General features: G+C 43.5%; 111 protein-coding genes and 8 pseudogenes (1 of these 119 running past the window's edge). 107 read left to right on the forward strand and 12 right to left on the reverse strand.

Annotation, left to right across the window (positions count from 1 at the left end; translation table 11 throughout):
• The 3 genes from ACZ42W_RS06375 to ACZ42W_RS06385 form a co-directional block, all read left to right on the forward strand.
• Positions 1 to 201 carry the end of a dimethyl sulfoxide reductase anchor subunit family protein gene (locus ACZ42W_RS06375; protein WP_464169287.1) on the forward strand. Its footprint begins 684 nt before the window's first position, so the window shows 201 of its 885 coding nt (coding positions 685-885); its start codon lies beyond the left edge, outside the window; its stop codon occupies positions 199 to 201.
• A gap of 101 nt (positions 202 to 302) precedes the next feature.
• Complete coding sequence (locus ACZ42W_RS06380) at positions 303 to 995, forward strand: TorD/DmsD family molecular chaperone (RefSeq protein WP_464169289.1); 693 nt, start codon at positions 303 to 305, stop codon at positions 993 to 995.
• Between the two features lie 161 nt (positions 996 to 1,156).
• The gene (locus ACZ42W_RS06385; RefSeq protein ID WP_464169291.1) at positions 1,157 to 1,594 is read left to right on the forward strand and encodes a MarR family winged helix-turn-helix transcriptional regulator; all 438 of its coding nucleotides are present in this window, start codon (positions 1,157 to 1,159) and stop codon (positions 1,592 to 1,594) included.
• A 253-nt stretch (positions 1,595 to 1,847) separates the two neighbouring features.
• Here the strand turns inward: ACZ42W_RS06385 and ACZ42W_RS06390 are convergent, their stop codons facing one another.
• A complete protein-coding gene (locus ACZ42W_RS06390; protein ID WP_464171157.1) occupies positions 1,848 to 2,102 on the reverse strand; it encodes a hypothetical protein in 255 nt (84 codons plus the stop codon).
• On the opposite strand from ACZ42W_RS06390, the gene tatC reads away from it, so the two are divergent.
• From tatC to ACZ42W_RS06430, 8 genes and pseudogenes are all read left to right on the forward strand, one after another.
• Positions 2,048 to 2,671 carry a twin-arginine translocase subunit TatC gene (gene tatC, locus ACZ42W_RS06395; protein WP_464169293.1) on the forward strand — a complete coding sequence of 208 codons (624 nt, stop codon included), beginning with the start codon at positions 2,048 to 2,050 and terminating at the stop codon, positions 2,669 to 2,671. The two genes, ACZ42W_RS06390 and tatC, sit on opposite strands and share 55 nt — an antisense overlap.
• Before the next feature lie 169 nt (positions 2,672 to 2,840).
• Positions 2,841 to 3,032 carry a twin-arginine translocase TatA/TatE family subunit gene (gene tatA / locus ACZ42W_RS06400; RefSeq protein ID WP_464169295.1) on the forward strand — a complete coding sequence of 64 codons (192 nt, stop codon included), beginning with the start codon at positions 2,841 to 2,843 and terminating at the stop codon, positions 3,030 to 3,032.
• 846 nt (positions 3,033 to 3,878) lie between these two features.
• Positions 3,879 to 3,962, forward strand: a pseudogene (locus ACZ42W_RS06405) (hypothetical protein); the annotation flags it as partial.
• A gap of 39 nt (positions 3,963 to 4,001) precedes the next feature.
• A complete protein-coding gene (locus ACZ42W_RS06410; protein ID WP_464171159.1) occupies positions 4,002 to 4,244 on the forward strand; it encodes a hypothetical protein in 243 nt (80 codons plus the stop codon).
• Between the two features lie 18 nt (positions 4,245 to 4,262).
• Entirely contained in the window at positions 4,263 to 4,547 is a 285-nt protein-coding gene (locus tag ACZ42W_RS06415; protein ID WP_464169297.1) for a hypothetical protein, read from the forward strand.
• A 168-nt stretch (positions 4,548 to 4,715) separates the two neighbouring features.
• Complete coding sequence (locus ACZ42W_RS06420; RefSeq protein ID WP_464169299.1) at positions 4,716 to 4,910, forward strand: hypothetical protein; 195 nt, start codon at positions 4,716 to 4,718, stop codon at positions 4,908 to 4,910.
• 28 nt (positions 4,911 to 4,938) lie between these two features.
• Entirely contained in the window at positions 4,939 to 5,091 is a 153-nt protein-coding gene (locus ACZ42W_RS06425) for an FAD-binding protein (protein ID WP_464170888.1), read from the forward strand.
• Between the two features lie 26 nt (positions 5,092 to 5,117).
• Positions 5,118 to 5,360: a hypothetical protein gene (locus ACZ42W_RS06430; protein WP_464169300.1), complete on the forward strand. Its 243-nt coding sequence runs from the start codon at positions 5,118 to 5,120 to the stop codon at positions 5,358 to 5,360.
• A gap of 483 nt (positions 5,361 to 5,843) precedes the next feature.
• On the opposite strand, the gene ACZ42W_RS06435 is transcribed toward ACZ42W_RS06430, so the two are convergent.
• Positions 5,844 to 6,701 carry a LysR family transcriptional regulator gene (locus tag ACZ42W_RS06435; protein WP_464169302.1) on the reverse strand — a complete coding sequence of 286 codons (858 nt, stop codon included), beginning with the start codon at positions 6,699 to 6,701 and terminating at the stop codon, positions 5,844 to 5,846.
• A gap of 151 nt (positions 6,702 to 6,852) precedes the next feature.
• Here ACZ42W_RS06435 and ACZ42W_RS06440 point away from each other — a divergent pair, with 151 nt between their 5' ends.
• The 3 genes and pseudogenes from ACZ42W_RS06440 to nrfD (ACZ42W_RS06450) form a co-directional block, all read left to right on the forward strand.
• Positions 6,853 to 8,439: an FAD-dependent oxidoreductase gene (locus ACZ42W_RS06440; RefSeq protein WP_464169304.1), complete on the forward strand. Its 1,587-nt coding sequence runs from the start codon at positions 6,853 to 6,855 to the stop codon at positions 8,437 to 8,439.
• Positions 8,440 to 8,610: 171 nt separating this feature from the next.
• On the forward strand, positions 8,611 to 9,012 hold the full coding sequence (locus ACZ42W_RS06445) for an FMN-binding protein (protein ID WP_464169306.1): 402 nt from the start codon (positions 8,611 to 8,613) through the stop codon (positions 9,010 to 9,012).
• 511 nt (positions 9,013 to 9,523) lie between these two features.
• Positions 9,524 to 9,752, forward strand: a pseudogene (gene nrfD, locus ACZ42W_RS06450) (NrfD/PsrC family molybdoenzyme membrane anchor subunit); the annotation flags it as partial.
• Between the two features lie 146 nt (positions 9,753 to 9,898).
• Here the strand turns inward: nrfD (ACZ42W_RS06450) and ACZ42W_RS06455 are convergent.
• Positions 9,899 to 11,425 carry an IS5 family transposase gene (locus ACZ42W_RS06455; RefSeq protein ID WP_464169308.1) on the reverse strand — a complete coding sequence of 509 codons (1,527 nt, stop codon included), beginning with the start codon at positions 11,423 to 11,425 and terminating at the stop codon, positions 9,899 to 9,901.
• Positions 11,426 to 11,685: 260 nt separating this feature from the next.
• Complete coding sequence (locus ACZ42W_RS06460; RefSeq protein WP_464169310.1) at positions 11,686 to 12,060, reverse strand: hypothetical protein; 375 nt, start codon at positions 12,058 to 12,060, stop codon at positions 11,686 to 11,688.
• A gap of 275 nt (positions 12,061 to 12,335) precedes the next feature.
• Here ACZ42W_RS06460 and ACZ42W_RS06465 point away from each other — a divergent pair.
• The 7 genes and pseudogenes from ACZ42W_RS06465 to ACZ42W_RS06495 all read left to right on the forward strand — a co-directional run bounded on the left by ACZ42W_RS06465 (position 12,336) and on the right by ACZ42W_RS06495 (position 18,422).
• Positions 12,336 to 12,970 (forward strand): annotated as a pseudogene (locus ACZ42W_RS06465) (cobalamin-dependent protein).
• 239 nt (positions 12,971 to 13,209) lie between these two features.
• Positions 13,210 to 14,967 carry an FAD-dependent oxidoreductase gene (locus ACZ42W_RS06470; RefSeq protein ID WP_464169312.1) on the forward strand — a complete coding sequence of 586 codons (1,758 nt, stop codon included), beginning with the start codon at positions 13,210 to 13,212 and terminating at the stop codon, positions 14,965 to 14,967.
• A 125-nt stretch (positions 14,968 to 15,092) separates the two neighbouring features.
• Positions 15,093 to 15,413, forward strand: a complete 321-nt coding sequence (locus ACZ42W_RS06475) for a cytochrome c3 family protein (protein WP_464169313.1) — start codon at positions 15,093 to 15,095, stop codon at positions 15,411 to 15,413.
• Positions 15,414 to 15,457: 44 nt separating this feature from the next.
• Positions 15,458 to 16,135 carry a 4Fe-4S dicluster domain-containing protein gene (locus ACZ42W_RS06480; protein WP_464169315.1) on the forward strand — a complete coding sequence of 226 codons (678 nt, stop codon included), beginning with the start codon at positions 15,458 to 15,460 and terminating at the stop codon, positions 16,133 to 16,135.
• A 2-nt stretch (positions 16,136 to 16,137) separates the two neighbouring features.
• A complete protein-coding gene (nrfD, locus tag ACZ42W_RS06485) occupies positions 16,138 to 17,127 on the forward strand; it encodes an NrfD/PsrC family molybdoenzyme membrane anchor subunit (RefSeq protein ID WP_464169316.1) in 990 nt (329 codons plus the stop codon).
• 294 nt (positions 17,128 to 17,421) lie between these two features.
• Positions 17,422 to 17,943 carry a hypothetical protein gene (locus ACZ42W_RS06490; RefSeq protein ID WP_464169318.1) on the forward strand — a complete coding sequence of 174 codons (522 nt, stop codon included), beginning with the start codon at positions 17,422 to 17,424 and terminating at the stop codon, positions 17,941 to 17,943.
• A 38-nt stretch (positions 17,944 to 17,981) separates the two neighbouring features.
• Positions 17,982 to 18,422, forward strand: a complete 441-nt coding sequence (locus tag ACZ42W_RS06495) for a MarR family winged helix-turn-helix transcriptional regulator (protein ID WP_464169320.1) — start codon at positions 17,982 to 17,984, stop codon at positions 18,420 to 18,422.
• 76 nt (positions 18,423 to 18,498) lie between these two features.
• On the opposite strand, the gene ACZ42W_RS06500 is transcribed toward ACZ42W_RS06495, so the two are convergent.
• Positions 18,499 to 20,106, reverse strand: a complete 1,608-nt coding sequence (locus ACZ42W_RS06500; protein WP_464169321.1) for a PucR family transcriptional regulator — start codon at positions 20,104 to 20,106, stop codon at positions 18,499 to 18,501.
• Between the two features lie 70 nt (positions 20,107 to 20,176).
• Positions 20,177 to 20,320 (reverse strand): hypothetical protein, encoded by a 144-nt coding sequence (locus ACZ42W_RS06505; protein ID WP_464169322.1) that lies wholly within the window; start codon positions 20,318 to 20,320, stop codon positions 20,177 to 20,179.
• 235 nt (positions 20,321 to 20,555) lie between these two features.
• On the opposite strand from ACZ42W_RS06505, the pseudogene ACZ42W_RS06510 reads away from it, so the two are divergent.
• From ACZ42W_RS06510 to ACZ42W_RS06540, 7 genes and pseudogenes are all read left to right on the forward strand, one after another.
• Positions 20,556 to 21,156, forward strand: a pseudogene (locus ACZ42W_RS06510) (transposase); the annotation flags it as partial.
• A gap of 267 nt (positions 21,157 to 21,423) precedes the next feature.
• Complete coding sequence (locus ACZ42W_RS06515) at positions 21,424 to 22,290, forward strand: LysR family transcriptional regulator (RefSeq protein ID WP_464169323.1); 867 nt, start codon at positions 21,424 to 21,426, stop codon at positions 22,288 to 22,290.
• Positions 22,291 to 22,469: 179 nt separating this feature from the next.
• Positions 22,470 to 22,582: pseudogene (locus ACZ42W_RS06520) on the forward strand (IS200/IS605 family transposase); the annotation flags it as partial.
• A gap of 307 nt (positions 22,583 to 22,889) precedes the next feature.
• Positions 22,890 to 23,033, forward strand: coding sequence for an IS66 family insertion sequence element accessory protein TnpA (tnpA, locus tag ACZ42W_RS06525; RefSeq protein ID WP_464169324.1), 144 nt, complete (start codon positions 22,890 to 22,892; stop codon positions 23,031 to 23,033).
• 331 nt (positions 23,034 to 23,364) lie between these two features.
• On the forward strand, positions 23,365 to 24,933 hold the full coding sequence (locus ACZ42W_RS06530) for an FAD-dependent oxidoreductase (RefSeq protein ID WP_464169325.1): 1,569 nt from the start codon (positions 23,365 to 23,367) through the stop codon (positions 24,931 to 24,933).
• A 561-nt stretch (positions 24,934 to 25,494) separates the two neighbouring features.
• Entirely contained in the window at positions 25,495 to 25,890 is a 396-nt protein-coding gene (locus ACZ42W_RS06535; protein WP_464169326.1) for an FMN-binding protein, read from the forward strand.
• 102 nt (positions 25,891 to 25,992) lie between these two features.
• A pseudogene (locus tag ACZ42W_RS06540) lies at positions 25,993 to 26,286 on the forward strand (MarR family winged helix-turn-helix transcriptional regulator); the annotation flags it as partial.
• Between the two features lie 103 nt (positions 26,287 to 26,389).
• On the opposite strand, the gene ACZ42W_RS06545 reads toward ACZ42W_RS06540, so the two are convergent.
• Positions 26,390 to 28,072, reverse strand: coding sequence for a sigma 54-interacting transcriptional regulator (locus ACZ42W_RS06545; protein WP_464169327.1), 1,683 nt, complete (start codon positions 28,070 to 28,072; stop codon positions 26,390 to 26,392).
• Between the two features lie 764 nt (positions 28,073 to 28,836).
• On the opposite strand from ACZ42W_RS06545, the gene ACZ42W_RS06550 reads away from it, so the two are divergent.
• The 42 genes and pseudogenes from ACZ42W_RS06550 to ACZ42W_RS06755 all read left to right on the forward strand — a co-directional run.
• Complete coding sequence (locus tag ACZ42W_RS06550) at positions 28,837 to 30,057, forward strand: hydantoinase/carbamoylase family amidase (RefSeq protein ID WP_464169328.1); 1,221 nt, start codon at positions 28,837 to 28,839, stop codon at positions 30,055 to 30,057.
• Between the two features lie 868 nt (positions 30,058 to 30,925).
• Positions 30,926 to 32,191 carry a dicarboxylate/amino acid:cation symporter gene (locus ACZ42W_RS06555; protein WP_464169329.1) on the forward strand — a complete coding sequence of 422 codons (1,266 nt, stop codon included), beginning with the start codon at positions 30,926 to 30,928 and terminating at the stop codon, positions 32,189 to 32,191.
• 161 nt (positions 32,192 to 32,352) lie between these two features.
• On the forward strand, positions 32,353 to 32,997 hold the full coding sequence (locus tag ACZ42W_RS06560) for a hydantoinase/carbamoylase family amidase (RefSeq protein ID WP_464169331.1): 645 nt from the start codon (positions 32,353 to 32,355) through the stop codon (positions 32,995 to 32,997).
• 42 nt (positions 32,998 to 33,039) lie between these two features.
• Complete coding sequence (locus ACZ42W_RS06565; RefSeq protein WP_464169333.1) at positions 33,040 to 33,576, forward strand: M20/M25/M40 family metallo-hydrolase; 537 nt, start codon at positions 33,040 to 33,042, stop codon at positions 33,574 to 33,576.
• A gap of 413 nt (positions 33,577 to 33,989) precedes the next feature.
• The gene (locus ACZ42W_RS06570; protein ID WP_464169335.1) at positions 33,990 to 35,291 is read left to right on the forward strand and encodes an MFS transporter; all 1,302 of its coding nucleotides are present in this window, start codon (positions 33,990 to 33,992) and stop codon (positions 35,289 to 35,291) included.
• Positions 35,292 to 35,423: 132 nt separating this feature from the next.
• Positions 35,424 to 37,013 carry an N-acyl-D-amino-acid deacylase family protein gene (locus ACZ42W_RS06575; RefSeq protein WP_464169337.1) on the forward strand — a complete coding sequence of 530 codons (1,590 nt, stop codon included), beginning with the start codon at positions 35,424 to 35,426 and terminating at the stop codon, positions 37,011 to 37,013.
• Positions 37,014 to 37,056: 43 nt separating this feature from the next.
• Positions 37,057 to 38,445: a dihydroorotase gene (locus ACZ42W_RS06580; RefSeq protein ID WP_464169339.1), complete on the forward strand. Its 1,389-nt coding sequence runs from the start codon at positions 37,057 to 37,059 to the stop codon at positions 38,443 to 38,445.
• A 221-nt stretch (positions 38,446 to 38,666) separates the two neighbouring features.
• The gene (locus ACZ42W_RS06585; RefSeq protein WP_464169340.1) at positions 38,667 to 39,041 is read left to right on the forward strand and encodes a RidA family protein; all 375 of its coding nucleotides are present in this window, start codon (positions 38,667 to 38,669) and stop codon (positions 39,039 to 39,041) included.
• 91 nt (positions 39,042 to 39,132) lie between these two features.
• Positions 39,133 to 40,656: a glutamate synthase-related protein gene (locus ACZ42W_RS06590; protein WP_464169342.1), complete on the forward strand. Its 1,524-nt coding sequence runs from the start codon at positions 39,133 to 39,135 to the stop codon at positions 40,654 to 40,656.
• Positions 40,657 to 41,092: 436 nt separating this feature from the next.
• Positions 41,093 to 42,724 (forward strand): methyl-accepting chemotaxis protein, encoded by a 1,632-nt coding sequence (locus tag ACZ42W_RS06595; RefSeq protein ID WP_464169344.1) that lies wholly within the window; start codon positions 41,093 to 41,095, stop codon positions 42,722 to 42,724.
• Positions 42,725 to 43,193: 469 nt separating this feature from the next.
• Complete coding sequence (gene ftsY, locus ACZ42W_RS06600; RefSeq protein ID WP_464169345.1) at positions 43,194 to 44,141, forward strand: signal recognition particle-docking protein FtsY; 948 nt, start codon at positions 43,194 to 43,196, stop codon at positions 44,139 to 44,141.
• The gene (gene mtnP, locus ACZ42W_RS06605) at positions 44,138 to 44,929 is read left to right on the forward strand and encodes an S-methyl-5'-thioadenosine phosphorylase (protein ID WP_464170890.1); all 792 of its coding nucleotides are present in this window, start codon (positions 44,138 to 44,140) and stop codon (positions 44,927 to 44,929) included. The genes ftsY and mtnP overlap by 4 nt, the downstream gene beginning before the upstream one ends.
• Before the next feature lie 15 nt (positions 44,930 to 44,944).
• Entirely contained in the window at positions 44,945 to 45,982 is a 1,038-nt protein-coding gene (gene mtnA, locus ACZ42W_RS06610) for an S-methyl-5-thioribose-1-phosphate isomerase (protein ID WP_464169347.1), read from the forward strand.
• The gene (locus ACZ42W_RS06615) at positions 45,983 to 46,621 is read left to right on the forward strand and encodes a class II aldolase/adducin family protein (RefSeq protein ID WP_464169349.1); all 639 of its coding nucleotides are present in this window, start codon (positions 45,983 to 45,985) and stop codon (positions 46,619 to 46,621) included.
• 46 nt (positions 46,622 to 46,667) lie between these two features.
• Complete coding sequence (locus ACZ42W_RS06620) at positions 46,668 to 47,966, forward strand: amidohydrolase (protein ID WP_464169351.1); 1,299 nt, start codon at positions 46,668 to 46,670, stop codon at positions 47,964 to 47,966.
• Between the two features lie 120 nt (positions 47,967 to 48,086).
• On the forward strand, positions 48,087 to 48,455 hold the full coding sequence (locus ACZ42W_RS06625; RefSeq protein ID WP_464169353.1) for a putative DNA-binding protein: 369 nt from the start codon (positions 48,087 to 48,089) through the stop codon (positions 48,453 to 48,455).
• A gap of 33 nt (positions 48,456 to 48,488) precedes the next feature.
• Entirely contained in the window at positions 48,489 to 49,850 is a 1,362-nt protein-coding gene (gene ffh / locus ACZ42W_RS06630) for a signal recognition particle protein (RefSeq protein ID WP_464169355.1), read from the forward strand.
• 104 nt (positions 49,851 to 49,954) lie between these two features.
• A complete protein-coding gene (gene rpsP, locus ACZ42W_RS06635; RefSeq protein ID WP_464169356.1) occupies positions 49,955 to 50,221 on the forward strand; it encodes a 30S ribosomal protein S16 in 267 nt (88 codons plus the stop codon).
• 23 nt (positions 50,222 to 50,244) lie between these two features.
• Positions 50,245 to 50,475: a KH domain-containing protein gene (locus tag ACZ42W_RS06640; protein WP_464169358.1), complete on the forward strand. Its 231-nt coding sequence runs from the start codon at positions 50,245 to 50,247 to the stop codon at positions 50,473 to 50,475.
• A gap of 85 nt (positions 50,476 to 50,560) precedes the next feature.
• Positions 50,561 to 51,067: a ribosome maturation factor RimM gene (rimM, locus tag ACZ42W_RS06645; RefSeq protein ID WP_464169360.1), complete on the forward strand. Its 507-nt coding sequence runs from the start codon at positions 50,561 to 50,563 to the stop codon at positions 51,065 to 51,067.
• Positions 51,068 to 51,910 carry a tRNA (guanosine(37)-N1)-methyltransferase TrmD gene (gene trmD, locus ACZ42W_RS06650; protein ID WP_464169362.1) on the forward strand — a complete coding sequence of 281 codons (843 nt, stop codon included), beginning with the start codon at positions 51,068 to 51,070 and terminating at the stop codon, positions 51,908 to 51,910. It abuts the gene before it with no gap.
• Between the two features lie 36 nt (positions 51,911 to 51,946).
• On the forward strand, positions 51,947 to 52,504 hold the full coding sequence (locus tag ACZ42W_RS06655) for an RNA methyltransferase (RefSeq protein ID WP_464169364.1): 558 nt from the start codon (positions 51,947 to 51,949) through the stop codon (positions 52,502 to 52,504).
• Positions 52,505 to 52,646: 142 nt separating this feature from the next.
• Positions 52,647 to 52,988, forward strand: a complete 342-nt coding sequence (rplS, locus tag ACZ42W_RS06660; RefSeq protein ID WP_464169366.1) for a 50S ribosomal protein L19 — start codon at positions 52,647 to 52,649, stop codon at positions 52,986 to 52,988.
• Positions 52,989 to 53,102: 114 nt separating this feature from the next.
• Positions 53,103 to 53,615 (forward strand): signal peptidase I, encoded by a 513-nt coding sequence (gene lepB, locus ACZ42W_RS06665; RefSeq protein ID WP_464169368.1) that lies wholly within the window; start codon positions 53,103 to 53,105, stop codon positions 53,613 to 53,615.
• A 23-nt stretch (positions 53,616 to 53,638) separates the two neighbouring features.
• Complete coding sequence (gene ylqF / locus ACZ42W_RS06670) at positions 53,639 to 54,484, forward strand: ribosome biogenesis GTPase YlqF (RefSeq protein WP_464169369.1); 846 nt, start codon at positions 53,639 to 53,641, stop codon at positions 54,482 to 54,484.
• Between the two features lie 116 nt (positions 54,485 to 54,600).
• Positions 54,601 to 55,383, forward strand: a complete 783-nt coding sequence (locus ACZ42W_RS06675) for a ribonuclease HII (protein WP_464169370.1) — start codon at positions 54,601 to 54,603, stop codon at positions 55,381 to 55,383.
• Positions 55,384 to 55,509: 126 nt separating this feature from the next.
• Positions 55,510 to 55,866, forward strand: coding sequence for an NADH-quinone oxidoreductase subunit A (locus ACZ42W_RS06680; protein WP_464169372.1), 357 nt, complete (start codon positions 55,510 to 55,512; stop codon positions 55,864 to 55,866).
• Positions 55,857 to 56,378, forward strand: a complete 522-nt coding sequence (locus tag ACZ42W_RS06685) for an NADH-quinone oxidoreductase subunit B (RefSeq protein WP_464169374.1) — start codon at positions 55,857 to 55,859, stop codon at positions 56,376 to 56,378. Before ACZ42W_RS06680 ends, ACZ42W_RS06685 begins: the two co-directional genes overlap by 10 nt.
• Positions 56,368 to 56,859: an NADH-quinone oxidoreductase subunit C gene (locus ACZ42W_RS06690; protein ID WP_464169376.1), complete on the forward strand. Its 492-nt coding sequence runs from the start codon at positions 56,368 to 56,370 to the stop codon at positions 56,857 to 56,859. The genes ACZ42W_RS06685 and ACZ42W_RS06690 overlap by 11 nt, the downstream gene beginning before the upstream one ends.
• 14 nt (positions 56,860 to 56,873) lie before the next feature.
• Complete coding sequence (locus ACZ42W_RS06695; RefSeq protein WP_464169378.1) at positions 56,874 to 57,974, forward strand: NADH-quinone oxidoreductase subunit D; 1,101 nt, start codon at positions 56,874 to 56,876, stop codon at positions 57,972 to 57,974.
• A 24-nt stretch (positions 57,975 to 57,998) separates the two neighbouring features.
• Positions 57,999 to 59,045 carry an NADH-quinone oxidoreductase subunit NuoH gene (nuoH, locus tag ACZ42W_RS06700; protein WP_464169380.1) on the forward strand — a complete coding sequence of 349 codons (1,047 nt, stop codon included), beginning with the start codon at positions 57,999 to 58,001 and terminating at the stop codon, positions 59,043 to 59,045.
• A 4-nt stretch (positions 59,046 to 59,049) separates the two neighbouring features.
• Entirely contained in the window at positions 59,050 to 59,457 is a 408-nt protein-coding gene (locus ACZ42W_RS06705; RefSeq protein WP_464169382.1) for a NuoI/complex I 23 kDa subunit family protein, read from the forward strand.
• Positions 59,454 to 59,966, forward strand: coding sequence for an NADH-quinone oxidoreductase subunit J family protein (locus ACZ42W_RS06710; protein WP_464169384.1), 513 nt, complete (start codon positions 59,454 to 59,456; stop codon positions 59,964 to 59,966). The genes ACZ42W_RS06705 and ACZ42W_RS06710 overlap by 4 nt, the downstream gene beginning before the upstream one ends.
• A complete protein-coding gene (gene nuoK, locus ACZ42W_RS06715) occupies positions 59,963 to 60,295 on the forward strand; it encodes an NADH-quinone oxidoreductase subunit NuoK (RefSeq protein ID WP_464169386.1) in 333 nt (110 codons plus the stop codon). Before ACZ42W_RS06710 ends, nuoK begins: the two co-directional genes overlap by 4 nt.
• A gap of 20 nt (positions 60,296 to 60,315) precedes the next feature.
• Positions 60,316 to 62,274 (forward strand): NADH-quinone oxidoreductase subunit L, encoded by a 1,959-nt coding sequence (nuoL, locus tag ACZ42W_RS06720; RefSeq protein WP_464169388.1) that lies wholly within the window; start codon positions 60,316 to 60,318, stop codon positions 62,272 to 62,274.
• On the forward strand, positions 62,274 to 63,833 hold the full coding sequence (locus tag ACZ42W_RS06725; protein ID WP_464169390.1) for a complex I subunit 4 family protein: 1,560 nt from the start codon (positions 62,274 to 62,276) through the stop codon (positions 63,831 to 63,833). Before nuoL ends, ACZ42W_RS06725 begins: the two co-directional genes overlap by 1 nt.
• Positions 63,833 to 65,296 carry an NADH-quinone oxidoreductase subunit N gene (locus tag ACZ42W_RS06730; protein WP_464169392.1) on the forward strand — a complete coding sequence of 488 codons (1,464 nt, stop codon included), beginning with the start codon at positions 63,833 to 63,835 and terminating at the stop codon, positions 65,294 to 65,296. The genes ACZ42W_RS06725 and ACZ42W_RS06730 overlap by 1 nt, the downstream gene beginning before the upstream one ends.
• A gap of 153 nt (positions 65,297 to 65,449) precedes the next feature.
• Positions 65,450 to 65,815, forward strand: coding sequence for a YraN family protein (locus ACZ42W_RS06735; protein WP_464169394.1), 366 nt, complete (start codon positions 65,450 to 65,452; stop codon positions 65,813 to 65,815).
• A 92-nt stretch (positions 65,816 to 65,907) separates the two neighbouring features.
• Positions 65,908 to 66,600, forward strand: a complete 693-nt coding sequence (locus tag ACZ42W_RS06740) for a response regulator transcription factor (protein ID WP_464169396.1) — start codon at positions 65,908 to 65,910, stop codon at positions 66,598 to 66,600.
• 30 nt (positions 66,601 to 66,630) lie between these two features.
• On the forward strand, positions 66,631 to 68,448 hold the full coding sequence (locus tag ACZ42W_RS06745; protein WP_464169398.1) for a HAMP domain-containing sensor histidine kinase: 1,818 nt from the start codon (positions 66,631 to 66,633) through the stop codon (positions 68,446 to 68,448).
• 82 nt (positions 68,449 to 68,530) lie between these two features.
• A complete protein-coding gene (locus tag ACZ42W_RS06750; protein WP_464169400.1) occupies positions 68,531 to 68,752 on the forward strand; it encodes a hypothetical protein in 222 nt (73 codons plus the stop codon).
• Between the two features lie 179 nt (positions 68,753 to 68,931).
• Positions 68,932 to 69,399, forward strand: a pseudogene (locus ACZ42W_RS06755) (Csac_0668 family 2Fe-2S cluster-binding (seleno)protein); the annotation flags it as partial.
• Positions 69,400 to 69,698: 299 nt separating this feature from the next.
• Here the strand turns inward: ACZ42W_RS06755 and ACZ42W_RS06760 are convergent.
• Entirely contained in the window at positions 69,699 to 71,222 is a 1,524-nt protein-coding gene (locus tag ACZ42W_RS06760) for a YifB family Mg chelatase-like AAA ATPase (protein WP_464169402.1), read from the reverse strand.
• A 187-nt stretch (positions 71,223 to 71,409) separates the two neighbouring features.
• On the opposite strand from ACZ42W_RS06760, the gene ACZ42W_RS06765 reads away from it, so the two are divergent.
• The 5 genes from ACZ42W_RS06765 to ACZ42W_RS06785 all read left to right on the forward strand — a co-directional run bounded on the left by ACZ42W_RS06765 (position 71,410) and on the right by ACZ42W_RS06785 (position 76,377).
• Positions 71,410 to 71,745 carry a metal-sensitive transcriptional regulator gene (locus ACZ42W_RS06765; RefSeq protein ID WP_464169404.1) on the forward strand — a complete coding sequence of 112 codons (336 nt, stop codon included), beginning with the start codon at positions 71,410 to 71,412 and terminating at the stop codon, positions 71,743 to 71,745.
• Between the two features lie 35 nt (positions 71,746 to 71,780).
• A complete protein-coding gene (locus ACZ42W_RS06770) occupies positions 71,781 to 74,714 on the forward strand; it encodes a heavy metal translocating P-type ATPase (RefSeq protein ID WP_464169405.1) in 2,934 nt (977 codons plus the stop codon).
• Positions 74,715 to 74,805: 91 nt separating this feature from the next.
• The gene (locus ACZ42W_RS06775; RefSeq protein WP_464169407.1) at positions 74,806 to 75,000 is read left to right on the forward strand and encodes a CopZ family metallochaperone; all 195 of its coding nucleotides are present in this window, start codon (positions 74,806 to 74,808) and stop codon (positions 74,998 to 75,000) included.
• Positions 75,001 to 75,072: 72 nt separating this feature from the next.
• Positions 75,073 to 75,504: an Hsp20/alpha crystallin family protein gene (locus ACZ42W_RS06780; protein ID WP_464169409.1), complete on the forward strand. Its 432-nt coding sequence runs from the start codon at positions 75,073 to 75,075 to the stop codon at positions 75,502 to 75,504.
• Between the two features lie 132 nt (positions 75,505 to 75,636).
• Entirely contained in the window at positions 75,637 to 76,377 is a 741-nt protein-coding gene (locus tag ACZ42W_RS06785) for a C40 family peptidase (RefSeq protein WP_464169411.1), read from the forward strand.
• Between the two features lie 10 nt (positions 76,378 to 76,387).
• On the opposite strand, the gene ACZ42W_RS06790 is transcribed toward ACZ42W_RS06785, so the two are convergent.
• Positions 76,388 to 76,570 carry a small, acid-soluble spore protein, alpha/beta type gene (locus tag ACZ42W_RS06790; RefSeq protein WP_464169413.1) on the reverse strand — a complete coding sequence of 61 codons (183 nt, stop codon included), beginning with the start codon at positions 76,568 to 76,570 and terminating at the stop codon, positions 76,388 to 76,390.
• 243 nt (positions 76,571 to 76,813) lie between these two features.
• Between ACZ42W_RS06790 and ACZ42W_RS06795 the strand changes: the two genes are divergently transcribed.
• The 8 genes from ACZ42W_RS06795 to ACZ42W_RS06830 all read left to right on the forward strand — a co-directional run bounded on the left by ACZ42W_RS06795 (position 76,814) and on the right by ACZ42W_RS06830 (position 85,813).
• Entirely contained in the window at positions 76,814 to 77,887 is a 1,074-nt protein-coding gene (locus ACZ42W_RS06795; protein WP_464169415.1) for a BMP family lipoprotein, read from the forward strand.
• Between the two features lie 70 nt (positions 77,888 to 77,957).
• Entirely contained in the window at positions 77,958 to 79,481 is a 1,524-nt protein-coding gene (locus ACZ42W_RS06800) for an ABC transporter ATP-binding protein (RefSeq protein WP_464169418.1), read from the forward strand.
• Positions 79,474 to 80,544 carry an ABC transporter permease gene (locus ACZ42W_RS06805; RefSeq protein ID WP_464169420.1) on the forward strand — a complete coding sequence of 357 codons (1,071 nt, stop codon included), beginning with the start codon at positions 79,474 to 79,476 and terminating at the stop codon, positions 80,542 to 80,544. The genes ACZ42W_RS06800 and ACZ42W_RS06805 overlap by 8 nt, the downstream gene beginning before the upstream one ends.
• Complete coding sequence (locus ACZ42W_RS06810) at positions 80,541 to 81,470, forward strand: ABC transporter permease (protein WP_464169422.1); 930 nt, start codon at positions 80,541 to 80,543, stop codon at positions 81,468 to 81,470. Before ACZ42W_RS06805 ends, ACZ42W_RS06810 begins: the two co-directional genes overlap by 4 nt.
• Before the next feature lie 353 nt (positions 81,471 to 81,823).
• Entirely contained in the window at positions 81,824 to 83,410 is a 1,587-nt protein-coding gene (gene serA / locus ACZ42W_RS06815) for a phosphoglycerate dehydrogenase (RefSeq protein ID WP_464169424.1), read from the forward strand.
• A 76-nt stretch (positions 83,411 to 83,486) separates the two neighbouring features.
• Positions 83,487 to 84,317 (forward strand): TIM barrel protein, encoded by an 831-nt coding sequence (locus tag ACZ42W_RS06820; RefSeq protein ID WP_464169426.1) that lies wholly within the window; start codon positions 83,487 to 83,489, stop codon positions 84,315 to 84,317.
• A 302-nt stretch (positions 84,318 to 84,619) separates the two neighbouring features.
• Entirely contained in the window at positions 84,620 to 85,222 is a 603-nt protein-coding gene (locus tag ACZ42W_RS06825) for a DUF3786 domain-containing protein (RefSeq protein ID WP_464169428.1), read from the forward strand.
• A gap of 261 nt (positions 85,223 to 85,483) precedes the next feature.
• Complete coding sequence (locus tag ACZ42W_RS06830; RefSeq protein ID WP_464169429.1) at positions 85,484 to 85,813, forward strand: DUF6054 family protein; 330 nt, start codon at positions 85,484 to 85,486, stop codon at positions 85,811 to 85,813.
• Between the two features lie 107 nt (positions 85,814 to 85,920).
• Here ACZ42W_RS06830 and ilvD read toward each other — a convergent pair whose 3' ends face one another.
• The 3 genes from ilvD to ACZ42W_RS06845 form a co-directional block, all read right to left on the reverse strand.
• Positions 85,921 to 87,582 carry a dihydroxy-acid dehydratase gene (gene ilvD / locus ACZ42W_RS06835; protein ID WP_464169431.1) on the reverse strand — a complete coding sequence of 554 codons (1,662 nt, stop codon included), beginning with the start codon at positions 87,580 to 87,582 and terminating at the stop codon, positions 85,921 to 85,923.
• 146 nt (positions 87,583 to 87,728) lie between these two features.
• Entirely contained in the window at positions 87,729 to 88,415 is a 687-nt protein-coding gene (locus tag ACZ42W_RS06840) for a FadR/GntR family transcriptional regulator (protein ID WP_464169432.1), read from the reverse strand.
• A gap of 203 nt (positions 88,416 to 88,618) precedes the next feature.
• Positions 88,619 to 89,176: a hypothetical protein gene (locus tag ACZ42W_RS06845; RefSeq protein WP_464169434.1), complete on the reverse strand. Its 558-nt coding sequence runs from the start codon at positions 89,174 to 89,176 to the stop codon at positions 88,619 to 88,621.
• Between the two features lie 519 nt (positions 89,177 to 89,695).
• Between ACZ42W_RS06845 and ACZ42W_RS06850 the strand changes: the two genes are divergently transcribed.
• The 24 genes and pseudogenes from ACZ42W_RS06850 (at position 89,696) to ACZ42W_RS06965 (ending at position 115,213) form a co-directional block, all read left to right on the forward strand.
• Positions 89,696 to 90,265 (forward strand): GNAT family N-acetyltransferase, encoded by a 570-nt coding sequence (locus ACZ42W_RS06850; RefSeq protein WP_464169435.1) that lies wholly within the window; start codon positions 89,696 to 89,698, stop codon positions 90,263 to 90,265.
• 177 nt (positions 90,266 to 90,442) lie between these two features.
• A pseudogene (ku, locus tag ACZ42W_RS06855) lies at positions 90,443 to 91,255 on the forward strand (non-homologous end joining protein Ku); the annotation flags it as partial.
• Positions 91,256 to 91,605: 350 nt separating this feature from the next.
• Positions 91,606 to 92,544 (forward strand): ATP-dependent DNA ligase, encoded by a 939-nt coding sequence (locus tag ACZ42W_RS06860; RefSeq protein ID WP_464169436.1) that lies wholly within the window; start codon positions 91,606 to 91,608, stop codon positions 92,542 to 92,544.
• Positions 92,545 to 92,560: 16 nt separating this feature from the next.
• A complete protein-coding gene (gene ligD / locus ACZ42W_RS06865; RefSeq protein ID WP_464169438.1) occupies positions 92,561 to 93,568 on the forward strand; it encodes a non-homologous end-joining DNA ligase in 1,008 nt (335 codons plus the stop codon).
• A 75-nt stretch (positions 93,569 to 93,643) separates the two neighbouring features.
• A complete protein-coding gene (gene dprA, locus ACZ42W_RS06870) occupies positions 93,644 to 94,777 on the forward strand; it encodes a DNA-processing protein DprA (RefSeq protein WP_464169440.1) in 1,134 nt (377 codons plus the stop codon).
• 125 nt (positions 94,778 to 94,902) lie between these two features.
• Entirely contained in the window at positions 94,903 to 96,990 is a 2,088-nt protein-coding gene (gene topA / locus ACZ42W_RS06875) for a type I DNA topoisomerase (protein ID WP_464169442.1), read from the forward strand.
• Between the two features lie 6 nt (positions 96,991 to 96,996).
• A complete protein-coding gene (gene trmFO / locus ACZ42W_RS06880) occupies positions 96,997 to 98,310 on the forward strand; it encodes a methylenetetrahydrofolate--tRNA-(uracil(54)-C(5))-methyltransferase (FADH(2)-oxidizing) TrmFO (RefSeq protein ID WP_464169444.1) in 1,314 nt (437 codons plus the stop codon).
• A 776-nt stretch (positions 98,311 to 99,086) separates the two neighbouring features.
• Complete coding sequence (gene xerC / locus ACZ42W_RS06885; RefSeq protein ID WP_464169446.1) at positions 99,087 to 99,983, forward strand: tyrosine recombinase XerC; 897 nt, start codon at positions 99,087 to 99,089, stop codon at positions 99,981 to 99,983.
• A gap of 99 nt (positions 99,984 to 100,082) precedes the next feature.
• The gene (gene hslV / locus ACZ42W_RS06890) at positions 100,083 to 100,613 is read left to right on the forward strand and encodes an ATP-dependent protease subunit HslV (protein WP_464169448.1); all 531 of its coding nucleotides are present in this window, start codon (positions 100,083 to 100,085) and stop codon (positions 100,611 to 100,613) included.
• A gap of 12 nt (positions 100,614 to 100,625) precedes the next feature.
• Positions 100,626 to 102,005, forward strand: coding sequence for an ATP-dependent protease ATPase subunit HslU (gene hslU, locus ACZ42W_RS06895; RefSeq protein ID WP_464169450.1), 1,380 nt, complete (start codon positions 100,626 to 100,628; stop codon positions 102,003 to 102,005).
• Positions 102,006 to 102,055: 50 nt separating this feature from the next.
• Entirely contained in the window at positions 102,056 to 102,844 is a 789-nt protein-coding gene (gene codY / locus ACZ42W_RS06900; protein WP_464169452.1) for a GTP-sensing pleiotropic transcriptional regulator CodY, read from the forward strand.
• 204 nt (positions 102,845 to 103,048) lie between these two features.
• On the forward strand, positions 103,049 to 103,492 hold the full coding sequence (locus ACZ42W_RS06905) for a hypothetical protein (RefSeq protein WP_464169454.1): 444 nt from the start codon (positions 103,049 to 103,051) through the stop codon (positions 103,490 to 103,492).
• A gap of 196 nt (positions 103,493 to 103,688) precedes the next feature.
• Entirely contained in the window at positions 103,689 to 104,417 is a 729-nt protein-coding gene (gene rpsB, locus ACZ42W_RS06910; protein ID WP_464169455.1) for a 30S ribosomal protein S2, read from the forward strand.
• 195 nt (positions 104,418 to 104,612) lie between these two features.
• A complete protein-coding gene (gene tsf / locus ACZ42W_RS06915) occupies positions 104,613 to 105,266 on the forward strand; it encodes a translation elongation factor Ts (RefSeq protein ID WP_464169457.1) in 654 nt (217 codons plus the stop codon).
• Positions 105,267 to 105,360: 94 nt separating this feature from the next.
• Positions 105,361 to 106,083, forward strand: coding sequence for a UMP kinase (pyrH, locus tag ACZ42W_RS06920; protein ID WP_464169459.1), 723 nt, complete (start codon positions 105,361 to 105,363; stop codon positions 106,081 to 106,083).
• Positions 106,083 to 106,640 carry a ribosome recycling factor gene (gene frr, locus ACZ42W_RS06925; RefSeq protein WP_464169461.1) on the forward strand — a complete coding sequence of 186 codons (558 nt, stop codon included), beginning with the start codon at positions 106,083 to 106,085 and terminating at the stop codon, positions 106,638 to 106,640. The genes pyrH and frr overlap by 1 nt, the downstream gene beginning before the upstream one ends.
• A gap of 82 nt (positions 106,641 to 106,722) precedes the next feature.
• Positions 106,723 to 107,487, forward strand: coding sequence for an isoprenyl transferase (locus tag ACZ42W_RS06930; protein ID WP_464169463.1), 765 nt, complete (start codon positions 106,723 to 106,725; stop codon positions 107,485 to 107,487).
• A gap of 13 nt (positions 107,488 to 107,500) precedes the next feature.
• Positions 107,501 to 108,292 (forward strand): phosphatidate cytidylyltransferase, encoded by a 792-nt coding sequence (locus tag ACZ42W_RS06935; protein WP_464169465.1) that lies wholly within the window; start codon positions 107,501 to 107,503, stop codon positions 108,290 to 108,292.
• 5 nt (positions 108,293 to 108,297) lie between these two features.
• Positions 108,298 to 109,404: a sporulation integral membrane protein YtvI gene (gene ytvI / locus ACZ42W_RS06940; protein ID WP_464169467.1), complete on the forward strand. Its 1,107-nt coding sequence runs from the start codon at positions 108,298 to 108,300 to the stop codon at positions 109,402 to 109,404.
• 4 nt (positions 109,405 to 109,408) lie between these two features.
• Positions 109,409 to 110,551 (forward strand): 1-deoxy-D-xylulose-5-phosphate reductoisomerase, encoded by a 1,143-nt coding sequence (locus ACZ42W_RS06945; protein WP_464169468.1) that lies wholly within the window; start codon positions 109,409 to 109,411, stop codon positions 110,549 to 110,551.
• An 81-nt stretch (positions 110,552 to 110,632) separates the two neighbouring features.
• Complete coding sequence (rseP, locus tag ACZ42W_RS06950) at positions 110,633 to 111,697, forward strand: RIP metalloprotease RseP (protein WP_464169470.1); 1,065 nt, start codon at positions 110,633 to 110,635, stop codon at positions 111,695 to 111,697.
• Between the two features lie 12 nt (positions 111,698 to 111,709).
• Positions 111,710 to 112,795 (forward strand): flavodoxin-dependent (E)-4-hydroxy-3-methylbut-2-enyl-diphosphate synthase, encoded by a 1,086-nt coding sequence (gene ispG / locus ACZ42W_RS06955; RefSeq protein ID WP_464169472.1) that lies wholly within the window; start codon positions 111,710 to 111,712, stop codon positions 112,793 to 112,795.
• A 1-nt stretch (position 112,796) separates the two neighbouring features.
• Positions 112,797 to 114,521, forward strand: coding sequence for a proline--tRNA ligase (locus tag ACZ42W_RS06960; protein WP_464169474.1), 1,725 nt, complete (start codon positions 112,797 to 112,799; stop codon positions 114,519 to 114,521).
• A gap of 536 nt (positions 114,522 to 115,057) precedes the next feature.
• Positions 115,058 to 115,213, forward strand: coding sequence for a hypothetical protein (locus ACZ42W_RS06965; protein ID WP_464169476.1), 156 nt, complete (start codon positions 115,058 to 115,060; stop codon positions 115,211 to 115,213).
• The last annotated feature ends 130 nt before the right edge of the window (positions 115,214 to 115,343 follow it).

Consider the following 115,343-nt stretch of genomic DNA (forward strand, 5'->3'; position numbering starts at 1 on the left):
TTGTTATTCTATTCGGTAATGAATCGGCTGAGTGTCCCTAGATTCAGTCCAGCCGGAATAGAAATTGCCGCTTCAGCAACTGGTCCGGGAACATTGAACAGCGGATTATATTCGGCGGCAGCTTTAATCACGATCGGTCAAATTGCCGGACGATTAATCTTTTACGGAGCCATGGTGGTCACTACTGTTGGTTTAAGCTAGCTTATTTCTTTTCGACTCACTCCCCGCGTGCATTGCAGTGTGGGGAGTGAGCCAAAATAGAATGAGTAACGTATTACGATAGATAAAGGCGGTATACACCTATGACGGATCAGAATGACAGTATCGCAATCATTCTTGCTAATCGGCTTTACATCTATTCATTGCTGCAGCATGTTTTTGGTCATGAGCCCAGCGCTGAGTTAGTGGAGGCGCTGGCTGGCGGGCATACGAAAGATGCTTTAGAGTTATTGTGGGATGAAGATGAACAGCAATATGAGGCTTATTTAAATTTATTTAAGAATTTGCACCGGGCAATGCTGGCTGACCCTGCTGGCACGCTGGAACAGCTGAAAGATGAATATACCTATTTAATGATTGGTCCCGGGAAGCTGCCTGCTCCGCCTTGGGAATCGGTTTATCTCAGCAAAGAGAGAGTTGTTTTTCAGGAATCCACGTTGAAGGTCCGGAACGCTTATCGGGAATACCATTTTTTGCCGCAGAATTATCCCCACGAAGCGGATGATCATCTTGCTTATGAATTGGATTTTATGAGGCTATTGGCGAAATTTTCGCTGGAACGCTTTGAAATAGAAGAAATTGCGGATGTAGTGAAACTCTTAAACGACCAGAAACGGTTCCTAAAGGAGCATTTATTGGTTTGGAGCGGCAAGTTTTCCGAGCAAATGCAACATTCGAAATCACAACATCTATATCCTCAAATGGCTGCACTGGCGGATAAATTCTTGAACACAGACGCCGCAGTTATCGCTGAAATATTGTTGTTGATCCAGTAGACAATTGTAGTTATTTACGAAAATGTATAGTCAATATGTAATAATGTTACGATGACAATTTAAAATACTAAGGTTATTCTTGATTTAAAGAGGACTCTCTTCCTTTTGCCGGTGGAAAGGTGGGAGTCCGGGATTAGAATGAGGTGAGGTTGAAAGATGCTATGTCTTTTGATAAATATACCAGCAGTTCCATTGGCCATAAAGTCAATAAGACTGCCCGCCTGATCACGCAAAAGCTGGCCAGGAATTTCCGGGAGAGTGGAATTGAGGTCACCACGGAACAGTGGAGAATTCTCCTTTATCTGTACAGGGAGGATGGGCAGTCCCAGAACAGCCTAGCCGAATCCACCGGCAAAGATCAACCCACTATTTCCCGAATCATCAATACCATGGAAAAACACAGTCTAGTATTCCGAACTCGTGATCCCTACGATCATCGGACCAATTTGATTTATCTGACGGAAAACGGCAGAAATATAAAGGAAGCACTTATGTATATGGGACAAAAAACAAACAGTGAAGTTACACAGGGCATGGAACCGGAAGAAGTTGAGACTTGTATCCGCATTTTAGATAAAGTCATCGAAAATCTTTCCTAAGCAAACATCTTGTTCGGAACGATTGATAACAAGGTTAAAACATAAAACTCTTAATTTTTCATCATTTTAGACCAATATGTATTTCTTCTTCCTTATCGAAATCCTGGTGTCCCAGCACAGCGTTACGATCGTACGCCTTGACTCGAATGGTCATTGGATAAAGCAATCAACTTCAATCAACTTCATGTTGACTTGTAATACTAAGATCCTTTCTATTTCTTAAGTGAAAGTTATTCATAGAACGGCGTGAAGTTTACCGGCAAGGTTGACGACTACGCTCCTCTTGGCAAAGTGCCCGTGCCAGATGCAGCTCCTCTGGGTGAATGAGAACGGCGAGCGCTTCGCGGATGAAAACTGTGTTAGTATTCAACCCGGATGTGCCACCAACGCCATGGAAAACCAAAAAGAAGTTTTCAGTATCCTGGATCAGGAGAGCTTTATGCCGGCTTTCTTTTGCATATTGTTCCGTTTTCAGTATTACTCTTTCTTGGAGGGGCTGCCTTTTCATTCTATATTGTGATACCCCCAGCCCTCAAGTACCTTTTGCTAACCGGGGGAGGGGCAGTGACAGCCATACCGTTTGTGACAAAATCATCTTACCTGAGTTTTATCTTAACTATCATTTTGTCCTTTGGACTGGTTTTCGAACTGCCGATAGTGTTATTACTCTTAATCGGGTTAGGAATACTATCCCCTAAAACACTAGCCAAGCAGCGGAAATGGGCTTTTTTTATAATTCTGGTTTTGGCCTTTGTCGTGTGTCCTTCACCTGATCTGATGACTCAGTTTCTTATGGCCGCGCCAATGTATATGCTTTATGAATGGAGTATCTGGTTAGGTTATCTGGTGGTCAGAAGGAGAGAAAAGAAGCAATGCCGGATACCTGTAAAAGGAGAGGGGCAGTGGGATGAATCTATCGGGGATTGTCATTATAGCTTTTGTAGCCCTCTTGTTGTTTGGACCAGAGGATTTTATCGTAATCGCCAGAGCTTTGGGGAAAATTGTTGGGCAAGTATACGAAAATATACCAGTGAGCTGAGCAAGGAATTTCAAGACGCCTGGGAAAAAACTGGGTAATGTCATTAATCAGGCGCTAAAGGAGACTCCGGTTGATAAAGATAAAAGCCTTCCCGAGGAAAAGACCGAGAATTCAGAAGAATTATTACAGTATGAGGAAAAAACCACTGAGATTAGTGATGTGAAAACGGAATGTCCTAAATTATAAAATTGAACGGAGGAATTTGTTATGCAACCAATGTTTGGATTTGTCACCCCTACTGTAGCGGTGATTTTGCTGGTTATGGCATTAATTATTTTTGGCCCGGGTAAACTGCCTATGCTGGGGAAATCCTTGGGACAAGGAATAAAAGAATTCAAAACAGCGACCAGCGAAGAAGAAGTTAGTTCTAAAAAGGAAATCAAAGAAGAAAAAGAGTAACCGCCTGAATAAAAATAGACTTGAATAACGGAGAAGTGACAAGGTAGCAATTGGAACGGTTGGCGGCACTGATGATAAAAGCCGTCTCCTATCCGTTTGGACATTATAAAAAGCTCCTGAGATTGGTAATCTGAAGATAATAAGGAGCGTCGTTATGGAATATGGCATAAATCAATATGTGGATGTGCAAATCCTAAAAGTTAAACACTATCCCTTATCTTACCATCAGGACTCTGTCAAAATTGTTTTTGTGTTGTAAGGAGAATTGATGGTCAAGTGTTCATCTCAGATCCATACGGTGCACGCTGGAAAATTTGTGTTTATCAATCAGAATCAAGTGTATTCTATGTGGACCCAATAACAATGACTATTCCATCATTGAAATTCTTTCGTTGAATATCAATAAGCTAAAAGAGATTTTTGAAGAATTGGAATACATCAGGATGAGCAACACGCCGTATTCAGAACAGGAATATGTCTATACAAAAAAGTTCAGCAGAACCGGGCGGAAACGTTAAAACGATATATGTTGGAATGCTTTGACGAATTGCATGCCGCGCCTTTTTCTGTCAATAATTCTCTGGGGGAATTTGCTTATCGATTAATCACCTTATGCCTAGCGGAATATAATTTTTTATATTATCTTAAGCCGGATGTGGAATATATCAGCAAAGACAGCATTGAGCGCTTCCACAGGGCAGCCGGTTATGTGCAAAGTCATTTGGGCGAAAAAATAAGGCTGGACGAAATAGCAGTTTCCGAACAGTTGGGTAATACATATTTTACGCAAATGTGGAAAGATCTGATCGGCCTTTCTTTTGGAGAATATGTCAATTTTGAGCGGTCATGCACTCTGAAATTCTGCTCTTATTCACTGATAAGAAGTTATTTGAGATTTCAGCCGAATGTGGTTTCTCAGATTTAAAATACTATTACAAGAAATTTAAACATTGGTTTAAGAAAAGCCCGATGCAGTGGAAAGAACAGTGGCAGTGGCGGACTCAATGTAATCCGGATATTGAGCTATTAGATGCAGATACGTCACGGCTGTATATTGATCGATATTTCAGGAAGTATCCGGACGATACCCAATTAAAAACCCGGATCTATGAACAATACCGAATCCTTAAAGAAATGGCTTTATGTAATAAACATTCTGATAATATGACGGTGGTCTTTGATTTGTTTGCTCCTGAAAATCTCCCTAAATAGTTGAAAGAAAAACTAGAAGTGCCGGAATGGAGAGATACTGATCTTTTTGTTGGCCTGACACAGCAGCTGGGATTACAGCAGCAGATCCAAATCCGGATGGAAGAGTTGCGGCAGCAGCACTGCCGGGATGGAATGGAGTGCTTTCTTAATGAAACGATTAAGTATTATGGCCTTAAGCGTGTCCGAACCTGGGAATTTCAATTAATTTGCCGGGACCTTGTTGAACTGACGGAAGCCAAAGCCTATTCTGTATTTTTGGAAAATAAATTGAATGGAGGGAAAATCAGATATGTCCTGGTTTAAATACCGGGCATTATGAGGGCTTAATATCATACTTGCCATGAATGAATTGACGATTTTACAGAAAAACTTGTGAGAAAATCTGTAAGATCGTCAATTGTTTATTTTTTTTGGGACAGTATATAACAAAAGATAAATCGATTATCAGATTTTTATTAAAAGGGGGGAGAAATGGTGGCTGAAAAGGGAATGAATCGGAGAACATTTATAAAAGGAGCGGTACTAAGTTCTGGCGCAGTGCTTGGAGGATCGTTATTAACAGGGTTGAGTGGCTGCTCAGATCAAACAACAAAACAAGTCACAAATCCTGGTGGTACCGCAGTAAAGTATAGTTGGGAAACACCCCCCGGCAGCTATCCCGGATAATCAAATAAAAGAAACTGTTGATACGGAGATCGTCGTATGCGGCGGAGGAACAGCCGGATTCGTTGCCGCTCTGTCAGCTGCTGAAGCGGGCGCCAAGGTGGTTGTGCTTGAGAAAATACCGCCTCCCGGTACGGAGGAGGAGATAACGGTGCTATCGGTTCAAAATTCCGAAAAAAGCTAGGCATTGAGTTTGATAAAGAGGAGATTGTGGAAGCGCTTATAAAAACACAGGCATTTCTTCCGAATGAAGGACTACTTAGACTATGGGTTGATCATAGCGGCCCAATCATGGACTGGATTTTGGAAATGACGAACGCTGCGGGAATAAAAACGGTACTTATTCTTGGCCTACTCCAAAAGAGTGGGACAGGGCTAAGGAACGCAATGGATTTTATCCTACCAATCACATCATTGGCATCGACAAAGGTGATACCCAGGAGCCGCTTTTGAATTGTTTGAAAGAACACCTGCTTAAAAATGGAGTGCAAATATTATCGGGCAACAAGCCCGAAGATATACCAATGAACTGAGCAAGGAATTTCAAGACGCCTGGGAAACACCAAGCAATGTTATTAATCAGGCGATTAAGGAGACTCCGATTCACAAAGATAAAAGCCATCCCGATGAGAAGTCCGGCGATTTTATAGAGTATGTTTAGTGTTTTTTATGTTTTCCTGCGGACGAGTTGTTAGTGGGAATTTTTGTTTGGGGGGCTAATTTCTTTTCATGTTAGGGCCTTGCAAGTTTGGATGAACAAAAGGCTAAAATTCCTTTGATAATTGGTCAGTAATTTACATATGTTTAAATGAAGATTGGAACAAGCCTATTTCGGAGGGGTATCAAATAGAATCAGTGTATGCGTTTGCGGCATTGAAAAATTTGCTTTAGTACCAAATGATAGGCAGCTTTCTGCGCATGGCAGCAACAATTCACTCAAACCATAGTAAATCTTTTAATTGTTTCATCAATAAACAGCTTTTCATTAGGAGACAATTCCTTCCTACTATAGATGCCAATCTCCAGCTTGTTAAAATGAAAAGGTACGGAAACCAGCGGCCGCAGGGCCAGCGCTCCCGGTTCCGGCATAATATAGATTCCTCCGTCCAGGCAAATTCTGAGCATTCTTTCCCGGCCGAATACCTTGTCAACCAAATTGGTTTTCTTCATTGCTTCACGTGTCTTTTTCTTCTTTAGGAACCTGTCTGCATCCGCAGCAGCGACCGTTTGTCCAGCCAAATCCCCCGGTTCAATTCTCTCTTTCGTTGCGAGAGGATGGTCCTTAAAAAAAACGCAGACTGGTTGAATATCGGCCACCTTCGTAAACAGAAGACCTTTTCCCTCAAAAGTGGAAAAGCGTGCGGACTCCATAATGTCCACCTCACCGTTCAACAGCAAATCATAATCATGATCCGTATTCAGCTCCACTTGTTGAATCTCGATCAGGGGATACTTCTGGGAAAACAAAAAGCACATGGACGGCATAAATAACGGTGTTGAAAACACACCGATTTTAAGGATATTTGGTTGTTTTCGCCCCAAATGCCGGCATTCTTCTTTCACTTGCGCTATGTAGCTGTCCAGGTGACACATATTTTCATAGAAAAATTTTCCCGCCGGCGTACAGATAACTCCTTTTGGGCCACGCTCCAACAGCTTCGTGCCGATTTCCAGCTCCAGCTGATTCGTTTGCTGCACCAGCGCCTGAGGAGAAATAAACAAATCTTTGGCAGCTTTTGAAAAGCTGCCCCGCTTAACGACAACAATAAATCCTTGCCGTTGTTTGTCATTCATAGCAGGCCACTCCTTTTTTTTTCAAGAGAGCTTCAACTATTTCTTTAAACAGCATAACTTTTTTGTGATTCCTAGTCAACAACGAAATTTGTTATTTTATATATAGAATTTGTATTAAGAATTTTTTAAAATTTCAAAGGAGGAATTACAAATGAGTAAAGGTTTTTCCCGCAGAGATTTCTTTAAGGGGGCGGCGGCAAGTGCGGTCGGCATCGCAACCATCGGCGTCGCTGGGTGCAGCAGCCAGACTTCAAGCGTCCCAGCGGACAACGCGGCTTCCAAAAAAGTCGTTTTACCGGATCTGTCCACTGCGAAATACGAGGCGGATATAGTAGTTGTGGGCGGCGGTGTCTGCGGCCTGTCGGCCTCGATTGAAGCTGCGGGTGCAGGGGCCAAAACGATCCTTCTGGAGGCCCAAGCGATTTTAGGCGGCAACGGCAACTGTGCGGAGGGAATCTGTGGACTTAACACTAAATATGTAACAGCGATGGGAAACCATTACGACATTGAAGAGACGCTTCATAAAAAGATGGAATATTCCCACAATCGCGCCGACCGTCGATTGGTCAAAGATTGGATTTATAAGACTGCCGATCAAATCCAATGGCTGGAGGACCTGGGGGCAAAATTCATTCCAAAACTGTTTGGCGAAGAATATGTGGTACAACATTTTTATCTCGGCAAGGGCAAAGCGGTGGTTGACAATGCCTTGGTTCCGCGGGCGAAGCAGCTTGGGGTCCAACTTATGACGGAAGCCCGGGGAATGAATCTGTATATGCAGAACGGTAAGGTCGCGGGTATCCTTGTGAAAGGTAAGGATGGCGAGTTTCCGATCAAGGCCAAAGCCGTTATTCTTGCAAGCGGCGGTTTTCTGCAGAATCACGAAATGGCCATGGAATTGACTGGTCGTGATACCGATCGAGTTGTCATAAACTCCATGCCGGGTCACTTAGGAGACGGTATCAGGATGGCATATGAGGTTGGCGCAGATCAAAGCAAAATTAAAGACGTCGGGTGTTATTGGGCCGCCTTGAAAGGCATATCTCTCGAAAGCCATATGAGCGTGGCCGCATGTAATGAGCCGTATTTCTGGATCAATCAAGATGGCGTTCGTATTATGGATGAAACCTTCATGATGACCCATCTTTGCGAGATGTGCAACATCATGTTTAACCAGAAGAAGGTTTACTCAATCCTCTCCCAAAATGAAATCAACAGGCTCATGAAAGAGCCCTGCACTCTAGGGTGGGGGTCTTATGTCTTCCAAGGGTCTGTGTTGAAGGAGATCCAGTCAGATTTAGATAAGTATTTGGCCAAAAATCCTTCCAACATCTTTAAAGCGGACTCCCTCGAGGAGTTGGCCAAAAAGATTAATGTAGACCCGGCTACTTTCCAAACCACGGTAGACAATTATAACAAGATGGTGGATCAACACGAAGATACCGATTTCGGCAAGCCCGCGCCATTTTTGCGCAAGGTTGAGGGCGGCCCCTTCTACGCCTTTGAATTGTGTGCCAACGCGTCCTGCAGCGAAGGCGGCCTTCATATCACCACTGAATTCGAGGTGCTTGACACTAATTCTACCCCAATTCCCGGCCTTTATGGTGCAGGCATCGAATGCTCGGGCATGCAAGGCGATACTTATTACATGACACTTCCGGCTACCACCCAGAATTTTTCCGTTTACTCGGGTAGAAATAGTGCCAAGAACGCAGCTAAATATATTACTAAAGCCTAACACTTAGTTCTTCTCAGGCCTTTACGGTGCAAGTGAATGCACGCAAGTCACCCTGAGCACGTCGGCACAGATGGTTGTGAACTGTACAGGGGGACTTAAATTTCAGTAAGTCAACTAATCAGAATTAAAGAGATATCACAAATCTTCGATCAGAGGAAAGGGAGCTTAGGAATGAGAAAAAGTAAATTTGTATTCGTTTTAACAATGTTACTTGTCCTGGTAATTACTTCGGGATGCAGTTCTACACCCGCGACAGCTGAGAAACCCTCTGGAAATACTGCCAAACAAACGGTAACAAATATCTATAAGGACGGTACCTACGAAGGTACCAGCGACGCAGGAAAACATCCAGGTTTAAAAGTATCTGTAGTTGTGAAAGAAGGGAAAATTTCAAATGTTAATGTGACCGAACATAATGAGACGGAAGGTGTTGGAACTATTGCTATTGAAAGGCTTCCCAAATTGATCGTTGAGTCCCAGTCTACTGAAGTCGATATCGTGACCGGAGCAAGTCTAAGTTCAGCTGCTATTAAGGAAGCTGTAAATAATGCTTTAGCACAAGCAAAAAAATAGATTTCCTTCAAAACATTTTATTCGGCCTCATTCTCGGCGGCCCACTTGGTGTCGACTTGAGAACCTAAGAACTAGTTTCAGTCAATATGGATTTTGTTAATGAATTGCCCGAAGAAAGGAGAAAACTTAAAAAGTAAAAAAGCTCAATTTTACTTTTTTTTACCACGTTTTTTATTACTGCCGGACTATTATTGTCAAGTCCAAAAGAACTTATGGCTTTACCAGGATCCGGATTATGTATTTAATGTCATGATTGGGAAGATGGTGAACTACCAAAGATAGCCTTTGAACAGGAACCTTATCAGCCGGTTGTTCGTCAGATAAACAATATGGTACTTGAAAGCGGCGAGCTTTGCAGCAGTGGTAATGGGAATATTAGGCGCTGCCGTTTGGAAAACTTGCTCAATTGAGACAAACTCCGGGAGGTGTTGCTCAGATCAAAGGCCTACCAAGTCCGGACTTGACAAAACCATCATGGGTAATTATTCCGAAGGCTTAGGAGGAAAGCAATATGCATTGGAATTGGCTTATCGTAATCTATCTATTCCTTGGAGGACTTGGGGCGGGTGCGTATCTCACCTCATTTGCTGCGGAAAAAGGATGGCCGGGAGCAAATTCCCGACTGGCAAAGGGAGGATATTATATTGCAGCACCGGTTGTTGCCCTTGGTACCTTGCTTTAGTATTTGATCTGGACAAGGACTAAAAAAACCCTTGCTACTTATGAGGCCACTGAAGAACTTGTGGTTTTGACGGAGTAACTAAGCATCGTGACACAAAAGACGACCTGAATTCTCAATTATAAGAATAAGGTCGTCCTTTTGCGGTCTAATCACACCTTCTCTGTGGCTTACTTAGGGCTTGCTAGCCAAACCCTGATTTTGATTTCAATTAGCCAAAATTATGTCATTATCTTTCCAAAACATCCAGCTCAAAATTTGGACAAAAAGAACTCTGAGCTTATGCTCTAAGTTCATCACCAAGAATTGCATAGCAATCATGCTCTCTGCTGTTTCTTCTAGCTTTGCAGCGATTCGAGCGAGTCCATATTTCCTTTTCCCTTCACCAAACTTGCCTTCAACTGCATTCCGTTCACTGGCATCTTGTCTTTCGATTCTCTTTTCTGCTTTCTTTATCAAGGCTTTCGCGATCGGTCTGCCAAGTTTCGGTCCACTGAGTCGGATCCCATGTTTTTTGCAATAGGCCAAATTCTCTCGATTTCTATAGATGCGGTCGGCTAGAACTGCCTCTGGATAACAGCCATTTCGACTCTTGTAGCCCTCTAAGCTTTGAATCAGGGTGTTTGCTTCGTTAAAGGGATCCCAGGACAGTTTCTCTATTCGGCTGTATCCGTTTTCAAGACTGATGGCTACCTTGGCTCCAAACTCTACTGCTGCTCCGGCTTTACCTCGGACGATGGGTCTCACATGCGGTTGATAGAGGTTTACGATACGATCTTCTACTCGGTGAATCTTTGTTTTGTACATCTTGCCTTGCTGATCAAGTAACGTTCGAATCGTGGTGAGTAGTTTTTGGTGTCGCTTGCTTAACTGCTCGATTCCTGCAGCTGATTCTTGGAGCATTCGGTCGACAATTCTCAGGTTCCGTCTTGCGTATTGCAATTGTTTCCTAATGGCTTTTCGGAGTTGGTTTTTTTGGGGACTCTTTTGTTTGGAAACATTCAAATAGTCTTTCCGAGCTTTCTCACGATAGGTTCTGGGTCTTCTCTGTTCTTTTCCATTGGCGCTATGAAGTGTATCAACGATTTCATCAAGTTTTTCTCTGGCTTCATTCAATAAACCCAAGTCTGTTGGAAATCGAACGTCGGCAGGGGTGCAGGTTGCGTCGAGAATTAACGTTCCTTGGTTAGGTCTATCTTCTGTAGTATTCTCCGAGCTCTCCTCGTTTTCAGCCCTGCTTTCGACAGGCTCCGCTGGAATCACTTGACCAGATCCGCCTTGAGGATCATTGTCGTCGTGGTCTTCCCGTTTTTCGCTTTGTGCTGCTTTTAGTGCCGTTTCGACGGCCATGATACGCTCGTTGATTTTAGCTAACCGTTTGGCATTGAAGCGTTTACGAAATTTAACCATCGCAACAGGGGTAAAGGGTTGGGTTAACTGATATTCCTTCAGACCAATGAAGTATTGCAGATAGGGGTTCTCCGTGATCTGTTGCACCGCTTCGCGGTCGGTATAGCCACAACGGGCCTGTATTATTAACGATCCAAGAGCCATGCGGACAGGTTTAGCCACATTCCCTCGATCACTGGGAAACATAAAAGCGTATTCTTCCTCGATTTCATCCCAGGGGATAATTTTAGCCAATTTTACCCAACGATTCTCGGCACTGAGCTTACCCGAGAAGGGTAGAATGAAATCATCGATTGTAATTTGCGGATCGGGCTTTCGGTACATCTTTTCAGCCTCCATGTGCAAGGTTTTTTAGAGGTAAAATTGTTTTTCCATGCACATATATTCGACAAAAACGCCCTCAAACCCTTGTAAAATAAGGATTTTTTGAGATTTTAGCAAGCCCTACTTACGTCATTAGCTTCAGTATTCTTTTTAAATTCACAGTAAAGATCGCCATCGTGGCTTTTGGCCAGAACCTTGTAACTGATATCTAAAATAAAAAGGGGATTGCCAATGAATTCCCGGATTGACTCCAGCATATGCTAAAGACCCTTGCCGGAAAGCAGGGTCTCAAAAAGCAGAGCTGCGCCGAGATTTAAGCGGCGCTGTGAAATTAGGTAGGTATTGATATCATCATACAGAGTTTTAAGATCAAGGAGTCCGGAAAGGACGACGAGATTGATCAAGGAACTTTCCAGGTACTCCGTAGGTATAGGGCAGTCTGCGAGGCAGACGATATTCAGCGGATTTATCAGAGAAGCCGGGAGAATAACTGTGTGAAGCTCAGAAGCTTTGGCGATATACAATAAGCTCGTTTTGAAACCACACTGATTGGGCTGAAGCATTACCGCATCCGTTATCTGATGGCTGCTTGCGGCCAGATGCAGCTCCGGATTGTAAGGTCTCAACACTTCCAAAGCCAGCGTCTCAATGCTTGTTCCTATGTAATTACCCTCCTTCTTCACAACTTTAAATATTGAAGAAACAAAACAGGGTGAAAATGAGACGCATAGTTAATTATATCACAAAGTTCGGCGCTAATTATTCATAAAATGTTTATAAAATTAATTGTTATTTTTTGAATTCTTTACAATGATTAAGTTTCCTACCTGTACTAAAATCTTATCAAGAGAAAATTGTCGCAAAGTGGTGAAGGCTGAGAGACTATCTCATACTTCAAGGGGGATAAAGAATGTTTATACTTCTTAATGAAGTCAAAACGCTGGTGGAAACAGGAAGGGCTAAACAGGTAGCCGGTCTGGTTCAGGAAGCATTTGATGATGGAAACGCAGCAAGAGACATACTTTAGGCCATGGTGGATTCGATGGGCAGCGTTGGCGAAAAATTCTCCGCAGGTGAGATTTTTGTCCCGGAAATGCTGCTGGCGGCCAAAGCGATGTCTAAAGGCGTTGATGTCCTGAAGCCATCGCTCAAAGGTGACAGCACCAATTCATTAGGAACCTGTATTATCGGGACCGTGGCCGGCGATCTGCATGACATCGGTAAAAACCTGGTTGCCATGATGATAGAAAGTGCCGGCTTACCGTAGTGGATTTAAGCGTTGATGTACCGGTGTCCAAATGGATTGAGACGATCAAAGAATATCCCAACGTGACCTTGGTGGCTTACTCCGGTCTTTTGACGACTACGATGCCTGCTCTGAAAGAGGCTGTTCAGACTATTAAAGGCAGCGGATTGACGGGATTCAAAATCATTGTCGGTGGGGCACCGGTGACACGGGCCTATGCCAATGAAATTGGTGCCGATGGTTTCGTATCCGATGCCGGAAGTGCTGCCGTCAAAGCAGTTGAATTGGTAAAAGCATAAGTAAAAAGGAGGTGCATGAAAATGGCATTATCCCAAAGGCAGAACTTTGAAATCATGCTCAAAGGTGGGAAGCCGGAATTTGCTCCGAAAGCTTGCAATTATATAAAACCTGTGTCTTAGGTACGAACAATGCAGATTAACCCTGGCAATGCGGCTTTTGTTGGCGACCCAAGATTTGAGACCCTTTTCAAAACTTGGGAAGAATATAAACAAATTATAATAGCTTAGGAGAGTGTACAATGAGCCAAAAAGATGATGCACAAAAAACTGAACAGCAAAAAGGATTGTCACGGAGAGGTTTTCTGAGAGGAAGCGTTGCTGCGGCTGCAGTTGCAGGTATAGCATCTGCAGGATTGCTAGCCGGTTGCAGTAAAGAAACGAAGGCTCCTCAGGGGCCAGCGGCTCAGGATCCCAATACCGGCTGGCTTGGTGAACCCCCGAATATTGCTGATTCCGATATCAAACAAACCATGCAGGCCGATGTTGTTATCGTCGGCGCAGGAGTGGCAGGCTTGAATGCAGCCCGCGCGGCGGCTGAAGCCGGAGCTTCGGTTATTGTAGTGGAGAAAGCGGCTACCTATCAATACCGCAGTGGCGAGTATGCAGCCATTGACAGTAAGCTCCATAAGGAACTGGGCGCTAAGGTCGATAAAGGCGCCCTTATCAATGAAAGCATGAAACAGATGGGCTATCGGGCGGATGCGCGCTTGTGGAAGTATTGGGCTGACCACAGCGGAGAGGCTTATGACTGGTTGCTGGAGCTGGCGCCTGACTATAAATTGTACGCTGAAACAGATCTGAGTTATGACAAAAAAAATGTTAACATCCAGGCATTGCACTTTAATAGGCCGGCTGGATATGATCCGGTAAAGGAAAACTCCCCATCCTGGCCGACGCCGCTGGTTTTTGTTCCGAACCAGGGAGCGATGCTGGAACGTGTTTATCAAAGATGTCTGGAAAAGGGAGTTAAGTTTGTTTTCTCGGCGCCTGCCCGTAAGCTTATCCGTCCCGATAACCAAGGCAAGGTTCAAGGTGTCATTTGTCAGGACGCTAACGGCTATACCAAGGTCCTCGCCAAGAAGGGAGTCATTCTGGCGACCGGAGATTACGGCAACAACAAGGCGATGGTAGAACATTTTTGTCCCTATGGCCTGGTCAATGTACAAAACCTCTTCTCTAACAAGGATGACGACGGAAACCCCATCAATGTGGGTGACGGGCATAAGATGGCTGCTTGGATCGGAGGGAAGATTGAGGATATTCCCCATGCTCCGATGAATCATTCCATGGGCAGCGCTTTGGGTACGAGCGCTTATTTTCTGGCGAGTACGCATGGGGAGCGTTTCGTTAACGAAGATACCGGCGGACAACAAATGGCTAATGCTCTTTTAAACCAGCCCGGAGGTTTCGGCTGGCACATCTTTGATGACAAGTGGTCTGAACAGCTTGAATCGATGGCATTTACGCATGGCTCTGTCAATCATGTGGTCCCGGATGACAAGATGCCCGAAGTGTCTATGGAGTTAATGATGACCTATGGTATATTATCATTTACATCCCGCGGAGCGATCAAAAACAATAAAAATGTTCTGAAAGCGGATACCCTGGAAGAGCTTGTCACGAAACTTGGACTGGAAGCTGAAGCCCAAAGTAAAATGCTGCAGTCTCTCAAGCGCTATAATGAATTTTGCGCTCAAGGGGTTGACGAAGACTTTTACAAGACACCAAAGCGGCTCTTCCCGATTACAACCGGCCCGTTTTATGCCACTAAATACAATCCGGGAGTATTTCTTATTGCTTTGGGAGGCCTGAAGATCAACCCGGAAACTTTAAATGTTTACGACACGGATTATAAGGCTATTGAAGGATTGTATGCAGCAGGGAATGTGCAGGGCGGACGTTTCGCGGTCGATTATCCCGTTACTGCTCCTGGCATAAGCCATGGAATGTGCTTAACTTTCGGGCGTCTCGCCGGAGCAACAGTAGCTAAGCTGTAATTGGCGTTTTATTTTATTAAAAAGCTTCCTCCCTTCTTCTTTTCCTCCTTTATATCAGAGGGCCTGAAAATAGGCCCTCTGAATTGTTAAAAAAAAAATTAATGATTGATAGGAGAGTAACTGATATGAGCCGTCAAAATCAGCTTAAAAAGAAAATAGTTTATGGATCAACGTTGCTGTTTCTGGTGGCTGCCATGACCGGACTGGTTATCCTGGTGAACAGCAATGTTGTCCGCAGTTCAGAACTTCCCGAAGTTAAAGCGAATACTAAAAAGCTCGCTGTACTCACTGAAAATTTGAAACCCAACCCTCATGTGCTGCCTTCCCATAATCCGGTATTGAATTGCGATAGCTGCCATGGTGACAAAAAGAAAGTTCAGGATATTGAATGCAGCAAGTGTCACCAATTCGATTGGATGGATCGTTTAGTCGAAAGGAGTCAGTGAACTTAGCAAGGAATGTCCGAGTAAAAAAGGAGTTGTGTTTGAGGATGGACAAGAAAAAACAGGCGCTGATCAGTCGGCGGAATGTCTTAAAAGTCGGGGCGCTGGCAGCCGGAGCACTTGCTGTCGGGATGTTTCCATATCGAGGAGCCAAAACGGTAAAAGCAGAGATGGATCAGGAGGCTCCGATAGACCCCAATCAGATCGGATTTATGTTTAATCAGGAATTATGTATTGGCTGCCAGTCCTGTGTAAAAGCTTGTAAGAAGGCAAATAATTGGGATGAAGGAACTCATTGGCGGCGTGTCCTGCAGGTTAAAGGTCAATTCAGATATCTTTCCATCAGCTGCAATCATTGCGAACATCCAGCCTGTCTGGCCGTTTGCCCCGTTACTGCCTACAGCAAAAGAGCTAAGGATGGCATCGTCATTCATGACGCCTCCAAATGCGTAGGATGCAAGTATTGTGTGTATGCCTGCCCTTACCATACCCCTCAGTATAGTGAAGCGACAGGAAAAATCTCGAAGTGTCACTTCTGTTATCAACGTCAGGACCAAGGCGAGAAACCGGCCTGTACCTCAAGCTGCCCAACGAAAGCCTTAAGCTTTGGCAAATTGGCCGATCTTAGAAAAAATGCCGGGGGGACCGCAGAGCTTAAAGGTCTGCCTAGTGCTGATGTGACCGAGCCCTCGTGGATAATTATTCCTGATGGGAAGGAGGGGTAAGCATGACAATGCCTTGGGGTTGGTTAATCGTAATTTACCTATTTCTGGGGGGACTTGGTGCGGGAGCTTATCTCACCTCTTTTGCAGCCGAAAAAGGGATTTTGGGAAAGAGTTCAAGTCTAAAGCGCGCAGGATATTATTTGGCAGCTCCGATTGTGGCAATTGGTACGCTTCTCCTGGTATTTGATCTTGGTCAAGGGCTCCATAAGCCATGGATTCTGCCGGGACTATTGTCTAACCTTGGTTCAGTCATGACCTTGGGAGTATATATCTTATCTGTTTTTATTATTTTGGGACTGCTTAAAGTTTACTTCGTTTTAAAGAAGAAAACTGCGCCTGCTGTAATAACCTGGGGCGGTGCGGTCTTTGCCTTAGCAACGGGAACCTATACCGGGCTTTTGCTGGCCGTGATCAAGGCAATTCCTTTTTGGCATTCGGCGATACTGCCTTTTCTGTTTGTAGTCTCCGCTTTATCAACCGGTCTGTCCGCCACAATTCTACTGGCTTCGGTGGTTGAGAAAAATGGAACCAGCCAAAGAAGGGAAGGGCAAGTTCACTTACTGTTGATCGCCATGGAACTGCTGATCGCAACGCTGTTTTTCGGAACGTTAGGATTCGGATTAGGTGGGCAGGTAAGTAAGGATACAGTAGAGACGGTAATGGCCGGGAAATATGCCCTTGTATTTTGGGGATACTTTATTGGCTTGGGGCTTTTATTCCCTTTGACGGTATATATTTATCAATATCTTAGCACTAAACAAGGAGCAGATACAATTTTGACTGAACCTGCTCTTCCGGATCTCAGTGCCAAACAAGGAGCCGTTGCAGCCATGGCTGAATCTACTTTGCCGAGAGGGGAACAGGTTGCTGCTGCGCAGCATTCCTACTGGACTGTCGCAGCAGATTGGGCGGTATTGATTGGGGGATTCGCTTTGCGAACCCTGATTATCTTCGCTGCAATCCCGATCTGGGACGGCATCACAATTCATTAACAATTTTACACCGCTGACCCCGGCGCCAGACTCCGGGGTCAGTGGTGTACTTTTTTATAATCAGAAATCAATTGGCTGGTATGGTATTGCATTTATATTTAAATGCGAAAAGTTTCACTTTGAATGGACTGAACACCTGAGGGTAGAAAGGAGGGAGCAGCCCAATTTTTAAGCAAAAAGTATAGGTAAAAGCGGTACCGGTATAAAAGAAAACAAGCCCCTTGCAGTCCATCGGTATCGAGTTAATGGTAAAGAAGAGGCGCTTAAAAATAAAGTGAAAAGAGGTATTTTAAAATGAGGACAGAGACAAAAGTTAATGTCTATTTTACCCTTTTCGTGTCGATCTTATTTGGTGTGTCTTTCACAATGGTAGGCGGTTTGATCTCAAACGGATCGGTTAATTGGAATAATTTTACGATATCCGCACTTGTTGGTGTTGTTGTAGGTTTTATTATCGGCATAGTAATCCCTGCTGGTAAATGGGGTGCAGCAGTGGCTAGTAGGGTGACTAAACCTGGCACCTTGTTGTTTAATCTCATAATGTACTCGATTCTTCTTCTTATAATGTTGCTGATTATGTGCCCGGTTCTGACTTTATTTATCGGGTGTGTTCTCATGGGCGCGCCTGTTGCAGCTATGCAGCCGAACTTGTTTTCGCTTTTTATCCCGTTCTTCGGGATTGCTCTAACAATTCTCTTGTTTTTAGGCGGTCCCCTGATGAAATTGTCAATGAAATGCGCGGGGGTGCCTGGCGGTGTCAACACGGCTGCACCTAAAGAGAGCAATCCATCGGCGGGCTCAATTGATCAAGGGTGATAGAGTATCTGCCTTATTAATTATGAGGTGAAGGTGTTATGACGTCTTTTTATGAATATACCAACAGTTCCATAGATCATAAAATCAATAAGTCTGCCCGCCTGATCACACAAAAATTGACCAGGAATTTCCGGGAGAATGGAATTGAGGTCACAACGGAGCAATGGAAAATTCTTCTTTATCTGTATCGAGAGGATGGGCAGACTCAGGTCAGCTTGGCCGAAGCCACGGGGAAAGATGAACCCGGTATTTCCCGCATCATCGATGTAATGGAAAAACACGATCTGGTTCGTAGAATCAGTCATCCCGATGATCGCCGCACCAACCTGATTTATCTGACGGAAAACAGCAAAAATATGGGGGAAGTGCTTATGGCCATGGGACAAAAAACAAATAAGGAAGTCACTCAGGACATTGCCTTGGGAGAAATTGAGACTTGTATCCGCGTTTTAGATAAAGTCATTAAAAATCTTTCCTAAACTAAACTTTAGTATAAAAGCTGCATTATCGGTCTAAAAACTAATAGTGCAGCTTTTTGTTTTTGGATCGCTAGTCCTATAGCAGTCCTTTAAGGTTTTTAAGAAAGTTCTTACCTTCAGTAAAAATCAAGATTCTAAAGGAATTATAAAGAGAAGAATATAACTCGGGGCTGTCCAGTTTAATATCCAGGATTTCCTCGATTTTTTTAATGCGGTAATCCATGGAATTGCGATGGATATTGAATACCTGTGCTGCTTCGGCCAGGTTGTTGCCGCAGGAAAGATAAACGTAGAGGCTTTCCGTAAAATCGGTTTTATTTTTGCGGTCATAATCAATGAGATTGAATAAGTAAGAGCTGCAAAAGTTTTTCAGGTTATTTTGCTCGGAAGCGACGTCCAGGAGATGAAATGAAGCATAATCTTCATACCAAAAAATATTTTTCTCCAACTCTAAACGGATTCCCAGCTCAATGGCTTTCGAGGCTTGAAGCGAGTAAGCCCGCAATTCTGCTAAAGCATGAAAACTGCGGCTTAAGCCGCCATCCATTTGATTTTCATCAAGGAAGGCATAAAGGCTTCCTAAATCCGACTTGGCTAAAGGTTTATGTTTGCGGCGGCCGATCAGGGTGACAATATCATTACCATAGATTATGGAGCGGCTGTCGCTGATCATGGATTCCAACAGATCCCGGATGTAGGGGAGGGAGATGTTTTTTGAAGCTTCTGGCCTGAGGCGCGCTGTTAAGACATACAGCAATTCCTTTAAATTCAGATCAAGAACTTTAGCCCGCTCCTCGATCACGTTAGGATTGACGATCTTGCCCTCCAGCAAATCGGTCAAAAAAAATTCATGCATGACACCCTTCGAAACTTTAAGGAAACTGCCTCTTTGGATTTCAAAAGCTGCGGTCTTGCATAAAAGATTAAGGAATTCCTGATCAATTACATCGAACTGTTTACAATACTCCACTATGGATATCATTCCAACTGCTTTGCCGCCGACAACAATTTTGCAGGCCATCCAGCGATAAGGAGTGTTGCTGAATTCCGTAATGGCGGAAGTATCACTGGAATATACCTGTTCAAACCCCCCGCTGTTTTTGACAAATTTAGTACACTCATAAGATCCATATCCTTTTTCGACCATATCACGCCATAAAGGGTCATTCTCCACAATATCGTTGCTTTTGGCTAAAACCTTGTAGCTTATATCTATAATATGCAAGGGGTTGCCAATGAATTCCCGGACGACATCAAGGATGTGCTGAAGCCCCTTGCCGGAAAGGAGAGCATCAAAGAGCAAAGTTGTCCCGTAATTTAATCTGCGCCGTGAAACCAGGAAGTTGTCGATATGATCGTACAGAGTTTTAAGATCAAGAGGTCCGGAGACGATGATAATATTGTTCAGAGAGCTTTCCAGGTACTGGGGGGGGACAGGGCTGTCTGAGAGGCACACGATATTTACCGGAGAGGTCGGAGGAGCAAATGTGCAAAGATCGGAAGCTTTTGTAATATATAATAAATCCGTTTTAAACCCGCTTTGCTGGGGATGAAGCAATACCACGTCCGTTAGTTGCCGCTCGGCTACCGCTAGATGTATTTCCGGGTTATAGGGCGTCAACACTTTCGAAGCTACCATCCTGATGTTTGTATCCATATAGTAGTTACCCTCCTTGGCTAACATTTCCTGACGACAAACTTATCCGAAAAAGGACGCAAGCACCGCGAGGCAAATCATGCCCCAAGGTGTGTTATTATTTTAAGCCTGTTTCGAAGCTGCTTTGATTTTGCTGAAGCAGCGCCACATCTGTTATCTGATGCCTGTTTGCCGCTAGATGTAACTCCGAGTTGAAGGGTTTGAGTACTTCCGAAGCCACTGTTTCAATACTTGTATCCATGTAAATACCCTCCGTATCAACATTATTACCTTGACCCAGGTGAGGGCCATAAGGGAAATAAGAGATACATAATTATTATATCACAAATGTTTTTATAAATTGAATTAGTTTCATAACTCGAAATCCTTGATATTGTTATCTTTTTTGCACAACTAAAAAAGGAGTACCTCCCCAACATCTCGAAAGTGTAGTCCTCCAAAACCAAACACCGAGAGGTGGAAAGGAGTACTCCCCGATGTTAAATATTTGCCAAGAACGTCTATTTTCCTTGGAGGAAATTTTAGAAACTTCTCCAAGAGATCTTATCCTCTCATTCTTGATCCTTTGGACATTAACCCTTTACTGGAAGTCGTTTCGAAAAAGGCTTTATTTGGAGCCCCAACTCAACTGAATTATCCTGCTATGATCTATTCTTTGATCATTCGTGTGATTGAAAGAATCCCTACAATTAAGGACTTACATAAACGCCTGAAGAACAGTCTCGAGGTCCGATTTGACTGTGGATTTACTCTTTCGGACTCCATTCCTAGCGAAGCATCCTATTGTCGAATGATCAAAAAGATTCCAAGACTCTACTGCTATAGCGGAATCTCAAAACGATTTGGTGCATCAGGCATTTGACGAAGGATTTATCGATGCGAATGTGTTACAATAGATGCCACCCATATTGAAGCGAGAGATCGAAAACCCGAAAAAGAAAGAAGAGATTCCATCTGAGCAAACTCCCAAAAAAACGGGGACGAAAACCGAAGGCAGAGCGAGAGAAATGGATCCAAGAACAACAGGAACTCGAAGAATATCGCCCGATCTTTGACAAGAAGATTGAAGCTCAAATAATAAACGCGATTTTTACGAAATAAAGGACTACTTCATTATGAGCCTATTTCTAGACCCAAAAGCATCTTACATTGGATCAGTCAAAATCTATGACCCAAACCTGACTTCAAATCAACCTATTTAACTTTGATTCAAAAAAGAAATGGGAAAGAGATAACTCAAATACCAAAAATCATATATTGACAAAGGATATTATTAAGTAAGGATATTTTTCATCTTAAGAGTGTGAAACTATAGTGAAAAGAATTATAAAGGAGGATTTAGTTATGGATATACTACAATTACGTTATTTCATTACAGTGGCTGCATGCGGTTCAATTCAAGATGCTGCTGATAGCTTATATGTCAGTAGGCAAGCAGTAAGTCGGGCAATCCTCTCATTGGAGCGTGAACTTAATGTAAATCTTTTTGTAAGAACCCATAACGGTATTCAACTTACAAATACTGGAGATAAATATGTTGGTCATGCAAGGAAATTAATAGAACAGTATGATGAATTGCATAAAATGATGTGTACGAATGAGAAAATCGTTGATATTGCTATTTGCATTCCAATAAATTTATATACATTCTTTCTTGAAGGAATTAATGAGTTTAAGGAAAAGTATCCTGTTGTTAATCTCAAAATTATACATTGTACTTGTGCGGAAGCACATGTATATCTATTAAATCAAAAAGTAGATGTGATAATTGCTTGGACACCGGATAAAAGCGCTTTAAATCAAAGCGATATCTTAATTGAAAGTCTAGCCTTTTTTATGGTTAACGAAAATAACAAAGTGGCGAATAAAGAGATGTTAGTAGAAGCCGATATTCTCGATTCTCCTATTATATTTTATACGGATGGATTTGATATAGATTATTATAAAGAGCTTTTCCCCGATTGGAAAAGAGGAGATTATTTTGTGTCTGACATTATGACAGTTTATGACTTGGTGGACCAAGACAAAGGGATATACCGACTCCCCATGGTTTCTATTTCATTAGCAAAAAAAGGCTACAAGTTCATAAAATATGCTGATCCTCATTCAGGGATTTGTTTTTATTATAAAACTGCTGATAATTTTAAAATGAATCTACTAAAATCAAAGTATTGTGATTTACTTAAAGAATTTTTAAAGAAAAAAATGTAAGTACTGCGCCCCAAAAGTTAGAGGAAATCTAGTTTTAGGTTTTTTGTAAGAATGAAAACCATACGCTAGGCGTATGGTTCCGTAAAGCTTTTAGTATTGAATTAAAAAAATCCCCTCTCAGTGATAGAATAAATCTAGATTCACCAACCAAATTTCTCTGATTAGGAGGGCCTTTTATGTCAAAACTAAAAAGTCGATATGGAAATAGAAAGTTCTGGTGCAAAGGGATGTAGATACGGTGGGTAGAAATAAGAAAGTAATTGAAGAAAATATATCGAAATCAATAAATAAAAGAGAATCCATTTCTGGTAAGGTTAAAACACTGATGAAATAACCAACAGTAATAAGGATTCTTATAATGGCTACTTTAGCTCAATTAACCCTAGATTTCAATTATCAGATTAAATTATCAAATGACGGAGGTTGGCTTTCCTCTGATATAGGTGAATTCATCTTTAGAGAATTCGATGAAAAACTTGTTTTTTTAAGACCAAAGCTAAACGTCTTAGCTTGAAGGTAAACGTCAAATTGCGACCACATTTAATAGGGAATAACATTATGAGATAATCTCCTCAAGAAAAAAATGGAGGAGATTTTTTGTGGCAAAAACTGATTTACAAATAGAATGGGAGAGTCGGATCGCTGCTTTTAGAGCCAGTGGACAAACCCAATTGAAATGGTGTAAAGCGAATGAATTAAGCTTACATAAATTAAGATATTGGTTAAAAAAAGCTAGAACATAAGAGTTCAGGATCTTCAAGTAATCACTCAACAAAATGGATTCCAGTTTCATTAGAAGAAAAGATTTTCCTCAAGAATCGAGTGAAACGCTTCAGATTAAGATTGATAATTATAATCACATGCGTGTAAATCAAAAATTGGCAGGCATGAGTCCGGTTCAATATTGTATCCATACCAGCAAAAAAGCAGCTTAAAATAAAACTCTTACTATTGGGGTCGCCTCTGAGCAACAATAGATTGCGCCAAGGGACTACTTTAATTGCTTTTGTTATAATTTGTCGAACTATATAATGAGACTGAGTTATGATAAAACTTCAAAAGGAGTGACTTCACATGAATGAGGAGATAAAGGTAGTTAGTCGACGCACATTTTTGAAAGGAGCAGTAGGTGTTGCAGGTGTTACGGCAGCATTAGGATTGAGTGGATGTACATCAGTTAAAACAGAATCCACCGGGACAACTAAAAAGGCTTTTAAAGCAGATGAGGTAATGAGTTGCGATATCGTTATTATCGGTGCTGGAGCATCTGGTTTGGCTGCCGCTGTTGAAGCAGGTGAGGCAGGAGCTAATGTCGTATGCATTGAAGGACAAGGCAACGCAGGTGGTGGCGCAAGGGGAGTTGAAGGATGCTTTGCTGTAGGGTCAAGAATGCAGAAAGAACAAGGTATTAAAATATCATCTTTGGGAAAGCTGATTCGCGAAGAGCTTAAGACTGGTCAGTTCCGTAGTTCTGGCGAAGGTTATATTGACCTTATTAACAATTCTGGGAAAAATCTAGACTGGCTGCTTGATCATGGTGTTATATTCGGCGAGATCGGATCTGGCGACAGAGCAAATCCGCACCAAAACCAAGTGTTCCACTTTTATAAGAGTGGTGCAGGTGCGCAAGACTATGTTGTTCCAATGCTAGCTGCCGCCCAAAAGGCAGGAGCGCGGTTCATGTTTAAAACAAAGGGTGAATCGTTGATTATGGATGAGGCTGGTGCTGCAAAAGGTGTCTATGCTTCAACTAGTGATGGCAAGACCATTCAGATTAACGCTTCTTCAGTAATTGTAGCTACTGGTGGTTTTGCTGAGAATTTGGAGTATGTTGCAGAGAACGGTATCAATACAGAATATTATCATTATGAAGGGTTCCCAGGAAGTGATGGTAGCGGAAATCGCATGGTTGTAGAGGCTGGCGGAACGAACAATCGACAGAATGCCGCCTATTTGAATGTCCTGAGTATTAAGGGACTTCCAGGTTATTTCGACAACGGAAAATTCTCTTTCTGGATTGGCGTTGCAGCCCCTTACGCCATCTGGGTCAACGAGAAAGGTCGGCGATTCGTAAATGAAGACTTCGCAGGAGATAACCCAATGAGCATGGCCGTACCTGTAAGGTCTAACAAGAAAACATTCATTGTAATGGATCAAGCAATGATGGATAGGTTCACTGGTGGGAACGCTGATGCAATAAAACAACTACAGGATGGTTTGAAGTCAGGTGAAATCGTTTCTGGTAATTCTATTGATGAACTGGCTAAAGCTATGAACGTTGATCCGTCTAATTTAAATGAAACCTTTGAACGTTATAACGCATTTTGCAATCAGCAAGATGACGCTGATTTTGGTAAGGATCCTTCTGTACTTGTTTCTCTCAAACCGGGTCCGCTCTATGGGCTACATGTAGAATATAGTGTTACCACAGCTATCGGATCAATCAAGACTGACAATAATTTCAATGCAATAGACAAAAAAGGAAATCCTATTAAAGGTTTGTATGTAGTCGGGGTAGAGGGTGCTATGCTTTGGGCAAACTTGTACACCTTCAAAGTCGCTGGTACTTGCAATGGCAACAATATAAACTCTGGACGTACTGCTGCTAAGAACGCATTAGCTCTGATGACTCACAAAAAATGAATCAGGTCGTCATTTAGCAAAAGTTGAAAAATATTCTTTATTGTTAAACGTAAATGGTCCACATGGGTCAATAACCCAGGAAAGTTGTAAAAAAAGGAACTTTCTTGGCAACAGGTGATTTTTCTCGCACCCCTGATTTGATGGCTAAATATAGTCCATGGGCTTGAGAACAGTATAAAAACTAATAGATACAGAGAAAGTGAATTATGCCCATCACTTAGCATTTAATGGATTAATGCCAGGTGATGGGCATAAAATGGGACTCTGGGTTGGTGCCGCTGGCAGAAAAACGTATCCTACGAACGGTACAACAAGCTTTTTATTATGACCCAATTCCCGGGCTTTATGCCGCAGGCTTGGATTGCTCCGGCCTTCATGGCGATACCTATGACTTTAACATTTCGGCTACTTCCCAAAGTTATGCCATATACTCAGGCAGATTTAGCCCCAAGAACTCAGCCCAATAGATAACTCAAGCCTAATACTTCGCTCACCCCGGAACTTTAGAATACAAGTTAAGAGATAAAGCAAATCACCGTTAATAGGAAAAGGAGCTTAGCAATGAAAAGAACTAAATTTGTACTTGTTTTAACCTTATTACTAGTTATGGTTATTGCCGCAGGATGCGGCTCTACAAAACCGGCCTCGGCCGAGAAGCCGTCTGAAAATACCGCCAAAGCAACAGCCACCTATAAAGACGGTACCTATGAAGGTACCAGTGACGCAGGAAAACATCCGGGCTTGAAAGTATCCGTGATTGTGAAAGATGGGAAAATCACAACCGTTAAGGTAACTAAACACGAAGAAACGGAAGGGATTGGCACTCTGGCTATTGAAAAACTTCCCTCATTGATTGTTGAGTCCCAATCGGCTGAAGTCGATTCAGTATCTGGAGCAACTCTAACTTCAGGCGCCATCAAGGAAGCGGTAACGAAGGCTTTGGCACAAGCCAAATAATAGGGATATAACGCCATCTGATTTTGTTGGAGAAGAATGATTTAAGAAAGAGCATCGCTTTGGCCGTGCTCTTTCTCATTAACTTGCGAAGGTGAAACCGCAATGCCATCTTTTCACGAATATACCGGTGGTTCCTTTGGGCATAAAGTCAATAAATCTGCCCGTCTGATCACCCGGAAGCTAGCCCGGAATTTCCGGGATAATGGCATATAAGTTACCACAGAACAGTGGAAAATCCTCCTTTACCTTTACTGGGAGGACGGGCAAACCCAGAGCAGCCTGGCGGAAGCCACCGGGAAAGATAAGCCCAGTGTTTCACGGATTATTGATACGATGGAAAAACAGAACCTGGTGCTGCGGAGCCCTCATCCCTATGACCGCCGTACTAACCTGCTATGATCTATTCTTTGATCATTCGTGTTATTGAAAGAATCCCTACAATTAAGGACTTGCACAAACGCCTGAAGAACAGTCAATTCCTAAGCCTTCTTTTTCTTTATTATGTATCGCATTTTAATAGGATTTCATTACTTTTGATAGTAAGTTCTAACCCTGACCTACCACGAAACTTTCGAATGTATCCATTTGCTGCTAGTTTATCTACTCGTGTTCGGATTTGGCGTTCGGATTGATTAAAACCCTCGATATAAGATAGTTCAGATAATTTCTTTCTTCCGATGGGGTCTTGATGCTTATTAAACCTGTAGATCGTGTCGAGCAAAAATTGTTCGATACGATCCAATCGGAATTCACTTTCTTGCTTTTGGCAGAGGTCTTCCGGTAAATGATAAGGCATTATGATTTCTTCATCACAAATAGCTAATATGTATTCAACTGTATTTTCAAGCTCGCGAATATTTCCCTCCCATTTATAATTCAGAAGAATTTTTTCTGCTTCAGGTGAAAGCGAATGATTAGTCCCACCCTTTTTGTGGAGGAAGTGAGCAAAAAGTACAAGTATATCTTCTTTCCGTTCGCGTAAAGGAGAGAGGTTCATATAAAGTTTTTTCAATCGATAATATAAATCTTTACGGAAAACAGAACGATTGACCATATCAAGGAGATCCACATTGGTTGCAGCTATCACTCGAACATCAACATGAACTATAGTATTCCCACCAACTTTTAAGATTTCTTTCTCTTGAAGAACTCTAAGGAGGCGAAGTTGAATTTTCGGAGGAATATCACCAATTTCATCGAGAAAGATTGTCCCACCATTGGCTATTTCAAATAAGCCAATTTTTCCACCTTTTTTAGCTCCAGTAAATGCTCCTTCAACGTAACCAAAAAGTTCACTTTCGATCAACTCCTCGGGTAGTGCAGAACAGTTAATTGCTATAAAGGGACCTTTATAGCGTGGTGAGGAGTTGTGGATTGCACTGGCAAAGAGTTCCTTACCTGTACCACTTTCGCCAAGAATTAGGAGATTATAATCGCTTTGGGCTAATTTTTTGCTTTTTTCAATAGCTGACTTCATTAACATGGATTTATGAATGATATCGCTAAAAAAATATTTTGCATAGTGCCCTTGTTTTTTGAGTTCCTTGCGTAAGCGATTTTCGATATTGATGCGTTCCCGAGCGTTTTTCAGGATGCAAAGATAGGATCTCGTTGTCTCAACAAAAGCCTTAGAAAAAAGATATTCAGATTGAAAAATCGTAAATAGTTCGTTAGTGGTTGATTCGTTAAGAAAAAAGTTTTTCATTTCTAAAGAGATCGTGGGAGAACTATGAAGACTCGCCCCTGGTTGAATATTCAAGATTCCTTTGGCACTTGAATTGATGAGTGTGACATTTCCGTTTTTATCATAAGAGAGTAGCCCATCATCAACATTGTTTATGACCTTATAAAGGAATTCATTGATGTTGCTTAGTTGCCAACCCTGAGAAATAATTTGCTTCACGTATTTGGCAGAAACAAGATCGGACCGTTCATCAAGTAAGTTTAGAATTTGCAAGAGTTCAACAACGCTTGTAAAAGCTAATATTCTTGGTCCGATGTCAATAATAGGGGCGACACCTTCCGGACAAAGATGTCGCTGTCCGGGTGTAATAATATAGTCATAATCAAAGTTTTGGAGTCGAGAATCAGGAGCGTAGGGAGTATATGTAAATTTGTCAAACCCTGTTTCTTTTAACAGTCCGATAATTTCAGAAGCCGTCAAATGACTGTCATTAACCACTAATATCTTACTTCCGTGAGCAAGAGGGAAGAGCTTTTCTAAATTGTAATAGTTTAAAGTCCTTTTTGCAAAGAGGATTGTGCAAGATTGCTTGTCGATATAGCCTGACGCTTCCACAAGAAGTGTGGGCGTAGATAATAAAACGATAGAATCGTAAATCGTCTGGTTAATTCCTTCTTGTAAAGCATAGCTACTAAAATTAATATGTTCACCTAATAATTCCTCAAGTTGTTGACCGAGAGCTATCCGTGTTTGATTGTGAACAGTCAGAAGTACAAAGTTTGCGATAATACCACCCCCTTTAAGTGATAATTATAGCAAAACCTTACGATATAAGCCTAGAAAAAGTTCAGAATTCTAACGACAATTTTGGAACAACCTTTGGATCCATTAATAAACAAAAATATTTAAAAATTAACCTGCACAAGAAATCTCCTTTTATTGCATGAAAACAACCTAAGTTTATCAGGTGTTCGATTGGGTATATAGTAAAAAAATTCAATTGCTTTAAAGATAGAATTGGCACGATACTTGTAGTTCAATGGTTTTAGGAATTGTTTTATGGAGACAACAAAAAAGGAAAGAAAGGAGATAAGGGTGTTTAGTTTTGTCTTGTAAATTAACCTTAGAGATTTAATTGGCATAATACTTGCAATATTTGACTTCTAGGAATTGATTATGGAGACAACAAAAAAGTAAAGAAAGGAAGGTGTGAAGATTAAGTTGTCTGTAAACTATAATGAATTTTCTCGGAGGTGAAACCATTGGTCAATCAAGAAAGATTATGGGACAGGCTTATGACCTTGGCTCAAATTGGGAAGCAGGAAGGTGGAGGAACAAAAAGGCTTCCCTATACTAAAGAGGATAAGGAGGCAAGGGGGTTAGTCGCTCGTTTTATGACCGAGGCAGGCCTTGTTGTCTCAGAAGACGCAGTAGGCAATCTAATCGGTAGAAAGGAAGGTAAGAATCCGAATGCCCCTGCGGTTTGGACTGGATCACATATCGATACGGTCTGGCTAGGTGGCGATTTTGATGGGGCCTTGGGGGTTCTAGGAGCAATTGAGGCCTTGCAGGTAATGCATGATAATGAGATTGTAACTGAAGCGCCTATTGAGGTTATTGCTTTTAATAATGAAGAATGTACAAGATGGAACAATGCCATGATCGGAAGTCGTGGAATGGTAGGAAGATTCTTGGAAATCGACTTAGATCAAATCGATCGAGACGGAATTACGATGCGAGTAGTCATGAAGCAAGCCGGGTATGAACCGGACGCTTTTAAGCAAGCAATAAGGTCAAAAGAAAAAGTTAAAGCCTTTGTAGAATTACATATTGAGCAAGGTAAGGTTCTGGAAACAGAAGGTCTCTCTATTGGAATTGTAAAAGGAATTTATAGTCAATTAGGGGATAAGTTTATTGTCGAAGGTGAAGCTGGGCATGCCGGGGCAACGCCAATGAACTTAAGGAAAGACCCGCTGATGGCGGCTTCAGAAATCATGTTAGAAATTGAAAATCAAGCTAGAAAGGCTCGATGTGTGGGTACTATTGGGCACATTCAGGCTTTTCCGGGTGGAACAAATATCATTCCGGGGAGAGTTGAGTTTTCAGTGGATCTGCGTAACTATGATGATCAAAGCAGGGACGAAGTAGAAGAGAACATCATAGAAAGGGCATTGAGGATCGCTGAAAAGCGTGGAGTAAAATTCACCGTAGAGAAATCATATAAAAATGGTGGCGCTCTTTGTGATTCCTCTATACAGGAAATAATGAAGGGTGCCTGTGGAAAATTAGGCTTAAAAGTCTTTGATTTAATGAGTGGAGCTGGTCACGATGCGATGCATGTAGCCACGCTATGTCCGATTGGGATGATTTTCGTGCGCTCAAAAGACGGATTGAGTCATAACCCACTCGAATACAGTAGTCCTGAAGATTGCAGAGATGCGGCCAACATACTTTATTATACTCTCTTGGAGTTGGCGGAGTAGGGATGTAAAGGTAATACCTTCCTAAAGATGCAAAGTTCTCTAGAATCAAGAAGTAGTGTTATAGTAATTTTGAAAATAGACTATTTATTAAATGTGGTCTAAAGCCGTTTAAGATTTTTGTTTTAAACGGTTTTTTATATGTCTCTCCAAAATTTGATCTGAGGCTAGTTGTGTGTAAGGAAAATGGACAATATTGGACGTTATTAGGACACCCCGATAAAGTCCATTTAGGTGCATTTTCGTCGGAAATAGTTGTTGCTTAATAGAAATGACATTAAATAATTAACATGAGAGCTAGATGATAATTACAATTTCAAGTAAATCTTTAGAATATTCACCATAGTGGCGCGATTATTGCAATAAGTCAAATATATGTTAGATCTAACGTATTTTATTAATTACTTAAAGAATGGGGGGGATACGATAAGAAAAAGTATTTCACAAGGATGAGGATTATTTAAGCCGCTCCCTTCACGTTCATACTTCAAGGTGTAAATGACAAAAAAATAATGGTTATAAATAAATCTGTTAAAAATGAAAGGTTAGGAAAAAAAGAAAAAAGAAGAGTATTTTATTAGGCAAATGGGCGAAAACATTGATGCACTATGAACTTAGACCCAACTTGCATAGGATTAACAGGCTTTGTTATCCCGGAGTAAGAGAGTATGCAGGTGGACCTACGGCTATGCACTTTTCACAGGAGCTTAGCAAGGTTCTAAATCCGAAGGATTTTGTATTGATTTTATGCGGATTTGTTTTGCGCAACCAAATTTTAAAGAAAAAGCATCCAACGATTAAGGCATCGAAATCATGATTACTACTAATTCATATTTTTGCATAAGAACTTAATCTGAATGGAGGTAAGAGTGTGGCTATTGAAATAATCAAGACAAAAAAATGGAGAAACTTTTCTTTAACAACCCAAATTGTTATTGGAACTGTTGCTGGTGTTGTATTTGGTGCATTGATCGGCCCATGGGCATCGAATCTTAAATTCATTGGCGATGTCTGGATTCGAATGCTCCAAATGTCCATGGTACCGCTTGTTATGTCTGCCGTTGCAATGGCCGTTGGCGGTACAGAGGCTCGAAGCGTAGGAAAGATGGGTTTCTTAGCTATCAGATGGATATTAACCTTTACACTTATATCCTGCGCAATAGGCTACGGGCTTGGCATAATATTTCAGCCAGGAGTAGGTGTAACAATCGTCGACCCTGCCAAAATTACTGAGATACCTAAAGCATCCTCATTTCAGGATACTGTACTAAGCTTCTTTTCCACTAATATTATTGGCTCTATGGCAAGTGGTTCAATGGTTGCCTGTATGGTATTTTCAATTCTCTTTGGCCTCGGTATGAATGCGTATACAAGTCATACCGGTGATACTTTAATGGTTAATGGTGTCAAAGCACTAAACGCATGTATTTTAAATATTATTAAAATTGTTATGAAGCTAGCTCCTATTGGTGTTTTTTGCCTCCTTGCAAATGCTGCAGGAACAATTGGGTTCAGTATAATCATCCCAATGGTGAAATTCTATGGCGCTATGTTGGTAGGAGTTATCATTCAATATCTAATATATTTCCCGTGGGCAGCAATGCTGTGTAAGGTAAACCCTTTTAAACTGCCAAAAAAATTCGCGAAAATGACTATGGTTGCGCTAACCACAACTTCCTCAGCAATTACTTTGCCAACAGAGATGGAAGATGCTGTTACAAAGTTTGGTATTAGCCGCAAAGTGGTAGATTTCGTCGGCCCAATTGGAATGTCAATGAACAGTACCGGAGCGGCACAATGTTATGTATTGGTCATCATGTTTTTGTCCCAAGCTACCGGTATTGCTCTTACCCCAATGCAAATCGGTTTGGCAATTCTACTCTCTGTTTTGATGTCAACTGGTAATGTTGGTATTCCTGGCGCTACCGTTGTAACCTATACATTCTTAGCTACATCGATGGGGCTTCCTTTAGACGGTATAGCGCTACTGCTTGGAATAGACTGGTTTGTCGGTCAATTACGGACCATGCTTAACGTCGATGTAGATGTCCTAATCGCAATGCTTGTCGCAAACAAGACCGGAGAACTTGACCGAGACGTATACAATGGTAATAAAGTCGTGGAATACGTGCAATAGTTATTACTCTTTCAAATTCTTACCTATGCACCTTTATCAGAAAAAGACGAATAAGTTCCGCTGCAAAACTTATAGCCTAATAGCAAGTAAACTTGTTATTGATGAAATTCCCAGGGGGGTAATACCTCCCTGGGTCAATATTTATTTTGGGGGTACCAAAAATGATTAATCAGAGAAGATTATGGAAGCGGATTATGGCAGTTGGTGAAATCGGTAAAGAAAAATCCGGAGGAGTTACCAGAGTCGCATTTACTAGTGAAGATAGAGAAGTAAAGGACTTGGTTTCTGGATATATGAAAGAGGCAGGATTAAACGTATACGAGGACTCTGTTGGGAACTTAATCGGGCGAAAGGAAGGACGAAACCCGGATGCTCCTGCCATAATAACGGGATCACACTTAGATACAGTGCGTCAAGGAGGAAACTTTGATGGGGTACTCGGAGTATTAGGCGGAATCGAAGTATTACAAGTAATGAAAGATAATAATATTGAGATCGTTCATCCTATTGAAGTTATTGCTTTTACAGGTGAGGATGCTGGGAGATTTAGCGGAATGCTAGGGAGTCGTGGTTTTACAGGAGCATTGAAAGAGGAGGACCTGCAGGAGACGGATGTACAAGGGGTTACGATGGAAGAGGCAATGAGGCAGGCCGGGTACCCACCCGAAGCTATCACTCAGGCGGTTAGACCCAAAGGAACTGTCAAAGCGTTTGTGGAATTGCACATTGAACAAGGGAGAGTACTTGAAGATAGAGGAATTTCGGTTGGATGTCTAACCAATATTTATAGCCAATTAAAAGATTAGTTCTTCTTTATAGGTGAACCTGGTCATGGCGGGAATACCCCGATGAAACTACGTAAAGAGGCACTGATGGCAGCGGCTGAGGTTATGTTAGCCATTGAAGAGCTAGCAAGAAGAGAAAGCGATGTAGCTGTTGCCACAATCAATGGTGTACACATCCCCCCTGGCGGTGGAATCCCATCAAAAGTAGAATTCAAAGTAGATATGCGTGCTTCTAGTGATTCAATCAGAGATAATTTTGAAAAAAGTGTACTCGAAAGTGCTAATAAGATCTGTGAGATTCGCGGTGTAAAGCTTATCGTTAATAACTATGCGAAAAGTCAGGGGGCTTCGTGTGATAGATCTATCCAGGAGATAATTATTAATGCTTGCATTAAAGCAAGACAAGAGCCTTTTTTCATGTCGATTGGATCTGGACACGATGCTATGAGAATTGCCGACCTTTGTCCTATTGGAATGATTATAGTCCGTTCTAAAGATGGATTGAGCCACGATCCGGGCGAATATTGCAGTCCAGAAGACTGTAGAGATGGAACCAATGTGCTTTTCTATACAATAATGCAATTAGCGGAAGCATTTTAGGCTCAGCTTAGTATGAGGGCTAGACGATTAAGTTCGGCTAGCCCTTTCTGTTTAATTTTGATGGACACTTATGGACGTGATTCGGGTGTCCATTAAAATGTTAGTTAAACTACAACTCTAACACTTTGTCGAAATTGATTAGTAAAAACAAGATATTTGGCAGGCAAAATATCTTGAATTATTGAATTCGTAGATAGTCTTGAGAAAAGACTTTATGGCATCATAATTGCATGAGTAAATTATTATAAGGTTCGAAAAACTGGCAGTAATCTAAAAAGGGGGAGGTTTTGAATTTGCGGAAAGAGTCCAACACTGCTAGTTAAAGGACTAAGCTTCAATCAACGATGATGCAAGAGGATATGATATTCATTTTGAAAGAGTTCATGAAAAAAACTTAAAGGAGTTTGTTAAGAATGAGTTCTATACAAAAGCAGGCGGATCCAAATCAAAACATAAACGTGAAAAAGAGTTTCAAATGGGGTGCTCGTCACAATGTTTTAACATTTATCTGGTTGGGATGGTTTTTATCGTTTTTAGATCGTATGGTTATAACGCTCTCATTGCCATTTATAGGAAAGGATTTTAATATTGATGCGGCGGCCCAAGGAGTGATTCTTAGTGCCTTCTTTGGTGGATATGCATTATTTCACATACCCGGTGGAATGCTTGCAGACAAATTTGGATTTAGGCGAATTTTAAGCATAGGAATTTTGTGGTGGTCGGCCTTTACCACATTAACTGGAATGGTTTTTTCGTATCCACTCATGCTGATGGCACGTTTTGCATTCGGGCTGGGTGAAGCGGTTTTTCCAGGAAGTTCGTATAAAACACTAACAACCTATTTCCCTAGAAAAGAACGGGGCACAGCAATTGGAATACAATCGACTGCGAATAGCGTTGGCAATATTTTTGCTTCAATTATAGCTGCAGCAATCATAGCAGCAGCCGGTTGGAGAACAGTTTTTCTCTTTCTTGGAATACCCGGAGTTTTACTAGGGGTGTATTACTGGATAAAATTTAAGGATAACCCTGCAGATCATCCTCAAATGACGCCCGAAGATTTTGCAGAACTCCAAGCAGATCGTGAAGAAGAAAAACAAACACTTGCTAAGAATAATAGTGTTAGTTTCAAAGATATCCTAAAGACCCCAATACTTTGGCAAATGATTGCCATTTGGTTTTTGGCTGATATTGCCATCTGGGGTTTTTCCTCCTGGATGCCTTCTTATCTTATGAAAGTAAGAGGCCTTTCCGTAATGAAGACCGGGATTTATGGATCACTTCCCTATCTGTTTGGTGCAATCGGTATCTTGCTTGGGGGACGGGCTGCAGACCGTTATAGAAATAAGGTCAAGTGGTTATTTGTTGGGGCAGCTGCGCTGGGAGGGGTATTTATTTATCTCCTGTTTATAGCACCAAGCACTGAGATGACAATATTATATCAATGTTTTGCTAATGGACTTATGTGTTTTGCGCAAGGAGCTTTCTGGACAATGGTCAGTGATAGTTTCCCAACCAGTTTAATGGGTTCAGGTTCCGCAGCTGTTAACTTTGGTGGACAAATCGCTGGGTTAATAGCACCGAGCGCTATGGGCTTCATGATTCAGGCAAGTGGAGGCTCATACAATGCGGCCTTTATGCTCCTTGTAGTATCGCTTGTCGCCGCCGCAGTCCTTGCTTTAACCATAAAAGAAAGACCTCTAAGTCAGGAATAATGTGTGGCTTCAAATAAAAGCTAAATACTACTTCCCCACCTTGTCTCTCAATTTCCCACTTAAGATAATATAACAGGAATGTTAAATATATTGGCAGGAATAATAATCTTTTAGAAAAGAGGTGTATTGATAATGAGGAAAACTTTAATTAAAAACGCGAAGATTTATGACGGAACTAAAAAGCCTGCTTTCTCAGGCGGAATTATGGTAACTGGGGACACCATCACCGCAGTTGGTGACGTACCTGTATCCGAAGATTATGACACAATAATTGACGCAGGCGGGCTTGCGGTTTGCCCAGGTTTTATTGATACACATAGCCATAGCGATGTGTTAGTGTTAACTGAAAAAGTAATTCTACCTAAAATACGCCAGGGAATTACAACTGAAGTTCTAGGTCAGGACGGAGTAGCCATGGCACCGATTCCTGCAGAATATGCGGAGGATTGGCGCCGGAATATCGGGGGATTAAACGGAGATTCTGATCAGATTTCCTGGGTATACGACTCTATCAATGATTATTTCAAGGCAATCGAACGTCAGTCTCCCTGTTCGAATTTTGCTTGCCTTGCTCCCCATGGGAATATCAGACTGGCAGTAATGGGTTTTTCCGATAAACCTGCAACAGACGAAGAAATAACACAGATGGAGATTATTCTTGATCAGCAGTTAAGGGAGGGGGCAGCGGGTTTATCGACCGGTTTAATTTATATTCCCTGCGTTTATTCGCAAACGGAAGAGTTGGTTCGGCTTTGCCGCGTTGTCAAGAAATACAATCGTCCATTTGTTGTTCATCAACGCAACCAGGATGAGAAAATACTTGAATCTATGGATGAATTGATGCACATTGTCAGAGAAAGCGGCGTGCGCTTGCATATTTCTCATTTACAGGTCGCAGGGGACGAAAATATGCGGTTTGATTTGTATCGTAAAATGGAGGAAATTGCCGCGCTAGGGGTTGAAGTATCTGCTGATCAGTACCCATATACAGCGGGAAGTACCATGATGGGTGCAATGATACCAGCATGGGCGCATGTAGGAGGCACAAGCCGCCTCCTTGAGCGGTTAGCAGATAGGACAGAGCGGGAAAAAATAAAACAGGATATCCTTGCCGATGATGAAAGAGAAAACAAGACTTTGAATAAATCTAATTACGATAGAACCTATGTTTCAAGTGTCAATAAGCCTCATAACCAGAAGTTCGTTGGCAAGAATTTAACACAAGTGGGCGAAATGACCGGCAAACACCCTATTGATGCGATGATGGATCTTTTGCTTGATGAAGAAAATAAGGTTGGCAAGATTCAGTTTTACACCACCGAGGAGTGCATTATGGATCACATGGTACGCCCGGAAGTTAACATGTGTACGGACGGCTTGTTGGGCGGCAAACCACACCCTCGTGTGTATGGGACCTTCCCAAGGTTTTTGGGAAGGTATGCTAGAGAAAGGGGGCTTATGTCTTTAGAGGAAGCCGTTTACAAAACAACAAAAAAGGCTGCGGATGCCATGGGATTTAAGGACAGGGGGGTGCTGGAAGTTGGAAAGAAAGCAGATATTGTTATATTTGACCCCGATTCCATTATCGATGTTGCTACGTTTGAAAATCCAAGGCAGTATGCGAAAGGCATAAAAAGAGTGCTTGTAAACGGAGTCACTGTGGTGGAGGAAGATAAGGTATACGAGAACGCAGCCTCCGGAATAGTGATACGGTTACGCTAGGCATTTGGAACAATATCCTTTGTGGAAGGTGGAATAGGGGTTATTGCAATTAATTGAATATCCCAAAGGGGTTAAGGACGAGGTTACAATTATGAACTTAGATAGAGCACTGATGAATGGAGCAATCGTCACTCCATTTGGACGTTTCAAAGGTTCGATTGGGATTAAAGAAGGAAAAATCGCCTGTGTAGCAGAGAATACGGCGGAACTGCATGCCAAAGAGACGATCGATGTTGAGGGAAAATTTATTATTCCTGGCGCAATTGACACCCATATTCATTTTCAAGACCCAGGTCGTACTCATCGTGAAGATTTTGAACATGCAACAGCCGCATGTGCTTTTGGCGGGATTACTACCGGGATAGCCATGCCCGCAAATAATCTTGTTGACGTTGAAAGGTATAATTTCAACACGCAAACCTATGAGGGCAGAGGATATATTGATTATGCCTTACATGGTGCAGGGAGACCGACAAATGTTGATAAGATTGAGGACCTTTGGACTCAAACCGGAATTACCGCGATTAAGATGTTTATGACTTATGAAAGTCGGGTTGATGATGCTACGATATGGGAAATTCTCGAAACGCTGAGTCAACATAATGGAATATCAATTATTCACGCTGAAAATGAAACGTTAATTAAACTATTTGAACACAGACTGCAAAAACAAGGACGAAAAGACCCCATGGCCCATAACGAATCTCGACCGGAACTGGTTGAAATAGAAGCAATCCGTAGGGTAGCCTATCTTGTCGAGCAGACGAATTCGAGAGCGGTCATTGCACATGTTAGCTCGGCGGCAGGTCTTGAGGAGATAAAAAAAGCCCAAAATAGAGGAGTTAAAATTTGGTCTGAATCCTGTCCTCACTTCTTTACGTTTGTGCGGGAAGATACCAAAAAACTCGGGCCCTTTCTCGCTTTTACTCCGGTTATGCGTGGGGAAGATAATCGACTTAAGATGTGGGAACTACTCGAGAAAGGCTACGTAGACACCATCGGCTCCGATCATTGTCCAGCCGAGAGATGGGAAAAAGAAGTGGCCCTAGATGATATCTGGAAAACGCACTATGGAATCCCCGGACTCGAGGTGTATTTGCCTTCTCTCTTAGATGGGGTGAATAAAGGGCTGGTCTCTTTGGAACGCGTCGTTGCAGCAACGAGCTATAATGCCGCCCAGATTTACGGTCTATATCCAAGAAAAGGAGTCATTCAGCCTGGAGCAGATGCGGATTTAGTCGTACTGGATATGGATCTGGAGAGGACATTCACGGAGGCGGATCTAAAGTCAAAATGTCCATGGTCTCCGTATTTTGGACGAACCTTCAAAGGATGGCCAGTACTTACGCTGGTAAGAGGCGAAGTCGTTGCAAAAGATGGGAATATTGTAGGTAAATTAGGCCACGGTCAACTGGTAACACGGAATAAGTAGTATACTTAAAACCATTCTTCTGCTTAGCGGGAATTTTGATGGGGCCCTAGGGGTGACGCTTTATCGAATTGGCCAATTCCTAAGACCATTTCAAATGGTTAATAAGCGGTCAACCAATAGCTACAAAAAATTAACCCTTTCTGCATTATTTGGCTTGCTTTCCCAGATTGTTGGTTGGCATAACTTTTGCAATAAATAAAAATCAAAAGGAGGTTCGTGTTATGAAAGAAATTTTAACGACTAAAGCGGCCGCACCGGTCGGACCGTATTCCCAGGCGATTGAGGTAGGAGATTTTATCTTTACCTCAGGACAACTTCCAGTTAATCCAGAGACTGGAGAAATCGATCAGGATGATATAGTGTGGCAAACTCACCAGGTCTTAAATAATTTAAAGGCTATTCTGGAAGAGGCTGGTACTGACTTTAATAAGGTCGTAAAGAGTACAATCTTCTTGAAAGATATGAATGACTTTGCGACAGTTAATACAATTTATGGTGAGACATGCGGTAAGCCTTTCCCCGCGCGTTCTTGTTATCAGGTTGGTAAGCTGCCAAAAGATGCACGCATCGAAATTGAAGTCATTGCAATTAAATAAGTCGGTAAACTAAAAAGTTATGATAAGTTGAGGCAACACTTCCCTTGTGAATATGTGTTGCCTTTTGCCTTTGAAGAAAGGATGAGTGATTATGTCTTACAGTCCAAATCTTGAAGCTGCTTTTAATGACACTAAAATGCGCAGCAATCGCATTACGCCTGGTTCCGGCATGTGTTCATTTTGCACGGCAGATTGCGTAGGCACTTGTGAAATAGGTTTATCCAGCGTCTTAGGTGCCGCTGCTGTATATCCTACCAATACTGGAAATAATCAAATAGCTTCTGAAAAAAATATGCCCATTGATTTTTCTCACTTTAATATTAATGGGAGAGTATTCGGTGCGATTGGCGCGCCTTCCAATGGTGAGGAAGCAACAGTTTTTAATGTGAAGTTGGAGAAAAGCATCGGAAAACAAAACCCTGTCAAATTGTTACTACCAGTTATATTGCCTGCATTGATTAAATTAAATTGGAAGGATTATTTCGCCGCTGCCGCCATGGCAGGCACTATTTGCGTAATTGGAGAAGGATCTCCCAGTAAAGACTCAGCATTAAAATATGATAATAAGGGTAAGATTACTTATTTCCCTATGTTGAATGAGATACTAGATTCATTCCGGAAATATGACAGGGGTTATGGTCAAATCGTTCTCCAATGTAACACAGAGGATGATGGGGCTGGCCTACCTGAATATGCACTAAAAGAATGCGGTGCCACAGCCATTGAATTCAAATTCGGACAATCAGCCAAAGGTACTCAGCCAGCTGTCCGTATTAAGTCGCTTAAAGAAGCGTTGGAAAAGCAAGCCCAAGGGCTAATTGTACACCCTGACCCCAGTGATCCAGCTGTTCAGGAAGCTTATAGAAAAAAATCCTGTTCTAATTTCTGGAGTTATAACCGATTACCTATGTGGACGGAGGAAAATTTGCTTCCTCGTATTGAAAGGTTGCGTACTATGGGGCTAAAAAATGTTTATTTCAAAATGGCAGGTTTTGATCGCGCTGATTTGGAGCGTGTGCTAAGGATGGCTATAGCAGCAGATGTTGATATGGTAACCTTTGACGGAGCTGGGGGAGGATCCGGTTATAGCCCAAATAAAATGATGAACGAATGGGGTTTACCGGCAATTTGCATAGAAAGCGCTTTAGTTTCCATCTGTAAAAGGCTGGAGGCGGAAGGCAAGACCATTCCGGCGATTACCTTTACGGGTGGGTTTACTACGGAAGACCAAGTCTATAAAGCCCTAGCTATCGGAGCACCTTATATTGCGGCCGTGGGTCTTTGTCGTGCTGCCATGGCGGCAGCAATGGTAGGTGAAAAGATTGGTAAGATGCTTGAGGATGACCAGGTTCCTCCTCATTTTAAAAAATATGGAGAGACCAAGGACGACCTCTTTATTGAATTATCGGAGTTGAGAGGACTATATGGTGATGCTGCAAATCAGTTCCCTACCGGAGCCATAGGTGCGTACTCTTATTTGAAACGTATTTCTTTTGGCTTACAACATTTTGCTGCATTAAATCGAAAATTCGATGTGAAGTATATAGACCAAAGTGATGTAATTCCTCTTACTTGTGATGCAAAAGACGTTATTAACGGGAAATGGTTTGATTAACTAGTGTTTGACACTGATGGAGAAGTTGTTGTCTTTATGAAGATGCTTAAGTTGTGCTGGGCCTTTAAAGGGGTAGTTGCCTGTGCTTAAAAATCCACCATTTGCCTAAGTATTTCGTATCGGGGCTAATTGAATATGAGAATAAAGACTGTATTAATATCTGGATTTCCTGCAGGTGTGGGAGGTCGGCTGACCAAATAATGGTCAGCCTCCTACCCGATTTCGCTGGGCATAAGTGAATCGGCCACAATGTAGTTCATAAAAAACCAAAAGATAACAAAAAAACTAAAAATTCATTAGTAAAATATGAGTAAATAATAGTCTAAGTATTATCTCTATTTACGATTCAAAAAAAAATTAATTCATTGTATTATTTAAAGAATAAGAAATTTTTGGTTTTAGGCAAAATATAGTTAGCTAAAATTTCTTTAGGGGGATGAAAATAATAAATAGAAAAGCAGTAAAAATTAGCGAATTAAAAAAGAAACGGGCCAAAGAGCAAATTTCAAGTATAGCAAAAGAGTTTGAAGGTTTACTAAGTAAAGTTGAAAATGGAGATTGGCGGCAGATTATTGAACCTTTGCGTAAAGTAATTGAGATAAATATTGGTGATAGGGAGTTTTTAGTCTTAAACAGTCTTGATGGACAAGCATTAGTTCATTCAAATCGCTTGCGGGAAGGTAATTATGTTACTGAAAATGAATTAGGGGTAGTTAGGACCAAAGAACCTATAGCACAAATATATCATCGGGATACAGGAGAAATTCTACTTGATGTAATAAGCCCTGTCGTTGTAAAAGGTCAGCACATGTATGCTGTTCGCATGGGTATACCCATACGTAAAAAAAGACTTGCAAACAGTTTCTTAGTTGGATTAGTACCTTTATTAATTCTTGGAGGCGGGTGGATTGTAGAATCATTATCACCTGTGGCAATTGGATTCACAGTATTTTCCTTGGTTTTTTGGGCTACATATACGTATATACTCAACCGAAAAGTTATCGCTTCACTTAACGAAGGGATTACTGTTACAAGGGCAATTACCAGGGGGGATCTCAAGGCTAAAGCAACAGCTCAATCTGAAGACGAACTTGGAGTTTTGGCTTATGAAGTTAATAAAGTAAGTCGAGGTATAGCGACAATAATCTCAGACATGGCCAAGGTTTCCAAAGAATCGCATGAGATTAGTGACTTACAAGCAGGTTATACAAAATCTTTGGCAGAAAGTCATGAGCACTTAGCAGCCCTCTTTCAGGAGTTTAGTGCTGGGGCAATAGAACAGATTGAGGGAATGAACAAAGCTCAAGAACAAGTGAAGGAGATGAAGAGAGAATCTCAATGTATTCGTGTAAGTACACAGGAAGCGCTTAAGTACTCAATTTCAGCAAAAGAAATTAGCCATGAAGGATTACAGGCTGTAAAAGATGTGATTGAGGAAATGGTGGTGATCGCTAAGTCTACTAGAAAAGCTAATGATTCAATTGAGCATTTAGCAGAACAAGCAAATAAGATTGGTGAAATTGTTTCTCTAATCAACGGAATTTCCGCCCAAACTAACCTACTAGCTCTTAACGCAGCTATAGAAGCGGCCCGAGCTGGGGAACATGGGCGTGGATTTGCTGTAGTAGCCGATGAAGTCAGAAAGTTAGCCGATGACTCGGCCAACTCAGCTAGCCAGATTATGGACATAATTGTAAAAGTCCAAGGGATGGTAGCTTCGTCTGTCGGAGATATGTCAAGGGGATTAGAGGAGGTTGAAAAGGGCAAAATAATGATTGAAAAAGCTGGTAAATCTATAACTTTACTTGATGAAGTGATTGCTACGACAGAACAGAAGGTACAAGAAAATCTAAAGAATTCTAATAGCCTTCAAAAACATAGTGGATTACTTGAAGATGTCCAAAATAATGCCACAAACATAGCATACCAATTTTCTGAGGCTGCGCAACAAGCCGCAAGTACGATGGATAATCAGATGAAATCTACACAAGAAGTTGCCTCGATGGCAGACAAATTAGCAAAAACTTCACTGCAACTTAATCAAGTTATTAAAAGATTTTCATGGTAGTTTTTAAATTGAACGGAGTAAGGATGGAATTAGCTCATAATCAACGGTTCTTTTGTTCTTACCTTTATTTAATTATGTGTCATTTTTAATGGATTTCCAGTACATTTACGTTAGATGAAAGACAGGAGTTAGTAACTCTAGATCCATCCAAGTGAGGAGTTTAATTTTTCTTCCTTATTAACATAAAAAAGAAAGGCTGTTGGTATGTCTACCGACGGCCTTTCACTTTGCACGGACATTTTCGACCGACAGTCTTTTACACAAGAGAGTAGACGTTGTTTTAATCTATTAAGGCAGGGTATTGACCGGTAAAGAAGAATATTTTGCCTTAAGAAATTAATTCTCATACTGAAAGATACAAGTTAGTAATATTTTGAAATTTGTGACAGCTGATACATCGTATTTGAGAGCCTGTCCAAATTGTGGTATGATGATGAGTAAGGTGTGCCTACATAAGGAGGAAATCCAATTGGGATTTTTTACGAAGCTAAAAGAAGGATTAACAAAAACTCGTGATCAATTCGTCTCGAAGGTTGAGGAAATTCTTACCGGACATCGGAAGATTGATGAAGACCTCTATGAAGAATTAGAGGAAATACTGATTCGCTCTGACGTCGGTGTGAATACTTCCTTAGAGCTCGTAAAGCGGTTACGGCAAGAAGTAAAGAAAAGAAAATTACAGGAAGCAGAAGAACTGAAAGATGTCCTCAAAGAACTTATCTCTGAAATTTTAGGGGAAGAAGAACCATTGAACCTGGCGGAACAGGGGCCGAGTATTGTTCTTGTCGTTGGCGTGAACGGCGTCGGGAAGACGACCACGATAGGTAAGTTGGCTCATTACTTCCGAAGTGAAGGGAAAAAGGTGATTCTGGCAGCAGGGGATACGTTCCGTGCTGCTGCGATTGATCAGCTTGAAATATGGGGACAGCGAGCTGGAGTTGAGATTATTAAGCAACGGGAGGGTGCTGACCCTGCGGCGGTCGCATATGATGCGATGCAGGCAGCGAAATCCCGAGGAGCAGATTTTGTCATCATGGACACGGCTGGACGACTCCATAATAAGGTTAACTTAATGGAGGAATTACGAAAAGTCAAACGCGTAATAGAGCGGGAGATACCAGGCGCTCCGCATGAAGTACTCTTAGTTTTAGATGCTACTACTGGACAGAATGCCTTGCAACAGGCAAAACTTTTCCAGGAAGTCGCTGGAGTTACAGGAATTGTCCTCACGAAACTGGATGGAACAGCCAAAGGTGGCGTAGTCTTAGGAATACAAGGGGAAATCAAAATCCCGGTCAAATGGATTGGCGTGGGTGAAGGAATGGAAGACTTACGCCCCTTTGTTCCCCAAGACTTTGCCAATGCTCTTTTTGATCGTTCGGAAGAAAAAGAAGAAGAAAGGGAGGAAGAAGTCTGAATAACTTTGCACTTATTGGAGGAACTGGACTAGAGGCCCTGCCTTTAACTGACTTTCGTTTTGAAACAGTACATACTCCTTACGGAGAAGTAACAGTAGATATAGGTCGGTTAGGGGAACAAAGCATTGTCTTTATGAGTCGTCATGGCAAGGGGCATACCGTTCCACCCCATCGTGTAAACTATCGAGCGAATATATGGACCTTGAAGGAATTAGGAGTCCGAAAAATTATCGCGACAGCAGCAGTAGGGTCGTTATCCTCCCAGTATAAGCTAGGGGATATCGTCTTACTTAATCAATTTTTGGATTTCACAAAAAGCCGTCCGCAGACCTTTTATGAAGGTGGAGAGGATGGTGTACTCCATGTGGATATGACTGAACCCTACTGTAAATCTGTTCAAAGTACAATTCTAAGGGCTGCAGAAAAAGGGGTTAGTCCCATTAGTGTCAAGGATGGAGCTACCTACGTTTGTACTGAAGGCCCCCGCTTCGAAACTCCTGCTGAAATTAAGATGTATCAACTACTCGGTGGCGAATTGGTTGGGATGACGAGTGTTCCGGAAGTCACACTTGCTAAGGAATTGGGAATGTGCTATGCCTCGATAGGAATGGTAACTAATGAAGCGGCAGGTATTGCTGATCATCCTTTAACGCATGCTGAAGTCATCGAGAGTATGAAAGCTGCAGGGAAAACCGTGGCTCAACTTATCCAAGAAACATTTCGAATACTTCGCCCCGAACAGGATTGCCGGTGTCGTTTAAGTAATGCTGAAGTCGGTAAGTTTTAGAAAGGCGGTACGAATGTGAAAGCAATAGAGTGGTTGGGAAATTCCCTGAAAATATTAGATCAAACAAAGTTACCTATGGAGACTCGCTATCGGAATGCTACGACCTATGAGGAAGTCGCTGAAGCGATTGAGAAGATGGAAGTGCGGGGAGCTCCAGCGATTGGCGCAGCCGCAGCTTATGGCTATGCCTTAGGGGCTGTGCAGTATTCTGGGGAACGAGAAGGCTTACAAAGTTATATGGAAGGGGTTCAGGCTCGTTTAGCGGAAACTCGTCCGACCGCGGTTAATCTCTTTTGGGCCCTCAGAAGGATGGAAGACCGACTAAGAGAGCTTCACGGAGTTATAGATCTTTATGAAATCCGCCACGCCTTGGTTCAAGAAGCGGAAAATATAGCGGAAGATGACCGACGGGTCAATCGAATGATCGGGGATTATGGAAATCCAATCATACCAGCAGAGGCCAATATTCTCACCCATTGTAATGCAGGGGCCCTGGCAACGGTAGAATTTGGTACAGCACTAGGTGTAATACGAGCGGCGCATCAAGTCGGCAAGAAGGTGCACGTCTATGCTGATGAAACCCGACCTTTTCTTCAAGGTGCTCGTTTGACGACGTTCGAACTGATGAACGATAATATTCCAGTGACCTTGATTGCGGATAATATGGCAGGATATCTTATGCATCAGGGAAAGGTTGACCTAGTCATCGTAGGGGCCGACCGCATTGCAGCAAATGGGGATACTGCGAATAAAATTGGAACCTACTCCTTAGCGGTGTTAGCCCATGCGCATGGGATTCCGTTTTATGTCGCGGCACCTACTTCGACAATTGATTTAAAAGTAGCGGGTGGTCAGGATATTCCGATTGAGGAAAGAAATTCAAAAGAAATGCGGGAGGTTTTTGGCGTCCCCACAGCACCTGTGGATGTACCCGTCTATAATCCGGCCTTTGATGTAACTCCGGCAAAATTGATTACAGGGATTATTACAGAAAAAGGGATTGTGTCTTCGCCGTATTCAGTCAATCTCTTGAAAATGATGGTGCGTTCTTAAATGTTAAAAACAAAGGTTCTCGAAATAGGTCGGAAAATTATACAGACTGGACTCGTTGCAGGAACTTGGGGGAATATCTCGGCCTGGGATTCATCTCGGAAAGGGTATTGGATCACCCCGAGTGGTATGGATTATCTCGCTCTCTCGGAAGAAGACTTAGTCCTTCTGAGCTTGGAAAACAAAGTTTTAGAAGGTGAACGTAAGCCTTCTTCGGAATATCTTCTTCATACAGCAATCTATCAGAGTCGCCCAGGTATTCAAGCCATTGTGCATACGCATTCAGCTTACGCGACAGCTCATTCCGTATCTCGCGTGGCGCTTCCAGGATTGGTTGAAGATTTAGTGATGATTGCGGGAGGCGAAGTGGAAGTTGCCGAGTATTATCTGCCGGGAACTAATCAGTTGGCACAAGCCGCGGTTAGTGCACTAGGGGAAAGGAACGCGGTACTTCTTGCTAATCATGGCCTAGTTGGAGTTGGGTATAGCCTTGAGGAAGCACTCAAAGTCTGCCAGGTTGTGGAGAAAAGCGCACAGATCCATGTGATGTCGCGCCTACTCGGTACTCCGGTACTTCTGAGTCAAGACGATATAAACCACATGCGAAATGCCTATCAAAATAGTTATGGTCAACGAACCTAAGCAAATGATCCCCATGTTTGATGGGGGTCTTAAGGAGGGATTCTAAGTGTCCAAAACTTTAATTCGTGCCATGGTTTTGCCCATGACCGGTCCTGATGATTTCTATCCGGAAGGAGAAATCACCATTGAGAACGGTAGGATTCTTACAGTAGGTGCTAAAGGGTCGGCACCAGCAGGTTTTGTACCAGATCGAATTCTCGATTTGCCAGAGGATGTTGTTATGCCTGGTTTGATCAATACCCATACCCATGCTGCTATGACCATGCTGAGAAGCTATGCTGATGATCTGCCGTTAATGCCTTGGCTGCAGACGAAGGTATGGCCTTTTGAAGATAAGTTAACGGACGAAGATATCTATTGGGGAACCCTGCTCGCCTTAGCCGAGATGATTCAGTCAGGTACGACAACGATGTCGGATATGTATGCTTCCATGGATCAGGTAGCTGAAGCCGTTCTTGAAGCAGGAACTCGTGGAGTGTTGGCGCGTGGGCTTATTGGAAATGGACCGAATGGAGAGCGGGCATTTTCTGAGAACGTCAATCTCGTGAATAAGTACCACGGTGCTGGAAACGGTCGTGTTCAGGTTATGTTTGGACCTCATGCCCCCTATACTTGCTCAGGAGAGTATCTGCAAAAAGTGAAAGCCGAGGCAGACCGACTCGGAGTGGGAATCCATATTCACGTTGCAGAGACCGAGGATGAAATAAAAATTATTCAGGATCAGTATGGTAAGACTCCGGTTCAGTGGCTCAATGATTTGGGGTTATTCGGGGGACATGTCGTCGCAGCGCATTGTGTGCATCTGACCGAGGAAGACATGAATATCCTTGCCGAAAAGAAGGTCTGCGTGGCTCATAATGCTGAGAGTAATATGAAGCTCAATAGTGGAACCGCACCTATTCCAGAACTATGCTCAAAAGGTGTTGTGGTTGGACTAGGTACAGATGGTGCCTCAAGCAATAACAACCTCGATCTCTTTGGAGAAATGCGCTCTGCCGCTTTTCAACAAAAGTTGAAAAAGGACTCCACAGCATTGCCGGCTTATGAAGTCCTTGAAATGGCGACCCTCGGAGGAGCGCAAGCTTTGGGCCTTGAAGAGGTAGGAAGACTAGCTCCGGGCTTTAAAGCGGATCTCATCTCGATTAATTTCGACCAACCGCATTTTTATCCTCGTTTCTCCATACCTGCTCATCTTGTTTATGTCGCCCATGCAGGCGATGTTCGGACGGTTATGGTGGATGGAGAAATTCTGATGGAAGAGCGTCAATTAAAGACAATAGATGTTAAGAAGGTCTGCCGAGAAGTGGAAAAAAGGTCGAAAAGGATTGCTAAGGAGCTACAGTAAGGCTACTTGGTGTCAGTAGCCTATTTTAATAAAGTGAAAGTGATTTTACTTGACAAACAAAGATTTTTAGCCTAAAATAGCCCAAGTAAAGTAAAAATCCTTTACGGGAGGGTTTTTGCAATGGAACGAATTGCTGAAATGGCGCTACTGGCGGATTTTTATGGTCCCCTTTTGACTGAAAAGCAGGGGAAGGTCTGGGATCTTCATTATGAGCAGGATTTGTCTTTAGTGGAGATTGCAGAATTAGAAGATATTAGTCGCCAAGCTGTTTATGACTTACTCAAGCGGACCGAGAAAATTCTATTAGAATATGAAGAGAAGCTTGGACTTGTCCGTCGCTTTGCGGTGGAACAAAACAAAATTTCTGAGGTTAAAAAATCGCTTCAGGAATTTGTTCAAGCGGATTTTTCTAGCTCTATCGCTTGGGAACGCCATCGAACCATCAGTAAGAAGATTGATGACATGTTTCATGATATAGAAGCTTCCTAGTCTTAGATTGAAGTCCGGAAAGCGGGGGCTGGTATGTTTCAAGGTCTAAGTGATAAATTACAAGAAACATTTAAACGCTTAAGAGGAAAAGGTAAACTCACTGAAGCTGACGTTAGCGAGGCTATGCGAGAAGTTCGTATGGCGTTGCTTGAGGCGGACGTGAATTATAAAGTAGTCAAGGACTTTGTGGCGAAAGTCAAGGAGCGCTCGATTGGTCAAGATGTTCTAGAGTCGCTTTCTCCTGGACAACAGGTCATTAAGATCGTGAATGAGGAAATGGTCGCCTTGATGGGCGCCACTTCAAGTAAGATAAATATTTCCTCGAAACCACCGACTGTAATACTCCTCGTCGGTCTTCAAGGAGCTGGAAAAACCACTCATGGAGCGAAGCTAGCGAACATGCTCAAAAAGCAGGGTAAGCATCCGCTTCTAGTAGCATGTGATATCTATCGTCCAGCGGCTATTAAACAGCTTCAAGTGCTTGGGGAACAGATTAAAGTTCCGGTATTTTCTATGGGCCAAGAGAACCCAGTAGAAATTGCTCAGGCAAGTATCAAGCAGGCTTTAAGCCAAGGGCAAGATGTGGTGATTATCGATACAGCGGGCCGGTTGCACATTAATGAAGAATTAATGGGGGAACTTCGGGATATAAAATCTACGGTAAGGCCTCATGAAATCTTGCTCGTCGTCGATGCGATGACAGGTCAGGATGCAGTTAATGTAGCTGAAAGCTTTCACCAAGAACTAGGGGTAGACGGAATCATCTTAACGAAGCTCGACGGAGATACTCGAGGTGGGGCCGCTCTCTCTATCAAAGCAGTTACTGGATGCCCGATTAAGTTTGCGGGAATCGGAGAAAAGATGGATGCCTTAGAGGCCTTCTATCCAGAACGGATGGCTTCTCGGATCCTTGGCATGGGAGACGTTCTAACCCTGATCGAGAAAGCTCAAGAAGCTTTTGACGAGAAGCAAGCTCGAGAAATGGAGCAGAAGCTTCGTAATAAAGAGTTTACACTGGATGACTTCTTGGATCAGATGCAGCAGCTGAAGAAAATGGGTCCTTTGTCTTCGATCTTAGAAATGATTCCTGGCGTGGGTAAGCAACTCAAAGATGTGCAGATTAATGAAAAAGACATGGCCCATGTGGAAGCAATTATTCACTCTATGACTGTAGAAGAACGACGAAAGCCGGTCCTGATTAAGGACTCCAGAAAGCGAAGAATCGCTAAGGGAAGCGGCACAAGCGTGCAAGAAGTGGGACGATTGTTGAAACAGTTCGAGCAAATGCAGAAGATGATGAAGCAATTTGCGGGCGCTCCTGGAATGGGGATGCTTGGAAAAGGAAAAAAAGGAAAGAAGGGCAAGAAGCCTGGAATCCGTTTTCCGTTTAGTTGATAATTTTCTTCTTATCTCAAAAGATTATTCTTTTAAGCTAAGAAGCAGGATTAAATAAATACTTAATCAATATGAAGAAGTATTCTGATAAGGAGGTGAAAAACATGGCAGCAAAAATTCGTCTACGTCGCATGGGTGCCAAAAAGAATCCCTTCTATCGTCTAGTCGTTGCGGATAATAATTCCCCTCGTGATGGTCGTTTTATCGAAGAAATCGGTTTTTATGATCCGACTAAACAACCGGAAATCCTAAAAATTGACGAGGAAAAAGCAATGAAATGGTTGGCAACAGGTGCTCAACCTTCAGATACTGCGAAGTCCTTGCTTCGTAAAGCTGGGGTTCTGGCTAAGTTCCATGAATCCAAGAAGTAATTGGATTGTTGGGGGTGGTTCCTGTGAAGGAACTCGTTGAAATCCTCGCGAAGGCGTTAGTCGATCACCCAGATCAAGTACTTGTCGCTCAATCCGAGACGGAAAAATCCGTACACTTGCAACTAACGGTTGCATCTGATGATATGGGTAAAGTCATTGGTAAACAGGGTAAGATCGCTAATGCTATTCGTACAATTGTAAAAGCTGCAGCAGTCAAAGATGGCCGCAGAGTTCATGTAGACATTGACCAGTAGTGTTAAGAAGGGCCTTGAGCCCTTTTTGACGTTATGGGTTTGGCCCTCTTTGCTGGCAGCATTCCTTACAAAGGAGAAGTATACTATGGATGAGGTATTGATCGGTGAAGTCATAAAACCGCATGGGGTTCAAGGGGAATTGAAGGTTTATCCAATTACCGATAACCCGCAACGGTTTAAGAAATTAAAGGAAGTTATACTTGTTCAAAATCAAGTACAGCGTCGACTGAAGGTATTGGACGCAAAGGTTCAACCTGATGGAGTCTGCCTGACTCTAGAGGGGATAAATTCACGGGACGAAGCGGAAAAACTTCGTGGCTGGGCTATAAAGATAGACCGTTCAGAAGTTCCTCCTCTGAAGGAGGGCTGGTACTACTTCGAGCTTGAGGGGATGCAGGTATATGAGGGGGAGACTCTTCTTGGGACGTTGACTCGAGTTGTTCAGACTGGCGCGAATGATGTTTACCTTGTTTTGGGTTCAAAAGGTGAAGTCTGTATCCCTGCTTTGAAAAGTGTGGTCAAAAATGTTGACGTGCCTGGAAAACGTATGGATGTGGAATTACCTTCAGGGCTTCTTGAGGGTGAGGAATAAATGATTAAGTTTACGGTTCTAACCCTTTTTCCAGAGATGTTTACCCCTGTTCAGGAAAGCATTTTGAAACGTGCTCAAGTTGCAAACCTCATGGAGGTTCAGCTTATCAATTTTCGTGATTATGCCACGAGTAAGCACAAAAATGTAGATGATGTTCCTTACGGTGGAGGAGCAGGTATGGTCTTAAAACCAGAACCTATTTATGCTGCTCTTAGGGATTTGCCCCCAGCCTCAGGAACACGGCGGATTGTGCTTATGTCTCCCCAAGGACAGATTTTTCAGCACCAGAAAGCAAAAGAGTGGAGTCAGATGGATGAACTCGTCTTTATTTGCGGGCACTATGAGGGATTTGACGAACGGATACGGTGCCTTGCGGATGAGGAGGCTTCACTCGGGGATTTCGTACTCACGGGTGGAGAATTAGCGGCCATGGTCATGATGGATGCTGTAGCTCGACTAGTACCTGGCGTACTTGGAGAGAGTGCCTCTTCGGATGAAGACTCTCACAGTGCAGGCCTTCTTGAGTATCCACACTATACCCGCCCTTCTGAATTTGAGGGAATGGAAGTGCCAGAGGTCCTATTATCCGGACATCATGCCCGAATCGAAGCTTGGCGAAGAAAAGAATCCTTGCGCCGTACGTTTTTGAAGAGGCCTGATTTGATCGACAAGTTTGAGTTCTTAGCCAGTGATTTCATCTTATTAGAGGAATTAACCCAAGAAAACCCTGAATTTTCAAGATGGCATTCTCGTTGGGAACATCTACAACCTAAGCCGAAGAGGCGCAGGAAGAGCAGAAATTTAACATTGGAGAAAAGAGAAAGCGATCCTAGTCAAGACTAGGCGTATTTAGACTAGGTTTACATAGGAGGAACGATCATGGGCGACTTATACATCGCTTTGATTCATGCTCCCGTTTATAATAAGAATATGGAGACGGTAGCAACATCGATTACTAATCTAGACATTCATGATATTGCCAGGAGTGCGACGACGTATGGGGCCAAACGGTACTTTATTGTTCACCCGGCAGAAGCCCAAAGGGCTCTAGCACAACGTATTATGGGTTATTGGCAAGAAGGATTCGGTGCGGAGTACAATCCAAACCGCCAGGAAGCTTTCGCACGAGTGAAGCTTGCTCGGGAACTTGCTGAAGTCGAGGAAGAAATCTACGCAGAACAGGGGCGCAGACCCCTAAGAATTGCCACAGATGCTCGTAGGTACTCGAATACGCTTAGCTATGCAGCAGTTCGGCAAAAGATAGAAGAGACAGAGGATCCCATGCTTCTTCTTTTCGGGACCGGTTGGGGGCTTCTAAAGGAAGTCATGGAAAGTTGCGATATCATCCTTGAGCCGATTTACGGTCCTGGGGAATGGAACCATCTTTCTGTCCGTTCAGCGGCTGCGATTATTTTGGATCGGCTAAGAGGACATTAATTTTTTTAACAAGGTTGCACAGATAATTTTATTATGATAAAATATTTTGGTATAACGGATGGTCCTCTCACTGTCAAAAAAGCCGGAAATGATCAAATGGCTCAGTGCATGAACATCTAGGCAAGGAAGGGGGGAATCAATAATGGATTACATTCGCATGATTGAAGAAGAACAAATGAAAACGGATCTTCCTGCCTTCCGTCCTGGAGACACAGTACGTGTTCACGTGCGTGTTGTCGAGGGTACTCGGGAACGTATTCAGGCCTTTGAAGGGGTCGTAATTAAGACAAAAGGTGGCGGTCTTCGTAGGACCTTCACTGTTCGCCGTGTAACGTATGGTGTAGGGGTTGAACGGACTTTCCCGCTTCACTCTCCTCGAATCGATAGAATCGAAGTCGTACGCCGCGGTGTTGTGCGTCGCGCTAAATTGTACTATCTCCGTCAACTTTCTGGTAAAGCTGCACGGATTCGCGACCGTCGCTAAGGATAAGATGGGCTGGAGCAATCCAGCCCTTTTATTTTGCACAAATATGGTTGTATGCTCTTTAATTTCTCTGTTCATACTAATGTAGAGTTTGAATTAGGGAGGAGCATATCAGTGAAGCAAAAGATAAGGCTAGCGTGGCCAATCTGGGTACTTGCCGCTGTTCTTGTATGTGCAGGTCTCTTACGGTTTTTTGTATTACAACCCTACATAATTCCATCATCCTCGATGGAACCAGCGATGGTCCCTGGGGACCGGATTATCGTGAATCGCTTAGCATATCGGTTCTGGGCTCCAGCACGGGGTGATATCGTGGTCTTTGCCTATCCTAAAGACCCAAGCCGTACATTCATTAAGAGAGTTGTAGCACTTGAGGGAGAGACTGTAGAGCTGAGAGATAACCAAGTCTACGTTAATAATGAACTTGTCAAGGAACCATATTTGAAGCCGGGGGATTACCCTCCTTTTGATCCAGAGACTGTACCAAAGGACAACGTCTTTGTTTTAGGTGATAACCGCAGAGAAAGCGGGGATTCTCGGGAGTGGGGAGTTTTACCGAAGAATTATCTGATAGGAAAAGCTTGGCTAATTTATAGTCCGATTCAACGGATTAAATTTCTTTGGTAGTCGAGAAGTAAGAGGGTGTTTCGTTGAGTATTCAGTGGTTTCCAGGGCATATGGCGAAAGCAAAACGTTTATTGCTAGAGCAATTACGCTGGGTTGATGTCGTAATTGAGTTAGGTGACGCTCGTGTGCCTGAGAGTAGTAGAAATCCACTTTTGCAGGAAATGTTGGGGGATAAGCCAAAAATCATCTTACTTAATAAAGCGGATTTGGCGGATACGAAATCGACAGAGCAATGGGTTAAGGAATTGCGAAAATCGACCCCGGTATTGGCTGTCAGTGCAATAAGTGGAATTGGGGTCGGGAAAATTGTACCAGAGCTAGAGAAGCTCATGGTTGAGAAACTTGAGAAATGGGCAGCCAAGGGAGTTCGGGCGAGAACTATTCGTGCAATGGTCGTTGGGATTCCTAATTGCGGCAAGTCTTCACTCATTAACCAGCTTATAGGGAGTTCAAAAGCAAAAACAGGAAATAAGCCAGGGGTTACTCGGGGGAATCAATGGATTCGGATTCATGATAAGGTAGAATTGATGGATACTCCAGGGCTGCTTTGGCCGAAATTCGAGGATCCAGAGATAGGAAGAAAGCTGGCCGCTGTAGGAGCGATTCGTGATGAAACTCTTAATCTAGAGGAGTTATCCCTCTGGTTACTGAATTGGTTGAAACAGAATTATCCGGATTCCCTCAGAAGATATACTGAAGCTGTTCAGGATTTAACCCTCGAAGGCATTGGACGTAAACGAGGATGCTTAGTTAAAGGCGGACAAGTCGACCTACTAAAAGCCGCTCAGATCTTTATTCGAGAATTCCGCGCGGGCGCACTTGGTAAGATAACGATGGATCAAATACAAAGCTCTCTAAATTTACGATAAATAGTGTCAGTGCTTTTTGAAATATAAGAATAATTCTTAATTAATGGACTTTAAAGAGTACAAAGGGAAAGAACCTAATAACGTCGAATTGTAGAGTGGGAAAGAAGAGAAGTGTTTTGAAACAAGTATCCCAAATGAGTATCCGAGAGGTTGGTGAGGTCTTTAGTACTGAACCCTCCGAAGAGTTTCTCAAAGCCTGTGCTCAAGATCCGCGTCAGGGAATTCAGCACCTTGTTGTGAGGTATCTCAAGCATTGTGAAGCGCATAAAGCGGAAACAAAACGTCTTGAACATCTTCTAGTAGAAGAAAAGAAACTTTGGCAAAACGGCTATCTTCATATTGCGGGAATTGATGAAGCGGGTCGAGGGCCACTTGCTGGACCTGTCGTGGCTGCAGCTTGCATTTTACCTGCAAGATTTGAACTTTCAGGGCTAAACGATTCGAAACAGGTGACTGAAAGTAAACGGGAAAGACTGTTTCAAGAGATTAAGGAACAAGCACTTGGGTTCGCTGTGGGGAGTGCCGAGCCAGCTGAAATCGATGCTTTAAACATCTTGCAAGCTACCAAATTAGCAATGAAACGTGCAGTTGAGAATTTAAAGGTTCGCCCGCACTTTCTACTCATCGATGCTTTAGAACTGCCGAGTATCAATATTCCTCAACGGGGAATTATCGGTGGAGATGCATTAAGTGCAAGTATTGCTGCAGCTTCGATTCTTGCTAAGGTTTCTCGTGATCATTGGATGAGTGAGCTTCATGGGTTGTATCCTGAATACGGATTTGCCAAAAATAAAGGGTATGGTACGAAGGAACACCTCGATGCGCTTCGTCGTTTTGGTCCGTGTCCGCTTCATCGAAAAAGTTTTGCTCCTGTGAATCAGGGGGAACTCATTGTTTGAAAATAATGATTATTACAAGATTGTTTCAGGATTACTACATATTTATTGACTAGGTATCAATAATTATGGCACAATGAGTTTGGCTTATGGGAAACAAGGTGCTAATTACTGAAGGGAGGTGAGGAGATGTCCGATAATTTTGCTGCGATAGGTCTTTTCCTAGTCGCTGCAATTGCCCTCAATATCATTATGATGGCAATGCCAAAGCTTGTCGCTCCAAACAAACCACACCGTGAGAAGTTAACCCCTTATGAGAGTGGGAATGAAACGATTGGACGAACCTGGTTGGGTTTCAAAAGTAACTATTTCCTTTATGCTCTTGTCTTTACCGCTTTTGATGTAGAAACTGTTTTCCTCTATCCTTGGGCTTTGACGTTCCGTAAACTCGGAACCTTTGCCTTTGTCGAAATGTTTGTCTTTATTCTAATTCTCTTGATCGGTTTCTGGTATGCTTGGAAGGAAGGTGCTTTAGAGTGGATGTAGCAAAAGAGAAAGAGCTCCGCGAGGCCGAGTTGATGGTGGAAAAAAATGTTTTGGTCACCAATGTCGACAAGCTGCTCAATTGGGCTCGAGGGCATTCTTTCTGGCCTGTCACGTTTGGACTGGCATGTTGTGCGATTGAAATGATGGCAACTGGAGGACCACGCTTTGACCTCGCCCGCTTTGGCTGGGAGGTTTTCCGTGCTTCGCCTCGTCAGGCGGATGTCATGATTGTAGCAGGGACTTGTACTCGAAAAATGGCTCCACTTCTTCGTCGGGTTTATGACCAAATGCCTGAACCCAAGTGGGTCATTGCTATGGGAAGCTGCGCAAGTGCAGGAGGTCCGTTCGCAGATTCCTACTCCATGTTGACTGGAGTGGATAAGGTCGTTCCAGTAGATGTCTATATTCCTGGTTGCCCTCCACGTCCAGAATCCTTAATCTTTGGGTTGATGCAGCTTCAATATAAGGTTAACAACCCTGGTAAGGTGAGGTTATTGAATCATGGAAAATAAAGAGTTGCTTAAAAAACGAGTGGATGAGTTAGCTGCGCACGTCAATGGGGAAGTTGCAGAAAGCTTAGGGACTTTGATTCTTAAAGTCAAAGCTTCTTATATCATAGAGACCTTAAAGGCGGCAAAAAGCTTCGGAGAAACTCCTTGTGACTTTCTCCACGACTTAGCTGGAGTGGATCTTGGAGATCACTTCGAAGTAGTATATCAGTTGAGTAGTCTACGTGGGCCACAGAAATTGCGCGTGAAAGCGATCGTCGATCGGGAGAACCCAATTATTGATTCAGTGACCTCGATTTGGGGCGGTGCAAACTTTCTTGAGCGCGAAGCCTACGATATGTTCGGAATTCAGTTCAAAGGACATCCTAACTTAAAACGGATTTATCTATGGGATGATTTTGAAGGCTTCCCACTGCGCAAGGATTACGTAACTGAGCCCGTCGAAGTTCGGAATATCGTGCGCGTGCGCAGAGAAGATGAGTAAGGGGGTAATGAACCATGTCGGTAGAAACTGAAGAACTCATACTTAACCTGGGCCCCCAGCATCCGAGTATGCACGGCGTGTTCCGTATGGTGGTTCATTTAGAAGGGGAAGTTGTCACCAAGGTAGTGCCTAAGCTGGGTTATTTACATCGTGGTATCGAGAAGTTAGCAGAAAGTCGTACCTATCCACAGTTTATCCCCTATACGGATCGGTTGGACTATCTTGCGTCACCACATAATAATTTCGCCTATGTTCTGGCCGTTGAGAAGTTGATGGGAATACAAATTCCTGAACGGGCAGATTATTTGCGTGTTATCTATGCAGAGTTGGCGCGGATTGCCAGTCATATGGTATTCATTGGTAGTGCTGCACTCGATATTGCCGGATGGACTGGCTGGGGCTATGCCTTCCGTGACAGAGAAAGGATTCTTGATCTTTTCGAAATGACCGCCGGAAGTCGCCTGACTGTAAATACGATGCGTATCGGTGGGGTAAGTGCAGAGCCTCCTGCAGAGTTCTGGCCAGCCCTGAAATCCTTCCTAGATGATCTGCCAGAGATGATGGAAGAGTATTATGGGATCTATTTAGGGAATGAGATTGCTATGGGCCGGATGAAGAGTGTGGGAATCCTATCGAAGGAATTAGCAGAAAACCTTTCGATTACGGGCCCTGTACTGAGAGCTTCTGGAGTCAATTATGATGTGCGAAAAGCTGAACCCTATAGCATATATGATCGCTTTGATTTTGATGTTCCAGTCCTTTATGGTTGTGATTCCTATGACCGCAACATGATTCGCTTAGATGAAATCAGGGAAAGCGGAAAAATCCTTCGCCAAGCACTGCGAGACATTCCAGAAGGGCCAGTCATGGCAAAGGTTCCGAAGTTGATTAAGCCACCTGCCGGAGAAGTTTATCATCGGGTCGAGAACCCGAAGGGTGAATTAGGATTCTATATCGTAAGTGACGGTTCGACGAAACCTGTGCGTATGAGAATCCGAACAGGAACGTTTATCAACCTTCAGTCGCTCACAGAAATTTGTACGGGCTGGAAGATTCAGGACGTCATCGCAATTTTTGCAACCCTAGATGCCGTTCTCGGTGAAGTGGATAAGTAAAACTCTCAATGAGGGGAGAATAAGATGGAAGCTTTAAATCAATTGCCATTAAACATTTCGGCTGCCATCCGTGGATTATTTGCGGATCCCCATTCCATTTGGGCTGACCTGATTATGACCGTTATCGGGATAATCGCGGTTATCATCGTTATCGTTCTAGCAGCACTCATTCTGATTCTGCTTGAACGGAAAGTCGCCGGTTGGATATCACAACGACCGGGTCCAAATCGTCTGGGACCTCATGGATGGTTTCAAACTCTTGCCGACGCTTTAAAACTTATCGGTAAAGAGGATGTCACCCCTGCAGGGGCAGATAAATTTATCTTCAAAGTAGCGCCGATGATTATTTTCGGTATTCCATTGATGACACTAGCTGTCATTCCTTATGGGATGGGATTGGTTCCTGTTGATTTAGATTTAGGAATATTTTACTATTTAGCGATTTCTTCGATCTCAACAATAGCTTTCCTAATGGCTGGTTGGGGTTCTAACAGTAAGTTTCCCTTGCTGGGCGGAATGCGCGCCGTTGCCCAAATGATTAGCTATGAGATTCCACTCATCTTCTCATTACTTGGCGTTGTCATGCTATCAGAGTCCTTTAGCCTCACGAAAATCGTTGAAGCTCAGAACGTTGTTCCTTTTATTGCGCTCCAACCGATTGCATTTATTATTTTTCTCATTGCTGGAACGGCAGAAGTCAACCGTGCACCGTTTGACCTTGTCGAAGCGGATCAAGAAGTTGTTGCCGGTCCGATGACAGAGTATACCGGATTACGTTGGGGACTGTTCTTCTTAGGTGAATATGGGAATATGACTGCGGTCTGCGCACTCGCTGCGACTGTGTTCTTAGGTGGCTGGCAAGGCCCTGCTTTCCTTCCAGGATGGATTTGGTTCTGGTTAAAAACGGGTATCTTGATCTTCATCATGATGTGGGTTAGATGGACCTTCCCTAGAATTCGGGTTGACCATTTGATGCACTTTGCATGGAAGATCTTGTTACCGCTCTCGCTTCTCAACATCGTGCTAACGGGCTTTGGAATTTATATCTATCAGCTCGTGATTGGAGGGTGACAGAGTGTTAGGTAAAGGTCTATTTACAGGGTTGGGCATTACACTTAAAAGAATGCTAGGACCCAATATTACTGAGTTTTATCCTGAAGAAATGCCAGATCTACCCAAGACAGTTCGTAGCTCTATGGGGCTCGAACCGGAAAAATGCATTTCATGCTCTCTGTGCGCAATGGCTTGCCCGAATAAGGTAATTACTTTGACCAGTGAAAAGGATGAGAACAATAAGAAAGTCCTCAAAACTTATCAAATGGACTTGGGACGCTGCCTTTTCTGTGGTCTCTGCACAGAAGCCTGTCCGACGAATGCGTTGACGGTGACTCAAGAATTCGAAAACGCAGTCTTCGATGTGAATGAAATGAATTGGGATATGATTGAACGTTCGAAGCAGAACCGGAAGGAGGGCAAGCAATGAGCACTATGGCGACAATTGTGTTCTTCATTTTCGCCATTATCGCCGTGGCTTCAGCTTGGGGAGTTGTAACCTCAAGGAACATTGTTCACAGCGCCCTATTCTTGGCACTGTCCTTTACCGGAGTTGCTGTCCTGTATGTTCTATTGAACGCAGAATATATTGCTGCTGTACAAATACTTGTTTATACAGGTGCAGTTTCGATTATGGTTGTCTTTGCTGTGATGTTAACCTTGAGGGGTGACGTTGCAGAGAGTAGCCCTAATACCAAGAAATGGGTTTGGGGAGCCTTAGTGGGAGCACTTGTTTTCATCATGGTTACCCTAGTGATTCTTACGAACAATGATTGGCGGATTCTAGCCATGCCAGCGGTTTCGGTTGGAACGACAGCTGAAGTCTCCAAACTGCTTTTGCAATGGTATATGATTCCGTTTGAAGCTGCTGCAATTCTCTTGACGATTGCACTTATCGGGGCCGTTATCCTCGCGAAAGGGGGGAATGAAAGCAAATGAATTTAAGTGTTGGACTTGGCTCATATCTTTTGGTTGGAGCAATGCTTTTCAGCCTTGGACTTTATGGGGTTTTCGTAAAACGCAATATCATTGCAATCCTTATGTCCATCGAGTTGATGCTCAATGCGGTTAACATTAACTTCGTTGCTTTTAGCCGATTTGCCCCTTGGGCAAATCCAGGTTCAAATCCTCTGATCGGACAAGTCGCTGCAATCTTCGTGATTGTCGTTGCAGCTGCTGAAGTTGCAGTGGGATTGGCTCTTGTTATTGCAATTTATCGTAATCGCCGCTCCACAAATGTGGATGATTTCAATTGGTTGAAGTGGTAGAGAGTCTATGGAGAAGGTAGGTGTTCAAGGAAATGAATGATCTTTTTCAATGGGCATGGTTAATTCCATTCTTGCCCTTTCTGTCGTTTCTACTCATCGCCTTAGTCACAAAACGATCCAAAAGACTGTCCTCCACCATATCCATCCTGGCGATTCTTACCTCGTTTGGATTAGCGATTGCTATTGGTCTTGGTGTAATTCAGTCTGGAGCAGAGGTCGTTGAACATCCGGTTATGAGTACAGTTAACTGGCTTAATATCGCCGGACTCAAAGTTGACTTTGGCACACTCATCGATCCGATGAGTGCTATGATGCTTTTTGTTGTTACCTTGGTCGCATCCATGGTACAGATTTATTCGATTGGATATATGCATGGTGATAAAGGGTTCTCCCGTTATTATGCATATCAATCCTTGTTTGCTGCTTCCATGCTTGGCATGGTCTTAGCAACAAACCTTTTACAGTTATTTATCTTTTGGGAACTCGTTGGTTTGTGTTCTTACCTTCTCATCGGGTTCTGGTTTTTCAAAGTATCCGCACGGGAAGCTGCGAAGAAAGCCTTCATGACGACCCGGGTTGGAGACTTCGGCTTACTTTTAGGAATTTTGTTCCTGTATAACAAGTTTGGCACCTTGGATTTCTATGGTGCAGGTTCGTTATCCGTTCAAATGGCGACGAACTTCCAGGATTTTGCCCTGATTGGCGGCGTAAGTTATTTGACCGTTATGGCGCTCTTGGTGTTCATCGGACCTATCGGAAAATCCGGTCAGTTTCCTTTACACGTTTGGTTGCCTGATGCGATGGAAGGTCCTACGCCGGTCAGTGCCCTGATTCACGCTGCTACGATGGTTGTAGCTGGTGTTTATTTGGTTGCCCGGATGTTCTTCCTCTTCGATAATGCTTCCCCTATGGCCTTACAGTTCGTAGCAGGGCTGGGAGCGTTCACTGCAATCTTCGCAGCAACTATCGCCATTGCGCAGGATGATATCAAGCGGATTCTTGCATATTCGACCTTAAGTCAATTGGGATATATGATGTTTGCACTCGGTGTAGGTTCTCTCACTGCCTCCATGTTCCACTTGATGACACACGCTTTCTTCAAAGCGCTGATGTTCCTCGGTGCAGGTTCTGTGATTCATGCTTTACATGAAAAACAAAATATCTGGGATATGGGTGGTCTTTGGAAGAAGATGCCGATTACCGGAACGACCTTCTTCATTGGGATTTTAGCGATATCGGGGATTCCTCCGTTTGCAGGATTCTTCTCGAAGGATGAGATTCTCGCAGCTGCACTTCATAACGGACATCCCATTATTTTCGCTGTCGGTTTGTTCACAGCTTTCCTAACCGCCTTTTATATGAGCCGTCTCTTCTTCGTGGCCTTTATGGGTAAGGAGAAGCCTGAAAATCATCCACATGAATCTCCATGGGTAATGACCGTGCCACTCATCATCTTGGCCTTCTTTAGCGTAGTTGGTGGATGGGTCGCTTTACCTGAGCATAACTTCGGGTACTTTGTCCACTATGGTGAGTTTGAACATGAGGGAATCGACTGGGCAATTGCTTCTATCTCCATCCTTGCGGGTGTACTCGGAATTGGCTTAGCCTATATTACGTATGTCACCCAAAAAATTAAGGCTGAGAACGTTGTTGCACGTTTCCCAGGAATGTACAAACTCCTTAAGAACAAGTACTATGTCGATGAAATTTACCTATGGTTAATCCATAATATTATGGATGGAATCGTGGCAAAGGTTCTTTACTGGTTTGACCTGTATATTATTGATGGCATTGTCAACGGACTTGCTGTGTTCACACGAGGTTCTGCTCGAGTATTCCGTAGAACATCGACGGGTCAGCTTCAGACCTATGCCATGGTATTCTTCTTCGCCGTTGTTGTTATTTATCTCTTCTTTGCACTAGGAGAGGGACAGCTTTCGGCACTTAATCCCGCAGCAATGCTAGGAGGTGTGAAATAATGTCGACATTGGCAATTCAGCCTGTTCTGGGCTCCATGATTCTGCCATTCGCACTGATAGCACCGATTCTAGCGGCACTCGTCATCGTATTCCTCCCGAAGGAAGAGGGGAAGACGATTAAGATCGTGGCTGCAATGGGTACCTTCGTGTCACTGGTGCTTTCTCTCTATGTCTTCTTTGCTTATGACCGTTCGGTCGCTGGAATGCAGTATAACCTTACGATCCCCTTGATTCCGGACATTGGTGTTGCCCTTGCTTTCGGGGTCGACGGAATTAGCATTCCGATGCTTCTACTCACCAATATCATCGGCTTTACAGCTGTCTATTCCTCCTGGAATACCGAGAAGCGGATTAAAGAATACTTCGTTCTTCTGCTCATCTTGATAGCTGGGGTTATGGGTACCTTTATTGCCCGAGACTTGTTTATCTTCTTCCTCTTTTATGAGATCGTGGTTATTCCGATCTATATCATGGTTATTATCTGGGGAAGTACAAAACGCGTTACCAAAGAATATGCCGGTATGAAGTTGACGATCTATCTCTTGATTGGTTCTGCTTTCTTACTTGTTGCCATGGTTTCTCTGTGGGTCAATGCAACCAACCAGTTGGCTGCAGTAGGAAAGGGCCCGACCTTTATGTTTGATCAATTGGCATTACTCAAGTATGATCAGACCTTCCAGATTGTCATTTTTGGTCTAATGACCTTTGGCTTTGGATCCTTGATTTCCATGTTCCCCTTCCATTCTTGGTCTCCTGATGGATATGCTGGAGCTCCAACGGCCGTCAGTATGATCCACGCAGGGGTTTTGAAGAAAATCGGTGGCTACGGTTTGATTCGCTTGGGAGTTATGGTGCTTCCGCTTGGAGCAAAATTCTGGGCGCCAGTCATTGCAGTTCTCGCTCTCGTTAACGTTCTATATGCAGCCTTCATCGCTTTGGCACAAAAAGATATGAAATATGTGGTCGGATATTCTTCTGTCAGCCACATGGGATATGTCTTGATTGCTATCGCAGCACTTAATGTGACAAGCCTCAATGGTGCTATCGCAATGATGTTTGCACATGGTGTGATGTCTGCTCTCTTCTTCTCGATGATTGGCTTTATCTACGAAAAGACTCATACCCGTAATATTGCCGACTTGGGCGGACTTGCGCATCAAATGCCTCGCCTTGCCGTGGGCTTCTTAATTGCTGGTATGGCTGGACTTGGCTTGCCGGGTACAGTTAACTTTATCGGAGAATTCACAATCTTCGTAGGTACAGTTCGTGTACTTCCTGTACATGCGATTGTCGGAATTGCAGGGATTATTTTTACCGCAGTGTATACCCTCCGTATCATCGCCAATGTCCTGTTCGGACCTCGACGTACGGAATGGGATCATCTCAAAGATTTGCGCGGTCCTGAACTTGTCCCCTTGGTCCTACTGGTCTTTGTCATCATCCTAACTGGGGTATTCCCGAACTTGGTCTTACAGTTGATTGACACCGGGGTCCATTCCTCAGGGTTAGCTAAAGTTCTTGAAACCGTGAGTCAGGCGAAGATTGGAGGGCTGTTCTAATGGTTAATTTCGATTTCGCTTTACTCTCTACGGAAATCATTCTGGCTGTCCTTAGCCTTGGCTTGCTGGCAGTGGGCCTCATCCTTCCGCCAGGGTCTAGAAAAGGGATGTTCCCGCTTACGATTTTCGCGTTATTGGGAACTCTAGCTTACTCCATGTATGATTTCTTTTATGGACAACGGGCGGCATTCCTCCAAGGGATGTATTTGCATGATCAATTTGCAGGTTTCTTTAAAATCTTATTTTTGGTCGCTGCACTTTTGGTTGTTCTATCCTCATCAAGTTATGTGCAGAAGTTCCAAGCCCATCGCGGTGAGTTTTATCCGTTAATGTTGGCTGCAACCCTTGGCATGATGCTGATGGCTGGAGCTGGGGACCTCATCACGATGTATGTGGGCTTAGAGCTCATGACAATCACCTTCTTTATCCTCGTTGCTTACAAGGGTGAGGATGGAAAGTCGTCTGAGGCTGGAATCAAATATCTGGTACTTGGCTCAACCTCTTCAGCGATTCTGCTCTATGGTATCAGTATTGTTTACGGACTCACGGGCTCGACTCAAATGTTTGTCATTGCCCAAGCTCTTGGTACGGACTTGAGCCCTGCTTCTATCCTAGCAACGGTATTTTTGCTTGCTGGATTTGGCTTCAAGATTTCCTTGATTCCCTTCCATATGTGGGCACCGGATATCTATGAAGGAGCACCTTCTCCTGTCACAGCGTACTTGGCAACCGCTTCGAAAGCAGCTGCTTTTGCAGCCTTGGTTCGCTTCTATCTCTTGATGATGTATAGCCAATCCTTCGCTGAGACTGGTCAATTATTACTCCTCATCCTCGCAGCGCTGTCGATGATTCTGGGAAATCTCATGGCCTTCCCTCAGAAAAATATTCAGCGCCTGATGGCTTACTCAGGTATCGCCCAAGCGGGGTATATCATGGTTGGTGTGATTGCGGTCTCTGTTCCAGCGGTGTCTGTCTTTGTCGACGGAATCAAAGGGGTACTTTTCTACCTGATGATTTACATCTTTGCGAACCTGGGGGCATTTGCAGTAATCACCCATATCGCGGAAAGGCAAGGTACCGCAGAGATAGCAGACTATGCTGGACTTGCTAGACGTTCTCCTTTAGCAGCTGCCGTTTTGACGGTCTCAGTGCTTTCCCTCGCTGGAATTCCTCCGCTTGCAGGGTTTGTAGGTAAATTTTATCTCTTCTCTGCTGTTGTGGGACAAGGATATATCTGGATCGCTTTTGTTGGTTTCATCATGAGCATGATCTCTGTTTACTACTATCTCTCGATTGTTAAGGTCATGTATTTGACCGAGGGAGAAGGGTTACCGGAAGTTCCTGTTCACGGAGCAGCTAAATTCGGTATGGTATTATCCCTCGTAGTTACGCTGTTCTTGGGTCTTTACCCTACACCTCTCGCTCAGATGGCGATCACAGCAGCGACAAGTTTAGTGAAGTAAGTCTGGAATTTTCAATTTACTTCAATAAATGGGTACTAAAGAGTCCTGGTTTTACACCAGGACTCTTTTTTCGTATACTTGAGAAGGAGACCTGTACGACCTTTGACCTCCTGTGCTAAAATATGTAAAAGGAAGAACAAAGGGGAGCATAGTGTGAACCATAGTAAAATAGATGTGGGACGATACGGAGAAGACCACGCAGCGGAGCATATCGAGCAAGCTGGACTAACGATTCTCGAACGAAATTATCGGTGTCCGCTAGGAGAAATGGATATTATAGCTCGCGAGGGTTTGCAGCTCGTATTCATTGAGGTACGAACTCGATCTTCTGGACGATGTGGCTGGGGAGAGGAGAGTATTACACCCCAAAAACGAGCTCGCTTGAATCGGATTGCATCACATTACATAAAATTTAGAGGCTATAAAACTTGGCCTTCCATGCGTTTTGACTTAATTGCAATTCGACCAGTAGACACTCTAGGAAGGCATCCAGATATCTATTGGATACGTGGCATATAAAAAGATAGGCCTTCTCAGGGGTTTAAAACTCCATAAATAGTATTTTTCCTTATAAAAGAATAATCTAGCCTTACTCTAAAAGGAGGTTTCCTATGAATCCTATTTTGGTAATCGATGATGAGGAGCGCATTCGGCACTTGGTACGGATGTATCTCGAACGTGAAGGATATAGCGTTGAAGAAGCTGAAAATGGTCGCGAAGCTTTAGATAAGATTGAAAAACGAGAGTATTCACTACTCATCGTAGACTTGATGATGCCTGAGGTTGACGGATGGAGAGTGTGTCGTGAAGTTAGGGAGAAATCTGATATCCCTATTATCATGCTTACTGCGCGAGGAGAAGAATTTGATCGGGTCCTTGGTCTTGAAATGGGGGCGGATGATTACCTTGTTAAGCCTTTTAGTACAAAAGAGCTTGTAGCAAGAGTTAAGGCCTTATTACGACGTACGGGGGGAAGTTTTACAGGAAATTCTTCGGATTTAGCCTACGGTTTATTACGAATTGAGAAGGATAGGCATAGGGTATTAATCGAAGAGGAAACAATCACGTTCACACCAAGGGAATTCGAATTGCTCTATTTCTTAGCGAAAAATCCCGGTCGAGTATTTTCAAGAGAACAACTTATGGAAACAGTATGGGGTTATGATTTCTATGGGGATGCCCGTACTGTAGATACCCATGTTAAAAAAATTAGGGAAAAGTTATTTCATCCAGACGTTCGGAGCATGCTAGCGACGGTCTGGGGTGTAGGCTATAAGTTCGATCCGGAAGCAGCAGTACATTAACACCTAAGCAGTGAAATGAGGAGAAGGATTTTGAAGTTAAGACTGCGTCCTCTAAGTATTAGTATAAAACTATGGATTGCTATGACAGCTTTGATCCTTGTTGTATTAGGTGGCGTGATTGGGACGATTGCTCTACTCTTCGGAGACTTTTATCTCCAACAAAAGCTCGGAGAATTAGGAGATGAAGTCAAGGATATCTCGCAACAACTTACTCAACAACCGAGTTGGTCCCACCGCCTGTATGCGATCGATGAGATAAAATTATCTTCCGGAACTCAGATGGTTGTCATGGATAGTCATAGTGCGATAATTGCGGTGAAAGGTGAAATTGTTCCCTCCGGCTTAGAGTCCCTTAATGATATGGGATGGAGAAGCAGCGGGACAGAAGGTGTGAACATGCTGGGAATGAGTCACCTGATTCGTTCCTTATATCCGACCGATTTTTTGAATGGTGCAAACATCTCGGCAGTCTTAGCTGGAAATACGATTACCATTAAAGCACTTCCGAAGAACAAGAGTGGACAAGCAATGCTCATTGCAGCCGCTCCCATAGGAGACCCTAGCGAAGCCATTGTGGTACTAGGGAGTTCTCCTGCCCCAGTGCAGGCAAGTGTTAATGCGTTTATGCGTATGATCTTGTACTGCTCTTTAGTAGCCGTCGTGTTGGCAACCTTAGTGAGTCTGCTCTTTGCACGTCAATTCACTCGACCACTTGCCTTGATGCAAAAAGGGGCTAGCCGTATGTCGAAAGGGAACTTTCAGCCGATTTTAGGGGTGAAGAGTCGGGATGAGTTGGGAGAATTAGCAGATGCGTTGAATTCTATGGGACAAAGTCTAAGTAATCATATGACTTGGCTATCAGAAGAAAGAAATCTAATGCAAGGAATAGTCGAGGGGATTAGCGACGCAGTTATTATGCTCGATGCAAAGGGCAAGATTCTATATACAAACGAGCCTGCAAAAGCACTTTGGCAAGGGGATGGACAAGAATATTCGGATAGAAAGGAAACAATAATCACTTTCTTACGAAATTTTGCAGACCAACTTGGTGCTGAAGAAAATACGCATCTTAACTTGGATACTCAAGTTCTTCAAGTCGCGATGGCATCCACCCAGGCCCGAGAAGGAGTCCAAGCTTTTGTAGCGGTCTTAAGGGATGTTACGGCTTCTCTACGTGCTGAGAAAGAGCGTCGTGACTTCATGGCAAGTGTTACGCACGAACTGCGTACCCCTTTACATTTAATCCAAGGTTACTTAGAAGCCATTCAAGATGAAGTCATACCCAAAGAGGAGCAATCAGAACATATTGATTTGGTATTAGATGAGGCAAAACGTTTGGCCAAATTGGTCATGGAACTTCAGGAAATTAACCGTTTCGAACGTTGGAAAGTCTTTGATAAGAGTGAAATTGATATAGGCAGTTTCCTTCAAGAGCTCCGTCATCGCTTTCAGGGAAGGGCTGACGAGCTAGGAATTCATTTAGATATTGAGGAAGGAACGGGAGTGATCACAGCAAATCATGATCGTCTCCTTCAAGTCTTTATTAATCTCATAGAGAATGCGCTTCGTCACACACCTTCAGGGAAGCGAGTGGCGATAATGGTGAAAGACCTAGGAGTACGAATTCAATTTAGTGTAGTAGACCAGGGAGAAGGAATTCCTTCGCAGGCTCTGTCTCATATCTTTGAGCGATTTTATCGAGTAGATAAATCACGCTCACGTAAAGAGGGTGGAATGGGACTAGGCCTAGCGATTGTCAAGCTCATTGTTGAAGCACATGATGGGGAAATAAAGGTCGAGAGCGAAGTAGGGAGAGGGACGTGCTTTAGAGTTCTTTTAGCGAAGTAGAGTAGACGCCCCTCCGCTAGAAGTCGTTCAACTAAGGCCGAAAGCCTATGCCGTTAGGTGGACGTTTAAGGGACTTTCGTTCATGATTGATAGAAAAGGGGAAATGATTGTGGCAATTATCTGGCTTTTGTTTATTGGTCTAGTACTACATTTGGCTACAATTCTGTTGTCCCGACAAGTTGACCCACTTGATGGCTCGAATGCCGTAGTATCATATTTAGCTTCAATTGTAGTTATGGGTTTAAATATTGTTAAGGTTATTATTCTGTTTTCAATCATTTTGACTGTGATTAATCTATTTTAGGTGTTATGAAATATATCTTTGTTACAGAAGATGGATTAGCTCCTTCTAATGTTGTGACGCTTTAGTAGCATTATGTTCAGTAGATATATTTGCAGATTATCATGTTTAATACTTAAAATAGACTCAAGGAGTGATGATTTATTATGCAAGAATTAGAGTTAAACAAATCCTGTTGAGCAAGTGAACAAAACTCTACTCGTGCAGTAGAGAATAATAACCTCTGTCCTGTATGTAATAGTGAAGGAATAAAAGTTAAAAACATTACTATAAAACATTTAGTTATTGATGAATTTAAAGACCGAGTAAAAGATTATGCTTATTTTATTTGTATGAATGAAGAATGCAATGTTGTCTACTTTAATCCAGATTTAGGAACATCATTCAGTAGACGGCAGGTAAAAGTGCCTATATGGTTTAAAAAGGATGCTAACCCAAAATATCTATGCTATTGCATCCAAGTTACAGAGCAACAAATTATTGATGCCGTTATAAATGATGGAGCAAAAGATATGAAGGATATTATTAGACTTACGGGAGCAATGAAGAACGGAAAGTGTGAAATTAACAATCCTTTAGGCAAATGCTGTAGCCCATTTATTCAAGAAACTATCAATAAAGCATTGAATATTAAAGGAAATAACCTGTGACGCACTTTTCTTAAAATTTGCAGTAAGCTAACCGAATGTAAACAAGTGACATCTAAAACAACTTTAACCCAATGGGATACTTAATCGGGCATAGCAAAAGAGGAAGACCAGAAGAATAATCTGGTCTTCCTCTTTGAGGTTCTTGGACTCTTTTTGAGTTGAATTCTAGTAGAATTTTATATCCGCGATTACCTGTGAGAAAGTTGATGCGAATTCAAATGCGATTCGTAGTTTTGAACTCCTTAACGGAACCCGTTATACCGAGTTTTGCCTTCCTTTTCTTTATACGCAGTTCTGGTTTAATAAACGACATTTTGATCAAGTGCCCGGAATTGAAGGGACTCGGCGAGATGGCGGGGTAAAATCTTATCTTCGCCATCAAGGTCAGCAATGGTGCGGGAGACTCTGAGAATTCGGTCGTGACTCCTTGCACTTAAGTGCTGTCGGTCAAAGACATTTCTTAAGAGCTGTTCGCCTGTCTTATCTAGATCACAGAACTCAGAGGTTTCTAGTGCATTCATCTCAGCATTCGTCTTTACTTCTCCGAGGCGAGCCCATTGACGTTCTCGTGCCTTGAGTATACGAGCTTGAACTTTTCGAGATTTTTCACCGTCGGGCTGACTATGAAGTTCTTCATAATTGACACGAGGAACCTCAACATGCATATCGAAGCGATCTAGGAGAGGGCCAGAGATTCGACCACGATAAGTATCAATTTGTCTTGGAGTGCACGTACAAGCTCTTTTGGAGTCACCCAGCCATCCGCAAGGGCATGGATTCATGCTTGCGACGACACTTAGACGGGCAGGGTACTTCACACTCCCGCGTTGGCGTGTGATAGTGAGTTCTCGGTCTTCTAAGGGTTGACGTAAAGATTCGAGAACCTCTCGGGAGAATTCAGGAAGCTCATCCAAGAAAAGTACCCCATGATTTGCAAGGATAAGTTCACCGGGCTTCATTTCACGTCCCCCGCCCAGGATTCCAGCAGAGGTTGCTGAATGATGGGGTTGACGAAAAGGGCGAGTTCGGATAAGCTGCCCATTATGTCCGAGTAAACCGGCTATACTATAGATCTTGGTGACTTCAAGACTTTCCATACGGGTTAAGGGGGGAAGGATTCCTGCATAGGCTTTGGCCAACATTGTTTTTCCTGATCCCGGTGAGCCAATGAGAATTAAGTTATGTCCTCCTGCTGCTGCAATCTCTAAGGCTCTTTTCGCCTGCTGTTGGCCTCGGATGACGCTAAGATCGAGCGTATCTAAGGAAATCTCTTCTGTAAGAGGTATACTAGTTACTGATGTATCGAAAAGTGAGTCTTCTTGGAGTGCATTAACCAATTCAGCTAGGTTCGAAGAAGTTTCGCTGCGAATTTCTCCTATGAGGTTGGCTTCAAGAAGATTTTCTGGTGGAACGATGAGTGCGTAGCGGGAAAGTTGTGCTAACGAAACGGCCATGGCGAGAATCCCTGGTACAGGCCTTAGTTGACCTTCAAGGGAAAGTTCCCCTACAAATACTGAAGTTTGCAGTTTTTGCTCTGAGCATTGACTCGTTGCTGCCAAAATTCCAATGGCGATAGGTAGGTCTAAACCAGAACCATCCTTTTTGATATCTGCTGGTGCTAAATTTACAGTGATGCGTTGTAAGGGAAAATCAAATCCCGAATTCTTAATGGCTGATCTTACACGCTCACGTGATTCTCTTACAGCGGTCGTTGGCAAACCTACAATATCGAACCCTGGTAAACCATTTGAGACATCGACTTCCACACGAATAAGGTGTGCATGTATTCCAGACACGGCCATTCCGTTAACGGCTGCAAACATTCATTCAATCCCTCCCATAAGAGGAAGAATTCGACAATATGCTGTATTATCCTTCCAAAATATAAGAGCACTGCGTTTAAAACACAAATTAAAAATTGGTCCGAAGTCAGTATGATGAATTTATTTATACTTTCTTGACATATAGCATAGGGGGGGTATACTATATTTTTGGAGGTGCTAATAAATCATGAGTGATAATGAAAAATCTTGTCCGGAATGTCAGGGCACACTTAAAGAAGGTAGTGAACGGACAAGCCACCATAGTGATAAAACAATTCGTGAGCTGGTCAATCGTATGAACCGAATTGAAGGACAAGTTCGTGGCATAAAAGGAATGATTGAGAAACATACGTATTGTGATGATGTGCTTAATCAGATTGCTTCTGTTCAATCGGCTCTAAACGGGGTTTCTAAGCTTTTACTGGAAAAGCATATGAAATCCTGTGTGCTTGAGCAGCTTCAAGACGGAGATGAACAGGTCATTGATGAAGTTCTAAAAACAATCTTTAAAATGATGAAATAAAATTTAACGATTTAGGTAGCCGAGGAGGCGACAACATGAGTGAAGAGACTTTAGAAATAAATAGTAAAGAGCCTATAGAACGTAAGAGTCAAGAGATAAAAGTACTAGGTATGACCTGCGAGCATTGCGTTCGACGTGTAAGAAAAGCTTTGGAGGGTCTTCCTGAGGTAGAAGATGTAGAAGTTTCGTTAGAGAGTGAAACGGCGAGCTATACCTATAATCCAAATCGCTATAGTTTTACTCAAGTGAAGGAAGCCATAGAGGACGCGGGTTATTCCTTGGAAGAGAGCCAAGAAGAGAGCCAGACAGCGAATCAAACGGAAGATAAAGAGATTAGCGTCTACGGAATGACCTGTGAGCATTGCGTTCGAAGAGTTAAGAAGGCTTTAGAGAATCTTCCAGAAGTCGTCAATGTCGAAGTCTCTTTGCCAGAATCAAAGGCACGCTTTGGATATAATCCGGAAAAAGTGAATGACCAACTGATCCTAAAGGTCATTGAAGAGGCAGGGTATTCGACTGAGCCTATCGCTATAGTGGAGCAGGAGTCGATCGACGCGGAGCTGGAGAAGCCTACAAGTGAAGTCAAACAATTTAAGATTACAGGCATGACCTGTGCCAACTGTGCCTTAACCATAGAAAAAGGGATGCGCAAAATGCCAGGAGTCAATACGGCTGCTGTAAACTTTGCTTCAGAAAAACTCTCCTTAGAGTACGACCCTAAGTTAGTTAATGAAAAAGATATTGTTGAGAAAATCAAAGATCTTGGCTATGGAATGCAAGCTGAAAGAGGGGAAGGCAAACAACAATTTAAGGTTAGTGGAATGACCTGTGCTAATTGCGCACTGACGATTGAGAAGAAACTAAAAAAGACCCCAGGGGTTAAGGTGGCTTCGGTTAATTTTGCAACTGAAACGGTCACCGTTGAATTTGACCCGGAAGTTGTTAACTTAGAGGATATTTTTGAACAAGTAAAAGATGCAGGTTATATTCCAATCAAGAGAAATGAGGAGTCTCAAGAGGATCAGGCAGTCAAGAGGCAAAGGAACTGGTTAATCTTCAGTGCAGTTCTTTCCCTACCTATCATGCCTATCATGTTCCTTCCCATGAGCCACGGGCTAATGTACACGATGTTGATCTTAGCTACCATCGTGCAATTCTCAGCAGGATGGACCTTTTATCGAGGGGCCTATCACGCGCTAAAAAATCGCTCGGCTAACATGGATGTTTTAGTCGCTTTGGGAATCACGGCTGCTTATGGTTATAGCGTCATGACAACGTTTCCACATATCTTCTTTGAGGGTCCGGTCTTCTTTGACACCTCTGCTCTATTGATTACCTTTGTACGCTTTGGGAAGTATTTGGAAGCCAAAGCCAAGGGAAGAGCAGGTCGAGCGTTGAAAACCTTATTGGAACTTCAAGCTGATAAGGCGAGAATACTCATTGATGGAGAAGAAAAAGAGGTCGCCGCGTCCAGTGTAAAAATAGGAGATATCATCCTTGTAAAACCCGGTGAAAAAATTCCAGTGGATGGCGAAATCATCGAAGGTCAAGCGAGCATCGACGAAGCCATGATCACTGGAGAATCTATACCAGTCGATAAAGGTGTTGGGGATCCAGTCGTAGGTGCAACAATAAACCGTTCCGGAAGTATCAAAATTTCAACAAGCAAAACGGGGAAGGATACCGTTCTTTCCGGAATTATCAAAATGGTTGAAGATGCCCAGGGGGTTAAGCCTCCCATTCAGCGACTTGCTGATACGATTTCCAATTATTTTGTACCGACCGTCGTAGCAATCGCAGTACTCACCTTTATCATTTGGTATGTTGCCTTAAACAGCTCCTTTGTCTTTGCCTTCACCGCTGCAATCGCCGTCTTAGTTATTGCTTGTCCTTGTGCCTTGGGCTTGGCAACGCCAACGGCAATCATGGTAGGTAGTGGAGTCGGACTTAACCGGGGAATTCTTTTCAAATCAGCGGCCGTTCTTGAGGGAATTGCCAAGATTGATGCCATTGGTTTCGATAAAACCGGAACCCTGACAAAAGGAAAACCAGAGGTGACTGATCTTCTTTCCTATGAGGGATATTCCCAAATGGAGCTGCTTAAAATAGCTGCAGCAGGTGAAAATCCTTCCATTCATCCCTTGGCCCAAGCGGTAGTTAACCGGGCTAAAGCAGAAAATATCGAGATTGAAGAGGTTAAAAATTATCGCGAAGAAAGCGGTCATGGAACCATCAGTGAGTATCAAGGTAAACAATTGCTTATTGGCAATATGAAACTCATCAAGAACTTCAATATTCCGTTAGAGCAAGTAGAAAAGGACTTTCAACGTTTAGCAGAAGCAGGAAAAACAACAAGTTTTGTCGCCTTCAATGGTAAAATTATCGGAATCATTGCCTTAGCAGACGTGCTTAAGGAAAGTACGAAGGAGTCCATTCGTCGACTGCATAAATTAGGGATCAAAACGTTCATGATCACTGGGGATAATAAGAAAGTTGCGACGGTTATTGGAAATGAAGTAGGTATTGATGAGGTACTTGCGGAGATTCTTCCGCAGGATAAAATCAACATGATTCAAAAGTATCAGAACCAGGGACTCAAGGTAGCTATGGTTGGAGATGGAATCAACGACGCACCTGCTTTAGCTCAGGCGGATGTGGGAATTGCGATCGGGTCTGGGACAGATGTAGCGAAAGAAACCGGGGATGTCGTACTCGTACGCAATGACCTTCTCGATGTAGAACGGGCAATACGACTCGGACGGAAAACGCTCTCCAAAATTAAGCAGAATCTATTCTGGGCCTTGATTTATAACACGATTGGAATTCCTATAGCAGCTGGAGTACTTTATCCGATAACTGGGGAACTTCTACCTCCGGAGTGGGCAGGCTTAGCTATGGCATTTTCTTCTGTTTCAGTCGTTACGAGCTCGCTCTTACTAAGAAGGTATGGGAAGAAACTTGTCGATTAGAGTTGTTCTTAGAATCGGCAACTTGCTTCAGATGAGTTATTAACTCAATTTGAAGTTTAGTTTATAAATAATTTATTGGAGGTATGAAAAGATGAATCAAACGTTAAAAATCAGTGGTATGACCTGTAGTCATTGTAAGATGCATGTTGAAAAGGCTCTTAGTGGGGTGAGCGGCGTAGAAAGTGTTCGTGTGGATTTGGCTAAAGCAGAAGCCGTGGTTACAGGTTCAGCGAACCATGAGGAGCTCAAAAAGGCTGTTGAAGATGCAGGTTACAGTGCTGAGTAATGAATAATACCTAGAGTGCTTGCCATACTAAGATTTGAGCTTAAAGTTGAAATCTTAGAGAGGTGAGTGATCATGGCATTAGTTCCTTATGATCCATTTCGGATGATTGATTCGTATTGGGATGAAATGGATCGTCACTTTCGCAGGGGAAGAGGGAAAGAAGATCTCTCTCAATTGTTGTATCGAGTGGATGTAGAGGAAACACCGACCCAAGTCATTGTGACGGCAGAGATTCCGGGTATAGAGAAGAAAGAGGATATTCATATCGAAATCGATGAAAACCTCTTAACAATTCATGGAGAAATCAAGCGAGTCACTTCCAATGAAGAACGTTCTTCCCACCTTTCAGAACGTTACTACGGGAAGTTCAGTCGAGCCTTTACCCTCCCTGCGGTAGTCAAAGCTGATGGTGCACATGCCAGCTATAAGAATGGAGTTCTGGAATTAACCTTCCTTAAGGATCGCCACCCGGCAGCACGAACAATTGAAGTCGATTTCCATTAAAAAATAATTCAAGGGATTAGCTTAAATAAGCTAATCCCTTGAATTATTTTTACTTCCGGTTTAAGCCCTATTATTTGATAGTACTAACTCGCCAGAGATTCGCATAAAGAACAGTGGGAAGGGAGGTGGAGTATGCAAATCGCTCTCCCCATTGGTACGCCGCTTGATAAAAATTTGATGAGTCTGGGTGTGTTCCTACTAGCAGGAATAACTGTTGTTCCGATAACGACCCCAGAAACAGTGTCAAATCATGCAGAAAGTAAAAGATATTATGACTTCTTTATAAGTATGGATATTCAATCAATCCATAAACAAGATTTTCTTCCATTGATGCTCAATGTGATGAAACGTGATACCTCAAATAAATCCGAAGATGAAATCAAAGATAATAGGACAGAATTAAAGAATGAATTTTCAAAAACTAATGTTAATCAATTAACAAATAAGACATTAACGAGTGAAAGCTATTTCCAGAGTATAACTCCGAATAGAGGCAATCAGGATAAGGGATTATCTGAGAGGATTGTCGATGCAGCTAAAGCGTGGCTTGGAGTTCCGTATCGATATGGCGGAGTTACAGTTGTGGGGGTAGATTGTTCAGGACTCGTTCAAAACGTATTTAAACAGAATGGAGTTGAACTTCCACGCACTTCACAGGAACAATTCCGCAGTGGAGTGGGGGTACCTAGTTCTCAGTTGAAGCTTGGTGATCTCGTCTTTTTTAGCACATCAGGGCCAGGTGCGAGCCACGTTGGAATCTATATTGGAAACCAGAATTTTGTGTCTGCTACCCACGAAAAAGTAGAGATTCAGTCCTTGGATCAGGAGTATTGGAATCGCACTTATCGGGGTAGCAGACGGGTTATTCCTTAATACACTTCAGTTATGACTTGCGGCCCATCATATTACGCTCTGCGAGTTCGATAGCCATTTTAACCATATTCCCGCAGTTCCGTGAAGAAACCCCACTGAATCCTTCTTGCTTCAGGGTATCCGAAAATCCAAGCTCTTGGGCGATTTCTTGTTTGAGCTCACTCGACATAATACTGCGCCGACGTCTGGACATTTGGATTCCTCCTTTCATCTCAGGTCATTAGGGCATCACTTTGCTTTTGCAAAGTAATTATAGTTTGTGCTTTCCCTAAGACATTATGTATTTAGATCCAAAATGAAACTGGAAAGAAAAGACGGAGAAAACAGAAAAAATAAAATGATACATTATATTGAATTAAATCCAAAAAGAGGAAGGAAATTCATTTTATTTGAAGAATCTAAGTAGTAAAATGATTATGAAATGGAGGGAAAATTTGTGAACAAACTAAAAACCCTAAAGTTAGTTGCTCTAATTTTAACCCTTACCCTCGTGTTGGTTGGTTGCAGTGGCAATAGTTCCACCCCCGCAGCTTCTTCATCCAGCCCTAGTGCTCCAAGTGATTCCGCTAAGAAAAATTCAGACTTTAAGGTCGCATTGGTTACTGACGTCGGGGGGTTAAATGATAAGAGTTTTAACTACCTTGCGAACAAAGGCTTAGAACAAGCGGTCAAAGAACTTGGAATTACGAAGTCTGTCGTGGAATCGAAGCAAATGACAGATTACGAGACAAACCTTAGCCGTTTTGCTGAACAGAAATATAATTTAATTATAGCCGTTGGTTTCTTAATGCAAGATGCGGTGACAAAAGTGTCCCAAACCTATCCGGATACTAAATTCATGATTATTGACTCCTCAATCACAGATCGCCCAAATGTCGCTTCCGCGATGTTTAAAACTGAACAGTGTGGATATCTCGTCGGGGTAATGGCTGGTCTAATGGAGAAAACCCAGGGGATTCCGAATACCTTCGGTAAAAATACGGTAGGGGTTGTTGGCGGCATGCAAATCCCTCCAGTGGATGATTATATCGCAGGCTTTATTCAAGGGGCAAAGAGTGTAAATCCTGATATCAAAATCAAATTAAACTATACGAACAAATTTGATGATCCTGGCTTGGGCAAACAAACAGCTCTCAGTCAGATTGCAAGTGGAGCAGATATTATTTTCCCCGTAGCTGGTGGAACGGGAACCGGTGCGATTGATGCCGCTAAGGAGAAAAATGTATACGCCATCGGAGTCGACGCAGATCAGAATTATATTGCTCCAGATACAGTGATTACGAGTGCCATGAAAGGAATGGATGTTGCGACCTTTGATATCATTAAGGGAACCTTAGAGAATAAGTTCAAGAGCGGTAATATCGTATTTGAATTGAATAACAATGGAGTAGGGTTTGCAACTCCGTCCAAGGCTGTGCCAAAAGAGATTGTAGATAAAGTAAATGAAGTAGCCAAGCAGATTAAAGAGGGTAAGATTAACATCACGACAAAAATTCCAGAGAAATTCTAATCAGAGAACTAAAGAAGAGGATTGCTTCAGAAGCTGGGGCAATCCCTTTCTTGGTTGAACGGAGGGTTCAATGCACACTTGCTTAGAAGTACGTGGAATTACAAAGAAATTCCCAGGGGTAATTGCGAATGACCAGGTAAACTTAAATGTGTGTGAAGGAGAAATTCATGCTATCCTAGGTGAAAATGGAGCTGGAAAATCTACTCTGATGAAGATAATTTACGGCTTGTATCAGCCAGATGCTGGAAGTATTAACCTTTATGGTAAGAATTTACATTTTACAAGTCCACGTCAAGCAATTGAAGTTGGAATTGGTATGGTTCATCAGCATTTCATGCTTATTCCTGAGCTTACCGTGGCCGAGAATATCGTCCTCGGAGGGGAACCCGGCAGACTTCGTTATCATAGGAAGGATAATGAAGCTCTCGTGCGTGAACTATCGGAGCGTTATCATCTTGAGATCGACCCAGCAGCAAAGGTCAAAAATTTGAGCGTTGGACTTCAACAAAGGGTGGAAATACTTAAAGTGTTCTATCGCCAGGCACGGCTTCTGATTTTAGATGAACCGACCTCTATGATCACGCCACAAGAAGCAGAGGAATTATTTGTTGTGATGGATACACTCCGTTCAAAAGGAGTACCCATCCTCTTTATCAGCCACAAACTGGAAGAAGTAAAACGAATTTCTAACCGAGTCACGGTCATGCGAGCCGGAAAAACCGTGAGAACCTTAGATACCGCATCGACGACACCACAAGAGCTGGCAAACTACATGGTTGGTCGAGAGGTTATTTTGCAAGTATCTAAACCGAATCAGGAGGCGGGTGCCCCCATCCTAACGATTGAAAATCTTAGAGTCAACTCTGGACAGGGTGAAAAAGTCAAAGGAATTAGCTTAGACGTAAGAAAAGGAGAAATCTTTGGTCTTGCTGGGATTGATGGTAATGGGCAATTTGAGTTGGTTGATGCTATTGCCGGACTGCTCAAAGTAAAATCTGGGAAGATCCTTTTTCAGGGCAAAGATATTACGTCTACACCCGTAGCTGAAAGGATTGAGGAAGGAATTGCCTATATCCCGCAAGACCGACAGCAGGAGGGCTTGGTTCTCGATCTAAAGCTCACAGAGAATTTTATCCTAAGGGATTTCGCCCGTTTTCCCTTCTCAAGGAGGGGGCAACTGCGACAGAAGGCCATTGAAGAACATGCAGCGGAGCTTGCCGAAGGATTTGATGTCAGGCCTCGCCAAATTCAAGCTTTAGCCCGAAATTTATCCGGTGGAAATCAACAGAAAGTGATTTTAGCCCGGGAGGTTTCTCGTAATCCCGAACTGCTTATCGCAGCTCAGCCCACCCGAGGACTTGATGTAGGTGCCATTCAATTTGTTCATAATAAACTTTTAGAGCTGCGTGAGAAGGAGAAAGCTATCCTGCTAGTCTCTTTGGAACTGGAGGAGATCCTTTCTTTGGCGGATCGTATTGGGGTCATTCATGGTGGCCGTCTTATGGGTATCTTCCAGGGGGGCAAAGTTTCCAAGGAAGAACTTGGACTCCTCATGGCTGGCGTCAGCCAAGAAAAGGAGGGGGATAATGCCTAAGTTAGTCAAAGATCTCCTGACGCCTTTATTTGCGATTGGGATTGCCCTTCTCATCGGGGCTGGTGTAATGCTTGTCACAGGGCACAACCCGCTTCAAGCGTACGGAGCATTGTTTAAGGGAGCCTTCGGTACAAAGGTTAACTTGGCCAATACTCTAGCGAACGCCGTCCCTTTAATCCTATCGGGGTTAGGTGTTGCCATTACGTTTAAAGCCGGACTTTTTAATATAGGAGCAGAAGGACAGTACTGGATCGGAAGTATGGCAGCAGTATGGATAGGGTATGCAGTACCAGGTCTTCCGCCAGTCTTGCATATAGGACTAGCTTTTTTGGTTGCTGTGCTTGCGGCAGGACTTTGGGCAGGGTTAATTCCAGGTCTAGCTAAAGCGATGGTCGGCGCTCATGAAGTGATTACAACCATGATGATGAGCTACATTGCCATTTTTTTAAGCCATTATATGTTAGAAAATGGACCGATGATGGCACCAGGATACACTCCGCAATCTCCGGTGATTCTTCCTTCAGCTCAGTTAGGGATGATTCTTCCACGAACCCAACTATCCTGGGGAATTGTAGTCGCACTTTGTGTGGTGGTTGTCGTCTATTGGCTTATGTATAAGACGACACTCGGACTACGTCTTAGAACGGTAGGGTTAAATCCACGAGCGGCACGCTACGCAGGGATTAGTGTATCCTTTCATCTTGTACTCGCTCTTTTTCTAAGCGGCATGTGTGCTGGCTTAGCAGGTGCTGTACAAATGCTTGGTGTGCAACATCGTCTTTATGATAGTTTTTCTTCAGGCTATGGATATACGGCAATCGTTGTTGCCTTATTAGCCAACAATAATCCTTTTGGAGTTGTTTTGTCAGCTATCTTCTTCGCGGCCCTAGGAAATGGAGGGCAGTTCATGCAAATTTCCTCGGGTGTTCCTTCTCACCTCACGGAAGTCCTTTCTGGAATCATTATCTTCCTTGTCGCCGCAAAGGATATTATTCCCATGATTCGCAGGAGGCAAAAAGCCAAGAAAGTTTGGGTAGAGGATAAGGAGGGGGTAGGTCTATGAGCTGGAGTGAACTTGCTCGACCGGAATTATGGGCTGCAACCCTCGCGATGGCTACACCGATCGCTTTACCAGCCTTAGGAGGGACGTTCTCCGAACGGAGTGGGGTCGTTAATATCGCGATGGAAGGAATTATGCTGATCGGTGCTTTCTTTGCAGTCCTCTTCTCGTATTTATCGAATAATCCTTGGCTGGGACTCCTGGGTGCCGTGTTTATGGGAGGGCTTATTTCGGTGCTCTTTGCCTGGGTCACAGTCCATGTCGGAGCTGACCAAGTCATCGTCGGGATGGGAATTAACATCTTTGCCGCAGGCGCTACAGCCTTTATGCTTAATACGATTTTTGGCTATGGGGGAACACCAAGAGAGACTCCAGCTTTGCCTAATCTTAGTATTCCAGGCTTGATTGATATTCCCTATGTGGGGCAAATTCTTGGCCATCAGAATTTTATGGTCTACTTGATGCTGGTCCTAATCATAGTCGCTCATTATTTTCTCTTTCATACGAATCTCGGCTTAAGATTGAGGGCTGTAGGAGAGAATCCTCAGGCAGCAGATACAGCTGGGATTAATGTCTGGAGAATACGATATCTCGGAGTGATTCTCGGTGGAATGCTTTCGAGCTTAGGAGGAGTATACCTTTCTTTGGGACTTCTCAATAGTTTTGAAGTCAATATGAGTAGTGGACGAGGGTACATTGCTCTCGCGGCAATGATCTTTGGAAAGTGGACACCGTTTGGATCCTTAGGTGCTGCCTTGTTATTTGGCTTTGCAATGGCTTTAAGCATGGTTTTACAGGGATCTGGTATTTCAACCAATATCATCCAGATGCTCCCTTATGCGCTAACGATACTCGCGCTAACTGGACTTGTCGGGCGGAGTACAGCTCCTGCAGCTGATGGGATTCCTTATAAGCCAGATGGGAACTGAGTGTTATAGAATATAAGTTTCCTTAGGAAAAACTATTGACCACTGTATAAGTACAGATTATAATTTGAGTATATTGTAACATGATGATAGGAAATTCCTTTGTCCATGGTTTTGGAGAGAGCTGACGTTGGGTGTGAGTCAGTAAGCCAGACAAGAGATTCCATCCTGGAGTGGCCGATGATGAGTCGTGACGGGTCCGCCCGATAGAGCGGTCAGAGTAGACCTTTTTTGGTAACATGGGTGGTACCGCGGAGATTTCCGCCCCAATTTTTGGGGCGGTTTTATTTTTTATTATGGCTTCAAGGTTTCAATGTTAGACGCAGTTTTCACGATAGCTAGAGGAGGAAATTAAAATGCGTGTATTAATTACAGGTAAAGTGGCTGAACAAGGGATTAAGTTGCTTCAAGCGGAGCATCAGGTTGATCTCCGTTATGATTTAAGCCAAGACGAATTGCTTTCGATTATTCCTGGGTACCACGCATTGGTCGTACAAAGTGAAACAAGTGTGCCTGCCCAGCTGTTTGAGGTGGCCGAGGACCTAAAAGTCATTGGATGCGCAGGTTCCGGAGTCAATAATATTGATCTCCGGGCCGCAACGCGTAAAGGGGTTCTTGTTCTAAATGCGCCCGATGGGAATACCATTGCAACCTCCGAGTATGCCTTTGCCCTGCTTCTGGCTCTTGCTCGCAATATTCCCCAGGCCCATGGGGCAGTTTGTGCGGGAAAATGGGATAGAAGTGAACTTACTGGGGTTGAAATCAAAGACAAGACCTTGGGGGTTATTGGAATCGGACGAATCGGTTCAGGGGTCGCGCAACGTGCGTTAGCTTTTGGAATGAGGGTATTGGCTTATGATCCATTTATCAATGAAGAGAACGCAGAGGAACTTGGTGTGGAACTTGTCGAGCTTGAGCGGATTTATGCTGAAGCTGATTTCATCACGCTTCATATTCCACTTACAGCAGAGACCCGGAATATGTTAAATGAAGAGGCATTTTCTCAGATGAAAAAAGGAGTTCGGATTGTTCATTGTTCAAGAGGAGGAATCGTCGATGAGGCTGCTCTCTTGAAAGCAATCCAACAGGGAATCGTGGCTGGCGCTGCCGCAGACGTTTTTGAAGGGGAGTCGAGCCATCTAGATAACCCTCTCTTAGCGACAGGGAAAGTAATTTTCACGCCGCATATTGCTTCTTATACGGAAGAAGCTTTGGTTAGCGTTTCAGTTGATGTCGCAGAGGGAATTCTTTTGGCCCTGCGCGAAGAGGCTGTCCCTACTGCCGTCAATGTGCCACCCGTTGCACGAGATGTCGCTGATTTTATTCGACCCTATCTTCACCTGGCAGAAAAAATGGGTACACTGTCAGTTCATCTCGTGGATGGACGGACTGAATACGTTGAGATAAAGTATAACGGAGAAATCGCTGACATGGACTGTAAGATGATAACAACAGCAGCCGTAAAAGGGATACTTAATCCTCTTTTGCAGGAAGAAGTTAACTATGTTAATGCTCAAGGAGTCGCTCGCTCAAGAGGAATAAAGGTTCGTGAGGTAAAAATGCAGGAAGCCGAGATTTTCACGAATCTGATCAGTATTCATATTCGGACAGATAAAGGAGAACATCGAGTGGCAGGGACAATCTTCGGCAAGGAAGAGCCCCGTATCGTAATGATTGATGGTATTCGGGTGGACATCGAACCGAGAGGTTGGCTTCTCATTGTTCCTCATCAGGATTCTCCAGGAATGATCGGGAAGGTCGGGAGTTTGCTTGGGGAGAATCAAATTAACATCAATGGGATGCAAGTGGGTAGAACAGAGAAAGTTGGAACCCAAATTATGGTCGTCAGTGTAGGACAGAATATCTCTGATGAAATCCTTAATCAGCTTAAAGGCTTAGATGGAATCAGTAACCCTCAAGTCGTTTACTTTAATGGATTGTAATGGCCATTCGTTCATGAAATTGGCTTTCTAAGAAAAAATGCTATAATAATGGCAGACTCTTATGGGAGGGATTTTTTTGCCATTATTATTTGGAACAGCTGGAGTTCCCTTGTCAACGAAAGAACGCTCAAGTGAAAGTGGAGTCCGCCGGATCAAGGAGCTTCAACTCGGTGCTATGGAATTGGAATTTGTGCAAGGCGTTCGCATGGGGGAAGAAAAAGCCCGTAAAGTAGCGCAAGTTGCCATAGAAGAAAAGGTTGCCTTAAGCTGTCACGGGCCCTACTGGATTAACTTTAATTCTCGAGAACCGGAAAAGGTCGTTGCGAGTCGGGATCGACTCCTTCATACGGCGCGCATTAGCAAGATCCTCGGAGTGCGTAGTGTCGTGTTTCACCCTGCTTTTTATCATGAGGATACGCCGGAAGTCGTCTTGGAACGGACGGCACGTGAACTAATAAAAGTTCGGGAAATACTTGATGCTGAAGCTAATGACGTTCTACTGCGCCCGGAAACCACGGGAAAGCCTTCTCAACTTGGGACACTCCAAGAAACAATCACCTTAGCTCAAGTCGTTCCGGGAGTCTTACCGTGTATCGATATTAGTCACCTCCACGCTCGAACCAATGGGCGAATTAATACCTATGATGAGTTTTGCGAGCTTCTTGAGGTCACAGCCGAGGGGTTAGGAGATCGCTGGGTGAAAAATGCGCATTTCCATGTCTCTGGAATTGAGTACGGACTTAAAGGGGAAAAGAAGCATCTCGTCTTAAAAGAATCCGATCTACGCTATGAGGAATTGATGAAGGCGTTTCATACCTTTGGTATTGAAGGTATCGTCATTTGTGAAAGCCCCAATCTTGAAGAGGATGCCATGCTTTTACAAAGCACGTATAGGGCGATAGGTTAAGGGGTAGTTGAGAGAATGTAAGTAAGTTAAAGGGCGATTCAGTGGTTTAAACTACTGGAACGCCCTTTGAAAATTTACTGCGAGATTTAGTTTTACAAGAAGTCCTAGACCGCGGTTATCACCATGTTTCGAGCATCATTTTTAGCCTTGTATAAGGCCATATCCACTCGATTCATAATTAAATCCTCATCATCCCCGATGGAGAAAGAAGATTTATTTGCTCTATTCTAGAGAAGGAAAAGCGACTGAAAATAAAGAATATAGAGGAAATGGTGCTAAATAGACTTACTGGAGGGGAAGAAATGAATTACACAGCTGCTTACGACGTTGCCTTGGAGAAATTCCGGAATACAACCTTAGAAGCAATTGCTGAATTCTCCGGTTACCTGATCGAAGGGAATAAGATCAAGGTTGAATTTTTGGGGCAACAATTCGAAGTAGAATATCCCTCAGGAAATTTCAGCCCTGAACCAGCTTTGGAAGGTGAGCTGCCCGTTTTCGCCCGGATTCTTGTTCTTCATTATCTCGTCAACCGTTCTCCAGCTGTACAAACTGGACAACTGATATCCTATAAAGAATTACCAGGCGGGAATATTTATATTCAACCGTTTACGAATCGAGCCATTCGTCCTTTAGTCAATGCTTTCGGAGGTCATCCGGAAAACTTAGTGAAGGTTGCAACCCGTATAGGAGGAGAGGCAGTAAAGCTCGGGGATGCCGCAGTGGTATTAAAGGTATTTCCTAAGATCCCAGTCACCTTAGTTGTTTGGGGAGGGGATGACGAGTTTCCTGCTTCAGGGAATATTTTGTTTGATAGTTCTGCAGGTACGATCTTACCTACAGAAGATTATGCTGTATTGGCTAGTTTTGTGGCTCAGACGCTTCGGAAGGTAGCAGTTATTTAAGGACGTAGAAAATACAAAGCAGTTAAGGCACATCATTCACTCCTAAAGCGAAAGGATGGATTGACAGTGGGCTCTCTGGAAATAAGTTATGATTAGGTTATAGCTCAGCTTCAGGACTGGGCATCAGCAAGTTGGCAAAAAGTAAGTCAGTCTTCTGTAACGGTGCACCCTTAAGGGAAGTATTATGATTTTGAAAGTATGATCATTAATAATGGAATATATAAGCTTGAAAATCGGTAGAATACCTGGAGGGAAAATGCGATGAGTACCTATAATTTTAGAGTCAGAATTACTCCTAAAGAAGCACTAGATTTTGTCAAAGAGAACGAAGATGCTGACTTGGTTCATGAAGAAATTCATGATCTGGGCAATAATGTCTATATTGGAACATTGGTATTTGAAAAGTACTTTATAAGAGTTGAAAGTAGGGTAGCCTTGGTTGTGATTATCGACAATATTTATGGACCTACTGATGTAAGATCAATTTCTACAGGTAGTTCTCAGGGCATTTTTTTAAAGTTTGATTGGGGTGCGACTGAAAAATTCGCCAGTAGTGTTCAGAAAATACTCGAGGATTATATTATTAGGTGAGTAGCAAGCTTATGTTTACAATTTTAAAGTTTGGTGGAAAAACTTCAGAAAAAATCCCTTAAACCAGTTTACTCGTTTAAGGGATTTCATATTATTGTTGATTATATTTATTGCTGATTAAATTCTAAGATGGCGCCTCTATTTCCCGACGTAACCAAGGCTGCATATCTAGCAAGGTAACCCGTTGTAATTCTGGGTTTCCTTGGTTTCCAGTTTTCTCTGCGTTTCTGTAGTTCACTGTCACTTATCACAAAGTTTATAGTGTTGGCCATAATATCAATCTGGATAATATCCCCTTCTTCGATTAGAGCGATATTCCCACCTAAGGCTGCTTCAGGAGAGACATGACCGATTGCTGCACCTCGGCTTGCACCACTGAATCGACCATCTGTAATCAGTGCGACACTTTCTCCAAGTCCGTTTCCCATGATTGCAGAGGTTGGATTTAGCATTTCGCGCATTCCTGGACCACCCTTTGGACCTTCGTAACGGATTACAACCACATCTCCTGGTACGATTTTGCCGGAATTAATGGCCTCTAAAGCATCTTCTTCACAGTCAAATACTCTTGCAGGGCCCTCATGCTTCAGCATTTCGGGTGCTACAGCGGAACGCTTGACAACGCAAGAATCAGGTGCAAGATTCCCCTTTAATACTGCAATACCACCTGTTTGGCTGTAGGGGTTTTCAACGGGTCGGATAACCTCCGTATTTTTATTGAAGCAGCCTGCTATGTTTTCCCCGACCGTCTTACCTGTGCAGGTTATCAAATCGGTCTTCAGTAAGCCCAACTTATTGATTTCATTCATCACTGCATAGATGCCACCCGCTTCATGGAGATCCTCGATATAGGTATGACCTGCAGGCGCAAGATGGCAGAGGTTCGGTGTCTTATCACTAATTGCGTTGGCGATTTCTAGATTTAAGTCAATACCGCATTCATGAGCAATCGCAGGAAGGTGCAGCATACTGTTGGTGCTGCAACCCAAGGCCATATCTAAAGTCAAGGCATTATTAAAGGCAGCCTCAGTGAGAATATCCCTTGGACGAATATCCTTTTTTAACAGCTCCATGATCTGCATACCTGCGTGCTTGGCAAGTAGAATCCGTTCTGAATAAACCGCTGGAATCGTACCATTGCCTTTTAACCCCATTCCTAACACTTCTGTTAGACAGTTCATGCTGTTAGCTGTATACATGCCTGAGCAGGAACCGCAGGTGGGGCAGGCCTTATTTTCAAATTCAAGTAACTTCTCCTTGGTAATTCTTCCAGAACTGTATTCGCTGACTGCTTCGGAAACGCTGGAAAAGCTGGTTTTCTGCCCATCGACTCTTCCAGCTAGCATCGGACCTCCACTGACAAAGATCGATGGAATATTTAACCGTGCTGCGGCCATTAACAATCCAGGTACGTTTTTATCACAGTTCGGAACCATGACCAGTGCATCAAAGGCATGTGCAAGAGCCATTGCTTCAGTCGAATCGGCAATTAATTCTCTAGTGACGAGTGAATACTTCATTCCTTGGTGCCCCATTGCGAGACCGTCGCATACAGCAATCGCAGGGAAGACAAGAGGGGTTCCCCCAGCCATTGCTACACCAAGCTTGACTGCGTCTACGATTTTGTCCAGATTCATATGGCCTGGAACGATGTCATTTTGGGAACTAACAATACCGATTAAGGGTCTTTCAATTTCTTCATTGGTTAATCCCAGCGCATGAAGTAAGGCACGATGGGGTGTGGTTCTTGTTACAGCATCACTATTCATATTGAACACCTCTCATTTATTACGTTGTATGATTACATTATCTATTGTATGATGTCTACTGTCAATGTGGAAAAAATATGAACGGTCAGGATGCATCTTTACGAAGTCACTTGATGATTGAGTTGAATTTTTTGACGAAACAATCTTCAATTTTCTGTGATTCCAAAGCCTCTCATGGCATGAAGGATATGAAGTTTCATGGCAGTTTTTGCTCCCTCTGCATCTCGTTTTGCTAGGAACTCCATAATTATTCTGTGATCATTTAAGGTATTCTGAACCATTTCATCGTTGACTTCAGATAGAACGACTCCTTTATCAATAGCTTGATGAAGAATAGGAATTAGCCGATTCATAAACTCATTATGGGTGGCTTTGGCAATTGATTTGTGAAATGCCTGTTCAACCTCTGTTCGATCTTCCTTTTTTAGAATTCTTTGTTCTACAAGCTTCCCGTAGTATAAAATACGCTCAAGCTCCTTATCTGTAGCTCTTCTTGCGGCATAGTAGGCCGATTGCGGCTCGAAGATTAAACGCATTTCATACAAATCTTTAACATCTGGCTTTAAAGTTGTAAGCTCTTTTAAGCTAAACTCATCGCTTTGTGCTTGATCATTTTTGACATAGGTTCCCTTACCACGCTGGATCTCTAAGATATTATGGGCCACTAAAATGCGAATGGCCTCTCGTAACGTAGTACGACTGACCTTTAAATTCGCAGAGAGTTCGTTCTCATTGGGGAGCTTATCTCCCTTGGAAAACTTTTTATCTATGGTAATCATTGCTAGAATATCTTCTGCTACATTTTCGACCAGACTTTTTTCAGCTCTTGTCATAGGTCGCTCGCTCCCCCTAAAATCTTTTCTTCATGATACTGCGTAAGACAACGCTTTTCAAGTATGATGTCTGATGTATAAACTCATGTCAAGAACAACTATGAAGCAAGTGTAGCAAAAAAAATGTCTAGTCGAAAGATTTTTGCACAAAAAAATAGCAACGCATGAGTAGACCTCATGTGCTGCTATTTTAGGTTCGCTAGTTATTTAGCAACTTTTGCTGCTTCAACAATTGCGGTAAGATAACCAGCAGAATCTGCCAATGTAGAACCACTGATAGTATCAACAGGCATCTTCTCTTTAGGGGTATTTTTGAGAGTAGCTTCTAACTCTGCAATTGTCTTTCCAACAACATAGTTTTCGATGGCAGCCATGTTCTGATCCCAAGGCTGTTTTGAACCAGCATTTTTAGCCATGTTAGCGCTATAAGCTGCTGTGTTTACTTTTTTAGATGCTAAAACTTGCTTTGTTGCGTCTTTATAGCCCGCGGTGCCCATATCCTTATCGGAATTTGGTACTGCTTTAGTTCCTTCTGTAGCCATAAATTGATACTCGTCTACATAAGCTTTGACAATTTTATCACCTTGTACAACTGCGAATGCGGTAGCAAAGCCTTTTGTTCCATGGGCTGCATAGTCAACTCTTCCCACTTTTAGGGGATCTGCTGCTTTAGCAGGTGCTGCTGTTGTCTGTTGACCGGAGCACCCAGCAAGGCTTACCAATAAGCCCAAAGAGAGTACGATACCTAGAATTTTTTTCATAATTCTTCCTCCTTCGATAAAAAAAGTTCTTTTCCGTCAAATAATGTACCATATAGTACAAAGCTTGTCTATGCAAATATTTACAAATGCTTAAAAATATTAGAACTCAACTGAAAACATTTTTCCACCCCTTACACCCTCAAATGTGGAGGTCAGGAAGATGCTTTATGTGGATTATTCTCTAGTAGGGATGGAGTTTATTGATGACATCTAGCTAAAAATTTGATGACATAGAGTTAAAAAGAGGTTATTGGATAAGCGGTTCTAGAAGTGGTTACCCAGAGTCTCATTATGATAGAATAAAAATATGAGTATTCAGCGGTTGGTCAACATTCTACTATTCGCCAGAAGGCACTTATTATATGATAGCAAAACAGCCATCTTGTTTTCAAAATTCATTCCATTAAGCTAAGTATTTGAAGAAGCAAGTAGAGTAGAATGTGTACTTCTTTCATGCACGAATTGAGGGCACGTTTCTCTGGTGAGCTCTTCTCATGAGAAAGCGAGGAGAAATAGTATATGATGCTCTATGCTAACAGAGAGTTAAACCTAAAAGTATATTCTTTCGATCTAAATCGGTGGGGTGATTTTGAAGCCTTATTTGGAGAAAGAGGAGGATGTGGTGGGTGCTGGTGTATGTCATGGCGATTAAAAAGATCAGACTTTGAACGTCAGAAGGGGAATGAAAACAAACTCGCTATGAGAAATCTAGTGGAACAAAAAGAACGAATAGGTATTCTAGCTTATATTGATAACAAGCCCATTGGCTGGTGTGCGATTGCTCCCCGTGAAGTCTATCAAAGGTTAGAAAATTCAAGAGTCTGGAAAAGAATTGATAATGAACCAGTGTGGGCAATCACTTGTTTTTTTATTACTAAATCCCTCAGGAGGAAAGGCATATCACTTGAACTTCTGAAAGGGGCTATTAATTACGGAAAAGCGAATCATGTTAAAATCATAGAAGGCTATCCAGTAGTGCCTTACGGAGATAACATCCCTGATGCATTTACTTGGACAGGTATTCCTTCTGTGTTTGAGAGGCTGGATTTGTCGTTGCAGCAAGAAGGTCTCAATCGAAACCGATTATGAGATATTACATAGAAAATAGTTGACTATTACAACCACGCTTACTCAAGGCGTGGTTGTTTTTTAGCGCCATAAAAAGGTTTCCCTGATTGTATTTGCCAGTTCACCCAAATATCTATACCTTCTATTTTGCATGAACTTCTTCCTTAAGCTCAGACTAAACTTTGAGGAGGTGTCTTCATGCATACTGTTTGGAAAGGTTCAATAAGCTTTGGACTCGTCAATGTTCCTGTGAAGATGCATGCCGCGACAGAAACACAAGAATTTCACTTTAATTATCTTCATGAAGCCTGTCATAACCGGGTTCGTTATACGAAGAAATGTCCACATTGTGATATCGAGGTCGCAGCAGAAGATATTGTCAAAGGGTATGAATACGAAAAGGACCGTTATGTTATTCTGGACGACGAAGATCTAGCTTCCTTAGAAAAGCCAATGAGTCGTTCCATTGATATTCTGGATTTTATCGCTTTAGCGGAGATCGATCCGATTTATTATCAGAAGTCGTATTATCTCAGCCCAGAAGAGACTGCTCAAAAAGCTTACCGTCTACTCTGTAAAGCTATGGCCGATACGGGGAAAGTGGCTGTGGCGAAGTTAACGATGCGCTCAAAGCAGCACTTAGCCTGTCTTAGAGTGGTCGATGAAAATATTATGGTTCTCGAAACCATGTACTATCCAGCAGAAATCAGGCATCTTGAGGCCAGTTGGGATAAGGTTTCTCCCACAGAGATAGAAATCGAGATGGCTCGGCAACTCATTGGAAATTTAGCCGCTCCTTTCGAGCCTGAGAAATATCAGGATGAATTGAGAGAGCAAGTGAAGGAACTCATCGAGAAGAAAGTGGCGGGCGAAACCTTTAGTGTCACAGCCGCTCCCGAACCGGGAAAGGTTATTGATTTAATGGAAGCTTTGCGGGCAAGCATTGCAATTACAGATCAACAAAAAGGAAAACCATCTGTAGATGAAAAGGAGTATGAATCTGTCGATAAAATAAAAGGTAAGGATAAGAGGATAGATCCTAAAGATAAGAAGGAAGATATTAAAGATAAAGTAGGTAAGAAGGATGTAAAACACAAAAACGCTGAAATAGGTGAAATAGCTAAGGAAGCAAAAACTAATAAGAAAGATGAAAAGCTTAATAAGAAGAAGGGTACCCTTAAAGAGAAGTTCGTAGAAGAGAACATCACTAAGGAGAACGTGTCTGAAGCAGACACCTTCCAGGGAAAGACTGAAAGTCCCCAAGCCGAAAGTTCCCAGGTTGAAAGTGAAGAGAGACCACAGAAATCCACCTTAACGTTAAGACGGCGTAGCACTCGAAGGGCTAAAGGGGCCTAGAAAAGATGGACATGAAACCGATTATTCCGTTTGAACCAATTCGTACAGACGTTTTTCCCCAGGGAGAAGATTGGATTGCACAAGTCAAATGGGATGGGGTTAGAGTACTGACCTATTATGATGGAAGTCGTGTCCAACTTTTCAATCGACAGCTTAATGAACGAACGGGACAATACCCTGAGCTGACCCCAATCGAAAACTATTGTTCTGCAAAATCCGTTATCCTCGATGGAGAAGTCATCGCACTTGAGAAGGGCAAACCCTCGTTTCATCAAGTGATGAAACGGGATGGAATTCGCCGCTTAGAAAAAGTGGATAGGGTAAAACAGCAAATTGAAATTTCTTATATGGTATTTGATCTTCTTTTTTATAATGGAGACTGGGTTAACACACTTCCACTCAAGGAAAGACAGAAAATCCTTCATGAGATACTAAGATCGCAGGAGCGGGTGCATGTCGTTGATAACTTTCCAGATGCGCCAAGCCTCTTTGAAGCTATTAAAGGACAGGACCTAGAAGGTATTGTTTGTAAAAAGTTGTCTTCGACCTATGCCATTGGGGGGAAGGATAATCGATGGCAGAAAGTTAAGAACTATAGAGATATCATCGCTGCAGTAGGTGGAGTGACTCTAAGGGACGGTATAGTTAATGCCCTGTTGCTTGGAGCGTATGATAGCGAGGGGCAGTTTTGGTATATCGGGCATGCGGGTACGGGGAAGCTTACTCAGTCAGATTGGCAGGAATTAACCCACAGGATTCAGCCCTTACGGAGAAAGGATAGTCCGTTTGTCAATCGACCCGCTCGTATGAAGGAGGCAATCTGGTTAGAACCGGAGTATACCGTGAAGGTGCGCTTTATGGAGTGGACGGGAGGTGGGACCCTACGGCAACCGAGTATTCAAGCCTTTGTACAGGTGCGACCCTCAGAGTGTAGATTAGAGTAAGAAAGGGGGAGTCCTCTTGCCACAGACTCATCTTGACAATCCTTCAGCAAATGAAGCGAATAACCTCGCCCCTTTGTCTAGGACGAGGCTCCAACCACAGTCCCAGAAAGCTTCTGGGAAAAAGCAAGACTCTGTAAATGTCGATATCAATGGGAATACACTGACGTTAACTCATCTCGATAAAGTCTACTTTCCAGAAAGCGGGATTAGCAAAGGGGAACTCATTCAATTTTATACTGAGATGGCCCCATACATCTTACCGCATCTTTCTCAGAGCCCCTTTGTCATGGTGCGATATCCTGGAGGAATACATGGCGAATTCTTTTATCAAAAAGAATGCCCTCTTCAAGCACCAGAGTGGATCACCCGATATACAGATCCACACTCAGAGAGCAGCTTGACGTATGTCGTTTGTGATAAGTTATCGACTTTAGTCTATCTGATTAATTTGGGTTGTATTGAGCTTCATTCCTGGGCAGCAACGATCGAACATCCCGAGTATCCAAGTTGGGCTGTTTTTGACTTAGATCCTGATCCACCCTCGGGTATATCGGAAGCTTTTGAAGTGGCTCGGATGTTAGGGCAAATCTTAAAGGAGTTAAAAATGAAATTCCTTGTGAAGACGTCAGGATCGAAAGGGATACATATTTTACTCCCCCTTATTCCAAACCACACTTACTTGGAGGTACAAAGAGGAATAGAAGGAGTCTGCCGCTTCCTTCTAAAGCAGCGTCCAGACATTTGTACGATGGAGCGCAGTATTAAAAGAAGACAAGGCAAGATATATCTTGATTACCTTCAAAATGGTAGGGGTAGAACAATGGCTGGAATTTATAGTGTGCGTCCAACCCCTCAAGGACAGGTTTCCACTCCGCTTTTATGGGAAGAAGTGAATTCTGGAGTGGCCCCGGAGGAGTTTACACTTCGTAATTTTGGGAAAAGACTAGAAACAGTTGGAGATTTAAGCGAAGTTATGAAGGAAAAAAACGATTTTGGTAGAATTCTGCACTATTTTCTGAAATAGAGTTCAATTCGACAGAGTTTGACGCAGGAAAACCCTCCTACTGTACCGAAAAGAAGGGGACGGGGAGGGGAAGCTATGTGCAAGGATACTTGGTTAGAAGAAAAACGGTATAGAGCAACGATTCATTCCATTTCCGGAATTGGGAGTGGGAAACTCCGTCAGCTTATTGCCCGGTATGGAAGTGCAATCAATGCCTGGCATTCTATCGAGAGCACTTCAGGTCTTCACAAAGAAGAGCCATGGATTCAGCAGATAGGTCGTAAACGGAGAGAACTCAATCCCTTTGAAATTGAAGAAGCCCTAAAAGAGAAGGGAATTTTTACTGTCATTCCCGAGGAGGAAGACTATCCTCCCTTGTTACGGGAGTTGTCGGATGCTCCACCTCTTCTTTATTACAAAGGACATTTGTCTATTCGAAAAGAAGCGATTGCCATTGTAGGGGCGCGAAAGTCTACTCCCTATGGGAGGGCAGCGGCTGAAGCAATCAGTAAAGAGTTAGCCCAGCACGATATTGTTGTCGTAAGTGGCTTAGCTAGAGGAATTGATACGGCAGCACATAAAGGGGCCTTAGCAGGCAGTGGAATAACCTGGGCAGTTCTCGGCTGCGGACTTAACTTTATGTATCCTCCAGAAAATAAGAAACTTGCCGAGGAAATTATCGAAAAAAGTGGAGCGATATTTAGTGAGTTTATGCCGGAAATGCCACCAGAACCTCAACTTTTCCCGATGAGAAACCGATTGATTAGCGGAATGTCCCGTGGTGTTGTAGTTGTTGAAGCGGCATTGAAAAGCGGAGCCCTCATTACCGTGGATTTCGCTTTGGAGCAGGGACGTGAAGTCTTTGCAGTGCCTGGACCGATTTTTAGTGAACAAAGCAAAGGATCAAATAACCTTATTCGACAGGGTGCAAAGCTCATCGAGGGTTTTAAGGATATCTTGCCGGAAATCCCATCCTTACAGGGTAGTCAAAATCAGGAGAAGAATGAAGAGCCAGGGCAGATGAATAGGACGGGTACACATCTTGAGAAGAGTCTAGAACAGGAGGAACTTCTCGAAATGATAAGTGACCTTCCGCTTCATATCGATCAAATCACGATGAATTCCCAACTTCCTCCAGAGCAAATTCCACTAACACTTTTAGAGCTGCAATTAGCAGGTCAGATTGAACAACTTCCAGGACAGCTCTATGTATTAGCACACAAGTGCTAGACATACTATAGAAAAGAAGATAAGATTAGGCTAGTTTGCCAAGCGGAGAACAATTAAGACTCTTAGCAAGGTTTAAGCTATGCTTGTCTGTATATAATGTTAATAGAGATTTCTTGAGGTGATTTATGGCAAAGACACTCGTTATTGTCGAATCCCCTGCTAAGGCGAAATCTATCAGCAAATTCTTAGGTAGCCACTATACAGTGAAAGCTTCCATGGGACATTTGCGAGATTTGCCTAAAAGCCAGCTTGGGGTAGACATAGAAAAAGATTTTGATCCCAAATATATAGCAATTCGTGGCCGGGGAGATTTAATTAAGGAACTTCGTGCTGCGGCAAAGTCGGCTGATCGCATCTTACTGGCCTCTGACCCAGATCGTGAAGGAGAAGCTATTGCTTGGCATCTTGGTCATCTTCTTGGCATCGATTTATCGGGTAAGTGTCGAATTGAATTTCATGAAATTACAAAACCGGCGATTACGGCTGCTATAAAGCAACCCCGACAAATTGATTCGAGCAAAGTGGATGCCCAACAGGCACGCCGCGTTTTTGATCGTCTGGTCGGTTATCAACTCAGCCCGCTCCTCTGGAGAAAAGTGAAAAAGGGGCTTAGTGCGGGGCGTGTCCAGTCTGTTGCGGTTCGATTAATTACTGACCGAGAAGAGGAGATTCGAAACTTTATCCCGGAAGAATACTGGAGTCTTACTGTGTCTTTGCAAGCGGCAGGAGGGGCTTTTGCTGCTAAGTTAGTCAAAAAATCAGATCAAAAACTTACAATTTCTTCGGAAGAAGAAATGAAGCAAGTGCTTAAGGACTTAGAAAATGCCTCCTTTTCTGTAAACGATGTACGAACCCGTGAGAAACGGAAACAACCAGCGGCTCCTTTTACGACAAGTAGCCTACAGCAGGAGGCGTATCGTAAGCTCAATATGTCTCCAAAAAGGACCATGATGCTAGCTCAGCAATTATATGAGGGGATAGATATTGGGAAGGCAGGCACAGGCGGTCTCATTACATATATGCGTACAGACTCTGTCCATATTTCTGAGATTGCTCAAGCAGAGGCCAAGGAATGGATTATCGCCCAGTATGGAGCAGATTATTACCCCCCAGAGCCCCGACAGTTTAAAAGTAAGGGACGTACCCAAGAAGCCCATGAGGCCATTCGTCCGACGTCGTTATTGAGGACACCTGAATCCTTAAAAGAGTTCTTAAGTCGAGATCAATTGCGCCTTTACCGATTGATTTGGGGACGCTTCTTAGCCAGTCAGATGAGCGCTGCGATTCTCGATACTCTCACTGTTGAAGTGGGGGGAGGAGATTACTTATTCCGCGCAAATGCCTCCACCGTTCGTTTCCCTGGATATTTAGCCGTCTATGAGGAAGGGCAAGATGAAGGGGAGGGAGATCAAGAAGAGGACTCCCTTATTGCCAATATCGAGCCAGGGGAGAAGCTTGAGGTGCTCAAAAAGCAAGAAAAGCAGCACTTTACTGAACCCCCGCCGAAATACACAGAGGCTTCGCTCGTTCGAAAGATGGAGGAAGAGGGAATTGGACGTCCAAGTACCTATGCTCCAACGATTGAGACAATCCAATCTCGTGGGTATGTAGCTAAGGAAGATAAGAAACTTTCTCCTACAGAATTAGGAGAGATTGTAATAAGCCTTTTGAAAGAATACTTCCCTGAGATTGTCGATCTTGAGTTTACAGCGAACCTAGAAGAAAAGCTTGACGATATCGAAGAAGGAATCCGACCTTGGAAATCGGTAGTCCGTGATTTTTATGGTCCTTTTGCAGTGTCCTTGGAAGAAGCGGATAGGCTCATGGGAAAAGTGCAAATTGAGGATAAGGTCTCAGAAGAAATCTGTGAGAATTGCGGTCGTAATATGGTCATCAAAATGGGCCGGTATGGCAAATTCTTAGCCTGCCCAGGGTTCCCTGAATGTCGCAATACCAAACCCTTATTCGAAGAGATTGGTACAAAATGTCCGAATTGCGGGAATCCTTTAGTTGTTCGACGGAGTAAAAAGGGACGCAAATTCTACGGCTGTAGTACCTATCCAGAATGTGAGTTTGTTTCTTGGGATTTACCTGCACCTGAGCCATGCCCGAAGTGTGGGAAATTCATGGTTATAAAGGGTTCAAAACAAGGACAACGCTATGTTTGCACGAATTCAGAGTGCCGATTTGACAAGCTAGTAGAGGAGCAATAAGACAGCATGGCAACAATAAAAGTCATCGGCGCTGGCCTTGCCGGGGCTGAAGCGGCTTGGCAGATTGCCCGAAAAGGAATAGAAGTAGAAATGTATGAGATGAGGCCGGAACGGATGACTCCGGCACATCACACGGATCGATTTGCTGAATTAGTCTGCAGCAATTCGCTCAAAGGTGCAGGCTTGGATAATGCAGCAGGACTATTGAAAGAGGAAATGCGCCGCTTGGACTCTCTTCTGATAAGAGTGGCTGATCAGCATTCCGTTCCTGCAGGAGGAGCCTTGGCGGTTGATCGAGAGAAATTCTCCCGTGAAGTCACGGAAACCTTGGAGAACCATCCGCTGATTCGAATTCATCGCGAAGAGGTCAAAGCACTTCCCGAGTCAGAAATCGCCGTGATTGCCACTGGCCCCTTGACTTCGGATGAGTTGGCCTTGCAAATACAGAAAGTAACCGGGGAGGATGCCCTTTCATTCTACGATGCAGCAGCACCTATCGTAACCCTAGAGTCGATCGATATGGATAAAGCGTTCTGGGCGTCACGTTATGATAAAGGAGATCCTGATTATTTAAACTGTCCTATGACTGAAGAAGAATATAAGACCTTTTATCAAGAACTGCTTCAGGCAGAAGCCGCTGAAGTAAAAGGCTTTGAAAAGGGAAAAGTATTTGAAGGGTGCATGCCTGTTGAGGTCATGGCAGCTCGAGGAGAACAGACCTTAACGTTCGGGCCACTCAAACCCGTGGGCCTCATTGATTCCCGAACAGGTAAAAGATCCTTCGCTGTCGTACAGCTTCGTAAGGAAAATCGTGAAGGAACGCTTTTCAACCTCGTTGGCTTTCAGACCCACTTAAAATGGGGAGAGCAACAACGCGTCTTCCGCTTAATTCCTGGTCTTGAGAATGCAGAATTCGTTCGATATGGCGTCATGCATAGAAATACATTTTTGAATGCGCCAAAAGTTCTACATGCAGATTTTAGCTTGAAGAAGTCTCCCAATCTTTTTTTCGCCGGACAAATCACAGGCGTAGAAGGTTATGTCGAATCAATCGCTAGCGGCCTAGTCGCAGGAATCAATGCAGTACGTAGCTTGAATGGGCTGCCACTGTTAGTTTTCCCTGAGGAGACTGCTCTAGGTGCTCTAGCTCGCCATTTGGAAGGATCACCGAGTGTAAACTTCCAGCCGATGAATATGAATTTCGGGCTCTTGCCTCCCCTTGAGGTTCGGATTAAGGCAAAGCGCGAGAAGAATCAACGAATTGCAGAGCGTGCTTTGGCAAGGATCGAGGAGTTTACGGCGGCTGAGAAGCTGGAGTAAGCTTCGAAGATCTTTGCAAGTCGAGTTACGCTACAGCCGCTCGGAAATACGCTCGCAGACCAAACTACGGGCTAAACTGCTTCTTGAAAGCTGCGGGGTACCCGCCTAAATCCGAAAGCCGTGGTAGGCTTTCGCACTTGTTCTCCTGCTCAATAGGCGGCGTGCCCCGACCTTTCGCCGTTAAGGTGTCTAATTCTGCAGGCGGCTCGGGGCGAAACCCTCCACCGGAGGCTTTCGTCATGGGGCCCGCCCCGCTATATGGGGTGCAGTTTAGCCCGAGTTTGGGGGCTGCTCGCGAAGAAACCTTGCGGTCTGTAATCGTAACTCACTTTGCTGAAGGGCTTCAGAAAATAATTCGAAGAATCACATAAGCAAATCGCGATTTGAAAGACAAACCCGAGCAATAATCTTAAGAAAGAACCCAAGGATTTTGTTTTACATTAGTGAGCGCCTTCTAAGCAAGCGGGTACCAATCTTCGCGAAAAGTGCGTAGCGGAGACGGGTTGGAAACACGACGTTTACAACCGGCCACGAGGCAAACAAGTGCGATAGTCTCCTTCCGACTATCGGGACGCCGATTTGGCCGGGCACCCGTCGGAGCGTAGCACTCGAGCGTTAGATTGGTCCGCGAAGCTTACAGAGCACGAAAGTGTCCGGTGGACATTTTCGCCGAAGCCGCCTGCTCAAAATGAAATCAATACGGCGAAGGATCCGGTGTAAAACAAAATCCTGGAGAACCCCCCAGATATAACTGACATTCGAGGGAGGACTGACTCGTGCAAGCAGACCAAGCCCTAAGCTTATTCGACGGCCACCTCAAAGCCCAAAATCGCTCCGAACATACCCTTCTCGCCTACCATAACGACATCACCCAATTTATCGACTTCACTGCCCGCGAACTCGGTATCGAATCAGAAAACCTAACCGTCGACCAAGTCGATATCTACATCGTCCGGAGTTTCCTCGGCGAATTAACCGATCAAGGAATGGAACGTAAAAGTATGGCTCGAAAACTCTCATCCTTACGCGCCTTCTTCAAGTTCCTTTGTAGGGAAGGAGTCCTCCAGAAGAACCCGGTCCAAAGGATTGCGACCCCCAAACTTGGTCGAAAGCTTCCCCAGTTTTTGTTTCTTGAACAGGTGGAAAAACTTCTACAAACTCCGGATTGTACGACCCTTTTGGGTGTTAGGGATCAAATGATACTAGAATTACTTTACGGCTCAGGCCTACGCGTAAGCGAACTTGCTGGATTGAATCGTAAGGACGTTGATTTTGAGAGTTCCCTACTTCGTGTGCGTGGGAAAGGAAGTAAAGAACGGATAGTTCCCTTGACTAAGTACGCTCTCGATGCGATTCAGGCCTATCTTCTCATGCGAGAAGATCAGGAAAGAGCGCTCTTACTCAATTATCAAGGATCTCGTCTATCCACACGTTCGATTCGTCGGGTTCTTGACAAGTTAGCCTTGGAGGCAGGATTACCCCAGCATCTTCATCCGCATATGCTTCGGCATTCATTCGCCACGCATTTGCTCGACGGGGGAGCCGATTTGAGAAGCGTTCAAGAGCTTCTGGGGCATGCTAAACTTTCCTCCACTCAGATTTATACTCACCTCACTCGGGAAAGACTAAGAGAAGTCTATGAACAGAGTCATCCAAGAGCAAAGAAAATATAAAGAAAACGTAAATATTCATAAAAAGACAGCAATTATATACAATTCCTCTTGACTCTTGCGCGCTAAACCATTAAACTGCCGATATAAGGAGGTATTCCTATGTTTCATGCGACGACCATCGTAGCTGTAAAAAGAGGAGATCACGTAGCCATGGCTGGAGATGGCCAGGTTACAATGGGGCAGGCAACAGTGATGAAGCATAAGGCTAGGAAGGTACGTCGACTTTTTCATGGTCAGGTACTTGCTGGCTTTGCCGGTTCTGTCGCGGATGCCTTCACGCTGTTTGATAAGTTTGAGCATCGGCTTGAAGAATATCATGGCAATCTTCAACGTGCTGCGGTAGAACTTGCTAAGGAATGGCGAATGGATAAGGCGCTTCGGAATCTCGAAGCCTTACTTATTGTTGCAGATAAGCAAAGCTTGCTCCTTCTTTCAGGTTCAGGAGAAGTGATCGAACCGGATGATGGAATCCTAGCGATTGGCTCCGGTGGGAATTATGCTTTAGCTGCTGCGAGAGCACTTGCTAAGCATTCTGAGCTTGAACCTGGGCAGCTTGTTCGGGAAGCTATGGAAGTGGCCTCTTCGATTTGTGTTTATACCAATGACCAAATCATTGTCGAAGAACTTTAAGGGGGGAAAACCATGGAACAACTCACACCACGGGAAACTGTCCGCGAATTGGATCGCTACATCATAGGACAGAATCAAGCAAAGCGGGCTGTAGCTATTGCCCTCCGTAACCGCTACAGACGCTCTCTGTTACCCGAAGGACTGCGGGAAGAAGTCCTCCCTAAGAACATTTTGATGATAGGACCAACAGGAGTGGGAAAGACCGAGATTGCCAGACGGTTAGCTAAGTTGGTACGAGCTCCCTTCCTCAAGGTTGAAGCCACGAAGTTCACGGAAGTAGGCTATGTGGGGCGGGATGTTGAATCCATCATTCGTGATTTAGTCGAAATTGCCTTGAGAATGGTAAAGGCTGAACGCATGGAGCAAGTGGAGTCTCAAGCTGCGGTTGCAGCAGAGAAGAGACTGGAAAGCTTACTAGTTCCCGGTAAACGCACAGAAACCAACACCTCGAATAATCCACTTCAATTCCTCTTTGGGCAAGGACAGGAAAAAGAAGAAACGGTCACTCCAGAGATTGAGCGCGACAGAGCCCTTGTGCGCGAACGTTTGCACCGCAAAGAACTTGATGACAAAGTCATTGAGGTAGAGGTTGAAGATAATCAACCCCTTCTCCCCGATATCCTGGGGAATAACGGAATGGATATGAATTCAAATCTTCAAGATATGATGGCGGGGATGCTTCCTAAAAAGCATAAAAAGCGCAAAGTAACGGTCAAGGAAGCGCGGCGCATCTTGACGATGGAAGAGGCCCAGAAACTCATCGATCATGATGAGGCTGTACAAGAAGCCATCCGGCGTACGGAACATGAAGGAATGGTCTTTCTTGATGAGATTGACAAGATTGCAGGACGCGATGGCGCGGGACCCGATGTATCTCGAGGTGGAGTTCAACGCGATATTTTGCCTATCGTTGAAGGGTCTACAATTACAACGAAGTATGGCCCAGTCAAAACTGACCATATATTATTCATCGCTGCGGGAGCCTTTCATGTGGCTAAGCCCTCAGACCTTATTCCTGAGCTACAGGGACGCTTTCCAATACGTGTCGAATTAGAGTCCCTTAGCGTAGAGGACTTTAAAAGGATCTTAACGGAGCCTCAGTCCTCCTTAATCAAGCAGTACAGTGCGTTATTGGAAACTGAAGGGATAAAGGTAGAATTTACAGAGAATGCTATTGATGAATTGGCGCAAGTCGCCTTTGAAGTAAATTCCAATACAGAAAATATTGGCGCACGACGACTCCACACGATTGTCGAAAAAGTCCTTGAAGAACTATCGTTTGAAGCGACTGAGCTGCCTGAAGATTATATAGTGACAATTAACCGCGAGTATGTGCAGCATCGGTTAGGCAATATTGTCCGTAATCAAGATTTGTCTAGATACATTCTCTAGACACAGTGTCTTACTAGATTGGAGACTTAAATTAAAAGGAGGAAAATTTAATGAAAAACTTATTAGAAAAAACAAGAGCTATTAGTAAACTTATTCAAAAAGCAGCAGGGCATGATGTGGATTTTGATGAAATGGCTAAGGTGCTTAGTGAATCGATTCAGGCAAACTGCTATATCGTAGGCCGACGTGGTAAAATTCTCGGCTATAGCTTTATGGAGAATTTCGGTTGCAATTCCATGGAAGAGATTGTCGTTCATTCTGAGCGTTTTCCTGAAAGCTATAATGAAGGCTTATTAAAAGTCACAGAAACTCGTACAAATACGATTCAAGTTGCTAATGGTTGCGTATTTAACGACAATGAGCGGTGTCATTTTAATAACAAACTTACGACCATTGTGCCTGTTCTCGGCGGTGGGGAACGCGTAGGAACTCTAGTTCTTGCTAAGTTTGATGAGGACTTTAAGGATGAGGACATGATCCTTGCTGAATACGGGGCAACCGTGGTTGGCATGGAGATTCTTCGTGTAAAGGCTGAACGTGCCGAAGAAGAAGCACGTAAAAAGGCTGCTGTACAAATCGCAGTGGGCACTCTGTCCTATTCTGAGCTTGAAGCTGTAGAGCATATCTTCGCAGAACTTGGTGGCGGAGATGGTTTATTGGTTGCAAGTAAAATCGCTGATCGAGTCGGAATTACACGTTCGGTTATTGTCAATGCGCTGAGAAAGTTTGAATCGGCAGGTGTTATTGAGTCTAAATCTTTGGGCATGAAAGGAACATACATCCGAGTGCTCAATGACTATCTCTTAGATGAGCTCGATAAAATCCGTCACAATAAATAAATTTCTTATAGGGAATTCGTTTTTAGAATAGAACACCTACTTCAATAAAGTAGGTGTTCTCGTTCTAGCTTCGGTGGGGGCAAAGCACCCTTGGTTCACTAACTGTTCCTGAGGAAAGGCGGCTTGGCCAAAACCCTCCATGAAAGGGTTATTCACCGAAGACTGGAATTCAAGGCTAGTTGAACGTTCTAGGGAGGGATTCAAATGGAAGAGCAGGAGTATTTCTACCAATTGAAACCGTTGGCAATCCCAGGAGGCATTTACCTGGTGAGTTTCCCTATTCTAGCAGCTATTCTTTGGTTCGTCATTAATATCCCAGCAAAGGAAATGACGCTTCTCCTAGGAATCTATATAGCGACTGGATTGGGAATTGTGGCTTTATGGATCTATGGGCGGAGTAAAAGTTTTCGGGTAGAAGAGAATCAGATTGTATTGAAATCCTTAGCGGGGGAACATGCATTAACCCCTGGAGAGATTCGCCGTATTGCGCTTTTCACAACTCGACAAGGAAAAGAAGTCGTTCAGATTAAAACAAAGAAGAAGGACTTTTATCTTACCGATCAGTACTTTCCTTTTCCAGAGCTGATGATTGATTTGGAACATTTCATTAAAGCGAATGACATCCGAACGAATTTCACCTGTGTATAAGATGAAATTTGCTAAGAGGGATTAAGATGAAATAAGTCGAGTTTTTGTTGCAAAGCTTACACAGGTATGATATTCTAGTCGCAGTGTGAAATCACTACACACGCAGTGGGATTAGCGGTTCAATGTTCCCTGCTTTGCAGGGTGAACCGAAAGATGAACCTGCGGAGGAAAAAAACAAGAAAGGAGGTGCAACACTATGGCTGTAATTTCTATGAAGCAATTACTAGAAGCCGGTGTTCACTTCGGTCATCAAACTCGTCGTTGGAATCCTAAAATGGCTCGTTACATTTTTACGGAGCGCAATGGAATTTATATCATTGACCTGCAAAAAACCGTAAGAAAGGTAGAGGAAGCCTTCAACTACGTACGGAATTTAGCAGCAGATGGTGGTACGATTTTGTTTGTCGGTACGAAGAAGCAAGCTCAAGAGTCTGTTAAAGAAGAAGCTGAGCGTTGTGGTATGTACTTCATCAACGAGCGTTGGCTCGGAGGTACGATGACAAACTTCCAAACCATTCAAAAACGTGTTAGTCGTCTTCGCGAATTAGAGCGTATGGAAGCTGAAGGTGTTTTTGATATTCTTCCGAAGAAAGAGGTTGCTGGTCTCCGTCATGAGATGGAGAAGCTTGAGCGTTTCTTGGGCGGAATCAAGAACATGAAGAAACTCCCGGATGCTTTATTCATTGTCGACCCACGCAAAGAACGTATTGCTGTAGCAGAAGCTCGTCGCTTAGGCATTCCGATTGTCGCAATTGTCGATACAAACTGTGACCCGGATGAGATTGATGTAGTCATTCCTGCGAATGATGATGCAATTCGTGCAGTGAAGCTCTTAACAGGTTGCATGGCTAATGCTATCATCGAGGGGCAACAAGGAAGCATCGATGAAGCCGCAGAAGCGGTTGAAGAAGTCGTTGCTGAATAATTATCCCTCATACAGAGATAAAGAGTAGATTAAGTAGAGGGGCAGGGTGAAGAGGGGTTAGTTAAGGCTTCCCTGATGCTCATCCTGCCCTTTTTGCATAAGGCTTCTTTTTAAAAATGGTAAATGTTAATTTTTTTAGGAAAGATGTTCTTATCTTTTGAATTTTGATATACATATGTTTGGAGGGTTTTAATTATGGCACAAATCAGTGCAGCTCAAGTTAAAGAGCTTCGTGAACGTACCGGTGCAGGAATGATGGATTGTAAAAAGGCTCTTAATGAAGTCGATGGAAATGTGGACCAAGCCATTGACCTTCTTCGTGAGAAAGGCCTCGCTGCAGCAGCGAAAAAGGAAGGCCGCATCGCTGCTGAAGGAATTGTAGAAGCATACATCCATGGTGGTGGACGAATTGGTGTATTACTCGAAGTAAACTGCGAAACTGACTTCGTTGCAAAAACGGATGAATTTAAGCAATTCGCAAGGGATATAGCTCTGCAAATTGCTGCAGCAAATCCGCTTTATCTTGTGAAAGAAGAAGTTCCGGTTGAGGTTTTAGAGCATGAGAAGAACATTCTTAAAGCACAAGCTTTGAATGAAGGAAAACCTGAAAAGATCGTCGAAAAGATGGTTGTAGGTCGAATCGAGAAATACTATAAGGAAGTTTGCCTTATGGAGCAGTCTTTCGTTAAGGACCCAGACAAGACCATCAACGATATCGTTCTAGAAAAAACAGCGAAGATTGGTGAACGTATTGTCGTTCGTCGCTTCACTCGTTATGAGATGGGTGAAGGAATCGAAAAACGTTCAGAAGATTTCGCTGCAGAAGTGATGAAAGAAGTCAACCGCTAAGGTTAGCGATTAGAGAACACTTAGGTGTTCTCTTTTTAAAATATCCAAGAGGATTATTTTCTGAAGTGTAGAAATATTTAATGGAGGTTCAGCGATGGAAACACCACGATACCGCCGAGTTATTTTAAAACTGAGCGGAGAAGCTTTAGCAGGAAGTCAAGGCTTTGGAATTGCTCATGATATGCTTGTGACCGTTGCAGATCAGGTGGCAGAAATTCGAAAACTCGGGGTGGAAGTCGCGTTAGTGGTCGGCGGCGGAAACATATGGCGCGGAATAGCCGGAAGCAAGCAAGGGATGGATCGCGCAAATGCTGATTATATGGGTATGCTTGCTACGGTAATGAATGCGTTGGCCTTGCAGGATGCTTTGGAGAATACGGGTGTAGCCACTCGCGTCTTATCTGCAATCGAGATGAGGCAAGTAGCCGAGCCCTATATTCGGAGACGAGCAATCCGGCACCTGGAAAAAGGGCGAATTGTTATTTTTGCTGCAGGAACCGGAAACCCTTACTTCTCGACGGATACGACAGCAGCCCTAAGGGCTGCAGAGATTGAAGCAGATGCGATCTTAATGGCTAAACAAGTGGATGGTGTCTATGATTCTGATCCGATGAAGAACCCCAATGCTGTAAAATATGAGAAGTTGACCTTCATAGAAGTATTAAACCAGGGCTTAGGGGTTATGGACTCGACAGCAGCCTCATTATGTATGGATAATAACATTCCTCTTGTTGTATTTGACCTCAATAAAAAAGGGAATATACTTAAAGCAATCATGGGTGAGCCCATTGGGACTTATGTAGGGAGGGATATTTAATGATTTCAGAGGTTTTAACGGATACTGAAGATCGGATGCGTAAAGGGGTCGATGTCTTAAAGAGGGAGTATGCTACGATCCGAGCAGGACGTGCGAATCCGAATATGTTAGATAAGATTACTGTTGAATATTACGGTACTGCAACTCCAGTTAATCAATTGGCAAATATCGCAGTGCCAGAACCTCGCATGCTGTCCATTCAACCGTGGGATAAAACGAGTCTACCCATGATTGAAAAAGCCATTCTCAAGTCAGATTTGGGTTTGAATCCTTCAAGTGATGGAGTCGTGATTCGTTTAATCATTCCCCAACTCACGGCTGAGCGGAGAACAGAAATTGTAAAAACAGTGAAGAAAAAAGCTGAAGAAGCTCGTGTCGCTATCCGAAATGTCCGCAGAGATACAAATGATCATCTGAAGAAATTGGAAAAAGAACACGCCTCCTCTGAAGATGAAGTTAAACGGGCTCAGGATGATGTCCAAAAGATGACGGATAAATTTATTAAAGAGATTGATCATATCATGGATGCTAAGGAAAGAGAGATCATGGAAGTTTGATCTCGACTTAGAACAATTGACCCCCTGCATATTTTAGGGGGTCTTTACCCTCTTTTCAGGTCCGCCCATTGGAGGTGTGAAAATGTGGCATAACTTTTGGAAAAAAGATAAGAGTAAGGATTTACTAAATAAAATCGATAAAGAACGATTGCCACGACATATCGCGATCATTATGGATGGGAATGGCCGTTGGGCTCAAAAACGTGGATTACCTCGGACCATGGGACATAAGGCCGGTGTGGAAGCAATTCGTGGAATCGTAAAAGCTTGTTCGAACCTCGGAGTCGAGGTTCTAACGGTCTATGCCTTTTCGACGGAGAATTGGCGCCGACCGAAAGAGGAAGTCGGAGTTCTGATGACTCTTCTCACGGATTATTTGAGACGTGAATTGAACGAGTTACACGAGAATAAGGTTCAGATCCGGATGATCGGGAATATGTCACAACTCCCTCTTGAGGCTCAACAGGAATTAAAAAGTTCGATTAAAAGAACTCAAAATAATTCGGGACTTATCTTGAATTTGGCCCTAAACTACGGTGGTCGTGCGGAAATCACGAGTGCCGTACGGAGAATTAGTGAAGCAGTCGTTCAAGGAAGACTGAAATCTCAGGAGATTACGGAAGAGATTATTGATGAGTCATTATTTACTTCGGGACTACCTGATCCGGACTTACTTATTCGGACTTCTGGAGAAATGCGTTTAAGCAATTTTTTACTTTGGCAACTCGCCTATACAGAAATTGTAGTAACTGATTGTTTATGGCCGGATTTTAATTCGGAAGAATTAGTAGAAGCCATTATGGCTTTTCAGAAGCGGGAACGCCGTTTCGGTGGGCTTACCAAGTAGTGAGGAGAAAAGAATGCTAATTAGAACCCTTAGCGCACTCGTTTTAGTCCCGATATTACTCGGCTTTACCTATTTAGGGGGACCCTTTACCGCCTTTTTAGTGGCTATTATCTCGTTTTTAGCTTTGAAAGAGAGTCTTGCCATAGGTCAGAAGATGAGTATTAAGACCTGGGCCTTCAGCACTGGTCTTTTCTCCTTGACTTGGCTCCTACTTATTTTCCAGGAAGCGACGGAATGGATGCTCCCAGTCTTGATCCTATGGCTACTTTTTTCATTAGGAAAAATGGCACTTCGCTACCCTGTTATTCAGTTTTCTGAGTTGGGATACAATTTCTTTGCCCCCCTCTATACCGTGGTTTTATTCTCCCATCTCTATCTTATTCGTGGACTCGAAAGGGGAGTAACCTGGGCCTTTCTAACGTTTATATTGGTATGGGCAACCGATACCTTTGCATACCTTATAGGGAGAGCAGTGGGGAGACATCTGCTTGCCCCTCAAGTCAGTCCTAAGAAAACGCTGGAAGGTTCAGCAGGTGGTCTGTTTTTTTGTGTTCTGAGTGGTCTAGTTGCTTGGAAAGTAATAGGCGGCGCACCTTGGACTTCTTTCCTTGTTTTAAGTCTACTTGTGGGAGTCAGTGCACAGATTGGAGATCTTTTCGAGTCTGCTTTAAAGCGCAGTGTAAATATTAAAGATTCAGGAAACCTTATACCAGGGCATGGTGGGATTCTGGACCGTTTTGATAGTCTGTTATTTGTAATACCCATTGTGTATTATTGGACTGTTTTACAAAGAATGGTGGGGTGATTGTATTGAACCTCCAAGGGGAGCAACGACTTAGACAGAATATAAATCGTTTGACAATCATAACCTTCACCTTGGTTCTCTTGAAAGTAATTACCTATTTTTTTCAGGAGTTTTTACCTGTTTTTAGCCAAGTACTAAGTAAACTATTTTCAGCATTCTTACCGTTTATCCTCGCCTTTCTCATCGCCTTGTTGCTCGAACCGTTGGTCACACGTTTCATGCGTGTGTTGCGTCTGCGCAGGCCTTACGCCTCCCTGGTTACTCTTATCATCGGAATTCTTTTCCTCGGTAGTATCATTTTTTTAATCGTGGCGCGCCTATATACGGAACTTTCTGAGCTTGCTGTTTCCTTACCGAGTTATGGCAATTTAGTCATCTTTTTTAATCATTTAATTGATACTCTTGAACAATTTGTACAAGTTAATCCCCAAATTCAGACAACACTCAATAACTCAACACAAGGGATTTTGAATTCTTTGCAAAACTGGGCATTGGCAGGAAGTAAACTCCTTTTAAATCTCATTGCTGCCTTGCCAGGAATCTTTATTGTCTTGGTGGTATCCATTGTCGCCACTTTCTTCATGAGTTCAAGTTATCCTGGAGTAAAGCGGTTTTTTAGTAGCTTATTTCCTCGAAAATGGATTAACAGCGCTCAAGTCGTAAGTCGAGATTTGGGTGTAGCTATCGTCGGATTTGTCCGGGCAGAAATCATTTTAATTTCAGTGACCGGTATCATTTTAACGATAGGTTTATTGCTGATGGGTAACCGCTATGCTTTTACCCTTGGATTTATTGCCGCGTTTTTAGATTTACTCCCCATTGTGGGTACCGGTATGATTTTCGTGCCCTGGATCATTGGATTATTTATCATGGGTTCAGTGAGTGAGGGTGTGAAACTCCTGGTCATTTATCTTATCGCTACGGTTATTCGCCAGATTTTAGAACCGAAAGTCATGTCCCAGAGTATCGGACTTCACCCACTAGCGACGCTCATCTCCATGTATGTGGGTTTAAACCTTCTTGGGGCAGTTGGTTTAGTTCTCGGACCTGGTTTAGTTATAATTTATGAGGCATTGAGAAAAGCGGGGATTTTTACAGACCCTAAGGAGTGATATCGTGAAGAAACTGACAATTCTAGGCTCAACGGGGTCTATTGGGACACAAACTCTCGAAGTCGTTCGCCAGAATCCCGACAAACTACAGGTTTATGCCTTATTAGCGGGTAAGAACGTTACTGAGCTTGAAAGACAGGCTCGAGAATTTAGCCCCCAAGTGATTGGTCTCATGGATGAAAAGGCTGCCCGTGAGTTGCGTGATCATGTCCGAGACTTACCCATTGAAGTCGTTCACGGAATGGAAGGAATGCTTCGTTCAGTTACTGATTCGATTCCCGATACGGTAGTCACTGCAATCAGTGGCAGAATTGGCCTGGAGCCCACCTTAGCTGCACTTCATGCTGGTAAGGATATCGCTTTGGCTAACAAGGAGACCCTGGTTGCAGGTGGAGAACTTGTAATGGAGACGGCAAGATGCCTTAACCGGAAGATTCTTCCTGTCGATAGTGAACATTCAGCTATTTTCCAATGCTTAGAGGAACAGCCCGGAATACTTGAGAAAATCATTCTTACTGCTTCTGGTGGCCCCTTTAGAGGCTGGTCTGAGGAACAACTCAGTGAAGTTACTCCGGAATGTGCCCTGAAACACCCCAATTGGGCGATGGGGGCAAAGATTACTATAGACTCTTCGACCATGATGAATAAGGGATTAGAGGTCATAGAAGCGCATCATCTTTTTAACGTGAGTTATGAGGAAATCGAAGTTTTAATTCACCCGCAAAGTGTCATTCATTCTATGGTACAATATGGTGATGGAAGTATTCTCGCTCAACTCGGAAGGGCTGATATGCGCTTGCCAATCCAATACGCTTTGAGCTATCCAACACGTTGGCCTAGTCCTTTTGAGAGGCTTGATTTGAGAGGAAAAACCTTAACATTTTTTGATCCAGCTGAGTACAATTTCCCGGCCTTGCGCCTCGCGTATGAATGTGGACGTCGTGGAGGGACTTTACCAGCTGTCATGAATGCTGCGAATGAAGTAGCAGTTCATGCCTTTTTAGCTCAGAGGATATCCTATCTAGATATTATCAGGTTTGTCGAAAAGGTCTGTGAGGAGCATCAGGTGTTAGACGCCACAGATTTGGCAAGCATATTAAGTGCAGATGAATGGGCTCGTATTCGTACAGAAGAGCTCCTAAAGTAAAGAGATTTCTATAGGTAGAATCGAAGGAATCGAAGGTTAGCCATCGGGTTAAGGTGAGTTAAGGAATGAGGAGGGGTTGCCGTGTTAAATGCTTTAGCCGTAATTTTTGCTTTCGGGCTACTAGTTATGATACATGAATTGGGACATTATATTTTGGCTCGCTTAAATGGAATTAAGGTCCTGGAGTTTGCTTTTGGATTTGGTCCCAAGATCATAGGTTTTAAGGGCAAAGAAACGGATTATTCCCTCCGCTTGATTCCCTTGGGGGGCTTTGTTCGGATGTATGGCATGGATGCAGAGACCGATGAGAATGGAGTGCAGACCATTGCCCCAACCTCTGACCCGCGAAGTTTTAGCAATAAGAAGGTTTGGCAGAGAATGTCGGTTATTGCAGCCGGACCTATCATGAATCTCGTTTTGGCGATTTTCCTATTTATGATCGTCTTTGCCTTTTATGGAATTCCTTCTGCTGGAAGCGGTAATGCTGTCGGCTCTCTACTTGAAGGGAAGCCGGCTCAGTCAGCGGGCATTCTGCCAGGGGATAAAATCATTTCTGTCGATGGGGTTCAAACTCCTACCTGGACTTCTTTAACGGACACTATCCACTCAAAACCAGGTCAGTCAATCATTCTCGTCGTTGAGCATGAAGGAAAGCAACGGGCAATGACGATTCAAACGGAGAAAGATGCACAGACCGGAAATGGTATGGTTGGGATTGCACCTGAAGTGGTCTATCAGAAAACGACAATACTCGAGTCTGCTCAGTATGGACTCGAGAGAACTGTAGATTTCACGCGCTTAATCTTAGTCACTCTCGCTCAGATGGTAACGGGTAAGACTCCTGCCGATCTAGGAGGACCCGTGGCCATAGTACAGGCCATTGATCAGAGTGCTCAGGCGGGTTGGGAGAACTATCTTGGGTTCATTGGCATTTTAAGTATCCAACTGGGACTTTTGAATCTCTTTCCCATTCCGGCGCTTGATGGTAGCCATTTGGTCTTTCTACTTATCGAAGGTCTGAGGGGTAAACCAATGAATCCTGAACGACAAAACTTTATTCATCTCATAGGGTTTGTTTTCTTGATGGCTTTGATGTTGGCGGTGACGTATCAAGATATTGTTAAACTCTTTGCAGGCAAAGGCTAAGGGGGCCATGGAGTGGACAGAAAGCTTACTAAAGCAGTGAAAATCGGGGGAGTAACGATTGGCGGAGGAGCTCCGGTCGTCGTACAATCCATGACAAATACGGATACTCGGGATGTACAGGGTACTTTGGAACAGATTCATGCTTTGTCTCAAGCGGGGTGTGAAGTGGTTCGACTCGCAGTTCTTGATCAGGATTCCGCCTTAGCTCTCAAGGAGATTGCTCTCCAAAGTGAACTTCCTGTAATTGCAGACATTCATTTTGATTACCAGCTTGCACTTCTTGCGATTAAGGAGGGAGTGCATGGATTAAGATTGAATCCAGGGAATATCGGAGCGCGCTGGAAGGTTCAGGAAGTGGTTCGCGCTTGTAAAGAACGTGAGATTCCGATTCGTATCGGCGTAAATGCAGGTTCTTTAGAAAAAGAAATTCTCGTAAAGTACCAAGGCGTCACTGCTGAGGGAATGGTTGAGAGTGCACTTGGGCATATCCGTTTGCTTGAAGAAGAAGGGTATGACAAAATTAAAGTTTCATTAAAAGCCTCACACGTCCCACTCATGCTTAAGGCTTATCGCCAGATGTCTGAGACCGTAGATTATCCCCTTCATGTCGGGGTAACTGAAGCGGGAACGGTACGCTCTGGGGTTGTGAAGTCAGCTGTAGGAATAGGAAGCCTGTTGTCCGAAGGGATAGGGGATACACTTCGCGTCTCCTTAACGGGGGACCCGGTTCGGGAGATCCCTGTCGCCCTAGAAATTCTGAGAGTTTTAGGGTTAAGAGAGCGTGGAGTTGACCTGATAAGTTGCCCTACGTGTGGTCGTACGCAAGTTAATCTAGCTGAACTTGCCGAAAAAGTGGAAGATAGACTTTCCCAGCTTCCTCCGTTGGACAGGCCTTTGAAGGTCGCTGTTATGGGGTGTGCAGTCAATGGCCCTGGTGAAGCTCGAGAGGCGGATTTCGGGATTGCTGGTGGAAAAGGAATGGGCCTTCTCTTCCGCAAAGGAGAGATTATCGCCCGACTGCCGGAAGAAGATCTTCTTCCAGCTTTGCTTAAGGAAATCGAAACCTATGCTAAACAGTATGGAAAGGATGAAAATTAAAATGCGTATAAGTCAAATCCTTAACCCAACGCTTCGTGAAGTTCCGGCAGAAGCCGAGGTAGTTAGTCATCAAATGATGGTGCGTGCGGGTTTAATCCGTAAATCTGCTGCTGGTGTATATACATATTTGCCTTTGGGTTTACGCGTACTTCGTAAAATAGAGCAGATTGTTCGTGAAGAAATGGATGCCAAGGGGGGACAAGAGGTGCTACTCCCCATCATTCAACCGGGTGAGCTGTGGCGTGAGAGCGGACGTTGGGACGTCTATGGTCCGGAAATGTTCCGGCTGAGAGATCGTCATGATCGTGAATTCTGTCTAGGACCGACCCACGAAGAGATCGTTACAGATCTAGTTCGTGGCGAAGTCCGCTCCTATAAGCAACTGCCCTTACTTCTTTACCAGATTCAGAATAAATATCGTGATGAACGTCGGCCCCGCTTTGGTTTGATGAGGGGTCGGGAATTCGTGATGAAGGACTTATACTCTTTCGATCGGGATGATGCCGGACTCGCGGAAAGTTATGACAAGATGTATGAGGCGTACACTCGTATCTTTACGCGTTGTGGGTTAACCTTCCGCCCAGTAGAAGCGGATGCCGGGGCGATTGGTGGAACAGGTGGAACCCATGAGTTTATGGTATTAGCGGATTCGGGAGAAGCCGCAGTGGTCTATTGCCCAGATTGTGAGTATGCTGCCAATGTCGAAAAGGCAGAATGTAGCCCACATCCTGTTGCAGGCGAGGCACCTGTTGGAGCCTATCGGAGTATCCCGACCCCTGGAGCTAAGACCATTGAACAGCTCTCTGAGTTGCTCAAAGTCGGGAAGCACCAACTCGTCAAATCTCTCCTCTATCAAGGGGACGATAAGCTTTTCCTTGTGCTCGTACGTGGGGATCGAGAAATCAACGAAATTAAATTAAATAATGTTTTAGGCCCCTTTATTAACCTGCAACTTGCTAGCCCTGAGGCCGTACGTGAACAACTAGGCACAGAACCAGGTTTTGTCGGACCTATGGGTGCTCCCAAGGATTTGTTAGTTGTAGCTGATCTCGAGGTCCCCTTGATGCCGAAGGGTGCTTGTGGAGCGAATGAGGAAGATCGCCACTATATTGATGTCGTTCCAGAGAAGGACTTCCGCATCGATAAAGTCTTTGACCTGAGGATGGTTGAAGAGGGAGAAGCCTGCCCGAAATGTGGAGGGACCTTAAAAGAAGCACGGGGAATCGAAGTCGGTCAAGTCTTCAAATTAGGAACCAAATATTCAAAGGCTCTAAATGCTACGTATCTTGATGAAAGTGGCCGCGAGAAACTCTGTGTTATGGGATGTTATGGAATAGGAGTGAGCCGTACTATTGCAGCAGCCATTGAGCAGAACAACGATAAAGATGGGATTATTTGGCCTATTCCGATCGCTCCTTATCACGTCATCGTTGTTCCTACCAGCACCAAGGATGAGCAAGTGACCCTGACGGCAGAGAACCTTTATCAGCAACTTCTTAAGCTCGGTGTCGAAGTCGTTATGGATGACAGGGATGAGCGAGCAGGGGTTAAATTTAAAGATGCTGACCTAGTCGGTTATCCGCTTCGTGTAACCATCGGAAGTAAGACTCTCGCTAATGGAGAAGTTGAGCTTCGTCATCGTAAGAGCGGTGAGGTTGAGCTCGTTAAGGTTGAAGAGCTTGCTGAGTGTGTCAAAGGGATTATTGACAAAGCTTTAGAGAAATAAGTAATCGGCTAGTTAATACGAACTTCTAGTAATGCCTGTAGATTACGTGCAAGTCGAGTTACGATACAGCCGCTCGGAAATACGCTCGCAAAGCAAACTAAGGGCTAAACTGCTTGTGGAAGCTGCGGGGTTCCCGCCTAAATCCGAAAGCCGTGGTAGGCTTTCGCACTTGTTCTCCTGCTCAATAGGCGGCGTGCCCCGTCCATGGGGCCCGCCCCGCTATATTGGGTGTAGTTTAGCCCAAGTTTGCTAGCTGCTCACGAAGAAACCTCGCGGTCTGTAATCGTAACTCACTTGCAGGGTAGGCTTCGGCAATGCTCCGTAGAAAAATTTGGGGAACACTCAAGTGCGGGACTTCGCCGATTGGCGTAGCAGAGTTAAGCTTCGCCGAAAGGCTTGGGCGATGCTTTAGTAGGAATGCTAAGGCGGCTCTATGCAAGATACACTGGCTTCATTGTAGAAATAAGGCCCCAGCAATTCGCTACATGAGAGACATACCAGAGCGATAATCCAAGAAACAACCCAAGGATTTTGTTTTGCAGAAGGGAACGCTTCTAAGCGAGCGGCTAACCAATCTTCGCGAAAAGTACGGAGCGGAGACGGGTTGGAAACACGGACGTTTCCAACCGGCTAATAAGCCATGGGTGGCGATTCAGCCGGGCACCCGTCTCCGCGGAGTACTTGAGCGTTAGATTGGTCCGCGCAGCTTACTAAGTGACCGATGCAAAAAAAATCCTGGAGACTCATTCTTAGAATTGTGACAGTAATCGAGATTATGGATAGCCACGGGTGCTTAAAAGGGTTACCAGAAGAAAATCAGTT

This window comes from Desulfitobacterium elongatum, assembly GCF_055378975.1.

Bases quoted from the DNA above. Each gene is read 5' to 3' on its own strand.
- ACZ42W_RS06380 (WP_464169289.1), top strand. From the start codon at position 303: ATGACGGATCAGAATGACAGTATCGCAATCATTCTTGCTAATCGGCTT.
- ACZ42W_RS06385 (WP_464169291.1), top strand. From the start codon at position 1,157: ATGTCTTTTGATAAATATACCAGCAGTTCCATTGGCCATAAAGTCAAT.
- ACZ42W_RS06390 (WP_464171157.1), bottom strand. From the start codon at position 2,102: ATGAAAAGGCAGCCCCTCCAAGAAAGAGTAATACTGAAAACGGAACAA.
- tatA (WP_464169295.1), top strand. From the start codon at position 2,841: ATGCAACCAATGTTTGGATTTGTCACCCCTACTGTAGCGGTGATTTTG.
- ACZ42W_RS06410 (WP_464171159.1), top strand. From the start codon at position 4,002: ATGCAGTGGAAAGAACAGTGGCAGTGGCGGACTCAATGTAATCCGGAT.
- ACZ42W_RS06420 (WP_464169299.1), top strand. From the start codon at position 4,716: ATGGTGGCTGAAAAGGGAATGAATCGGAGAACATTTATAAAAGGAGCG.
- ACZ42W_RS06435 (WP_464169302.1), bottom strand. From the start codon at position 6,701: ATGAATGACAAACAACGGCAAGGATTTATTGTTGTCGTTAAGCGGGGC.
- ACZ42W_RS06440 (WP_464169304.1), top strand. From the start codon at position 6,853: ATGAGTAAAGGTTTTTCCCGCAGAGATTTCTTTAAGGGGGCGGCGGCA.
- ACZ42W_RS06445 (WP_464169306.1), top strand. From the start codon at position 8,611: ATGAGAAAAAGTAAATTTGTATTCGTTTTAACAATGTTACTTGTCCTG.
- ACZ42W_RS06455 (WP_464169308.1), bottom strand. From the start codon at position 11,425: ATGTACCGAAAGCCCGATCCGCAAATTACAATCGATGATTTCATTCTA.
- ACZ42W_RS06470 (WP_464169312.1), top strand. From the start codon at position 13,210: ATGAGCCAAAAAGATGATGCACAAAAAACTGAACAGCAAAAAGGATTG.
- ACZ42W_RS06475 (WP_464169313.1), top strand. From the start codon at position 15,093: ATGAGCCGTCAAAATCAGCTTAAAAAGAAAATAGTTTATGGATCAACG.
- ACZ42W_RS06480 (WP_464169315.1), top strand. From the start codon at position 15,458: ATGGACAAGAAAAAACAGGCGCTGATCAGTCGGCGGAATGTCTTAAAA.
- nrfD (WP_464169316.1), top strand. From the start codon at position 16,138: ATGACAATGCCTTGGGGTTGGTTAATCGTAATTTACCTATTTCTGGGG.
- ACZ42W_RS06490 (WP_464169318.1), top strand. From the start codon at position 17,422: ATGAGGACAGAGACAAAAGTTAATGTCTATTTTACCCTTTTCGTGTCG.
- ACZ42W_RS06495 (WP_464169320.1), top strand. From the start codon at position 17,982: ATGACGTCTTTTTATGAATATACCAACAGTTCCATAGATCATAAAATC.
- ACZ42W_RS06500 (WP_464169321.1), bottom strand. From the start codon at position 20,106: ATGTTAGCCAAGGAGGGTAACTACTATATGGATACAAACATCAGGATG.
- ACZ42W_RS06505 (WP_464169322.1), bottom strand. From the start codon at position 20,320: ATGGATACAAGTATTGAAACAGTGGCTTCGGAAGTACTCAAACCCTTC.
- ACZ42W_RS06515 (WP_464169323.1), top strand. From the start codon at position 21,424: ATGGATATACTACAATTACGTTATTTCATTACAGTGGCTGCATGCGGT.
- ACZ42W_RS06530 (WP_464169325.1), top strand. From the start codon at position 23,365: ATGAATGAGGAGATAAAGGTAGTTAGTCGACGCACATTTTTGAAAGGA.
- ACZ42W_RS06535 (WP_464169326.1), top strand. From the start codon at position 25,495: ATGAAAAGAACTAAATTTGTACTTGTTTTAACCTTATTACTAGTTATG.
- ACZ42W_RS06560 (WP_464169331.1), top strand. From the start codon at position 32,353: ATGATTAATCAGAGAAGATTATGGAAGCGGATTATGGCAGTTGGTGAA.
- ACZ42W_RS06565 (WP_464169333.1), top strand. From the start codon at position 33,040: ATGAAACTACGTAAAGAGGCACTGATGGCAGCGGCTGAGGTTATGTTA.
- ACZ42W_RS06570 (WP_464169335.1), top strand. From the start codon at position 33,990: ATGAGTTCTATACAAAAGCAGGCGGATCCAAATCAAAACATAAACGTG.
- ACZ42W_RS06575 (WP_464169337.1), top strand. From the start codon at position 35,424: ATGAGGAAAACTTTAATTAAAAACGCGAAGATTTATGACGGAACTAAA.
- ACZ42W_RS06585 (WP_464169340.1), top strand. From the start codon at position 38,667: ATGAAAGAAATTTTAACGACTAAAGCGGCCGCACCGGTCGGACCGTAT.
- ACZ42W_RS06590 (WP_464169342.1), top strand. From the start codon at position 39,133: ATGTCTTACAGTCCAAATCTTGAAGCTGCTTTTAATGACACTAAAATG.
- ACZ42W_RS06595 (WP_464169344.1), top strand. From the start codon at position 41,093: ATGAAAATAATAAATAGAAAAGCAGTAAAAATTAGCGAATTAAAAAAG.
- ACZ42W_RS06615 (WP_464169349.1), top strand. From the start codon at position 45,983: ATGTTAAAAACAAAGGTTCTCGAAATAGGTCGGAAAATTATACAGACT.
- ACZ42W_RS06625 (WP_464169353.1), top strand. From the start codon at position 48,087: ATGGAACGAATTGCTGAAATGGCGCTACTGGCGGATTTTTATGGTCCC.
- ffh (WP_464169355.1), top strand. From the start codon at position 48,489: ATGTTTCAAGGTCTAAGTGATAAATTACAAGAAACATTTAAACGCTTA.
- rpsP (WP_464169356.1), top strand. From the start codon at position 49,955: ATGGCAGCAAAAATTCGTCTACGTCGCATGGGTGCCAAAAAGAATCCC.
- rimM (WP_464169360.1), top strand. From the start codon at position 50,561: ATGGATGAGGTATTGATCGGTGAAGTCATAAAACCGCATGGGGTTCAA.
- trmD (WP_464169362.1), top strand. From the start codon at position 51,068: ATGATTAAGTTTACGGTTCTAACCCTTTTTCCAGAGATGTTTACCCCT.
- ACZ42W_RS06655 (WP_464169364.1), top strand. From the start codon at position 51,947: ATGGGCGACTTATACATCGCTTTGATTCATGCTCCCGTTTATAATAAG.
- rplS (WP_464169366.1), top strand. From the start codon at position 52,647: ATGGATTACATTCGCATGATTGAAGAAGAACAAATGAAAACGGATCTT.
- ACZ42W_RS06680 (WP_464169372.1), top strand. From the start codon at position 55,510: ATGTCCGATAATTTTGCTGCGATAGGTCTTTTCCTAGTCGCTGCAATT.
- ACZ42W_RS06690 (WP_464169376.1), top strand. From the start codon at position 56,368: ATGGAAAATAAAGAGTTGCTTAAAAAACGAGTGGATGAGTTAGCTGCG.
- ACZ42W_RS06695 (WP_464169378.1), top strand. From the start codon at position 56,874: ATGTCGGTAGAAACTGAAGAACTCATACTTAACCTGGGCCCCCAGCAT.
- nuoH (WP_464169380.1), top strand. From the start codon at position 57,999: ATGGAAGCTTTAAATCAATTGCCATTAAACATTTCGGCTGCCATCCGT.
- ACZ42W_RS06710 (WP_464169384.1), top strand. From the start codon at position 59,454: ATGAGCACTATGGCGACAATTGTGTTCTTCATTTTCGCCATTATCGCC.
- nuoK (WP_464169386.1), top strand. From the start codon at position 59,963: ATGAATTTAAGTGTTGGACTTGGCTCATATCTTTTGGTTGGAGCAATG.
- ACZ42W_RS06725 (WP_464169390.1), top strand. From the start codon at position 62,274: ATGTCGACATTGGCAATTCAGCCTGTTCTGGGCTCCATGATTCTGCCA.
- ACZ42W_RS06730 (WP_464169392.1), top strand. From the start codon at position 63,833: ATGGTTAATTTCGATTTCGCTTTACTCTCTACGGAAATCATTCTGGCT.
- ACZ42W_RS06740 (WP_464169396.1), top strand. From the start codon at position 65,908: ATGAATCCTATTTTGGTAATCGATGATGAGGAGCGCATTCGGCACTTG.
- ACZ42W_RS06750 (WP_464169400.1), top strand. From the start codon at position 68,531: ATGATTGATAGAAAAGGGGAAATGATTGTGGCAATTATCTGGCTTTTG.
- ACZ42W_RS06760 (WP_464169402.1), bottom strand. From the start codon at position 71,222: ATGTTTGCAGCCGTTAACGGAATGGCCGTGTCTGGAATACATGCACAC.
- ACZ42W_RS06765 (WP_464169404.1), top strand. From the start codon at position 71,410: ATGAGTGATAATGAAAAATCTTGTCCGGAATGTCAGGGCACACTTAAA.
- ACZ42W_RS06770 (WP_464169405.1), top strand. From the start codon at position 71,781: ATGAGTGAAGAGACTTTAGAAATAAATAGTAAAGAGCCTATAGAACGT.
- ACZ42W_RS06775 (WP_464169407.1), top strand. From the start codon at position 74,806: ATGAATCAAACGTTAAAAATCAGTGGTATGACCTGTAGTCATTGTAAG.
- ACZ42W_RS06780 (WP_464169409.1), top strand. From the start codon at position 75,073: ATGGCATTAGTTCCTTATGATCCATTTCGGATGATTGATTCGTATTGG.
- ACZ42W_RS06785 (WP_464169411.1), top strand. From the start codon at position 75,637: ATGCAAATCGCTCTCCCCATTGGTACGCCGCTTGATAAAAATTTGATG.
- ACZ42W_RS06790 (WP_464169413.1), bottom strand. From the start codon at position 76,570: ATGTCCAGACGTCGGCGCAGTATTATGTCGAGTGAGCTCAAACAAGAA.
- ACZ42W_RS06800 (WP_464169418.1), top strand. From the start codon at position 77,958: ATGCACACTTGCTTAGAAGTACGTGGAATTACAAAGAAATTCCCAGGG.
- ACZ42W_RS06805 (WP_464169420.1), top strand. From the start codon at position 79,474: ATGCCTAAGTTAGTCAAAGATCTCCTGACGCCTTTATTTGCGATTGGG.
- ACZ42W_RS06810 (WP_464169422.1), top strand. From the start codon at position 80,541: ATGAGCTGGAGTGAACTTGCTCGACCGGAATTATGGGCTGCAACCCTC.
- serA (WP_464169424.1), top strand. From the start codon at position 81,824: ATGCGTGTATTAATTACAGGTAAAGTGGCTGAACAAGGGATTAAGTTG.
- ACZ42W_RS06825 (WP_464169428.1), top strand. From the start codon at position 84,620: ATGAATTACACAGCTGCTTACGACGTTGCCTTGGAGAAATTCCGGAAT.
- ACZ42W_RS06830 (WP_464169429.1), top strand. From the start codon at position 85,484: ATGAGTACCTATAATTTTAGAGTCAGAATTACTCCTAAAGAAGCACTA.
- ilvD (WP_464169431.1), bottom strand. From the start codon at position 87,582: ATGAATAGTGATGCTGTAACAAGAACCACACCCCATCGTGCCTTACTT.
- ACZ42W_RS06840 (WP_464169432.1), bottom strand. From the start codon at position 88,415: ATGACAAGAGCTGAAAAAAGTCTGGTCGAAAATGTAGCAGAAGATATT.
- ACZ42W_RS06845 (WP_464169434.1), bottom strand. From the start codon at position 89,176: ATGAAAAAAATTCTAGGTATCGTACTCTCTTTGGGCTTATTGGTAAGC.
- ACZ42W_RS06850 (WP_464169435.1), top strand. From the start codon at position 89,696: ATGATGCTCTATGCTAACAGAGAGTTAAACCTAAAAGTATATTCTTTC.
- ACZ42W_RS06860 (WP_464169436.1), top strand. From the start codon at position 91,606: ATGGACATGAAACCGATTATTCCGTTTGAACCAATTCGTACAGACGTT.
- dprA (WP_464169440.1), top strand. From the start codon at position 93,644: ATGTGCAAGGATACTTGGTTAGAAGAAAAACGGTATAGAGCAACGATT.
- topA (WP_464169442.1), top strand. From the start codon at position 94,903: ATGGCAAAGACACTCGTTATTGTCGAATCCCCTGCTAAGGCGAAATCT.
- trmFO (WP_464169444.1), top strand. From the start codon at position 96,997: ATGGCAACAATAAAAGTCATCGGCGCTGGCCTTGCCGGGGCTGAAGCG.
- hslV (WP_464169448.1), top strand. From the start codon at position 100,083: ATGTTTCATGCGACGACCATCGTAGCTGTAAAAAGAGGAGATCACGTA.
- hslU (WP_464169450.1), top strand. From the start codon at position 100,626: ATGGAACAACTCACACCACGGGAAACTGTCCGCGAATTGGATCGCTAC.
- codY (WP_464169452.1), top strand. From the start codon at position 102,056: ATGAAAAACTTATTAGAAAAAACAAGAGCTATTAGTAAACTTATTCAA.
- ACZ42W_RS06905 (WP_464169454.1), top strand. From the start codon at position 103,049: ATGGAAGAGCAGGAGTATTTCTACCAATTGAAACCGTTGGCAATCCCA.
- rpsB (WP_464169455.1), top strand. From the start codon at position 103,689: ATGGCTGTAATTTCTATGAAGCAATTACTAGAAGCCGGTGTTCACTTC.
- tsf (WP_464169457.1), top strand. From the start codon at position 104,613: ATGGCACAAATCAGTGCAGCTCAAGTTAAAGAGCTTCGTGAACGTACC.
- pyrH (WP_464169459.1), top strand. From the start codon at position 105,361: ATGGAAACACCACGATACCGCCGAGTTATTTTAAAACTGAGCGGAGAA.
- frr (WP_464169461.1), top strand. From the start codon at position 106,083: ATGATTTCAGAGGTTTTAACGGATACTGAAGATCGGATGCGTAAAGGG.
- ACZ42W_RS06930 (WP_464169463.1), top strand. From the start codon at position 106,723: ATGTGGCATAACTTTTGGAAAAAAGATAAGAGTAAGGATTTACTAAAT.
- ACZ42W_RS06935 (WP_464169465.1), top strand. From the start codon at position 107,501: ATGCTAATTAGAACCCTTAGCGCACTCGTTTTAGTCCCGATATTACTC.
- ACZ42W_RS06960 (WP_464169474.1), top strand. From the start codon at position 112,797: ATGCGTATAAGTCAAATCCTTAACCCAACGCTTCGTGAAGTTCCGGCA.